The sequence below is a fragment of the Martelella mediterranea genome, assembly GCF_021021415.1.
GTDB classification, from domain to species: domain Bacteria; phylum Pseudomonadota; class Alphaproteobacteria; order Rhizobiales; family Rhizobiaceae; genus Martelella; species Martelella mediterranea_C.
Map to the genome: position 1 here is coordinate 1 of NZ_JAINWJ010000019.1, position 113569 is coordinate 113569.

Consider the following 113569-nt stretch of genomic DNA (forward strand, 5'->3'; position numbering starts at 1 on the left):
TTTTCCGGACCGCTAGAGATGGGCTGCCACGCTTCCCTGCGTGAACCCAACGTTCGGCTTGGTATCCTGGTTCAAAATAACCAGAATGAAGACGGAAACGGTCATGGAGACCTGCCCGCGCTTAGGCGGTTTGGACGGATTGCCGCAGTTTGAAGAAATGGGATTCCCCGGCTGAGCGTTGTCTGATTCATGGGATGTCGACTGATTGGAGGTCGACATGAGCACGAAGATGACAGAGGACGACTGGCGGGTAGCGCTTGAGGCTTTTCAGGCATCGTTACCCCGACGTGGCGATAAAGGCCGGGATGACCGGCTTTTTCTGGAGGCCCTTCATTATTTCGCGATTCACAATATCACATGGCGTGCCCTGCCGGAGCGCTTCGGCAAATGGAATAGCGTCTGGAAACGGTTCGACCGACTGAGCAAAGGCGGCACCTTCGATCTCTTCTTCGAGCATCTGGCCTCTCTGTCCTCCACGGCCAGTCTGGTTCAGATGTTCGATTCCACGATCGTCCGCGCTCATGTTTCGGCTGCTGGCGCAAAGGGGGGCAGAAAGGTCAGGCGCTCGGCCGGTCACGCGGCGGTTTCACGACCAAAATCCATCTGAAGACGGATTTCGACGGCCTGCCAATCGCATTCGATCTGACCGGTGGCGAAAAAGGCGATGCTCCGCATTTCCGGATCCTGTTGGACCTCGGTCCCGACGTGACACCCCGCGCGGTTGTCGCGGATAAGGGGTATGCCAGCAAGGCCAACCGCAACGCAGCCCGTTCTCGCGGTGCCATTCCGGTGATCCCGCATAAAACCAACGAGAAAGATAAACCCGCCCACTTTGCCAAGGCCATCTACCGAGGTCGCGCCCGCATCGACCAAGCTGTCGGGAAAATCAAACGCAACTTTTCAGCCATCGTATCAATCGCGGCAGCGTTCAACCTCATAGAATCCGTCCACATGGCCTAGAGCGTTTCAGTTTTTCACGGAAGCGTATCCAGCATTTGCAAGGTATTTTGCGCACTCTTGCGGTTTGATGGTCGTAACAAGGCGTCCTATGGCCCGCCATGTTTCCTCGACGGTTCGCTTCTGCCCCATACGCATCCAGTGTTTGATCTTGGCGAACGCCTGTTCGATCGGATTGAGATGGGGCGAATAGGGCGGCAGGAACCATAGCCTCGCGCCTGCCGCTTTGATCGCCTTGCGGATGGCGGCCGACTTGTGGCTGCCGAGATTGTCCATGACGACGATATCACCCGGCTTGAGAGTGGGCACGAGAATCTGCTCGACATAGGCTTTGAAGCATTGACCGTTGATCGGCCCGTCGAAGACGCAAGGGGCCGTCAGCCGGTCGCAGCGCAGCGCGCCGAGAAAGGTCAGTGTTCGCCAATGCCCATGCGGCGCAAAGCCGCGAAGGCGTTTGCCGCGTTTGCCCCATCCCCTGAGCGGCGCCATATTGGTCTTGATCCAGGTTTCATCGATGAACACCGGCCTGCCGGGATCGAGGCCGGCCTGCAAAGTTTGCCAGCGTTGACGCCGTCTGGCGATGTCAACGCGCGCCTGCTCAAGGGCGAACAGTGTTTTTTTTGAAGCTGAGGCCCTCGCGCCGCAGGAACTTCCAGACCGTATCGTGCGAGACTTTTACGCCACGCGCAGCCAGTTCATCCTTCACCCCCTGCAGCGTCAGATGCGAGGTCTGGTTGATGCGCTCGATGATGAAGGCCCGGTGCGGTTCCAGTATGCGCTTGCGATGGCCACCCATCTTGCCGGGCGCGAGCGAACCTGTCGCCCGGTAGCGCTGCGATCACTTCACTGCAGCAGACACGGAAACCCCAAAGCGAGAAGCGACCGAGCGGCAGCTCTCGCCAGCCTCAATGGCAAGAACCACACGCTTTCGAAGATCATTGGAAAGAGGTGCCGTCATCAGATGCTGGCCTCCTGCCCAGCCAGAATCTTGAATCACAAAACCAGCAAAAGGGGAATCCCTTTGATTCCGTCAAACACAGAACCGCTCTAGTGGCGGCAATTTCATCAGCCAGGGGCGACGCTCCCGTTCGGCTACTAGCAGTTTATTCAATTGAATATCATTTCGACGGGGCCGCCGGATCATATCCCTTCAAGACCTTTGAGCACCGAAGGCGTCATTGACTTCGTCTTGATGAACTTGACTTGCGCAGCTAAGCCGATGGAAAAGTTGTCGAAACCGGAGCTGTTCTGCTTGAGGAGACTGCCGAACGGATTGCTGCGAGTTTCGTCATTGCGATCGGACGCCTATTTCCCGGTTCCGGAAAACACGTCGGCAATGCCGGCGTCGAGGGGCGTGCGATAGGTCATCAGGATATAGCCGAGCACGGCATAAAAGCCGACGGTGGCGATGAGGTCGAAGACCGCGGGTCGTCCGAGTGCTTCGGCAAGTGCTGCTTCGGTTTCGGGCGCAAGCCGGCGCTGGTCGATCAGCATGTCGACGGCGCGGACGATCAAACCGTCCTCGCCCTCCGGCATAGCGCGAAGCGCGGCGATGCGCTCGGCGGAGAAACCGAGCCGTGTCGCCCGGTCGACATGGTGGTTCCACTCATAGCCTGAACCGAAACGGAAGGCGACGCGCAGGATCACGACTTCCGAGCGCTCCGGGCCGAGCGCGGTGTCCTTGACCACATGCTGGCGCAGCGGCGCCCAGGCGCGCAGCAGGTCCGGGTGATGCGCCATGGTGCGATAGACGTTGAGCGCGCTGGCGAAGCCGTCTTTCAGGTCTGCGATCTCCGGCGGCCAGTCGCTGTCCTGAAGCGGCGGCAGGAGGGGTTTGTCGGTCATTGCAACGGGCTCCACTCGGTGTTGCATACAGCCTTGGGGGGCCGAATGGTCGCCCTTGCGCCGCGGAAAAGACAGGTCTAAATCCGGCCTGTCCATCTAGCGGACCAGCCGAATCCTGGTTTTGCGTCAACAATCGACCAGATCTGGCGTGAAAGGTTCCGGCAAGCTCGACCAAGCCACCGCGTCAGTTCCACAAGATATGGATTCACACAATGGGCGGCCCGGGACGCTTGTGTCCCCGGCGCGTGGTCACCGCTGCCGAGGCCGTCGTTTCAAACACAATCTCACGCTTTCAAGCGATGCGTTGGGCGCGGGGGCTTTCCTCCATCACCGCGATCATCTCCCCCACCAGGCGCTCGGACAAGCGACCGCGCACGGACTCATAGCGGGGATCGGACCATAGATTGTTTGTCTCGTCCGGATCGGCAACCAGATCGTAAAGCTCGCCCCATTCGAAATTCATGAAGATGGTCAGCCGCCATCGCTTGGTGATCAGGGTGCGGATGCGGGCGGGCTCCTCGAGATTGTAGCGCGCGCCGCTGTCGTGGTGTTCGATCAGCAGGGCGTCGCGAATTTCGCCGCCCTCGGCCATGGCCGGGATCAGGCTTTTCCCCTGCATGCCCCAATATGGCTTGACGCCTGCCCGCTCAAGGATCGTTGCCGCGACATCCACCGTTGAAGCAAGCGTTCCGGACTTGGCTATGGCGTCGGTGTTGGACGGGTCGCTCCAGATAAAAGGCACCCGCGTCAGGCCGCGCATCTGCAACATACCCTTCAGGAGAAGGTTGAAGTCGCCCATGTAATCGCCGTGGTCCGAGTTGAAGATCACAACGGTATTGTCGGCATGTCCGGATTCTTCAAGCGCCTGCATCACCTTGCCGATTTGATCGTCGATCATGGTGATCATGCCCGCGGTAAGCGCCATCGCCTCGCGGATTTGCCGGTCGTCGGCGTAGAACGCGGTCTGCAGAAGCGGAGCGGTTTCCCCGTTCTCCCACATTTTCCTGATGTGTTCGAAAATGGGGTTGGGGTTCTTGTGGGCGGAGTAGGGCAGTCTCACCTCAAAGTCGTCCGGATCATACATCGACCAGTATTTGCCCGGCGGATTGAACGGGTGATGCGGATCGGGAAACGAGACAAATGCGAAGAATGGCGTATCGTCGCCCGCGCGATCGCGCAGCCATTCCGCAGCCCTGTCGCCGATCCAGGCCGTGGGGTAACTTTCTTCGGGCACAGGCGTTCGATAGGCTTGAGGACATGTATAGTCGTGCGGCAGCTCATTGGCCGGATCATGCAGCTCTCGCCAGTCGGGGTGCGTTCGGCGAAACCACTGGCCGTAATGCCCGCCGCATTTGTCGCCGTGGCCTGTTACCATCTCCACATGCTGATAGCCATAATAGGGCGTCTTGATTTTGTAGGGTTCCGTCTTTCCGTAGCTGCCAGGTGCCTCCTCATCGTAGCCCGTCTGCTCCGGCTTCCAGGCTTCCGTGATCGGACCGGCTTCAAACGGCTTGCGCCCGAGCGGCTTGGCGTCGGTGAAGGCCTGCAAATGGCTTTTGCCGATCGCGGCGGTGGCATAGCCCGAAGCAGCCAGCACCTCCACGAATGTGTTTGCCCGCTCGGTGAGAGCGCAGCCATTGTAACGCAGCCCGTGGACCGACGGATACCGTCCCGTAATCAGCGAAGCCCGGTTTGGCATGCAGACGGGCAGCGCAACGTGGAAATCCTCAAACGATGTTCCGTTTTCCGCAATGCGGTCGATATTGGGCGTTTTGACCACAGGGTGTCCGGCGCATCCAAGCCAGTCGGCGCGCTGCTGGTCCGTTATGAAATAGAGAAAATTGGGCCGCTTAGCTCTCATCATCGCTGCTTTCGGTGTGACTTTCGCCCAGACCTGGGAATGACTTCTGCGACAGTCTGTGAAGGTTCCTGAAAATGAGCTCCGCCTTACCCAGGGGGGCCAGCGCGTGTTCGCGCATGGCAAACTCCGCCCGCGTCCCTTCTCCGTTCCTGATCGCCTCGACAATTCTCTTGTGATCGAACTGGGATGTCGCGAAACCCTCGACCGCTTCTTCATCGGTGAAGGCATGAAACAGCGGAGAGGCGCGAAACGGGCTTTCTTCAAGCCGTCGCGTCAGAACTGAATTGCCGGCCATGCTCGCGATCGTCGCGTGAAACCGGACATTCACCTCGATAAATTCGTTTCGGGCGGATTCGCCGCCGTCGCCCCTGGCGATAAGCTCGTCCACGATCGCGATGCAGCGCGTCATTTCATCTTCGTATTGTTGAAATCCGCCTCTCTCTGCGGCAAGGCGCGCCGACATGCCCTCAAGCGTGGCCCGGACTTCAATGATTTCCCGCATCTCGTCAATAGTGAACCGCCGCACGCGAAAGCCGCGATGCGGTTCTCCTTGAACAAGGTCTTCCTGCTCAAGCCGCGCGAGTGCGAGGCGTACCGGCGTGCGCGAAACATCGAGCAGCCTGGCGAGGCCAACCTCGGTCAACCGGTCGCCGGGGGATATCTCGCCGGTCATGATCAAATGACGCAGGCGCTTCGTCACCGCCTCTGTATTGCTGCTCGGCGCAGATCTTGATTGCATGCAATTTCTAGCCTCTTTAGTCTTCGTATCCCGAAAATCGCAGGAATATGGGCGTAATTCAACCCGAAAATTCGCATACATCAAGAAATGATTATTGAATTGCATGCAATTATATGAAATGAGTTGCGAGGGAGAGACGTTCAGATCTGGATCGGCAAGGCTGTCACCATGCATCCTATCGGATGCATCGACGCGAAATATCGCCCGGCCGGCCGGTGAAATGAAAACCGGGTGCGACAGGCACCGAGAGGGAGGCGTGCCAATGATATCAAGAACTCTGACCGCTGCGATGGCGGCGGTGCTTTTGACCGGAGCTTCGGCCAAGGCGGAAACCAGCGTGGTCTTCAACAATTATCTGCCCGAGCACAACGAGATCATGCGCAATGTCATTCGGCCCTGGGCCAATGCCGTGGAAGAAGCCTCTGATGGCAATATAGAGATCGATTTCACGGCCTCGTCGCTGGCACCGCCCCCGCGCCAACTGGAGATGATCCGGGCGGGCGTCGCCGATGCGGCGATGAATATTTCATCCTTCACGGCGTCTCAGTGGCTTGCGCCGCTGATTTCGGAACTGCCGGTTCTGTTCGATCGCGACAGCGCCAAGGCGCATTCCATTGCTCTCTGGCGCACATATGAGAAATTCTTCCGCGAAGCGGAGCCCATTGACGGGGTCCATGTCGTCGCTCTGGTGGCGCTCACGGGCAATCACATCTGGAACAACAAGCGTCCTGTCGAAGTGGCCGAGGATGTCAGCGGTCTCAAGCTGCGGGTCAATCCCAATGGCGTGCCCGTGATCGCTGCCATGGGCGGCGTGATTGTCTCTCGCCCGGCGGTCGATACATTCGAGCTCGTCGAGCGCGGGGTGGTCGATGGCACCGTTCTGCCGATCTCCTCGGTTGAAGGGCTCGGTGTGCTCGAGGAGCTCAAATACGCAACGCTTTATCCGGGCAGCCTTTATCGATCGACGGCTTCGATCATCTTCAATCAGAAGGTCTGGGATGCCATGCCGGAGGCCGACAGGGCCGCAATCGAGAAAGTCAGCGGCGAAGCGCTGGCGGCGCTTGCAGGCGGCAATCTCGATGATGCGACCGAACAGGCCCGCGCCGAACTGGAGCCAGCGGGCATGGAGGTCATCGAGGCCGGCGCCGATCAGATAGCCCAACTGCGTCAAAGCGAAGAGGTTGAAGCCGCGATTGCAAAGTGGAAGGAAAAGGTTGCCGGGCTTGGGCTTGATCCTGATGAAGTGATCAGTTTTTATCGGGCCCAGCTTGAGGAGCTGGAAAACTGAATGGCCGCCGCTCCAGATACCGCGACCAGCCGCGCCAGCACGGTTTTCGAAACGCTCCTGAAGGTTGTCCTGACGGTTACCCTGCTGGGCATTCTCGTTCTGACCTTCTTCGATGTTGTGGGTCGTTACGTATTCAACGCGCCGATCCCCGGCGCCTTTGAAATTCAGCAATATGGCATGGGAATCCTGATCTTTGCGGGTCTGCCCCTCATTACGTTTGACCGCGGCCATATCACCGTTTCCCTCGTAGACGGTTTTTTTGGGCGAAACGCGATGTTGAAGCGCGTTCAGGGCGCGGTTCTGAATTTGATCAGTGCCGCGATCGTGGCGCTTTTGACCTATTGCCTCTGGGACCAAGCGGAAAAGGCAATGCAGTGGGGCGTGACCTCGGCGTTTCTTGAGTTGCCGCAATATCCGGTGATGTTCTTCATGGCGTTCATGGGCGCCGTAACCTGTGTGGTTCTTCTGCTGCAGGCGGCGACCGGCATTCGGGGGCTGGAGGACGACGGGCAGGGAAGCAAAGCCGGGGGAGGCTGGGAGCTATGATCGCGGGTCTGGTTGGAATGGGCTTGCTTCTGGCCCTGGCGTTTATCGGAGTGCCCCTCGGCTTTTGCATGATGCTCGTAGGCTTTGGCGGTTTCGCGATGGTGCGCGGAACCGACGCGGCGCTTGCGATGCTGGGCCAGACGGTGACCTCAAACAGCATGTCATACGGGTTTATCGTTGTTCCCCTGTTCGTGTTGATGGGAAACCTCATCTATCGGGCGGATCTGGCCTCGGATCTCTATAGAACCTCCTACGCCTGGTTCGGGCGTTTTCGCGGCGGGTTGGCCATGTCCACCATCGTCGCTTGCGGAGGCTTTTCCGCGGTGAGCGGATCGTCCGTCGCGACGGCAGCCACAATGGGCAAGGTGGCGTTTCCGGAGATGATAAAATACGGCTACAGCCCGTCATTCTCCGCGGGCACGATTGCCGCGGGCGGGACGATCGGTATTCTCATCCCGCCCTCGGTCATCCTGGTCCTCTACGGGATCATAACGGAGTCGGATATTGGCGCGCTTTTCATTGCCGGAATTCTGCCGGGGATTTTGACGGTCCTTGGATATTTGCTGGTCGTTGTCGGATTGACGACGCTGTTCCCGCGCATCGGGCCCAGAGGAGAAAGTTTTTCCTGGAGGTACCGGTTTGCATCGCTCAAAGGGGTGTGGCCGGTCATGCTGCTGTTTTTCTTCGTGATCAGCGGCCTCTATTTCGGAATGTTCACCGCCACGGAGGCGGGCGGCATGGGGGCCGTGGGGGCGCTTGTCTTCTGCATTATCCGGAAAAGGATAACATTGCCGGGTTTTCTGGAATCGATTTTCGAGGCCGGCAAAATGACGGCGATGGTATTCACCGTGGCGCTCGGAGCGCTCGTTTTCTCGAATTTCATAGAAATTGCCCGTATGCCGGCAGAACTCAAAACCTGGATGGAGACGCTGGCCCTGTCGCCGATGCAGGTGATGTGGCTGATTCTGGCCATCTATCTCTTGTTGGGATGCGTGTTCGAAGGCGCGGGCATGGTGTTGTTGACCGTCCCGCTCTTCGCCCCGCTCGTGTCGCTCTTGGGCTTCGACCTCATCTGGTTCGGGATCGTGGTTGTCGTCGTGACCGAGATTTCGCTTGTGACGCCGCCGATCGGGATGAATGCCTTTGTCATGAAGGCGGTTATCCCTGAACTTTCACTCACTGCCATATTCAGGGGAATAGCGCCGTTCTGGGTGGCGGACATATGTCGCCTGGCGCTGATCGTGTTTTATCCGCCGATTGCGCTTTATCTGCCCTCGGTCATGGGATGACGGGCCGCGCCTCTCGGAGGGGGGCTTCAAGCTGAGGGCGCATTTTCGATCGGCAGGGCGGTTTTGTATTTGACCTGCTTCAGGGCGAAGCTCGACTTGATATTCGCGACCCCGGGGATCGTGGTCAGATAATTGATGATGAATTTCTGCAGCAGATCGACATCGGCGACCGCCACGCGAATGAGGTAGTCGCTGTCGCCTGTCATCAGGTAGCATTCCATGACCTCGGGATAGGCTTCCATCTTGCTTTCGAACAGTTCGAGCGCGTTTTCCACCTGGCGTTCGAGCGTGACCTGAATGAAGACGCTGATCGATAGGCCGACGGATTTGGGATCCACCAACGCCACATAGCGGTCGATAACCCCTTCCTCTTCCAGGGCGCGCACGCGCTGCAGGCAGGGTGAGGGCGAGAGCCCCACGCGACCGGACAGCTCCACATTCGTGATCTTGCCATCCACCTGCAGCTCGGACAGGATTTTTCGATCTATTTTATCAAGCGCCATTTGCCGCATTTTATTTCCTTGAGATTTCACTTGGCAGCATGAAAGCCTGATTATTTGGTTTTTGCAACATATGAACGGCAGAACATATTCCGTCTCTTCGCCTATGATCGGGAAAACACAGCGTCTGGGAGGCGAGCACGATGAGTAAAGTCGAACTTCAAATTGGCGGTCATATCGATCCTGATCCTCTGGAGACGCGCGAATGGATCGAAGCGCTCACCGCGGTGATCGAGGCCAATGGAAGTTCGCGCGCCCAATTCCTGCTCAGGCAGTTGGAGGAGGTCGGACGGCGCAACGGCGTTTTTGTCGGCGGTCAACCCTATTCCTCCTACCGGAACACGATCCCCGTGGCCTCTCAGGGGCACTATCCGGGCAACCTCGCCATCGAGGAGAAGCTGACGTCGATCATGCGCTGGAATGCGCTGGCCATGGTGGTTCGCGCCAACAAGGCCTATGGCGGCCTGGGTGGCCACATCGCCAGCTATGCCTCCGTGGCGGAAATTTTCGAGGTCGGGTTCAATCATTTCTTCCGCGCGAAGACCGAGACGTTCGGCGGCGATCTCGTTTACTTCCAGCCGCATTCCGCGCCGGGCGTTTACGCGCGCGCCTTCCTGGAAGGCAGGCTGAAGGAAGAGCAGCTTGACAATTACCGGCAGGAGCTGTCGGGCAACGGGCTGTGTTCCTATCCGCATCCCTGGCTGATGCCGGATTTTTGGCAGTTCCCGACAGGGTCGATGGGGATCGGCCCCTTGAACGCCGTCTATCAGGCGCGCTACATGCGTTACCTCGAAGCCCGCGGATTGGCCGACACCGCCGGGCGGCACGTCTGGGGCGTATTCGGCGACGGCGAGATGGACGAGCCGGAATCGGTCGCCGGCCTGACGCTGGCCGCGCGTGAAAAGCTCGACAACCTGACCTTCATCGTCAACTGCAACCTGCAGCGGCTTGATGGGCCGGTGCGCGGCAACGGCCAGATCATTCAGGAGCTTGAGAGCCTGTTTATCGGCGCTGGCTGGAATGTCATCAAGGTGCTCTGGGGGTCGGAGTGGGACGGCCTTTTCGCCCGGGATAAGGATCTGGTCCTGCTCAGGCGCTTTGCCGAAACCGTGGACGGGGAATACCAGAATCTCGGCTCCAAGGATGGCGACTACAACCGCCATAAATTCTTCGATATCGACCCGGCCACACGCGATCTGGTTGCGCACATGACCGACGACGAGATCCACACGCTCAAGCGCGGGGGTCACGATCTCAGAAAACTTCATGCCGCTTTTGCCGCCGCCAAGGCGCATAAGGGCCGGCCCACGGTCATCCTCGCCAAGACCAAGAAGGGCTACGGCATGGGCAATGCCGGCGAAAGCAGGATGACGGCCCACCAGTCCAAGAAACTCGACATGGAAGCACTGGTGAGCTTCCGCGACCGGTTCAAGCTTCCGTTGAGCGAGAAAGATCTTGAGGATCTGAAATTCTACAAACCGGCGGATGACAGCGAGGAAATGCGCTATCTGCGCGCGCGCCGCGAGGCCCTGGGCGGGTCGATGCCGTCGCGGCGCACCACCGTTCAGGGCGCCGCGCTGCCAAACATTCCCGAACTCGCGGACTATGCGAAATTCGCGCTGGAGGCGGATGGCAAGGAAATGTCGACCACGATGGCTGCGGTGCGCATGCTCAGCGCGCTCTTGAAGGACAAGTCGGTCGGTCCGCGCATCGTGCCCATCGTCGCAGACGAGGCGCGCACTTTCGGGATGGATAACCTGTTCCGCCAGATCGGCATCTACGCGCCCGAAGGTCAGCTTTATGAACCCGAAGATGCCGGCTCGATGCTGTTCTACAAGGAAGCGAAGAACGGCCAACTGCTCGAAGAGGGCATCACGGAAGCCGGCGCGATTTCATCCTGGGCGGCGGCTGCCACCTCCTACTCGGTTCACGACACGGCAACGCTGCCCTTCTACATCTATTATTCGATGTTCGGCTTCCAGCGCGTTGGCGACCTGATCTGGGCAGCGGCCGACCAGCGCGCCCGCGGGTTCCTGCTTGGCGCGACGGCGGGCCGAACGACCCTGTCCGGAGAGGGGCTGCAGCACCAGGATGGCGCAAGCCATGTGATTGCCGCGACCATTCCGAACTGCAAGGCCTACGACCCCGCCTTTGCCTACGAGCTCGCGGTGATCATGCATGCGGGCATTCTGCGCATGATGGCTGAGCAGAGGGACGAGTTCTATTATCTGACCGTGATGAACGAGAACTACGCCCAGCCATCCATGCCGGAAGGATGCGAGGAGGGAATCCTCAAGGGTCTTTACAAGCTCGGCGAACGCGGGGAGGCAGAATCCGAAGTCAAGGTCAGACTGGTCGGCTCCGGCACGATACTCAACGAGGTCATCGCCGCCGCCGATATCCTTGCTGACGAGTTCGGCATTGCATCCGAGATCTTTTCGGCGACGAGTTTCTCGGAGCTTTCACGGGAGGCTCGCAGCGTCGAAAGGCGAAACCGGCTCTCGCCCCAAAAGGACCGGGCGAAGCCCTATGTCGAGACATGTCTGCCCGGCACACTGCCGATTATCGCCGCGACCGATTATGTCCGCGCCGTTCCCGAAATGATCGCTCCCTATGTCGAAGGCCGTCTTGTCGCCCTCGGCACGGATGGCTTCGGCAGGTCCGATCAACGCGAGGCCCTGCGCCGGTTCTTCGAGGTCGATCGCGAAAGCATCGCCATTGCTGCAATCGAGGCGCTTGTTCGGGCCGGGCACAGCGAACCCGAGACTTTGACCAAGGCGCTCAAGTCGTTCGGGATCGACGGCACGTCGCCGGATCCGTGGACAGTTTGAGGGTGTCGGACATGAGCAAGACCATAGAATTCACCGTGCCCGATATCGGCGATTTCTCCAGCGTGCCTGTCGTCGAAATCCATGTCGCGCCGGGCGATACCATAGCGATCGACGACTCGGTCATATCGCTTGAATCCGACAAGGCCACGCTGGATGTGCCCTCCACCATTGCCGGGCGGATCGTCGAAGTGTGCGTCGGTGAAGGCGACAGGGTCAGCCAGGGCTCGCTGATCGCCATCGTCGAGATCAGCGCCGAGAATGCAGCTTCGGATGAGGCTCGGGGCACTGAGAAAGAGACGGCTGTCGAGACCGCCACTGCCGAGCCCCCGGACGCCGCCGCCGCGCCGGCGCCAAAGCCGGCGTTGGCGACAACCACGACGGCGGTCGCCGATGGAAGGTTGGCCCATGCCTCGCCCGGGGTTCGAAAGCTCGCGCGCGAACTCGGCGTCGAGATCGGCGCGGTGAGCGGGAGCGGCCCCAAGGGCCGGATAACGCGTGACGACCTGCATGCCTTTGTGAAATCGAGGCTTGGCGGCAGCGCGCCATCGGCAAATGCTGCCACCGGCGAAGGGTTGGACCTCCTTCCCTGGCCGAAAGTCGATTACGAGAAATTTGGCGAAACGGAACGGGTGCCGCTTTCCCGTATCGCCCGGCTTTCCGGTCCCAACCTGGTGCGCAATGCGACGATCATTCCGCATGTTACCAATTTCGAAGAGGCAGACATCACCGAACTGGAGGCGTTCCGGAAATCTCTCAACGCTGATTCCAGAGACGGCCTCAAGCTTTCGATCCTGCCGTTCGTCGTCAAGGCGGCGGCGGCCACGCTGAGGCTGCACCCCAAGTTCAATTCTTCGCTCGATGGCGATTCACTCGTCCTGAAGAAATATTTCAATATCGGGGTGGCCGCAGATACGCCGGAGGGGCTGGTCGTGCCTGTCGTCAAGGCCGCGGACCAAAAGGGGATCATCGAGATCGCCGCGGAAATGGTCGAGCTCGCCGCTCAGGCGAGAGCCGGCAAGCTCAAGCCTCAGGATATGCAGGGCGCAACCTTCACGATTTCGTCTTTGGGCGGCATCGGCGGCACGAATTTCACGCCGATCATCAACGCGCCCGAAGTCGCCATTCTGGGTATGACGCGGGCCAGGATGCAGCCGGTGTGGAACGGAGAGGACTTCGAGCCGCGCCTGATACAGCCGCTTTCCATGAGCTGGGATCACCGCGCCGTCGACGGCGTGGCCGCCGCGCGCTTCCTGGTGACGCTGAAAGACATGCTGTCGGATTTCCGGCGTATTACCCTTTAGGAGATCTGTTGATGAAAACGGACATCAAGGTCCCCGCCATAGGGGACTTCGCCAATGTGCCCGTCGTCGAGGTGAGCGTCGCCGTGGGCGACATCATTGCAGTCGAAGACACGGTCGTGATGCTGGAAAGCGACAAGGCGACGCTCGATATTCCGTCGCCCGTCGCGGGCAGGGTCACGGCCATACACATCGCTGTCGGCGACCGCGTCAGTGAGGGCAGCGCGATCCTGGAGGTCGAATCCGAAACCGAATTGCCGGCCGAGAGAAGGGAAGCGGCCACGCAGGCCGTTGCTGCGCAACCGGCTAACGCGCCGCTAACAACACCTTCGGTCCATGCCGCGCCCGGCTTGCCGGATGCGGACGCTGAGGCCGAACTCGTCGTTATCGGGGCGGGGCCGGGCGGCTACACGGCCGCCTTCCGCGCGGCTGATCTCGGTCTGAAGGTGACCCTCGTCGAACGCGACCCCAATCTTGGGGGCGTCTGCCTGAATGTCGGGTGCATTCCGTCCAAGGCGCTGTTGCACGCGGCCAAGGTGATTGACGAGGCGGCGGCGATGTCGGGCCACGGCATTACCTACCCGAAGCCCGAAATCGATATCGATCGATTGCGCGCATGGAAGAGTGACGTGGTCGGAAAGTTGACGGGCGGGCTGACCGGGCTTGCCAGGAGACGCAAGGTCAAGATCTTGCGCGGGTCTGCCGTGTTCGAAGGCGGCAATCTTGTGCGCGTGTCGCATGGGGGCGACGAGAAAACCATCGCCTTCAAGCAGGCGATCATCGCCTGCGGCTCCGAGCCGGTGCGGCTCCCTTTCCTGCCGGACGATGACAGGATCATCGACAGCACGGGCGCCCTCGAACTTGCCGATATCCCCAAGCGCATGCTGGTGCTGGGTGGCGGCATTATCGGCCTTGAAATGGCGCAGGTCTATCACGCGCTCGGCGCGCGCATCACCATTGTCGAGCTCATGGATCAGATCATCCCGGGGGCTGACAGGGATATCGTCGCCCCTTTGATGAAACGTATCGAGCAGCGTTACGAGAACGTGCGCCTGAAGACCAAGGTGACCAAAGTGCAATCCGAAAAGACGGGATTGAGGGTCACGTTTGAAGGACCGGAGGGAACCCGCGAAGAACTGTTCGACAAGATCCTCTCGGCGGTGGGCCGCAGGCCGAATGGCCGGCTGATCGGCGCTGAAAAAGCGGGGATCAGTGTCGATGAGGGCGGTTTCATCAGGGTCGACCGGCAGATGCGGACCAGCCGGGAGAACATATTCGCCATTGGCGATGTCGTCGGGCAGCCAATGCTGGCGCACAAGGCCACGCATGAAGGCAAGGTCGCCGCGGAAGTCGCTGCCGGCCACAAGTCCGCCTTTGATGCACCGGCCATTCCCTCGGTCGCCTATACCGAGCCGGAGGTCGGCTGGGTGGGCCTGACGGAAAACGAGGCCAGGTCGAAAGGCATCGCTTATAAAAAGGCGTCCTTCCCCTGGGCGGCTTCCGGGCGGGCCCTTGCCATGGCCGGTTCGGACGGCGTTTCCAAGCTGCTGTTCGACCCCGATAGCGGGCGCGTTCTCGGCGCCGGCATTTGCGGTCCGAACGCGGGTGAGTTGCTTGCCGAAGTGGCGCTCGCCATCGAGATGGGCGCCGATGCCGAGGATCTGTCGCTCACCATTCATCCTCACCCGACCTTGTCCGAGACCATCGGGCTTGCCGCTGAAATCTTTGAAGGAACGATCACCGACCTTTGAAGATGAGGCTGCTGTTCGAGCATGTCTCGCGTCGGCGCATTCCTTTTGCATCCGACCCGGCCGGCAGCGTTGTCCACTAGCTGGACAAATTCGAATTTCGACTGGATTTCAATCGGATGGCATCCTTATTGTGGTGCAAGCGACACGGAAACAGGTTCCGGCTCTTGCTGAAAAACGTAGCCCGAGGGTGCGTTGTCACAGTGAAAACCGGGCGGGAGGAGTGGATAGATGTCGATTATTTCCCTTGGATATATGGGTATCAATTCCAAGAGGCTGGGTGATTGGGAAGGCTTCGCCACGGATCTGCTTGGCATGCAGAAAGTCGATCAGGGCGGACCCATGCGCATGTTCCGGATGGACGACCGCAAGCAGCGCCTGATCGTGACCGGCGAAGGCGAGGAGGACCTTGCCTTCATGGGCTGGGAGGTCGGTTCGCCCGAAGATCTGGAAGCTCTGGCGGCCAGGCTCGAGAATGCGGGCTTCCCCGTCACCTTGCACGGCGCGTCCCTTTCCGATCAACGCCACGTTGCCCGTCTGATTTCCTTCCATGATCCCGACGGCAACCGGCTGGAAGCCTTTTACGGGCCCGAGATCGCAAGCGACCCGTTCCTGTCCGGTCGTCCGATCAGTGGCTTCAAGACCGGGTCTCTCGGCATGGGGCATGCTGTCCTGCATGTCGCCAACGTTGAAGGAATCCTGCATTTCTACAGGGACATACTGGGTTTCAACGTGACCGATTACGGCCTGAAGCCCTATCCGCTCTACTTCTTCCACGTCAATGGACGTCATCACAGCTTCGCGATGGTCGGCTCCGGCCGCAAGGGCATTCACCACTTCATGGTCGAACTGCTCTCGCTCGACGATGTGGGCCAGGGCTATGACATAGCCCAGCAGCGCGACGAGGGGATCGCCTATACGCTTGGCCGGCACTCCAATGACCATATGATGAGTTTCTACACCAACACGCCGTCCAAGTTCTTCGTGGAATACGGCTGGGGCGCACAGGTGGTTGATCCCGAGACCTGGAAGCCGTTCGAGACGCATGAAGGTCCGTCAACCTGGGGACATGAGCGCGTCTATCTGCCCGAAGACGATGAAGTCAGAATTCGGATGCGCGAGATGCGGCACAAGAATGCCCGCGACGGGTTCCGCGCGCCCGATCCGAAGCCGAACTGCGCCTGGCTCGATAGCGTCGTGCACGCAGAATAAAACAGCAAGTTGAACACATAAAAACGGAGAGGAGACGACGTTGCGAGTAGCATCATTCATTTTGCCCGAGGGCACTGCATCTTACGGAGTGGTTGAAGGGGATACGATCAGGGATGCCGGCGCCGGCCTGCGCGCCAAATACCCTGACCTCAAGGCGGTGATTGCGGCAGATGCGATTGGAGAATTGCGGTCCGCCGATGGCGAAAGCCTGGCGACCGACAGCGTCAGCTTCATCCCGACGATCCAGAATCCGGACAAGATCATCTGCATCGGGCTCAACTATCTGGGCCACATCAAGGAGACCGGCCGGGACCGGCCGGAATATCCCTCGATCTTCACCCGATACCCGTCGACGGTCGTTGGTCACGACCAGCCCATGATCCGGCCGAAGGCGTCGGACAAGTTCGACTACGAGGGCGAGTTCGCGGTGGTCATCGGCAAGCGCGGGCGCGCCATCGCAAAGGACAAGGCCTTCGATCACGTTGCCGGATATACCGGCTTCAATGACGGCTCGATCCGCGACTATCAACGGCATACGACCCAGTTCTGGGGCGGCAAGAATTTCGACCGGTCGGGCTCCATGGGGCCGTGGATCGTCACGCCTGACGAACTGGGCGACGTTGACAGCCAGACCCTGGTCACGCGGCTGAATGGCGAGGTGATGCAGGAGACGTCTATTGGCGATCTCGCGTTCAAGGTGCCGGATCTGATCGCCTATGTCTCCACGATCACGGAACTCCTGCCGGGCGACATCATCGCAACGGGCACGCCGAGCGGCGTCGGTTTCTTCCGGGATCCGAAGGTGTTCATGAAAGCCGGCGACCGGATCGAAGTCGAGATTTCGGGCATTGGAACGCTGCGAAACACCATTGCCGACGAATAAGAAAACAAGACAAGAAGGCTGGAGGACAAAGATGATACCGACGCACGCGGATGTTGCCGTCATTGGCGGCGGCCCCGTCGGGCTGACCGCAGCAAGCCTGCTGGGCAGACTCGGCATCAATTGTGTTCTGTTCGAGCGGAACCAGACGACTGCCTTTCATCCGAAGGGTCACGTGGTGAATACCAGGACCATGGAGATTTTCCGGATGATGGGCATAGCCGAGGGCGTGGACGCGGAGGCGCTTCCCCTTGAACGACACGCCGGCATCGGGTTTGTCACCAGCCTTCTCGGCGATGAGATCGGCGCGATCAAGACGCGTAGCGATCCCGAATGGGCGCGCATCGAGCGCACTCAGAGCCCTGTCCTGAAGCGGTCATGCCCGCAGGACAGGCTGGAACCGGTGATCCGCAACCATGCGGAGGGCTTTGAAAGCGTTTCACTGAATTTCGGCTGCAATGTCACCGGCATCGAACAGCATGATGATGGCGTCACGCTCAGCTGGGAAGATTCCGACGGCGCGTCCGGCACCACGCAGGCTAAATACGTGATTGCCGCGGACGGCACGCGCAGCGAAGCGCGCGACGCGGTCGGCCTCGGCATCAGCGGCGAGTCGATGGGGCAGCAGATCGGCATCTATTTCCACGCCGATCTTTGGGAGTATGTGAAGGACCGGCCTTACCTGCTCATGTGGATCTACAACGCCAGGACGTCGGGCGTGCTGATATCGCTGGATGGGCGCAATCGCTGGACCTACAATTTCGGCTATGCGGAAACCGAGACGCGGCACGATTTCACCGAGGAGCGCTGTCTGGAGATACTGCATGCGGTGATCGGGACGGATGATATCGACATCGAAATCAAGAACATCATGCCATGGCGCATGCAGGCGCGCATTGTCGATTCCATGTCGTCGGGGCGCGTCTTCTTTGCCGGCGATGCCGCGCATCCGTTGCCGCCCACGGGTGGGCAGGGGGTAAATACCGGTGTTGCCGATGTGCATAATCTGGCGTGGAAACTGGATTTCGTGCTCAGGGGATTTGCGCCTGAAGGTCTGCTGGAGACCTATGACACGGAGCGCCGGCCGGTTGCCAAGTTCAATGTCGAGCAAAGCGCGCGCAACGCCCGGGCCATGGAGAAGAAGGGCCTGTCGGGAATGCTGTTCAATGACAGCAAGTTCCTGTCCAACATCGAGGGTCCCGCGGGCGCCGCGAACCGGGCCAGGCTCGCCGAGGGCATTCCGGAACAGCGCGCGCATTTCGACTATCCGGGCCAGACCTTCGGCTTTCACTATGACTCCAGCCTCGTGACGGGAGATGGCACGCCCGAGCCGCCGATCGAGGTGGAAACCTACACGCCGACGGCGCGTCCGGGTCACCGCGCGCCGCATATTCCGATCCGTTTCGAAGGCCGGGACATTTCGATCATCGACCTCTTCGATTTTGACGCCTTCACGCTTCTCGCGGGCCCGAAGGGGCAAGCCTGGAAGGTGGCGCTTGATGGCCTGGACGGCAAGTCACTGCCGAAGGTGAATGCCTATCTGGTTGGACATGGTCTCGATGTCGAAACCGATCTTGAAGCCTGGAAAGACCTGTATGGGGTCTCGGATGAAGGGGCGGTTCTCATCCGTCCCGATGGACATGTGGCGTGGCGCAGCTCCCGGGGCGGCGATGCTGATGCCCTGATTGCCGCGCTTTTCAGGTCGATCGGCCGGAATTCCGCATCCGAAGATGAAATCGCTACGAGAAAGACCGTATTGAATGCCGCATCCTGAGTATCAGACAGCAGTCATCATCAAAGAAGCGGGTGGTCCCGAAGTTCTCGTCGCCGAACAGGTGCCTGTCCAGAGCCCCGGCCCCGGCGAGGTGCTGATCCGGGTCTCCGCGGCCGGCGTGAACCGGCATGACGTTCACCAGCGTGCGGCAGGAAAGCACAGCGACGGCCAGGCTGTTCCCGGCCTCGAGGTATGCGGCGAGGTCGTCGCCGCGGGCGAGGGCGTGCGCGGCGTGGCCGAAGGCGAGCGCGTCATGGCGCTGGTTCAGGGCGGCGGCTACGGCCAGTATGTCACGGCAAATGCGGGACTGGTGATGCCAGCGCCCGACACGCTTTCCGATGCCGAGGCGGCCGGCATTCCCGAGGCCGTTTTCACGACGTGGTGGAACTTCTTCAATCTCATGTCGCTTGAGAAGGACCAGTTCGCATTGTTTCACGGCGGTACAAGCGGCGTGGGTCACATCGCGCTGCAGGCCATGTCGGCGCTCGGGTATAATGTTCTGGCGACCTGCGGCAGCGAGAAGAAGGTGTCGGCCGCGCTGAATTTCGGCGCCAAAGCCGCCTTTCTCTACGATGATCCCGAACTTGCGGACAAGGTTCTGGCCGCCACCGGCGGCAAGGGCGTATCAGCGCTTCTGGACGTTTCCGCCGGCGCGCATGTGGCGCAGGATCTGAAGATGATGGCGCCGGACGGGATGATGGCGCATCTGTCCGGCGGCGGCGGCGCCTCCCTCAGCGTTCCGTTGCGCGACATCATGGCCAAGCGGATTCGCATCACCGGTTCGCTGCTGCGTCCGTTGCCGCTGGCGCGCAAGATCGAAGTCGCAAGGATGATCCGCGCGGATGTCTGGCCGCTTCTCGGACGCCAGGTGCGGCCTCAGATCGAGGGCAGATTCGACTTCAGAAGAGCCGCCGATGCGCATCGCATGATGGAGAACAACAGCCATATCGGCAAGATCATCCTCGACGTCGTTCACGACTGACAGGCTGACGCAGATATCTCCCGGGCGGCGGCTCAGTCCGCCGCCGGCATGCCGTGTTTGTGCGCCGCGCCTTTTATGGCTGATGGGTGTCTTCCCGATAGACGGGGTCAAGGCGGGCTTTGATCGATCGCCCGGCTTGGCATTGCCCCCGATTTTCCCATAATAGATGATCGCGGACGCGAAACATGCCACTGGACAAGCCCTGCGCTTGTGCATCCGGAGACGAGTTGAGAATGGCCACCAAGGGCGGATCACGCTACAAAAGGATTCTCGACCAGTTCACCGAAGACCGTCCGGCATGGACCGTGGCCGATCTGGCAGTGCAGCTGGAAACAGCCAGCAGCACCGTTTACAAATGGGTCGGAGAGCTTGTCGCGCTCGGTTTTCTGGAGGCCACGCTCGATGCCCAGTATCGGCTGGGTCCGGCGTTCCTGGAGTTCGAGCGCCGTTTGCGGCGTACGGACCCGTTGTTGCGGGCGGGCGAGGTATTCCTCACGGAGCTTGTCGAAAAGTCCGGGCTCGAGTGCACGGCAATTCTGGCGCGGCTTTACGGCAACAAGGTCATGTGCGTCGCGGATGCGCATAGCGCGAACATGGAGTTGACGAGCAGTTTCGAACGTGGCCTGCCGATGCCTTTGACGAGGAGCGCCACCTCGCGGGCCATCCTCTCCGTCATCGAGTCACGCCGCCTGAAGCGCTTCCTGCAGCGCGAAACCGAACTGAAGGGCCCGTCCCTGAGCCGGTTTCTCGAAGATGTTTTTGCTGCGCGCAAACAGGGATACTGGATCTCCCGCGGCGAGGTCGACCAAGGCGCGATCGGCATCGCGGTTCCGCTTTTCGACCGTCAATTGGGGCTCGAAGCGTCGCTCAGCCTGGTGGTGAAAACCGACAACGTGACCGAGGAAGAGCTTGGCAGAGTGACCGCTCTACTGACGCAGACCGTCGAGCGGATACAGGCGTTTCTGGCGCAGCAGTATAAAGAGCCGGAAACGACATAGCGATTTCAGGGTTGCGGCTCCAAGGGCGGCAACCCTGAGAAAACGGCGTTATGACCGCAGAATGGCCTTGCCCCAGGTGTTCAGCGAGCGTGCTTCGTGGGGCCAGTCTTCGCATGGGCGGTCATGAATGACTTCAAGTTCGGCGGAGATTTCGATCCAGTTGCCATCCGGATCCGCGATGAACGCAAAAAGATTGTGCCCGGGTCCATGCCGGCCCGGCCCCCACATAAGCTGGATTCCCTTGCTGGCGAAATGCTCGCACCAGTCGCGCAGGTAGCTCCATTCGCCGGCTTCGTAGGAATGGTGATCCATGCCCGTGCGGTCGCCGTCAAAGGCGGCGATGGTGTGGTGCTCGTGATTGGACGTCACGAAGATTGTCGCGATTGATCCGTCGTCGCGCACGACACGGTCAACCATGCGGAAGCCGAGCTTCTTGTGATAGAATTCATAAAAGCCCTCGATGTTCTGCGTCCGGTAGGTCATGTGCTGAACTGGCCCCCAGATGGGCGCTGCGGCATTGGCCCGCGGCCAGCCCATCGTCTTCACATAAGGGGCTTTCGACAGTCCGAACACGACGAGATGGCCGTCGTAATCGCGCACCGCAAAGGCGCCATCCTCGAAATAGGGAGACGGGTTGTCGAGGATTTCGACGCCCTGCGAGCGGGCGCGCTCGCGTATCATCTCCAGCCCATCGGCGTCGCGCACCGCAAGGCCGGAAAATCCGAGCTTCTTGTCCTCTCCTTTCAGGACAATCATGCGGCGGGCCGGCCCTTCGCAACGCCACTGGGTGTCGGAGGTCTTCTCGACCTCCATCTGCATGGCGTCGCCGTAGAACGCGGCGAGCCTCTCCGGGTTCGCGCTCTCGAAGGCGACGTGGTGAAGATATGCGCCGGCTTGGGCGACGGTATCGGGCATTTGTGCTCTCCTCAAAGTTTTTACGTTGCAATATTATCTGAAAAAGAGAATACTGCAAATGGATTGAGGGGCGAGACGCAAATCATCGATGCGCAAGACTTGCGAGGGGGCTCCCGGCGCAAGCGCCGCAACCCGGAAAGCAGGGGGGTAAAGCCTTGAAGAATAGCGAAGGAAACTTTCGCGCGGCGACATCCGCCGTTAGCCGGGCAACGGGTGCATCAGGCCCCGGGCCTGCAATCAGTTGCGCCGATATATATGATACATTTCATGCCGAGCTGGGTGTCTGCAGCCTCCAGTTCAGAAGTCTCGGAAAGTGGGAGGCTTTCTTCGGGCCGGCGGAGACGGTCGCGACGTTCGAGGATCATACGCCGGTTCTCAAATGCGTTTCCGCTGCTGGCAACGGGCGGGTTCTCGTGGTGGACGGGAGGGGGTCGCTGACGACCGGCGTGATGGGCGACCGGCTTGCGGAAATGGCGAGGATGAATGGCTGGGCCGGCGTCGTGATCAACGGCGCGGTTCGCGACAGCGCGGCCATTGACGCCATGGCGTTTGGCGTGAAGGCGCTCGGCGCGACCGCAAGGCGGGGGTGGCAGGCGACTTCGGGCAGGTTCGGCGGACAACTGCGCTTCGGCGATATCACCATTGATCGCGGCGACTGGATATATGCTGATCGGGATGCGGTTCTGGTCAGCAAATCGGAGCTGGACATGGCCCTCGTGAAGGGCGCCGCAGTAGCGGAATGAGATGCCGATAAAGCCGGAAAGGCGCAATGTGAGGGAGGCTCCTGACCCTTCAGGAGAAACGGGTCGCCGCGCCGCGCAGACCAATGCGTGGTAATCGCGCGGCGGCAGGGAGGATTCCACGTGACTACGGGTAGCAACATGACTGAAACGATAGAGACCGACGTGCTGATTGTCGGCGCGGGACCGGTGGGCCTGTCGCTGGCCAACGAGTTGGGATACCGTGCCGTCGATTATATCCTCGTGGAGGAGGGGGAAGGGAAGATCTTCTTCCCGGCCGGCGAGAATATCTTCTCCCGTACGATGGAGCATCTGCGCCGCTGGGGCATTGCCGATCGCGTGCGCTTCGGTGACGCGATATCGCCGGATTACCCGCGCAATATGGGGTTCTGCACCACGCTGGAGGGCTGGCCTCTGGCGCTTTTCCCAGGGGTCTCAAACGCCGAAGCCCCGCAAAAGGACGTGCACTCGCCGGAAGGCGGGTTCTTCTACCCCAAGAAAGGGTTTGATCCCGCGCTTCGTGAGGCCGCTGAAGAAAAGGGCGGCGATTTGCGGTATGGCCACAGGCTGATTTCATTTAATCAGGACTCAGACTATGTGACGAGCACCGTCGAAGACCTGCAAACCGGGGAAAGGCGTCAGATACGCAGCCGGTATCTTGCGGCCTGCGACGGCGCGCGCAGCACGGTCCGCAAACAGCTTGGCATCAGCTACATCGGAAGCTTCGGCGAAGGCTTCAACTTTGCGGTCTATTTCCGCTGTCAGGGTCTGGGAGACAAACTCACTCGCTTGTTCGGGCGCAAGATGGCGCAGGTGCATACCGTATGTCACGCCAATCGCGCCTACATCACCGCGGTTGACGGCCGGGATGAATGGCGGTTCTCCATGTATACGGAGGAAAAACGGGATTTCGACCCGACAGACGTGGTGGCCGCGGTCATCGGCCCGGAGCTCGCCTTCGAGGTGATCCAGGCCCAGCCCTGGACGGGACACCGCGTGGTGGCGGAGCGCTATCGCGATAATCGCGCGTTTCTGCTGGGCGATGCAAATCATCTGCGCTGGCCGAAGGGCGGTTTCGGCGCCAACACCGGCATCGGCGATGCCGTGGACCTGGGCTGGAAGCTTGCCGCGCGATTGCAGGGATGGGGCGGAGAAGCCCTGCTGGACAGCTATGAGGCCGAACGGCGGCCGATCGCCATACGCAATACCAACGAGGCGGCCAACAACCGGGTGTTCGACAGCATGATCGCGCCGGAGCCGCATGTGGAAGAGGCCGGCGAAGAAGGCGCGGAAGCACGCCAGCGCTTGAGAGACCGTCTCTTTGCCCTGCGCTACCGGGAGTTCGCGACAGCCGGCATACAATTGGGACACCGCTATCGCCAGTCGCCGGTCTGCGTTCCGGACAACAGTCTTGAGCCGCCGGACGATCACATGCTCTATCGCCCGTCAACATATCCCGGCGGTCGGGCGCCGCATGCCTGGATGAATGATGGCCGCTCCACGCTCGACCTGTTCGGCAAGGCCTATGTCCTGATGGTTTTCGGCACGATAGCGGGAACCGATGCGTTTCTGGCCGAAGCCAAACGAATGGGCATACCTGCCGGCATGCATCTGATCGAGGAGGAGGAAATCGGCGCGCTCTACGAAAAGCCGCTGGTGCTGGTGCGGCCGGACGGGCATGTCTGCTGGCGCGGCGAACAGGTTCCCGAAGCAATGACGGAATTGTGGAACACGGTCACGGGCCGGCGTTGCGCCGAGGAACCGTAAATGCGCCGCAGGCGCGGCTGCTGTTGTCCGGTCCCGTGCTGACGTTCGGGAGCCGGCGGATCGCCGCGTCAAACCTTTACCGTGGCCACCGCCCATGCGATATCTCGTCTGGAAGCGGCCGATCTCCACAACGCGCGGGTCTGTAGCAAAGATGAGCCAACTCAATCACGTGCGATCGTTGCAGCGCGGCATTGCGATCCTACAGATCATAAACCAGAAGAACGGCCTGAAGGCCGCTGAAATCGCCGCGATCGCGGACATCCCGCGGCCGACGGTCTATCGGCTTCTGGAAACGCTGGAGCAGATGCGCCTGATCGTGAAGGATCAGACGAGCGACAGCTGGCGCGTTGCCATTCACGCGAAATCGCTCAGCTCCGGTTTCCGCGACGAGGACTGGGTCATTCAAACCGCGGTGCCCGAGATGGTGCGGCTGGGTCGCCAGGTTCTGTGGCCGCTTGATCTGGTCGCATTTCGCAATTCTGTCATGGAGATCCGGGAATCCACGCATAATTTCAGTCCGTATTCCCTGGATCACGGCATGGTTGGCCTGGGCCTGCCCGTGCTGGGCAGTTCCAGCGGGCGCGCCTATCTGGCCTTCTCCCCGGATGACGAGCGGGAGCATGTTCTGGCCGGCCTGAGCGTTGAGCTGGGCGTTGAGCCGCCCTTCATGACCGTGGACGGCCCCTTGGAAAAGATATTGGGAGAATGCAGAGATCTGGGGGTCGGGTTTCGCCGCGAGGGCTTTCGCAGCGGAACCATGAGCATTTCGGCCCCGGTGGTTTTCAGAAAGCGTGTGATTGCGTGCCTGACGATGGTCTGGATCAAGTCGGCGCTGAGCTTTGAATCAGCCGTGGCCAGCTATCGCGAACCGCTCATCGAAGCCGCCAACAGGATCTCCGCCCAGGTCGAAAAGCTGGAATACGAGATCGAGGAACTCGGCGATTGATTTCTCCTGCATGCGCTCACTGTCGGCGCGCGAGAGGAGGGGTGGCGCTGCCCCTTATCAAAACGGGGACAGCGCCCGAACGCTTCAGAGTTTCGAAGCGTCGATATTCAGCTTGTTGTCCGTGACAGCCGCCCGCTCACGCGTCAGCGCGCGCTGGAACGAAGGACGCGCGCGAACGCGCTCGGCATGGGCTGCCAGCGCGGGATAGTCCTCCAGGTTGAACGCGCCCTTGGCCGCCGTGGAGAACACCCAGTAAAGATAGACATCGACGATCGACCATTGCTCGCCGTACCACCATGTGGACGTCGACAGCGTTTCTTCGACGAAGCGCGCTTCCTTGTTCAGCTTCTCCAGACCGTCCTCGGCAATGCCGCTGACATCGCCCTTGGTCCATTTTTTGGGATTTCGGATCTGGCGTACCATCGGATGCAGCATGCTGGCGCACCAGGCAAGGTCGCTCAGTCCGCGGGCATCATCAAAAAAGTCGCCGCTGCGCGGCAACAGGGCCGCGTCGGGGAAGGTCTGATGCAGGTAGAACAAAATTGCCGGATTCTCGGTCAGGGTCTTGCCGTCAACCGAGAGTGCCGGAACCTTCGCCTTCCGGTTCTGCGCGATGTAGTCGGGGCTATATTGCTGATCCGCGCGGATATCGATCCAGCGATCAAGATAGGGCGCACCTGCCTCCTCGAGCGCTGTCAACGTTACGCGTGAGCACGCGCCAGGATAGGCATATAGTACGGTTTGGCTCATGTGTGTCCTCCTCCGGATACGAATTAATCGATTGGCGTGATTGATATCGGCGGGCGTTGGCCGTGAGTGCGGCGCGTGGGCCGCCGGATGGCTGGAGCGGCCGTGTCATTGGCTGCGTTTAGGCTGGGATGATCATGCCCGGTTCAACGAACCAGGGAGCGCACATTGGCCGCCGGCGGCAGCATCTCGCGCACCTGCAGATCGCACTCGAATATTTCCCGCAATCGCTCCCTGACCGTGTGGCCATGTTCGACCACCAGGCTTTCCGCGCGCGAGGACTGCCCCCTCCGGACCGCCCCGTAAATCGCCTTGTGCTCTCTGTGAGCCTCCTCCATCCGGGCCAATCCGTCCTCGTCCTTCTTAACCGTGAACAGAAAGGTTGACGGCGATACGAGCGGCATGCGGCTGAGGTTCGCATAGACCTTGTTGAGCGTCGAGCGATTGGCGGCCTGGATCATGTTGAGGTGGAACTTCTCGTTCGCCCGCGTCCATCGCGAAAGCTTCTCGGCCGATGTTCCAGCGCCGGACAACAGGTCATCGCACTCGGCGATGCATTCTTCAAAGACCTCAATGCCTCGGCCGGCCAGATGCCCTTCCTCCATCGCGGTGCGGATGGCGAGGCCCTCGAGGGCGCTGCGGACGTCGTAAGCGGACAGGATATCGTCAACGGTAAATTCACAGACGGTGAAACCCCGGTTGGGATGGCCCTCGACGAGGCCATCCGCCTCCAGCATGCCCAGGGCGACCCGCACCGGGGTGCGCGAAACACCGAATGTTTCGGCGATGTCGCGCTCCTGCACGCGTTTGCCGGCGGGCAGTTCGCCGCCCAGTATCATTTCGCGCAGTCTCTGCGCCACGATTTCGGTGTTCGTGAGCGTTCCCGCGCGCACCTGAAGTTTGCTTTGAGACTCTGTGTTTGAATTGGCCACCTGACACTCCAGTGTTTCAGACCTCACCTTGTACATCAATTCCGGCCTCTTGGGAGCGCCTGAACGGTTGCGGGCAGCGCAAGTCGGCCTCGTGTATCCGACGCTTTCGACAAAATAGCATGCCATTTTGCAAAAAATCAATAATTCTCTTTGAATTTTGCCATTGATCAATTAGTTTGGCATGCCAGAATGGAATTGAGGCAAATCCGGGAGGATCGGGCAAGGATTGCCCGGCAGGTGTTTTGACTCAAAAGCGGGAAGGGGAGGCTCGGCGCGGGGCGGCATGTTTCGCAAATGCAATTGCCGCTCTATTTCGGGGTAACCGAAGCAAATTCCGTTCGTAAGGCATTCAAGATTCTGATTCTGCAGGGGTTATATTCGGAGATTGTCCTGAGGCAGAATTTGAAGGCGCAAAATTAAACTTTCTTTGGGAGGAAAGATTGTCAAAACTTACCAGATTTACCAGTGGTATTGCCGCGGTAGGCGTAGCCTGCTCGGTGCTTCTTTTTTCGGTTGCCGGTGCCTCTGCAGCGGAAAAGCTGCGCATGGTGACCAGCCTTCCGGCCCCTTCGTTCCTGTACAAGGACATCATTTCGGTCTGGGCGAAAAATGTGACGGATGCCTCCAACGGCACGCTCGACGTGGAGGTATTCCCGGCAGGCGCCTTGGGTCGGGATCCTGCATCGCACCTTGATATGGTCTCCAGCGGCATAGCCGACATCGGCTATGTCGTGGCCGGCTACACGCCGGGCGCCTTTCCCGAAACGACGGTGATGGAACTGCCTGGCGTCATTCCTTCCGCGACGGTTGGCTCGATTGCCGGCGCCATGATGGTCGAGGAGGGCCTGTTCAAGGGCGTTGGCATGGACAAGGTGAAGATCTTGGGCATGTTCTCGACCGCGCCCACGCTTTTGCACACCACCTCCAAGGTCGAGACCCTGGATGAGGTCAAGGGCATGCGGCTTCGCGGAGCGGGCCCGCAGCTGCTGCATTCGATCGAGGCGCTCGGGGCAACCCCTGTCGGCGGCATCACCAGCTCAAACCTCAGCGAGGCGCTGTCGCGCGGGCTCGTGGCAGGTTCGGTGAATGAATGGGTGGCAGCGACGATTTTCGGCGTTATCGAATCCGCGAAATTTCATCTCGACGTCAATATGGGAACCTCTCCCATCATGGTTGTGATGAACAAGGCGAAATACGACGCCCTTTCGGACGAGCAGAAAGCGGCGATCGACAAGAACGCCGGCGAAGCTTTTTCGCGGCTGTGGGGCGAGCAGTTTGACGGGAACAACGAAAAGTTCCGCGCCAAGGCCCTGGAAGATCCTTCCCAGCAGATGGTGACCCTTTCGCCCGAGGAGAAGGCCAAGTGGGAGGCCCGCCTGCAGACCGTGGTCGACAACTGGATCGAGCAGACGCCGAACGGCCAGCAGATCTTCGACAAATACAGCGAGGCGGTTGCCGCGGCGAGCCAGTAGGTTCGCCCGAACACGGGCGGCGGCGCGCGTGAAAAACGCACCCGTCCGCCGTTCGTGCTCGCTTGTCATTCTCTCCAATGCCTTGCCGCGAAACCAGAACCTCACCGTTTCCGAGGGGAGTAAGTCCTTTGTCGTCCATAGATAGAATCACGCGCTACGCGACGCGCTGGTTGGCGCTGCTGGGGTTTGGCGGCCTTCTCGTGCTTGCGATCATGACCGCGATCGATGTGCTCTCGCGGTCGCTGCTGTCGGCCCCCATCCATGGCGTCAACGATGTCAGCTCGGTCGTCATGGCGGTGGTGATCGCATCATGCATACCCGCCAGTCTCTACGACCGCAGCAATATCTCGGTCGAGATACTCGGCTCCATGGGAGGGCCCTCGCTCGAACGGGTGTTCCGGGTATTCGCGAGCCTGGTGGTTCTCATCTTCATGTCGCTGATGGCCTGGTACTTCGTGCCCTATACGGAAGAAACCTACAGGACCGCGCGCCAGACCTGGGTGCTAGCCTGGCCGGTCTGGCCCTGGTGGGCGGCGGCAACGGCGTTCCTGTTTCTCGCCGCCTTCGTTCAATTGCTGAATTTTATCAATGATATAATCGTGATGGTCACCGGCGGGCGGGTCGATCCGCAAGGAGTCGAAACGAAGCTCGTGCCTTCCCGCAACCCGAATTCGGAAAGTGACGCATAAAAATGGAGCCTTCTGTCATTGCCCTGATCGGCTTTGCCGTCATGTTCGCTCTGGTCGCGGCGCATGTGCCGATCGGCGTTTCGATGGCCGTGGTCGGCGTTGTCGGCTTTGCCTTTCTGGCCGGCTGGGGCCCGGCGCTGTCGCTTCTCGCTTCGGAACCCGCCTCGACAATGGCCAGCCTTGACCTCGCGGTCATCCCTCTGTTCATGCTGATGGGCGGTCTCGCCACCGCCGGGGGCCTTGCCAAGGACATATATGAAACCGCGGAAGCGCTCGTCGGACACCGCCCCGGCGGGCTCGCCGCCACGACCGTCGTCGCAAGCGCCGGTTTCGGCGCCGTCTGCGGCTCGGGCGTTGCCACCACCGCGACCTTCGGGCGCGTCGCGCTGCCGGAAATGCTCAAGCGCGGATATTCCCCCGGCAGCGCCGCCGGCTCTGTCGCCGCCGGCGGTACGCTCGGCATCATCGTGCCGCCGTCGAGCATCATGATCCTGTACGCCGTGCTGACGGAACAGTCCGTGCTTTCGCTCTTCACGGCGGCGGTGGTCCCGGCCCTGCTGTCGGTGACGCTCTACATGATCGCCATCTGGATCGTCGCCAAGCACAATCCGGCCGCAATGCCCGGAACGGACCGCCTGCCTTACAAGGACCGGATCAGGGCGATCGGCAAGTCCTGGGGCGCGATAATGCTGGCGGTCATCGTGCTCGGCGGCATTTATTCGGGCGTCTTCACGGTCAACGAGGCGGCGGCGATCGGCGTGGTTCTGGCATTCCTGTTTGCGATCTTCCGCGGGCGGCTGAACCGCAAGACATTTCTGGTCGTGCTCTCCGACGCCAGCGTGTCGACCGTGATGATCTACATCATGGTCTTCGGCGCCATGATCTTCTCCTACTTCATCAGCATATCGGGCGTGACGACCGACATCGTGGTCGGCATCAACAATCTGGACCTGCCGCCGCTCGGCGTGATCTTCATCCTGGTGGTAGTCTATCTCTTCCTTGGGTCGATCTTCGACGAGGTGGCGGCCATTGTCGTCACGCTGCCCTTCGTGCTGCCGATCATCATTGCGATGGGCTACGATCCGGTCTGGTGGGGCATATTGAACGTCGCTCTCGTGGGCGTCGGCATGCTGACGCCGCCAATCGGGATCAATGTGATGCTGCTGAGTTCGATGAGGCCGGACATACCGCTCTTCACGATCTATCGCGGAATCACGCCATACTTCCTGGCCGATTGCGTCCGGATCCTGATCCTCGTCCTGTTCCCGCAGGTAACGCTGTGGCTGCTGCATGCCGGCTGACGCGGCGCCCGTGCCCGGCCTCGCATATGGCGAGACCGTAAACCCTCCGATCTGGCTGATGCGGCAGGCAGGACGCTATCTGCTAGAGTACCGTACTTTTCGCCTGCGATTATCTGTAACCAAGCCAAACCGTTATCTCGTCGGCATGACAGTCTGGGGTACCTTGGCGTAAATTGTCCCGAACGACTGGCGAAGGACCCCATCGGGAGTTCTCGCGTTTTCCCTATTGGCATATTTGTCGTTGTCCTTATTGCAGCAAGCGCAACGTCATAGGGAGGAAACGTGACGCCACTGCCCCGAGCTCGATAATTACCGGAGTTGTAGACTGCGAAAATTCCGCTTCAGAGCCATCGGCGGGCGTCGGCGAACCGCGGTGTGCCAGCAGCCTTTCTCATATTAACGCAAAATCAGTCAGACCGGACATAGCCTCATTTTTGTCATTCTAGCTATGCCGAAGCTCTTGTTCGGTCATCAGAATTTTTCCGCGGAAAAATTTCATAGCGACTGCGTCGAAGGTTCATATCCCCTCAAGACTTTTGGGTAAGGCACTATTCCGCCACCCGCTCACGAGAGTGTTCCAAGACAGACGCAGCGGCCGCCTTGGAAACGAAGTCGTTCATTCCCTGTGTGTTGCCTTGGGCGGCGACCTCTGCCTCCACGGCCGTGGTTTCCTCGAATCGGAGATAGCCGATCAGGCGGGCAGGGGCGATATGGTTTCGATAGTCAATGATCGGCGGCTGATGAGAATGCAGCTTTTGGCTGTATCGGGGCTGACTGCCTCGCCTTCGGACCCGATAGGTGCAATGTAAGAGAAATGCGACGTCGGGGTTCCGTTGAGGTCTGCGCCGGAAAGGCTTGAGATGGCGCGCGCGGGTCTCCGGTTCTCGCTGCTTGGGCCGGGAGCGGATATCCGGTCAGTGGTGGCGCTGGCGGAGGCGGCGCATGCCGAAAGCCGGTTTTCCTATATTTCCTTCAGTTCGGTAAAGGTTGAGGCGATCGTCGCGCGCATTGTCGCGCGGCCGGAGCAATCGGCCTGTATTCTGGCAATGCGGGGCAGCGATGTCGTGGGCATGCTGTGGTGCTCCGTCGGCGCCAGCACCAAGTTCTGTCAATATGGCGCACGACGAACCGTAAGGGCCACACTCGGATACAAATGGTAGGGCGTTGCGATCGGCTCTCTTCCTATCTGCCTTTTCAATGAGGACGGAAACAACAGGCCTCGTCCACGGGACTGTGGATCATGCCAGCAGAACAGAACGGGCATCCCATCATGATCATTCCTCCTCGGTGCGCACGCCATAGGGACCGCAGAGATCGACGAGGACGCCGTGCAGCGCGCGCGTCAGTTCCCTTCTCGGAGAATTGACGCGGTCAACGAGGCCGATCTGGCGTGTAACCTGGGGGGTGCCAAAAGGGATTTTCTCGATTTCCATGTTTCCGGGCTCCTGCAGCGCGACGTGAGGCACGACCGAGATGCCAAGGCCCTGTCGAACGCAGGTCACGATCGATCCGATCGTATCGATATGGGCGATGTCCTGCGTGACGACGCCGAGGCGTGACAGTTCGGTGTCGATGAGGTTTGCCAGCGGAACCGGGCTGTGAAAACGGACATAGGGCTGGGTATTCAGAAGATGAATGGGGTCACGGCTTGCTGTTCCGGATGGAGTGATCAGCCAAAGAGGTTCCTTGAGGAAAGGAGACCACCGCAGGGCGTGCGGAAATCCGATGTGTTCGGCAACCATGGCAGCGTCGAGACGGCCCGAGGCGACATCGGTGATCATCGGCGCAGAGAGCGAGACGCGCAGGTTGATCTTGAGCTGCGGATATTCATCCCGCATTCGCAACAGGGCCCGCGGCAATAGGTTCAGCGCGCTTGAACGGACCGAGCCGAGCAGAAGGGTTCCTGCGATCTGGCTGCCCCGCAACACCGCCTTGGCATCATCTTCGCGCTGAAGGATATCCTTGGCCATATCAAGGACCTGCATCCCCTGCGAGGTGAATTTCGGCGGCCGGCTGGCGCGGTCGAAAATGACCACGTTCAGCTCCTGCTCGAGCGCGTGGATCTGCTGGCTGACGGCCGAAGGCGTGAGGCCGACTTCGTCCGCAGCGCGGGCGAACGTGCCCTGGCTGTGGATGGACAGAAGGGTCTTTAACTGACGCGTATCCATATAAAATCCAGTTTTTCTAAATCTAATAACAATAATTAATCGCTTTTGTGAAGTCAAACTTTCTACTAGACCTCCCGTGGTGGAGGACAAGAACCGGCAATGGCTGGGAGGCTGATCCGGAGTCCCGAGAAAATCAGAACAGTTGCGCGCTCCAGCCCCTTCGGAGCGTCCCTGGAGACGTGTTTGATGAGCAAGACGATACTGGTAACCGGTCCTGACCTGGCCGCCGAGGCAAAGGCGCTGGCGGAGAGCCACGGCTACGAGCTGGTGCATATGCCGGCCTATTCCGATTCCACCGTGATTGCGGACTACATGGCGAAGACCGGAGCCGTCGGGATCGTGTCGCGCATGGGTCGTATCGATGCTTCCGTCATCGAGGCTGCCCCGCAGCTTCGGGTGATTTCCAAGCACGGCGTGGGCGTCGACAACATCGATATCGTCGCGGCTGCCAAGCGTGGAATTCCGGTTCTGGTTGCCACGGGCGCCAATGCGGTTTCGGTGGCCGAACATACCATCGCTCTTTTGCTGACCGTCTCAAAACGCATCCTGTCCTTGGACCGGAGCCTGCGCGAAGGCCGCTGGGAAAAGCCCGGCTTTCAGGGGCGGGAGCTCAACGGCGGCACGATGGGCCTGATGGGTATCGGCGCGATCGCCCGTGCGACCGGCGTCATGGCCAAGGGGCTGGGCATGACGCTGATCGCCTATGATCCCTATGCACCTGACAGTGCCTTCGAGGCTGTAGGCGCGCGCCGCTGCGCGACACCGCAGGAGCTGTTTTCCGGGTCGCAGGTGCTGTCGCTGCACAGCCCGTTGACCGAAGCGACGCGCAATATCGTCAATGCCGAGGCGCTGGCGCTGATGCCCAAAGGCTCATACGTCATCAATACCGCGCGCGGGGGGCTGATCGACGAGCAGGCGCTGCTGGACGCCGTGGTCTCGGGTCACATCGCCGGCGCCGGCATCGATACCTTCGCATCCGAGCCTCCGGGGCCGGATCATATCTTCTTCTCGCAGCCGAATATCGTCATGACTCCGCACATCGGCGGTGTCACCGCCGAAGCCAATGCGCGCGTCGGGACAGAAGCGCTGCGTGGAATCTTCCAGATTATCGACGGCCAGCCGGTCGCTCCCGAGCGGATCATCAATCGCGAATTTCTGGCCGCCGACGCGGCGCACCTCACAAGCGTGGAGAAGTAATATGCCTGCCGGCTTCCGAATCCTTAATCGTAATCAGGTTGCCTCGAAAGAGCTTGTCGATGCCTTTGCCAGGCTTCCCGTCGCCAATGTTTCCGACAGCATGTCACGGATGACCGCGGCCGGACCCACTCTGCGACCCATGCATGCGTCCGGGAACCTTGCCGGCGTTGCCCTGACCGTGAAGGCGCGGCCGGGCGATAATCTGATGCTGCACAAGGCAATTGATATGGCGGTCCCGGGCGACGTGATCGTCGTTGATGGCGGCGGTGACCTTTCGAATGCGCTGATGGGCGAACTGATGCTCGCCTATGCAGTCCGCAAGGGCGTTGCCGGATTCGTGCTGAACGCGGCGATCCGCGACCTCGACGCTTTCGTCAAGACCAACCTGCCGACCTTCGCCGCCGGCGTCAGCCATCGCGGCCCATACAAGGATGGCCCCGGCGAGATCAACGTTCCGGTGAGCATCGGCGGCATGGTGATCCACCCCGGCGACATCGTCATCGGCGATAGCGATGGTGTGCATTGCGTTCCGCTTGCCGATGCGGAGGAGGTCCTGAAGAAAACCCAGGCCAAGTCGGATGCCGAGATCCACCAGATGAAGGCGATCGCCGAGGGCACCAATGACCGCGCCTGGGTCGATGCGGCCCTGAAGCGGCTCGGCTGTGAGTTCCCCGCGGACTGATCCGCGACGAGACGACCAAAGCATGAAAAGGAGGAGAAAACCATGCTGAAACTGATCCATACCACAGCGCTGACCGGCGCGATAATCCTGACTGCGGGCGCTGCGCTCGCCGAATATCCGGAAAAGCCGATCGAGGTCATCGTCGGCTTTTCCGCAGGAGGTGGCACGGACGTAATGGCGCGCACCGCGGCCCCCTTTATCGAGAAATATCTCGGTGACGGGGCAAGCCTGGTGGTGAAGAACGTGCCGGGCGCTTCCGGCCAGATCGGCGTCACCGAGGTCGCCGAGGCAGAGCCCGACGGTTACACCATCGGCACGTTCAACCTGCCCGGCATGATGGCGCGTACCATCGATCGTGAAGCCGGATATGACAGGGACAGCTTCACCTACCTGGCCAACGTCGTAAATGATCCCAATGTGATCGTCACCGCGAAAGGCAGCGGCTTCGACACGATCGACAAGCTGATCGCGGCGGCGAAGAAGGACCCCGGCGCCGTCACAGTCGGCATGTCCAGTCTGGGCGGCGACGATCACTTCGCGCTGATCAAGCTGGAGGGTTTGACGGATGCCGAGTTCACCATCGTTCCCTTCAAGGGGTCGGCGCCCGCGCGCACCGCGCTGATGGGCGGCCATGTCGCAATGGGGATCCTGAATATCTCCGAAGTGGCGAGCTTTCAGGATGAACTGAACGTGCTGGGCGTCGCGACCGAGGAGCGGTCCGACTTTGCTCCGGACATTCCGACGTTCAAGGAGCAGGGGATCGACCTCGTGAACGGCTCCATGCGCGGCTTCGTGGCGCCGGCCGGCTTGCCGGATGATGTTTCCGCCAAGCTGGATGATGCCTTCGAACAGATGGCTGGGGACCCCGAATTCCTTGCCGCCATGAAGGCCACAGCGAACCCGGTCGAGATCGTCACCGGCGATGAATTCAAGCAGCTGACGTCCGAGCTCTACGATCTGGCGAACGGCGTCTGGCAGGAAACGCCGTGGAACTGATGTTCCATTCCGACGGCGCATCGACCCATGCGCCGTCGGGCCTGCTACCCAAATTCGTCAAGCCTCTATGAGGGAGACTGTCCATGCCAGACGACCGCAAGAGCCGCCTGCTCCGACCCGAGACGTTGACTGCCGTCGGCATCATCATCGCGGCTGCCGCTTTTCTCTTTCCCACGGCTGATCTGCGTCCGATCTCCGCCCTGCTGCCCGCCGCCATGCTGGTGGGCCTGATCGTATTGTCGGTCCTGCTCCTGATCGGCGATCAGCGTCATGCTGCGCAAGGAGAAGCCGCCCAAACCATCGCCAAATCCTGGCGCCGCGTCATCGGGGCCTTCTGCCTGATCTTCGCCTATGCGCTCGGATGCGACTTTCTCGGCTTCTATCCGAGCACGATTGTCGTCATCCCGCTGGTCGCCTGGGTATTCGGGTTCAGGAACCCGCTCGGCCTGTTTGCCGCCACGGTCATTGTCGTCGGCGCAATCTGGCTGATCTTTGATTTCGGGATGTCCCAGGACTTCCCTGTCGGACGCCTCTGGCAGAACTGAGGTCACGATGTATTCCGATCTTCTCAATGCGCTCCCCGAGGTTGTGGGATTTACGAATTTCGCCGCCGTCGTGATCGGCGTTCTGTCGGGCATCATCGTAGGCGCCATGCCGGGCCTGTCGGCAACGATGGCGATTTCGGTTCTGGTGCCCTTCACCTTCGGGCTTGATCCGCTGGTGGCCCTCGGCCTGATGGCCGGCATCTACAACGGCGCGATGTATGGCGGCGCGATCCCGGCGGTGCTGCTGCGCATTCCCGGCACGCCGGCCGCCGTCGCCACCACCTTTGACGGCTATCCCATGGCCCAGAAGGGCGAGGGGGGCTTTGCGCTGCAGGTGGCGGTCGTGTCCTCATCCATCGGCGGCATCGCGTCCGCCTTCGCGCTGATGCTGCTGGCGCCGCCGCTTTCCAAGGTGACGCTGCTATTCGGTCCGGCTGAGGTGTTCTGGGTCGCGATCTTCGGTCTCGCCTCGATCATCTTTCTGCTGGGCGGCAATCCGGTAAAGGGGTTGATCAGCGCCTGCTTCGGGGTGTTCATCTCGGTGGTGGGTTCCGATCCGATCTATGGCAATGACCGTTTCACCTTCGGCCAGCTCGAGCTTCTCGACGGGATCAGCATCGTGATCCTGCTTGTCGGTCTCTACGCGCTGCCGCCGGTGATCGATCTTCTGGAATCGCCGCTGAAGACGGAAGGCGTGGAAGGCAGCAAGCTGGGTACGCAACCGATCTGGAAAGCGCTTCCTCGGATGAAGCATTTCTGGAAGACCTGGCTGCGTGGATCACTGATCGGTATCTGGATCGGGATTCTGCCCGGCGCGGGCGGGTCGATGGCGGCCTTCATGTCCTATAACGAGGCGCGGCGAGCCTCGAAGCACCCCGAACGCTGGGGTGAGGGCGAGCCCGAGGGCGTTGCTGCCGCGGAGACCGCCAACAATGCCGACACCGCCTCGGCGCTGATCCCGGCCCTGACGCTTGGCATTCCGGGAACCGCCGTTGCCGCGGTGATGCTGGGCGGCCTGCTGGTCCATGGCCTGCAGCCTGGGCCGATGCTGTTCCGGGACAATCCGGATGTCGTTTTTGGCTTCATGTGGCAGTTCCTGTTCGGCGCCATCCTTCTGGTTCTTCTGGGCGGTTCGCTGGCGACCAACAGTTTCGCAAGGCTTCTGAACCTGCCGCGTCCGCTGCTCGGCTCGATCATCATCGTGCTGATGCTGATCGGTGTCTATTCGATCAATGGCCGCATGTTCGACGTCTATCTGATGCTCGGCTTCGGCGTGATCGGATGGCTGATGGACAAGATGAAGTTCCCGCTGCCGCCAATGGTGCTGGGCCTGATCCTGGGCGCCTTCGCGGAAGAGAACCTGCGCCTTGCCCTGCGGATCGGGCGTGGCGACTGGTTGGTCCTGTTCCAGAACACCACCAGCCTCGTGATCGTCGCGCTGACGGTCGCCGTGGTCGTCGGGCCAATCATCAAACGTCGGATCGTGGCCCGCCGCGCGGCGGATGGTGACGCTGGGACGGAAGGCTAATGTATGGCCGCTGCATCTGGATATCTCGGGCGTGCCGATGTTCGCCCGCGCCGACTGAGCATGCCGGAGGGCGGCGAGAGCCTCAGTGAATATGTCGAAGAACTTCATTTGTCGTTAGCATGGAGACCGGACGGGGATAGATGCAGTAATTCTGGATAAAACCTTAAATTTAATTCTCTTTTATTAAGGAAAACAAATGTTACATAAGGTGCTCTGGGAGGAGCGGTCTGGCAAAAGTTTATGGCAGATGGTTTCCGCTGACTGAAAATCTGAGGAGGAGAACATGAAATTTTTCCGTAGTATTACCGCCGCCGCACTGGTCAGCACACTCGGGCTGGCCGCCGGCATAGGCTTCGCTCAGGCCGCCGAATGGCCCGAGCGCAGCATCACGCTCGTCGTGCCTTATGGCGCAGGCGGCACCACCGATGTCTCCGCCCGGCAGCTTGCTACCATGGCCGAGAAGACGCTGGGCCAGCCGATCGTGGTTGAAAACCGCCCGGGCGGCAGCGGCGCCAACGCCATGCGCTTCGTGGCGAGCGCCAAGCCGGATGGCTATACGCTGATCGCGACGACCTCCTCGCCGAGCTTCGTGACGCCTGCGCTGCGCCCGACCGGCTATGATCCACTCAAGGATTTCGTGCCGATCATGAACTATTCGGGGCCCTATCACGGCGTTCTCGTCAAAGGAGATTCCGAATACACTTCCCTGAACGATCTGGTTGAGGCCGCCAACACGGGCAAGACCCTCACTTATGGCACGGCCGGTGCCATGGGCGGCGCGCATCTCGCCTTCACCAAGCTTGCCGGCGAAACCGGCGCTCGCCTGCAGCACGTGCCCTTCGACGGCGCGGCTTCGGCCACGGCGGCGGTTCTCGGCGGTCATGTCGATATCGCTCTGGTGCCAGCCTATCGCGATCTGGTCGAGGATGGCCAACTGAAGCTGCTCGGCGTGCTTGATGGTGACAACGATCCGGATTTCCCTGACGCGCCGACCCTGGAAGAGGCCGGCTATGACGTCGAATTCCCCTCGATCGTCGGCGTGCTTGCGCCCGCAGGCACCGATCCCGCAATCGTGGAGCAGCTTGAGACGGTGTTCACCGAGGTGGCGTCGTCCGACGAGTTCAAGGACTTCATGACCCGTCTGAACCAGCCCGTCCGCATCATGAGCGGCGAGGAACTGGGTGAAACGATCGCCACCAATCTTGAAGCTTACAAGGCCGTGGCAAAAGAAATGAGCATGTCTCAGTGAGCCCCGACGGGAACAAACGCTGGATGCCGGTCTTCGGCATCCGCACCCTGACCTGCGCGCTACTGCTGGCGGGCGCGGCTGCAGGGCTCGTGCTACTTGAAGCACAGGTCCCGGTCTGGAATCTCGGCGGTGCGGGGCCGACGGCGCGGACCCTGCCGCGCGTGGCGCTGGCGCTGCTGGTCGCAGCGCTTCTGCTGCGCCTTGTCGTCGGGCTTTTCGGAACGGACAGGCCTGTCGGATCGATTCGTGACTGGAGTCCGGTTTTCCTGGTGGTCGTTGCGACGGTGGCCGCGCTGGCATTGATGCCCCTTGCCGGTTTCATTCCCTGTGCAGCCGGTCTTGGCATCATCATTGCGCTCGCCTATGGGGAACGCAAGCCGGTCTTCAGCATTGGCCTGCCGGTTCTGGCGGCGCTTGCGATCGGCCTTGGCGCCGAGCATGTGCTGAACATTCCCTTGCCCTGACGCCGTCGTTGCACGACGGGTTGGGCCCCCCATTCACGGCCGACCCAACGGAGATCCCCGGCATGATCACGGAAGCCTTCTACATGCTTTTCGACATCTGGATCCTGCTTGCCATGCTGGCCGGGATCGCGGTGGGGATCATCATCGGCGCCATTCCCGGTCTGGGGCCGAGCATGGCCATTGCCCTGCTGATCCCGATCACATTCTCGATGCAACCGATACCGGCGCTGCTTCTGCTTCTGGGCGTCTATCAGGGCGCGATCTTCGGCGGTTCCATCTCCGCCATCCTCCTGAATGTGCCCGGCACGCCGTCCGCTGCCGCGACAGCGCTGGACGGCTACCCGATGGCGCGCCAGGGGAAGGCCGGAAGGGCGCTTCGGATCGCGCTCTACGCCAGTGTCGTCGGCAACTTCTTCAGCTGTCTCGTGCTGATGGCGCTGGCCCAGCCGCTGGCCTCGGTGGCGCTCGATTTCGGCCCGGCGGAGATGGCAGTGCTGATCTTCTTTGCCTTGCTTGTCATCGTCCTTCTGGGCGGAGGATCAAAACTCGACGCGCTGATCATGGTGATGGTCGGCGTCTGTGCCGGGGTTGTCGGGCTTGACCCGATCAGCGGTTCGCCCCGGTTCACGTTCAACTCCTTCTCGCTTGAAAACGGGTTCGCACTGATCCCCGTTCTGATCGGCCTGTTCGCCATGTCGGAGGTGCTGGTCCAGCTTTTCGACCGACCCAAGTCCGATGTGGACGAGGTTCCGATTCCTCCAGTGCCAAGTTCGCATGTCGGTTGGCTCGATATGTGGCGTATGCGCTCCACGCTGGTGCTGTCCTCGGCCATTGGAACCTTCATCGGCATTCTGCCGGGGATCGGCTCCACCATTCCAGCCTTCATGAGCTACGGCCTGGCGCGATCGCGCGCGAAAGACCCGGAGCGGTTCGGCAAAGGCGAGGATGCCGGCGTTGCGGCACCCGAGGCTGCCAATAACGCGGTGACCGGTGGCGCTCTTGTCCCGATGCTGGCACTGGGCATTCCCGGCGATGCGGTGACGGCTGTCATTCTTGGCGCCTTCATGCTGCAAGGGCTGGCACCCGGTCCGTTTCTGTTCCGCGATCACGGCGTCGAGGTTTATGCGATCATCGAAGCGCTGCTGATCGCTTCGCTGCCGACGATCCTGATCGGTCTTGCGCTGTTCCGCGTCGCGATCCACGTCATCCGGGTCCGGCCCCGGCATCTTTTCCCGGTCATCGCGCTGCTCTCCGTTTTCGGGGCCTACTCGGTCAACAACATGCTCTTCGACGTATGGGTCATGCTCGGCGCAGGCGTGCTGGGCTTCCTGTTCCGCCGCTCCGGCCTGCCCGTGCCGCCGCTTCTGATCGGGCTGATCCTCGGCAAGCCGCTGGAGCAGGCGGCGCGGCAGGCGCTGCTGACGAGCGGCGGCAGTCCCGCTATTTTCGTCAGTTCGCCGATTTCAATCGGCTTTGTGGCCCTGATCGTCGTCTTTGTTGCCGGGACGCTGGTCCTGCCGCATCTGCGCAAGAGGCAAAAGCCGCTATGATCATCTGCGATTGCCACATCCACGCCTTCGCCAAGGGTGTCGAACGGGCAGTGGGCGCCTATGTCCCGCCCGAGAAGGATATCGGGGACTTTATCGCCGAGGAGGCGCAGACCAACGGCATCGGTCGGGCGGTAGTCATTCAGGCCTCGGTCGACGGGACCGACAATACCGCTCTCGCCCGGATGGTGGCGTCTCCACCCGAGGCGATCGCGCTGCGCGGCGTGGCGATGATCTCGCCCGCCTCGACGGGCCTTGAGGCGCTTGCCGCAAGCGGCATCAGGGCGGCGCGGCTGCAGGACCGGCGCCGTGTGGGGATCAACCAACTCGACCTCTTGCCGCAGGTGGCGGCGCTGGCGGCAGAGGTGGACTGGCATGTCGAACTCAACACCGAGCCGGAGCGCTTCGACCGCGTGGCGGCGGCGCTCGAAGCCATGCCCGCGGGACAGCCGCTCGTTCTTGATCATTTCGGCCATGTCAACCCGACCTCCGAGGCCCAAGTGACAAGCCTCTGTCGTCTTCTGGACAGCGGGCGCATCTGGGTGAAACTCTCGCCCACCCGGGTCAGCACAAGGCCGGACAACTATGATGACCTCGCCGCCCTCGTTTCACGCCTTGTGCAGGGCTGGCCCGATCGCTGCCTCTGGGGCAGTGACTGGCCTCACGTGATGACGCCGCCGCCCGTGCCCCGTTTGGCGCCGATGCTCGATTTGCTGAAACAGGTTCTGCCGGATGAAGGTCTCAGGGCTGTGCTGCAGGACAATCCCGCAGCGCTCTATCGGTTCTAGAGCATTCTCCGCGAAAACCGGTATCCACTTGTCCTGGGCACCCTCAAGTGGCTTTGTCCCGACATTTCCCGGGTAATAGGCGGAAAGGCGCTGGGCTCTGCGGTCCACGCCTTACAAAACCCGCGTTGGTTGGGGTCGTTGATAGTCTTGAGCTTGCAGTCGAAGCTCGATGCTGCGCTGAATCAGCGCGGCATCGTCGGAACTGAAGTTGGCTCTCATAGGGGTAGCGCTTGGCGGCCGCGTCCTCGATCGATCGTTTCGTCCTCTCTGTGAGCGCATGAAAGCTGCCGTTGAATCGCAGACTTTGAGGCGGGAACGCTTCAAGCACCGCTCGTTGCCGTCATTAAATGGCGTCAATCGTCCGACTTTTCGGACCCTGCTTTGTCAGATCCTTCAAGCAGCAATGCGAGGCGCTGGAACCGTCCGCGGCGAATATGCTGCCGGGCGGCCTCTTCCGCCGCAGCGACATCGCCGTTTTCGATAGCGGCATATATGGCGAGGTGATCCTTGAGCGACCAGGCTTCATAATCATAGCGTCCTTCTGTCTGTCCCCGTATCATTTCGGCGGAGGCCAGCAGAATCTCGGCGGTGTGCTGGACATATCGATTGTTCGAGATTCGGTAGATACATCTGTGAAAGCGATCATTGACTCCGAGAAACTCAGTCTCGTTACTTTGCCCCTTCTCCTGATCGGCGAGGATGGACCGCAGCTCTATCAGATTCGACGTGTTCGCCCGCTTGGCGGCAAGGCGCGCAGCCAGACACTCCACCGCTTCGCGCATGTCATAGATTTCTTCGGCGCGCGCGATATCGATGGTGGCGACAATCATTCGCCCACCACTGGTATGCGCTAGAAAACCTTCGCTGAGCAGACGCTGCAGGGCTTCGCGCGCCGGCGTCCGGCTGACATTGAATAGCTTGCAAAGGCTCTGCTCACTGACCCGGTCGGCCGGAGCAAGAGTCCCATTGCGCAGCAACTCGCGCACTTTACCGTATACAGCCTCTCCCAGAGAGTCATCTGTCTTGCTGTTGGCGCTCAAGATAAAACCTCAAAAAAACAATGTGAAAACCGGTAACTTGTGTCTAGCACACAATTTGCCGCAGCATCAAGGTTGACGAATTTTCGACCAATGGTATACAGAATTAGCAATTAAATCGAATTGTGCATACAGTTGAAAGCCTGCATTCATGCCCCGAACAGTTCTCGTAACCCGCGACCGAATTCACCCGGATGCCGTCGCAATGCTGGGCGAAGCCGGCTTCGAATGTCTGTTTTCGCCTCCGTATGCGACTGGCGAGGAGGTTGTCCGCGCCGCCTCGGAAGCCCGGGTCGACGCGATCATGGTCTCTCAGGGGCGAATTACGCGTGAGGTCATCGCCGCGTCGAGCGCGTTGAAGGTGATCGTCAAGCACGGCAGCGGGGTCAACAACATCAATCTGACAGCCGCCGAGGATTTGGGCATACCGGTCTACCGCGCCGTCGGTGCGAATGCGCGTTCCGTAGCCGAGCATACAATCGCGCTGATCCTGTCATTGCTCAAGTCGTTGCCGCAGCTCGACAAGGCGACGAAGAGCGGGGAGTGGATGAAATCCTCGTTTATCGGACGGGATATCAAGGGTGCCCGGCTGGCACTGGTGGGATTGGGCGTGATCGGGCGTGAGGTCGCCACGCTCGCCAAGGGGCTGGGGATGGAGGTCAGCGCCTTTGACCCCGGCTGCGATGCCGAAGCCCGCGAGGCGCTGGGCCGTGACAACATCACGCTGGTGAGCGCAATCGAGGACATGCTTGGCGAGGCCGATATCGTTTCCCTGCACTGCCCGCTCACGAGCAAGACTCGTCATCTGGTCGACAGGCGTTTTCTGGCGGCGCTGAAGCCCGAGGCTGTCTTGATCAACACCGCGCGCGGCGGGATCGTCGACGAAGAGGCGCTGGCCGAGGCGCTGATAGCCGGAGAGATCGCCGGAGCGGGGATCGACAGTTTCGAGCAGGAGCCACCTCCGGCAAGTTTGTCTTTGTGGGGCGCGCCGAACCTGATCGTCTCCCCGCATGCCGCAGGTCTGACGCCGGGAGCGGAGCGCGCCATGGCGACGACAGCGGCTCAGCTCATTATCGATCATCTGGCGGGCAAAACCATCCCCGCCGTGTTTCATGCCAAGGCCGCCGTTCTCGGCGGGCTTCAGGAATAGGAAATGACATGACCGAAGGTTTCCGCGTCAAGACAAATTGGGACAGGGTGAGCGAGACCGAGGTGCAGCGCGCGAAGAGCCTGCCGGTCTCCAACATAAGTGACGTTATGTCACGCCGTTTCGCGGCCCCGGCCAGCCTGCGTCCGATGCACCGCGCAGGTGCGATGGCCGGGCCCGCCCTGACCGTCAGCGTACGCCCCGGCGACAACCTGATGCTGCACAAGGCACTGCAGATGGTCCGGCCGGGCGAGGTAATTGTGGTCGATGCAGGCGGTGCACTCGACAATGCGATCATGGGTGAACTGATGCTGGCGCGGGGCGCATGCTCCGGCGTAGCGGGGATCGTGATTTACGGCGCCATCCGCGACGTGGAGGCAATCAGCCAGCAGGACATACCGGTTTTTGCCAGCGGCGTTTGCCATCGTGGCCCCTACAAGGACGGCCCCGGCGAGATCGGTCTGCCGATTGCTCTGGGTACGATGATCGTTCACCCCGGAGATCTGATCGTTGGCGATCGGGATGGCGTTCTGGCGGTGCCTCGCTCCTCTGTGGGCGCGGTTCTGACTCGAGCCGAGACGAAGCACGCCTCCGAGGAGGCGCAGCTTCAAGATACGCTTCAGGGTGCATACAAAGGCGACTGGATCGACCAGACGCTGCATCAACTGGGATGTGAATTCATGGATTGAGGCCGGCATCGATGTGATTGCCGAAGCCTGATTTTTCAAAACGGGAGGAAGATATGACAGTGTTCAGAAACAGTTTCAAAGCCGTGATGACGGCAGTTGCGCTGACGGCGGCAACCATCATGCCTGCGGCGGCACAGGAGTTTCCGGGCTCGCGGGGCCTCGAATTCGTAGCTGGCTACGGCCCGGGCGGCGGGCACGATACGATGCTGCGCATGATGGCCAAAATCATCCAGTCCGAGAAGATTGTCGACGCCAGCATCAATGTGGTGAATAAACCCGGCGGCGCCGGCGCCACCTCGCTGGGCTACCTGAACTCTCATAAGGGGGATGGACATTATCTCATGTCTGCAACCTCCTCATTCATCACCACTCCGTTGACCACGGATGTCGGCCTCAACTACACGGATTTTACCCCGATTGCCCGGCTGGGCATCGACCCGGTCATCATGGTCGTGCCAGCCAAATCCCCGATCAAGTCGCTCGATGATGTCAAGAACGCCGAACGCGTTCTCAACATCGCCGGCGGCGGGCGCGGACAGATCGAGAATATCGTGACGCTTCTGCTCGGCGACAGAATGGACAAGACCTTCAACTTCATCCCTTTCCAGGGAGATGGAGAGGTCTCCACGGCGGTCCTCAGTGGCCAGGTCGATGCAGCGATGATCAACCCCGGTGCGATCAAGGAATTCATCGAAGCCGGACGGGTGCGGGCAATCGCTATCTCCACCGATGAGCGGGCGGCAATGTTCCCTGATCTGCCCACCTTCAAGGAAAGTGGCTTCGATGTCGTCGCTTCGGTTTTCCGAGGCGTGGTGGCTGCCAAGGACATTCCCGAAGATGAAAAGAACTACCTGTCGAGCATGGTCGAGAAGCTTCAGGTCACCGATGCTTGGAAAACGCAGTATCTCGAGCCCAACGGGATCATCCCGGGTTACCTCGGGCCCGATGCTTTCGGGGCCTATCTGGAGCAGACCAACGAACTGTATCGTTCGACCCTGGAACGACTCGACCTTCTGAAGGGGTGACTGAGTTGGAAAAAGGGATCCATTTGATCTTCTTGGGTTTGCTGACGGCTTTCGCCGTCGGCATCCTAGGCGGTTCGGCCCATCTGAAATTTGCGGACGAATATTCTTTCGGGCCGGGTTTCGTGCCTGTGGTCATCGCATCACTGATGCTGTTCTGCTGTGCTGTTCAGGCGGTCAAGCTTCTGCGTGCCCGGCCGGCTGTGGTGACGCAAGCAACCGATAGGCAGCCACCTAACCTGGTTGGGCTCGGGCTTGCAATTGCGATTATCGGTTTCGGCGTTGCCGCCATGTCGTTCGGTTCGGTCTTTGGTCCGGTCGCGGCGATCGTGTTTCTGGTTTCCTGGGGGGTGATACGACACCCGTTGCCAATCTCGCTGTTCGTCAGCGCCTCAACGACCGCTGTCCTGTACCTGATCTTCGCTGTCTGGCTCGGCCTACCCATCACTTGAGCTTTTATAGGTTTGCAAATGCTACATTCGCTGTCCGAACTCTTTTCGGCGATGGCTCAGTTTGCTTCGCCGGGCAACTTGGTACTGATTTTTGCGGCCGGAATGATTGGCACCGTCGTCGGCGCCTTGCCGGGGCTTGGTCCGTCGGCAGGGATCGCGCTGATGATGCCGCTTACCTTCGGGATGAACCCTATCTCCGGATTGAGCCTGTTGACCGGCGTCTATATGGGCACGATGTATGGCGGACGCCTGACTTCGATCCTGATCAATACGCCGGGCGACGCACCAGCTATCGTGACGGCGATAGAGGGTTACCCGATGATGCAGAAGGGCAAGGGGGGGCTGGCGCTCGGAATCTCGGCGATAGCCTCTTTCATCGGCGGCTTGTTCGGTCTTGCGGTGCTGGTGCTTTTCGCGCCGGTTATCGCCGAATATGCGATCTTCCTCGGGCCGCCGGAATATTTCATGCTGATGTTGCTTGGTCTCAGTATGATTGTCGTCCTCGCGGGCGCAGATCCGATCAAGGCCTTGATCGCGACATTTTTCGGCGTCCTGATTAGCACCATCGGCAGCGACTACGTATCAGGCAATGCCCGCTTCGTGATCATGCCCGAACTGATCGACGGCGTTGATTTTGTCGCTGTCATTATTGGCCTATATGGTATTGGGGAAGTCCTGGTGGGCATCGAGGAACGGGTTCGCCTTGAGATGGGCAAACCGCGCTTTCGCTTCGGAGAGTTTGTGCCAAACCGGAGCGAGCTGCGCCAAACGGCGCTGCCGATCCTGCGCGGCTCAACGCTGGGCACGCTGATCGGCGTTCTGCCCGGAGCCGGCGCAACGATCGCCACCTTCGTATCCTATACGACCGAAAGGAAACTGACGAAGACGCCCGAGCGGTTTGGCAAGGGGGCTATCGAGGGTCTGGCTTCGCCCGAAGCAGCGAACAATGCAGCCGTGCCCGGCTCGCTGATCCCGCTCCTGGCGCTGGGCATTCCAGGCTCAGGCGGCACGGCAATCATGCTAGGCGCGCTGGTCATGTTCGGGCTCAATCCCGGACCGATGCTCATGGTGCAATCCGCCGATATCGTCTGGGGGACCATCGCCGGGCTCATCATCGCGAATTTCTTCCTGCTACTGTCCAACATTATGTTGATCCCGGTTTTCGTCAACGCATTGCGGATCATCCAGAAGCACCTCAGCGCCATCGTCCTGGCCTTCTGCCTGGTCGGCGCCTTTGCGATCAATTACGGGCTTTTCGATATCTGGGTCACCGCGATTTTTGGACTCATTGGCTACATGATGAAACGCGCAGACTACCCGACGGGCCCGTTCATCCTGGCGCTCGTCCTGTCGCCGCTCGCCGAGAACTACCTGCGACAGTCCATTATGCTGGGGCAGGGGGAGTGGAGCATTTTCTTTGCCAAGCCGCTGACCGCAATTTTCAGCACACTGGTGCTGCTGGTGATGGCATTCGGCCTGCTCAAGGCCCCACTTAGGGCGATCTGGAGCCGCCGCGAATTGTAAACGATGAGTGGCGCTCCAGTCGTTCGAGTTGAGTACGGGAGCGGACGCCTGGTCGGCGAAGAGCTTTGACGAAGCCTTCAGATGCTCGCTCAGCCTTTGATGTGTCGGCGTAGGTGCCAGGCGGTACGGCTGACCCGTTGGGCGTCGAACGGCCGAGATCGGTCCCCGGCGCATGTGGATTTGAGCCTGCCTTTGGAGGGGGTACGTGACCAGTGTATGCGGAGACCAGCACTTGGGAGACGGTCGCCTCAGTTGACATACCGCCTCGCGATTGACGCGATCGGTTTTCGCTTCGGCAAGCATTTGCCTTGATGTTTCATCTTATAGTGGAATTCCAGATTGGCATTTCTCTCGTATAAGGCAAAACGGTCCTAACTGTCAGCGTCGGAGTGAATGATGTGTCGTCTGTTCGTATTCCCTCAAGACCTGAAGCAGCCCATCAACACGGGACATTGGGCAGGGATCAAATTTCAACGTTTTGCGTCTATTCGGTCGGGATTGAAAAATAGGTTGATTGATCCCCTGCTCTGCTCCCATGATTGACGTCGTTTGCATAGAGCATTCTCCCGATATATCTGAGACGTAGCTACCGCTTTCGACCAGAAACAGCCGGCACGTGGAAGCAAGAAGGCCCGATAGCGGGGATGCCTTCTCGGATGGTCCCGGCTAGAATTCATCCTGCTGTAGCGTCAGTATGCGCAAATGCTCGAGCATTTTCTCGGCGGCCGGACTGAGCCAGTCGTCGCGCAGGCGCTGGATGCCTGTGGTCCGTTTGGGCAGCGACCGGGAAAGCGGCAGTTCGGTTAAGCCGGGATGGCCCCGCAGGATCGGCGTGACGGCGAAGGTGAGGGCGTCGGACTGCTCCAGATAGGTGGTGATGAAACCGTTGGAGGTTGATCGAATGCGGGCGACGGGCGGGCTCAGGCCCTCGGTTTGAAACAGCCCGTCGAGCCGCTTCTGGGCGTTGACGGCCTTGTCGGGCATGATCCAGGGAAATTCGAGCAGATCCGGCAGCTCCAGCGTTCCCGCCCGCTCCAGCGGGTGCCCCCGGCGCGCGACCACGGCGTAACGCGCGGACGCGAGCGGTTCCGAATGGAGATCGGAGAATTCCGGGTCGTCCGTCAACTCGGTGAGGATGAAGGCGACCTGTCCGCGCCGGACCAGTTCGGCAAGCTGGCGCTCGAAACCGCCGATCACGCTGATCGAGACGCCGGGCAGGTCCCGCGTGGTCAGGTTGATTGCGCCCGGCAGCAGGCCTGTCAGCCAGACCGGGCCGGAACCCACGGAAAGCTCCGTCTCCTCATGTTCCTGCAGGTGCCGGATTTCGTGCTGGGCATCTTCCAACTGCCGGAAAATGCCCTGCGCCCGGCGCACCATCACCCGTCCGAATACGGTCAGTCGCATGGCCTTTGGAAGTCGCACGAAAAGCTGTGCTCCCACTTCCTCCTCAAGCGCGGCAAGGCCGCGGCTCAGTGCCGGCTGGGTCATGTTCAGCTGCACTGCCGAGCGGGTCATCGACCCCGTTTCGGCTATGGAAAGTAGGTAGCGCAGGTTTTGCAGGTTCATGTTTTCGATTACCAAAATGCATGAAGAATGCGTTGTTAATTATTTGCATTAATGAAGGCCTCTCTTTAGCCTTTGTCAAATCCAAGGGAGGAGAAATGATGAATTCCAAATCACTGGCCCGCTTTGCGGGCGTGGCTCTTTCGTTTGCCGCTTTCGCCGGCGCAGCCGTGGCACAGGACTTTCCGACGCGCCCGATCACGATGATCGAGCCTTGGGAGGCCGGCACGTCCGGCGACATAACGGCGCGCATTGTTGCCGAGTTCGCTTCCCAAAAGCTGGGGCAGCCGATCGCGGTGCAGAACATCGCCGGCGGCGGCGGCGCCAAGGCGATGCTTGCGCTTGCCGAGGCTGATCCAGATGGCTACACCATCGGCAATTCGTGGGTCGCCACCCAGATCATGGTGCCGACGTTCGAGCCGCGGATCGGCTTCGATCCGATGGGTTTCGACCCGATCGGACTGATGTGGGTGAACCCCTTCACATTGACGGTGGCCGCCGATCACCCCGCAAACAACGTTGATGAATTCGTGGAATGGGCAAAGGCCCAGGACGGTGTCCTCAGGGTTGGCGTCTGCCCGGCGGTCAGCCTGCCGCATGTGGTGATGCGGCGGTTCCTCGAGGTGGCGGAGATCACGAAATACCAGCCGATTCCGGCGGATGGCTGCGAAACCTCGAATATTCAGGGCCTGTTCGACGGCTCGCTCGACTTCACCACCGGCGCGCTCGGCGCGGTGAAGATCTACGGCGACAAGATCAAGACGCTCGCGATCTTCACCGAAGAGCGCTCCCCGATCGAACCCGGGATTCCGACGGCAAAGGAACAGGGTTACGATCTTGACTGGGGTGCTGCGACCGCCGGCTGGTCGGGACTGGTGGCGCCCGAGGGCACGGATCCGGAACACTTGAAGAAGCTTCAGAACGTGTTCCGCGAGGTCATCAATTCCGAGCCCTTCAAGAAGAAGATGTTCGAAGGCGGGTTCACCGTCCAGTACATGGAGCCGGATGCCTTCCAGGATCTCTGGCAGGTGTCGCTCGACCGGCTGGCGCCGGCACTGGAAAACCTGAAGAAAAATTGAGCGTTTCGCGCCGCTCCATAACATTGGCCGGCGGCGCGATTTCCTTTCAGACCTGAGGTTTTCCCGATGTCCAACGACGAAACCTTTCAGGCTCCGCAGCGGGAAACGGCAACCCGGTCGCAAGACCTTGCCGCCATCGTCGTGGGAGCAGGATCCTTCATTCTCGGCCTCTGGATGGTTCTGGATATCGCGGCGATGGAGGATAATCCCATCGCATCGCTGTCGGGGGGCATCGATGCCAAGCAGTACCCGACATGGCTGGGCGTGGGCCTGATGGTCCTGGCGTTCGCCGTTATCGTCCGCCCCTTGGTGCGGCTGATTTCCATACACGACCGTCCCAATGAAGCCTTGCCGTGGAGACGCATTATCGGCGTCGTCGCGGCGCTGTTTTTCTATCTTCTGGCGTTTCCGCGCTTTGGCTATATCGCGTCGACCACGCTTTTCGGCGCCGCGCTGATGGTGGCCGGCGGCGCGCGCAGGCCGCTTTCGATCATCGGCTTTCCGGTGGCGTTCTCGCTGGCCCTTTACTGGCTGGTGCGGATCGTCTTCGACATTCACCTGCCCTTCGGGCGGTTTCTCACCGCCCTGATCGGAGGCTGAAGGACATGGATACCCTGCTTTCGGCGCTGGACCTCGCCGGCGTTATGTCGCTTCTTCTGGCCATTATTGTCGGCATCGGCGTGGGCATCATCTTCGGCGTCCTGCCGGGCATGGGGCCATTGCTGGGCATCGCGCTCGCGATTCCATTCACCTTCTACATGGATCCGGTCCCTTCGATCGCCCTGCTGATGGGCATCTATCAGGGGGGCAATTTCGGCGGCGCGGTCACCGCGATCATGATCGGCGTTCCGGGCACGCCGATGGCCGCGGCGACGCTGCTGGACGGCTTTCCCATGGCCCGCGCCGGCCGCGTTTCCGACGCACTGGTGCTGGCCACGCTGTCGTCGTTTGCCGGCGCTCTTATCAGCGCGGTGTTGCTGATCCTGCTGTCGCCCTATCTCGCCGCCGCCGCGGCCAATTTCGGGCCGATGGAGACGATGCTGCTGGCGGCGCTCGGCCTGTCGACCGTTGCCTCGCTGACCGGAAAATCCCTGCCGCGGGGCCTGCTGGCGGCCGCGCTCGGCCTGTCGGCGGCGGCGATCGGGACCGACCCGATCCTCGGCCTGCCGCGCATGACGATGGGCCTCTCTGGTCTCGATGGCGGGTTCAACCTCGTTGCTCTCCTGATGGGGCTGTTCGCAGTCTCCGAGCTTCTGACCCAGGTGGCCGCAGGCGAACACCTGAAGGCAGACCGTGTACGCCTTCAGTTGCGCAACGGCGTCCTCGGAAACTTCCTCGGACGCTGGACGAACTGGCTCCGTTCCAGCGCGTTCGGCATCTTCATCGGCGCCATTCCCGGTATCGGCGGCGATGCCTCCGCCTATATCGCCTACCGCGTTTCCCGCGACTTCTCCGATGAACCCGAGAAATTCGGGCAGGGCGCGGATGATGGCGTCGTGGCCTCGGAATCCGCCAACAGCGCCACGACCGGCGGAGCGCTTCTGCCAATGCTGGCGATCGGCATTCCCGGCGATCCTGTCGTGGCGGCGCTCATGGGCGGGTTCCTCATCCAGGGGCTCACTCCGGGCCCACAACTCTTCCAACAGCATCCGGAAATCGTCTATGGCGTTCTGGCGGCCTTTCTGCTCGGCGCATTGCTGCTGCTCCCGATCGCACTGGTCATGCTGCGCGCCCTGATCCGCACGCTGGCGGTCCCCAAACCCTATCTCGTCGCCGCCGTCGGCATGTTCAGCGTGCTGGGCGTGTTCATGGTGCAGCGCTACATGTTCGACCTCTGGGTGTTCTTCGCCTTTGGCCTGATCGGCTACGCGCTTCGCCTGGCGGCGATCCCGCTCGCGCCGCTGATCATCGGCTATGTGCTGGGCTCGACCTTCGAGGAGGAACTCAGGATGACATCGCTGGTCACCGGCGGCGACTGGGTCGGCTTCTTCCTGAACCGGCCGGCCTCGCAGATCATTCTGGCGCTTCTGGTTCTCGTTCTCTTCACGCCGATCGTGCAGGCGCTGCTGCGCCGCCGCGCACGCCGCAAGCTTTCCATTTCGACACGTGAGACCCATTCATGACCGATACCCGTCCCAATATCGTTTTCGTCATCACCGACCAGCAAAGGCACGACACGATCCGCGCCATGGGTTTTCCTTACATGGATACGCCCAATCTCGACGCGCTGGTGGAAGAGGGGACGGCGTTTTCGAACATGTATGTGACCTCGCCGTGCTGCGCGCCCTCGCGGGCAAGCCTGTTCACCGGGCTCTATCCGCACAATTCCGGCGTGCTGCGCAATGACGAGGTCTGGCCCTCGACCTGGGTCAGCGACCTGGCGGCGGCCGGCTATCACTGCTGCAATGTCGGAAAGATGCATACCCATCCCTTCGAGGCGCCGTTCGGCTTTCATGAGCGCCATGTCGTCGAGAACAAGGACCGGGCCCATCCAAACCTGCCCTTCTTCCTTGACAACTGGGACAAGGCGCTGATGGCGCGCGGCGTCGAGAAACCCGACCGCCGCAGCTACCGCCGCCGGCAGGACTATGCGACCGCGCTCGGCGCGTTTTCATGGGAGCTCGATCGGGACCTGCATCCCGATGTCTTCACCGGCCGGCTCGCCTGCCGCTGGCTGAAGGAATGGAATGGGACGAAGCCGTTCTTCCTCCAGGTCGGCCTGCCCGGACCGCACCCGCCCTACGACCCCGCGCCGGAGGATCTGGAGCCTTATCTCGATCGCGACCTGCCGGCGCCCATTCCCTCGGACATAGAGGCGCAACCGAAGGCGCTGCAGGAACTGCAGGCAAACCATATCCGCGACGACCATGACGCCGTGCGCCACCTTGCACATCCGACAGAGGAGCAGACCAGGCGTCAGCGTGCGCATTACTACGCCAATGTCTCGATGATCGACGGCATCATGGGGGAGATCAGGGCAGCGCTCGAGGAACGCGGCGTGGCCGACAACACGATCATCATCTTCACCTCCGACCACGGCGATTGTCTCAACGACCATGGTCACAGCCAGAAATGGACGATGTACGAGCATTCCGTGCGCGTTCCGACGATCATCCATGATCCCCGCCGTCCCGGCGGAGCCCGCGTCGACGATCTCGTCTCGCTCATGGATCTCGGGCCGACCGTGCTGGAATTTGCGGGCCTTGTTCCCCCTTCATGGATGGAAGGCATATCGCTCGCGCCCTACATCCGGGGTGAAACCGAAGCGCCGCTGAGGACCGAGGTCTTCGCCGAGCTGGCGCGCGACATGATCCAGAGCAACGCGGCGTTCTTCACCATGATCCGGACCGGGCCGTGGAAGCTGGTGCACATTTCCGGAACGGCCGAAGGGCAGCTCTTTAATCTTGAGGATGACCCGGACGAATGCGCCAATCTCTGGGACGATGCGAACCATGCCGACACGCGCCGACAACTGACCGCGCGGCTTCTGGAATGGCGCATCGAGAGTGGCCTGGCCGCCCAGGGTTGGCTCGGAAGGGTGGCATGCTGATGTCGGCGAACTGGGATTTTTCGGTTGAGGGCAAGCGCGTTTTGATCACGGGCGGCCTTGGCGGCATCGGCTCGGCGCTGGCGGAGGGTTTTGTCCACCATCGCGCGGAAGTCATCGTCACCGGTCGAACGCCTGATCGCGCCCCGCCAAAGGGCTGCCGATACGAAGCCGTGGACCTCACGAATGATGCCGATGTGAGCCGTCTTGCCGAACGAACCGGCGCGATCGATACGCTGATCCACTGCGCCGGGCAGATCGAGCGCGAGCGGGAAATGCTGCCCGATGGCTTCAACGCGGTGCTCGACGTTCATCTGACCGGCGCGTTGCGGCTTGCCAATGCCTATCGCACGGGACTTGCCGCGCGCGGCGGTGCGATCATCAATATCGCCTCGATGTTTTCCTATTACGGCGCGCCGCATATACCGGCCTATGCAGCTGCAAAGGCCGGCGTGGTGTCGCTGACGAAATCGCTGGCGCTTTCCTTCGCGGAGGAAGGCATCCGGGTCAACGCGATCGCGCCCGGCTGGATCCGGACGCCGATGACCGAGCGCGGCCGGGCCGACCCGGATATCCGTCAGAAAGTCCTGACCAGATTGCCGAAGGGCGGCGACTGGGCCGATCCGGACGAACTCTGCGGTACGGCGGTGTTTCTGGCATCTTCGGCATCGCGCATGATCACCGGCGTCACGATCCCCGTCGACGGCGGGTATACGGCCGCATAGGCAGGATGAAACAAGGGAGGACGGCTCGATGGCCGGACATATTCTCATTACCGGCGCCGGCGCCGGCGGCGGCAACGGTTCCGCCACGGCGCGCATGGCGGCGGCGCGCGGCTATGCCGTCAGCCTGATGGCGCGTTCCTCCGGCAGCAAGGAAGCCTCGGCGCTTCTGGGGGAGATCGCCGCGAAGGGCGGAGCGGCACAGGTGGTGACCGCCGATGTCACCAGCGAGGGCGATATCGTCGACGCGTTCAAGAAAGCGGCCGACCGGTTCGGCCCCCTCACGGCGCTGATGAACTCGGCCGGCATCGCCTACGACGCGCACAAATGCCCGGCGATCAGCCAGATGGGCTACTGAGCCGAAGAAGGTAAGTTTGCCGGCGTCACGGAGCTGAAGCAGTCGCGTGAGGAACAGGCGGCGGAACAGCTTTCCGAGTACGCGCACCGGCAGGAGGAACGCCGGGCGTGATGATACCCATCGTTTTCCATCGAGGGTGATGCCGCCGCCCGGCACGATCATGTGAACATGGGGATGATGCATGGCCGAACCCCATGTGTGGAGAACGGCGGTGATGCCGATGCGGGCGCCGAGATGCTTCGTATCGTCAGCATCGTTTGCGAGGCGGTCTTGAACAGAAGGTCGTGGATGAGCGCCTTGTTGTGGAAGGCGATTGTGGCGATCTCGGCAGGCAGCGTGAAGACGACATGGAAGTATCCGACCGGCAGGAGATCGGCCTCGCGCGCGGCAAGCCATGTGCGTTCGGCAACGCCGTGGCATTTCGGCAGTGCCGGTTACGGCAGGAATTGTAGGCGATACGCCATTCTCCGCAATCTTCACAGGCCTCGACATCGCCGCCCAGGGACGCGGTGCGGCAATGTTCGATCGCGGACATCGCCTTGAGTTGGGCCAGACTGAGATGTCCATGGTGGGCTGCACGGTAGGCCCGGCAACACGGAAGATATCGGCGACCTCGATCGAGGTGCGCATGGCTTATCCGTCGGGCGCTTTGCCTTCCATCAGCGCCATCAGCCGGTCGAGGGGCCTGCGACGGCATGGATCGTCCGGGTCGAGACCTTGGCATAGAGCGCGGTCGTTTCCAGCTTGCCATGACCGAGCAGAACCTGGATGACACGGACATCGACGCCATCTTCGAGAAGATGGGTGGCAATACCTTGCCGCAGGGTATGCGGGCTGACACGCTTGTGGATGCCTCCGTTCTGGGCGGCTTCCTGAAACGCACGATGCAGTTGCCGCGACGAGATCGGGTCGGTAAGGCTGCGACCCGGAAACAGCCAGCCATGGGGCAGCATCACGCCGCGCCGCTTTCCTTCTCGCCACCACAGTCGCAGCAGTTCCAGGAGTTGCGGAGAAAGCAGGGTTTTGCGCAACCCGCTGTTTTGATGCGGCGATCATCGAACGCGTTGAGCGTCAACATCGTCGTCGGACCCAGTTAAGACAATGCAGACTTTCGTTCCAGTACCCGCTGTTTTGTAAGTATCGAATTTGGGAGATCACAATGACCGAGACGCATTTTCGATGCGGCCTGGAGGCGGTTCTGGCCATCCTCGGTGGTAAGTGGAAGCCGCTTATCGTGTATCATCTCGCTGGCGACCCCAAGCGCACCGGGCAACTGCGCAGGCTGGTCACCAATGTGAGCGAGAAAATGCTGATCCAGCATCTGAAGGAACTGACGGATGACGGCGTCGTTCGCCGCATCGATTTTCAGAAGGTGCCGCCGCATGTCGAGTATGAATTGACCGACTTTGGCCGAAGCCTGGCCCAGGTACTCGCGCCGCTCTGCGAATGGGGAACGCACCACAACGCGGAAATCGCAAGGATCGTAGAAAGCCGCGATCACGGAGCGAAGGTGGCTTAGCTGCCCCGCAGGAAAGGGCAACCCGGAACGCTGTGTCCGCGAACGTGCGTTGACGAGCGGCCGCCCGGTGCCAGAACGACCGAGGCGCTTTTCCGATGACGCCATCAGCCATTTCGAAACGGGGAGCTGATCGACGACCATCGCGGAAATGGCTGGGCGGAAACTATGCCGAAAGCGCTTTATGACGAAGTGAATGGTCCAGACGGATCAGCGAAGATGCGCTCCATTGAAACCCCTTTGTTGTTCGGCCCGTCAGACCCGAGATCGATGATTGATCCGCCGATTTTCCGGAGCCGGGCGAAGTAGGCACCTGCGTCCAGGAGCTGGTAGGGAAAATAAAGGCCCGGCTGTGTCGGCGCCTGACCGGCCAGCCCAGTCAGGCTTTCAAGAACCATCGCCACCCCCAGACCGGTCAGCGGCATCTGTCCACCGGGGTGGACAACGGCAAACCGGATGGCCAGGGGCTGCCCCTCCGGGGCCGTGCCGGAGAGTTCAATCAATATCTCGGCCGAGAGCGGCTCACCCGCACGACGGCTGGAACTGACGCCGATCGCCAGGTCAAACCTGACATTCGGCGCGCCCGTCTCCATGGACAGCCCGAGAAGATCGTTCGGCGAAAGGGCGGATGCCTCCATCTCGGTCCCATCCACGGCTCGGAACCGCGCGGCCGTGGCGTCACCGGTTCGCCAGGAAAAGGCCCCCTCGCGGCGCTCCAGCGCCGCCGCCATCACCTGGGTCTGGCGCTCAAGGTCCGCCTCGGCGGCCGGACCGAACGCGTCCTCCTCGTCAAGCAGGGCGCCGATGCGGATATCCTCGACATGCCCGAAGGATTTCGCGGCTGCCAATGCCGGCACGCTGGTTGCGCCGACCAGCCATTCCGTCCCGAGGACGACCGCTGCGGCATCAGGGCGGTGGATGTAAGCCGCAACCTCAGGGCCCAGCTCGATTATGCCCGGGGAGATATTCACGTAAGGCACGCCCCGATCCTGCGCAAAACGAAGGCCCGCGACCCGCTGGTCGGTGAACAGGACCGCGACGGCGCCAACCGGGCGATCGCCTATGCCAAGATCGCCGGCTGACAGATCGACGGCGATGCCTTCCGCATTTCCGGTTTCGTCCGCCACGCGCTGCACCTTGTCGAGATCGCGTCCTCCGATGAGCAGAGGCACATCCGGGTGCGCGTCTCTCAGATACCGGGCCGCGTGCTGCCCGACGATACCGGAGCCTCCCACCAGAAATATTGGGTTGATCGCCATTGTCATGGCCTCCTTGTTGCATTACCTACCATTCGTAGGATATACGTAACCTACTTTTGGTAGGTTTCAAGGGGAGCGTATGACGGACAGGCAGATCAGGCAGAAAACCGACGGGCGAAGCGTGTCCGCGAGGCTTTCCAAGGCGGAGCGCCGCCACCAGTTATTGACCACGGCCCGAGCGATTGTCCGGGAGGAAGGCACGGACCGGCTTAGTCTCGGCCACCTCGCCGAACGTGCCGGCGTGTCGAAGCCGGTTGCCTACGATCACTTCGGTGATCGATCCGGCCTGCTGATCGCGCTCTACAGGTGGATCGACACGGAGCGGATGGACACGTTCCGCAATGGCCTTGTCAGCCGAAACCCCGCCACTGTGGAAGCGATTGAAGAACTTGCCACCGCCTATATTGGCTGCGCCACCGACACCTCCGGCGATTTCCATGCGGTCGGCGCCGCGCTTGCGGGCAGCGATGAAAAGGCCGACGTCCTGCAGGAGCTTCTGGACCAGGCCGTCGATATGTTCGTCACCGTTCTCGCAGCACACAGCAGTCTGGCCCCCTCGGAACTCGAACGGCGGAGCATCGGGCTCATCGGCGCGGGCGAGGCGCTCTCGACGGCCGTCCTCCGTGGAAGGCTTAGTAAGGCCGATGCTACCGGAACGTTCTCAACAATGATCGCACGTTGCATCTAGGTTTCAAAAAGTCGCAGCGCCGCTCGCTGTGTCGGGCATGAACGGTCGGCGTCGGACGGAAACCCCTCGCCAGAACCTTGCGGTCAGGAGCGGTGCTTCAGGCATCGTCATCTGACCGCTCGATGAAGAAAACCGATAGAAGGAAAGACCATGAAGGCTGCATATTACGATGTTCCGGGCGGACCGGAGGTCCTGCGCTACGCCGACGTCGAGGCGCCGGCCTGCCCCGAGGACGGCGTGCTCCTGAAGGTGGAGGCAATCTCGATCGAGGGCGGCGATCTCATCAATCGGGCGACTGCCGCGCCTGAGGCAGCCGGCCACGTTCCGGGCTATGCGGCCGCGGGCGAGATCGTTGCGGTTGGCGCGAAGGTTCGCGACCGCTTCGTCGGGCAAAAGGTGACGTCGTTCGACATGGGCGGGTCCCATGCCGAAATGCGCGCCGTGAAGGCCTCGCGGACATGGGTCGTGCCGGACGGTCTGGACATGGCGGCTGCGGCGGTGCTCCCCATCTCCTTCGGGACCGCCCATCACAGCCTTTTCGCCCGGGGAATGCTGGCCGAGGGCGAAACCGTCCTCGTGCAGGGCGGAGCGGGCAGCGTCGGGGTTGCAGCGATACAGCTCGCGCATCGCGCCGGCGCGAAGGTGCTGGCGACCGTTTCGGGCGCGGATCGCGCCGCGCGGCTGCGGGCCTATGGGCTGGACGCCGCGATCGATCACCGCGCCGAGGACGTGACCGCGGCCGTCATGCGGATGACCGACGGCCGCGGCGTGGATCTGGTCGTCGATCCCGTCGGCTCCACGCTTGCGGGATCGCTTGCCGCACTGCGGCCCGAGGGCCGTCTTGTGTTCGTCGGCAATGCCGGGCGCGCGGCGCTGGAGCTCGACCTCTGGCCCGCCTTGCAGGCCAACCAGACGCTTCTGGGCGTGTTCATGGGCAGCCAGCTCGAAAAACCCGAAGTCCACCGGACGGTCGACAAGATGTTGCAACGGGCCGCTTCCGGCGAACTGGATGTGCCTATCGACCGACGGTTTGCGCTGAGCGAAGCCGCGGCGGCGCACGCCTATGCCGAGGAGAATTCCATTCTGGGCCGGGTCGTGCTTGTCCCGTAACCCGCCGGATTCGAAGCCGCCGCCCGGGCGTGGGCCCGGGTCGCTGCGTCGTAGAGCATTGCCATCGGTGGACGCGCGCTAGCGCCCGTCATCCTGCCTGGCAAAGGTCCGCCTTGCTTCCGCAACCTGATCGCGATGATCAAGCGACCACTGCAGAATACCCTTCAGATGCGGTTCCAGCGATGCGCCGAGATCTGATACCGCGTAGACGACCGCGACCGGCGACGTGCTGACGACCGTGCGGCTGATCAGGCCACTTGCCTCGAGCCTGCGCAGGCATTGCGTGAGCGCTTTCTGACTCACGCCTTTATTGAGGCGCTTGAGCGCATTGAAGCGCGCGGGCCCATCGCACAGGGCATTCAGAACCAGCAGGCTCCATTTGCCGGTCAGTTCGTCAAGGACGGATCGGATATGTTCCAGGTCTTCGGACGATTGGACAGGCATGTGGGATACTCCGGGTTACCTGGTCGCTTTCAGGTGCGTAATTGATTTCAGGTATATCCTGTATACCTTGATGTGGCCACCATCAAGGAGAGTCCAGATGCCAAGCGACATGTACAAGCACGTTCAGACGCAGACCAGGGGAACCGTGCTCGTCTTCGGCGCGACCGGTAAACAGGGCGGAGCGGTCGCCGCGGCGTTGCGCGCCAAAGGCTGGGCTGTCCGCGCCCTCGTCCGCAACACCGCGCGCGAAGAGGTCAAACGACTTGGCGCGGCCGGCATCGCCATATTCGAGGGCGCGTTCGCGGACATGGCTTCGGTCGAGAACGCCATGGAAGGGGTCGACGCGGTCTTCAGCGTGCAGCCCCATTCGGGAAGCGCGGGATCGGGCATCACCGATGCCGAGGAAGTGCGCATCGGCAAAAGCATTGCCGACATTGCGATGCGCAGCGGGGTCAGGCATCTGGTCTACAGCTCGGCGGGCATCATCAGCAGGGGCAGGACAGGCCTGCCCAACCTCGACACCAAGATCGAGATCGAGGAACATATCCGCAGCCTGGACCTGCCGAGCACGATCATACGGCCCGCCACCTTCACCGACCTCTTCACGCTCCCCGGTTTCGGGCTCGATCAGGGGACGTTCTCATTCTTCGTGCATCCGGATCAGCCCTTTCAGGCCATAGCCGTCGATGACATCGGCAAGATCGGCGCGCAGATCATCGAACATCCGAGCGTGTACGCCGGTCGAACGATCGAGATCGCCGGCGACGAACCGACGGGACTGGAGCTGGCAGACGCATTGAGCCATGCGGCAGGGCGCAAGATTACCTACCACCGCTTCCCCGACAGAGTGCTGAACGGCAATGAATTTCTGCGGCGCAACGCAAAACTGTTCGAGGAAGGCCGGGCGACCGGGAATGCGGATATTGCCGCCCTGAAGAAGGAATTCGGGCCGCTTTGGAGCGTGTCGGATTGGCTGGAAGGTCCCGGCAAGTCCGCGCTTCAAGCCGCACTCGCAAGCGATGACCGGCCTCTCGCGCTCAGATAAAGCGCCGCCGCGCGAACCGGCGCGACGCCGTCTTGGGTTCCCCGGCGCTATGCTCTGCGGCAGCAGGTTAGGGTCACGTACCGGCGGCCTTCGCTGCGGCGCAGAACGGCATAGGTGTCCGCATGGTTGCCGGTGGCATTGAACGCGCCGACAAGCCTCTTGCCCTTCAGTGCGGCGCCGAGGTTTCGAACCAGGTCATGGTTGCGGGGGAAGCCGTGGCAATCACCGCGTAGCCCGAGGCGGTCGCAAGTTGCACCGCATTGCTACCGACGCTCGACGATGCGCCCCAGACAAGCAGCGTCTCGCCGCCGGGTGTCGGGTTGAGGGAAGGGGACACTACGCCTCGAGGCGTTTTCCGGACTGCTTGTCGAAAAAATGCAGTTTGTCCCGGGTGGGCGTGATGTGGACCGTCTCGCCTAGCCGGAGCGGCATGATCCCGCGGGGCGCGCATGTTACGATTGTTCCGCCGATATCAACCTCCACATGCGTTTCGGAGCCGAGCACCTCGATATCGTAAACCCTGCCGGCAATGCCGGTTTCTGAGAGGGCCAGGTCTTCCGGACGTATGGCAAGTGTCACCGGTCCCTCCGGCAGATTTGTCACGGCGGCAGCTCGCCCGTCGGCAAGGACGCAGGTCTTCCTGCCGTCACGCTGCTCGATCCGCGCGTCGATGAAATTCATCTCCGGCGAGCCGATGAACCCTGCGACGAATGTGTTGGCCGGCCGGGTGTAGAGTTCCATCGGCGGTCCGACCTGCTGGACCTCGCCATCCTTCAGCAGCACCACCCGGTCGGCCAGCGTCATCGCTTCCACCTGGTCGTGGGTAACGTAGATCGAGGTCGAGCCGAGCCTGCGGTGGAGCTGGCGGATCTGGTGGCGCATTTCCACGCGCAGCTTGGCGTCGAGGTTGGAAAGCGGCTCATCGAAGAGAAAGACGCGCGGATCGCGGATGATCGCCCGGCCCATCGCCACCCGCTGGCGCTGGCCGCCCGAAAGGTCCCTGGGCCGGCGATGGAGCAGCGCATCCATGCCGATCGTCTTCGAGGTTTCCTCGACGTGGGTGGCGAGCGCTTCGCCGCTTTCGCCCCGAATCTTCATCGGAAAGCCGATATTCTCATCAACGCTGAAATGCGGGTAGAGCGCATAGGACTGGAACACCATCGCGATATCGCGCTCGCGCGCTTCCATGTCGTTGACCACCTCGCCGCCGATCCTCATCGTGCCTGACGATATGGTCTCGAGCCCCGCGATCATGCGCAACAGGGTGGACTTGCCGCAGCCGGAAGGACCGACCAGCACCACGAACTCGCCTTCGGCGATCGACAGGTTGATATCGCTGAGGGCCTGGAACCGGCCGAAATTCTTGCAAATGGACTGAAGCTCGACAGTGGACATTCTTGTCTCCCAGAGCATTTCGCAGTCAGGTGGCACCACCTGACGTCCGCGAAAATGCGTTTAAACTCTACTTCACCGAACCGGCGGTCAGGCCGCGCACGATAAAGCGCTGGCCAAGGAACATCAGCACGATCGCTGGCAGCGCCGACAGCACCGAGGCGGCGGCCATTTCGCCATGCTGGATTTCATATTGTCCCGCATAGGCCGCAATCGCGACGGGCACGGTCATCGTGTCCTTGGCGGTCAGATTGAGGGCGATCGAGAACTCACTCCACGAGAAGATGAAGGCGAGCAGCCCGGCTGCAATGAGCCCCGGCACGACCAGCGGCAGCAGGATCTTGCGAAACGCCGTCGTGCGCCGGCATCCGTCAATCATCGCCGCCTGTTCGAGATCCTTCGGGATATTGTCGAAGGCCGCCATCATCAGCCAGATGGTCATGGGCAGGTTGATGACGATGTGGGTCAGAACCAGCGCCGTCAGCGTATCGAACAGGCCGACCTGGCGGAACATCACATACCACGGGCCGACAAGCGTGATCGGCGGAACGATGTTGAAGATCAGCGTCCAGGCCAGAAAGATCGCGCTGAACATGCCGGAACTGCGCCGCCACGCCAGCGAATAGGCCGCGAGCGTGCCGATCGCGAGCACGATGACCGTGCTGACCACGCCGACGATCAGGCTGTTCAGGAGGTTCTTCGGAAAGTCCGAGCTGCGGCCGAACAGCACCTGCTGATAGTTCGCGAACGTCGCCTCGAACGGGAACTGCCCCATCAGGATCGCGATCTGGTATTTGAGCGAAACGGCGACGATCCAGAGGAAGGGCGCTGCAACGAGCAGCAGCGCAAAGGCCACCAGCGCCCAGATTGCCGCGTTCTTTACAGGTTTCCGGACCATCAGCGCGTCCTCGCCAGTCGACGCTGCGCCAGTGCGAATGCGCCGAGATAGGCACAGACGATGGCAATCGTGATCAGGGCGATCAGCGCGCCGTAGCCAAGCTGGTTCTGCTTGAAGAACACCTTGTAGACGTAAAGGCTGATGACTTCCGTGGCCGTGCCGGGACCGCCCGAGGTCAGCAGATATATCTGGTCGAACACCTTGAAGGCCACGATCGAGCGGAAGATGAAGGCAACCATCAGCGCCGGCCACATCAGCGGAATGACGATATGGCGCAGTTTCTGGGCATAACTTGCGCCATCGATGGAGGAGGCTTCCATGACCTCCTCCGGCAGCGCCTCAAGGCCCGCAAGCAGGATCAGGAATACCAGCGGCGTCCAGTGCCAGATATCGACGATGATGACGGCGATCAGCGCGGTGCCCGTGGAACCGAGCAGGTCCAGCGGCGGAATGCCGACCAGCCCGAAAAGCCAGTTGATGACGCCGAATTCGGGATTATACATCAGCCGCCACATATTGCCGATGGCGACCGGTGGAATGAGGATCGGCAAAAGCATGCCGGTGCGCACCAGCCCGCGGCCGCGCACGATCTCGCTCACGGCCAGCGCCAGCGCAAATCCGAACGCCATCTCGAAGGCGGTTGCCACCAGCACGAAGATCAGCGTATTGCCCATCGCCCGGCGGAAAACCCAGTCGTCGGCGAGCTTGGCGAAATTCTCCAGAAGCGCCGGCGTGCGCACCAGTTCGCCACCTTCGAAGGTGATCGTCGAAGCCGCCATCTGAAACAGTTCGATCAGCGGAAACACGCTCAGCGCCAGAAAGAACGCGGCGGCGGGCAGGATCGCCAGCAGTTTGAAATGGCGGTCGATGAAGGCCCATAACGGCTCGAACGGGCCTGTCCTGCCAATATGCGAGCGTGGCTGTGTCTTGTGCGACATGCAGAACTCCGGCGAAAGGGCGGGGCCGCCATGGCGGCCCCGGATTTCTGTTTGGCTTTACGTATTTAGAGTGGCTTCAGCATGCCGGTCTTGCGGCCGGATTTTTCGAGGATGTCGTGGATTTCCTCAGCTGCAGTGTTCAACGCTTCTTCGGCCGTCAACTCGCCGATCAGCGCCTGGTTCAGCCTGAGGCCGATCACCTCCTCCACCTGCGCGCCTTCCTTGTAGAGCAGCACCTGGGACGCGTTTTCGGCAACGGTCGCGTAAGGCTCCATCCACCGATATTTGGCGTCCTCGGACAACGGCCCGCGCAGAGTGTCGAAGCGCACCGGAATGCCGCCGGCCTCGGCGTAGAGCTGCTGCGCATCCGCGCTCATGAAGTAGTCGACGAATTCAAGCGCCGCCTGTTTGCGTTCATCCGAAATGTTTTTCGGAATGCCCATCTGCCAGCTTCCGAACACGCCCGCGGGCTTGCCGCCGGCAGGGTAGGGCATCGGCGCATAGCCGATCTTGTCGACCACGATCGATTTCTGCGGGTCGTCCATCTGCGCCTGGGCCGCGACAACGATTCCGGCCTGTGCGGCCTTGCCCGTCACCGTCAGCTGGATCATTTCGCTCTGGCCGACGGAGCCCGGATTGTCGACGCTGCAGTCATTGTTGATCCTGAGGAACATGTTCAGCGCCTCAAGCACTTCCGGACTGTTGAAGGTGACCGTGAAGTCGCCGTTTTCGGGGTCCTTCAGGATCGAGCCGCCATAGGCGAGCATATGCGATGTGAAGGCGAAGCGGATCGGGTTGCCGCGCTCGCCGCGCAGCACCGCGCCATACATGTCGGGCGGATCGTTGAGTTCGGCGCAATTGGCCAGCACATCGTCATAGGTTGCCGGCGGCGTGTCGATCAGGTCGGTGCGGTAGTACCACAGATGCGCGTTGGCATTTGGGCTGAATGCCATCAGCTTGCCGCCATCGGGGGTCGGCCACTGCTTGTCCTCGTTCCAGTAGATCGAACCGCCCGCCGTGATCGCCTCCTCGGGCAGCTTGAAGTCAGGATCGATGTCGTTGAACGGCGTCAGAAACCCGCCTGAATAGAACTCGACCACCCAGCCATTGTCGAGATTGACGAGGTCATAGGGGCTTTCCTGGCCGCGCACGGCATTGCGGGCCTTTTCAAGCAGGCCGCCATAGGGCGTCCGGTCGATTTCGACGGTATTGCCGGTGTCCTTCTCGTATTGGTCCACTACCGCCTCGAAGCCCGCATACCATGGCGAGCTGTTGATCAGGATGGTGATCGGCTCGGCGGCATGCGCGGAAAGCGTGGTGCTCGCCATCAGCGAGGCGAGGCCGATGGCGCCGGTCCATCCGGCTCTTGAGATCGAGAACAGTCCCATTTTTTCCTCCCTTTGGTCCTGTAAGTGTTTTCCGGCTATGCCGGCGCGAGCCCGTAACGCGTGTAAATCTCTTCCGGGCAGTCATGATCGGCCAGAACGCGGCAAAGCGCGGCCCTGAGACGGCTTTCAACGGCATCGTCGCGAAACGGATTTTCCTGCTTGGGATCGCCCTCAAGATCGTAGAGCCGCGTGCCGATATCCTGAAACGCCTCGCCATCATGGATCGGAATGCGCGCCGCATTCATCAGCGCGTCGATCTTCAGAACCGGCATCTCCTTGGTGAAGCCGAAGGGCGCGCGCAGCTCGGCGGTTTTCATCTCCTCGGAACTGAAGGGCGCACGGATATGCGAGGGCATCAGCGTATATTCGTAAAGACCCGGCGCATAGAGATCGTCGGGATAGATGTAATAGGCGTAGCGCCCGTCATTGATGCCGATCGGCCCGCCGAACATGCCGTAGATCGCGACCTCGTGTTCGTCATTATCGGCAAGCACCGAACGTCCGCAAACTTCTTCGGGGACATCCAGCCCGAACAGGTCGAGCAGCGTCGGCATCAGATCATGGGTCTGGGTCAGCCGGCCGGAGCGGGTTCCCGCGCGTTCCGGCGCGCGCGGGTCATGAACCATCAGCGGAATATTCGCGAGCTCCTGGTAATAGGGCTGCAGGTTCTTGCCCCACCAGTCATGTTCGGAAAGGAGCAGGCCGTGATCGGTCGAAACGATCAGCGCCGTGTCCTTCCACATGTCGTGCTCGTCCATATAGTCGATCAGCTTGCCGAAATACTCGTCGCACATGGCAACGAGCGCGGCATAATTGGCGCGGATTTCGGCGATCTCCTCGGGACTGTCATTGACCTTGGCATAAAGCGGCCAGTCGAGAACGCCGCCGTTCCAACCGGTCTTGTAGGCCTCCTTGAACCGGTCCGGCGCGCGGAACGGCTCATGCGGATCGAAGCATTCCAGCATCACCAGCCAGTTGTCGGCCTTGTGATTGACGTCGAGGAAATCGAAAGCCGAGGCAAAGCAGCGCGGCCCCGGATAATCCTCTTCCTCGGTAATGAAGGTGTTGTTGATCGCATGCTGGAAGCGCACCGCGGCGCGGCCTTGCGGCTTTTCGCCTTCGCCGAAGGGATAATGCTTGTTGGCATAGATCTCCCGGAAGCGCTCCAGCGGCGGCTCGACCATCGCTTTCCAGGGATCGTATTCCTGTCCGCGAATGAAGTCATAGCTGGTGAAGCGGTTGTGATAGGTCGCGCCGCCATCCTCGAAATAATGCAGGTGATCGGTCACGAGATGGCTGTAGATGCCGCCCTTGCGCAATAGTTCGGGAAACGAGTTGTCGAACGGCTCAAGCGGCCCCCAGCTTCGGTGCATGAAGTTCATGCGGCCGGTGTGCAGGTCGCGGCGGGCCGGCATGCAGGGCAGCGAGCCGACATAGTGATTGTCGTATACGATGGAGCGTTCCGCAAACCGATCGAAATTCGGGGTCTTCACAGATCCCAGACCATAGGCTTCGATGGCCGTCTTGTTCAGCGAATCGAACAGGCAGAAGATCGCTCGCATACATGTCCTCCCAGATTTCCTGAGGGGATCAGTAGCCTTATGTGGTATTCGTGACTAATATCAATTTTGAAATTGGTATTGGGAAAACCGATATGCAGGATACCTATATCCAACTTGCACGCCGCTTCGTCGCCGTCAGCGACGCCGGCAGCATCAAACGAGCCTCGCAGAACCTTAACCTGTCGCAGCCGGCGCTGACGCAGTCGGTGCAAAACATCGAGGATATCTTCGGCTGCAGGCTGTTCGAACGCACCCAGAAGGGCATTGTGCTTACCCCGATGGGGGAGCGGCTTTATGTTCGCTCGCGCCGCATGCTGGATGAACTGGCGCTGGCGCGGGAGGAGATCAGCGATCTGGCGACGGGCAGGATCGGAGCGCTCAGAATTTCGGCGGGCATGGCCTGGGGCTATTGTTACCTGCCGGATATCATCCGCAGGCTGCAGGAGCAGTATCCGGAACTTGAGGTTGATCTCGATATCGCGGTGAGCGCGAAGGCATTGGCGGCGCTGAGGGACGGGCGCGCCGACGTTGTCTTCGGTTCCGACAACGCGACCTTTCAGGAGGAAGGTTTTGTCAGGTCCACCCTGGTGACGGTGGATTTTGCCGTTGCCTGCGGCCTGCCGTCGCCGTTGTCGAAGTGGGAAAGCGTCAAGCTCGACGACGTTTTTGAATCGCCGGTGGTGATCTATCAGGACGACATCGAACTGATCGATCGCGTCCTGAACCGCATCGAGCAGAAGGCCGGGCGATCCCTCAACATCGCGGTGAAGACCAAGTCCCTGCTGGCGACATTGGAACTGGTGCGCAGCGGACGTTATGTCGCCTTCATCGCGCGGCCGTTCCTGGAGCGGTTTTCGGGACCCGATATCAAGGTATTGCCGCTCGATGAGCCGCTCTATCAGTTTCCAACGGCGATCTATTATCGCAAGACGCTGACCCATGCCGCACCGTTCAGGACGCTTCTGGGCTTTCTGGACGAGTTCAGGGCGACGAACGGTCCTCGCTAAAGGCGGGATGTCTGGAGTGATCGTCAATCACCCCATCGGCGACAAAACACTAGAATCGATAAGGCGCTGCGCAATTGTCCTCCATGTCCGCCCGAAGCCCGACTTCCGGCAGCGCCTGTCTCAGCAAATTCAGCATCGGTGCCACATGCGGCCCGGGCGGCGGCCGAAGACGTTTGGGATCGGCTGATGGCGGCATGGCCAACACGGTTTTCAGACATGGCCACATTCCTTGTAGCGATCGTAAATCTTGTAACCGGTGACCCGCGATATGCCGAACTCGCGGCAAAAGGGGCGCCATCTGCTCTCCTGCAAGCAGCCGGGCTATGAATTTGAGACGTTCGTCCATTGGTCTACACTCTTTCCAAGGCATTCGAGTTCCCCCAAATGCATGATGTGTAAACCATGTGACCCGTATTAAATGTCAGCTATCTCTCGATAAGCTCACAACTTGTGGGATCGTTTGATCCCTGGGCGCGGCGAGACTGCGAGGGGCACAGCTTTTCGAGGGATCGCGGCAGAGCATTTCGGCACAAAAGAAGACAGCGGTGCGTGGCTCACAGTCTACGGGTGCTCTTTGGAAGCCGCCCGCGCAACCTCTATCTTGCTTGCGTTCAGTACCTTGATGGTTCCTACGTGCTCGCATATTGGGCGCGGCTAACGATCTGTTCGCCGTTTCTACCCCGTTTACAAAGGCCGCGCGTCAGTTCGTCTATCGTATCCGGGACTCGTTTTCATCGAATACATATACATGCTCGGCCTGGACAAGCAGTGACAGGGTGGAGCCAGCTTCAACGATTTCGGTTCGGTCCACCTCCACTGTGCAAGCTGTTCCGCCGATTGTGCCGTAGAGATAGCTTGAGCCGCCGAGAAATTCAGCGAAATCAACCGTGAACGGAAGTCCGTCTTCGTCACCCCTCGCTGGTTGCCAGTGCTCCGGTCGAATGCCAACTGAAACGCGGGTTCCGTCCTGAGGCTTGGCTTCAAGCTTCGGGCAGGGCAGCGTGGCGCCAGCGATTTCAATATGGTCGCCCTTGATGACGCCATCGAGAAAATTCATCTTTGGCGAGCCTATGAAACCGCCGACAAACATGTTGTCGGGGTCATCATAAAGCGTCGCCGGTGAGCCCACCTGCTCGATATAGCCGCCGCGCAGCACGACGATCTTGTCGGCGAGCGTCATCGCTTCCGTCTGGTCATGGGTGACGTAGATCATCGTATTGCCGAGCTCGCGGTGCAGCCGGGCGATTTCGATGCGCATGCCGACCCTGAGCTCCGCATCGAGATTGGAGAGCGGCTCGTCAAATAGGAAAATCTCCGGATCGCGCACGATTGCGCGGCCGATGGCAACACGCTGGCGCTGGCCGCCGGAAAGCTGGCCGGGCCGGCGGTCGAGATAGTCCGTCAATTTCAGGATATCGGCAGCCCGTCGCACCTTGGCCTCGACCTCCGCCTTCGGTCGCCCGGCGACCTTGAGGCCAAAGCCCATATTCTGGGCCACGCTCATGTGTGGATAGAGCGCATAGGTCTGGAAAACCATTGCGATGCCGCGGTCTGACGGGTCTTCATCGGTCACATCCGTGCCTGCGATCAGCACGTCCCCGCTCGTGACATCCTCAAGGCCAGCGATCAGCCGCAAAAGGGTCGACTTTCCACAGCCTGACGGGCCGACGAAGACGACGAACTCGCCGCCTTCTATGTCCAGGTCGACATCATGGATGACCTGCACGGCCCCGAAGGACTTGGAAACCCGTCTGAGCGCCAGTCCCGATGGATTGCGATCCGGCTTTAGTCGTTCTGCCTGGCTCATGGTCATGCCTCCCTTCGCAGCCAGACCAGCATTGCGCCCGGCGCGCGATTGTCCCACAGATAATAGGGTATGGCTTTCAAGCTGGCGGATTTCCGCTCCGGCGGCGTTGTGACGTATAGCGCATCGGTCGGCTGCCTTTCGAAAATAGCCTCGATCTCGAGCGCGACTGCATCGCCAAGCCCTTCGGCATGATCAAGGCGCACGCGAGCGCCGTCTTTCACAACATAGGCGTTGAGCGGGGCCTTGTTGTCGGTCTCCTCCACGCAATAGACCAGAGGGCCACGCAGAAGTGCGACGCGACCCTGGTCGGGCGCGACCTTCTGATGGGCGTAGAGCATTTCCGGCTCCATCTGCAGGGCCAGTTCAACCCTGTCGCCCGCCGCCCAGCGACGCTGGAGGCGCAGATAGCCCTTTTCGGGCTTTGCATCGGACACTTCACCGTTGACAGCGAGTGAAAAGCCCTTAGCCCATCCCGGGACGCGCAGGGAAAGGATGAACTCAACAGGTGTCTCCGGTGTCAGCGTCACCGTGATCCGGCCGTCCTGCGGATAAACCGTCTCCTGCTCCACGCCAATTCTGGCGCCGGCAATTTCGAACTCGGCGGTATTTTGGCAATAAAGGTGCAGCGCCAGTTCATCCTCGGCCACGCCATAGAAATAGGTACCGATCGAGGCGATCAGGCGGGAGATGTTGGGCGGGCAGCAGGGGCAGCGGTGCCAGCGCCAGCGATGGTGGTCGCCGTAGCTTTCCAGCGGATTATCGTAGAAGAAATGCGTGCCGTCCGCGGACAGGCCCGCTAACGCGCCGTTGTAAAGCGCCCGCTCCATAACATCGGCAAACCGGGCATCGGGCGCGCGGCCCAGCATGCGGCTTGCCCAGAACACCAGGGCAACGGAAGCACAGGTCTCTGCGTAGGCCGTATTGTTCGGAAGGTCATAGTCGAAGGTAAGCCCCTCGTTGTCTTTGGAAGGACCCAAGCCGCCGGTGACATAGAGATTGCGGTCGGTCAGATGCGACCAAAGCGCCTCAAGGGCCGGGGCGAGGCTTTCGTCGGAAAACTCGGTGGCCACGTCGGCCATTCCGGCATAAAGATAGGCCGCCCTGACTGCATGGCCGACGACCTCACGCTGGTCGCGCACCGGCTTGTGCGCCTGGCAATATTCGTAATTCCCAAAGTGGAAATCTCCCGCCGATCCACCTCGGGCGACAGCCTCCGCATCGAAATAATGCGGCTGCTGACCACGCTCATCGACGAAGTACTTGGCAAGGTCAAGATAACGCTGCTCACCGGTGGCGCGGGCAAGCCTTACAAGCGCCAGTTCCAGTTCCGGGTGACCGGGATAGCCGTGCTTCTGATCGGCCTTCGGACCGAAAGTTCGGTCGATCAGATCCGCGTAGCGGCACATGATGTCGAGGAGCTTCCGCTTTCCCGTTGCCTGATAATAAGCGACGGCGCCTTCGATCAGGTGACCAGCATTGTAGAGCTCGTGCTGATCGCGCAGATTTGCCCACCGCGTGCCAGGTTCAATTCGCAGGAAGAACGAATTGAGATAGCCGTCATCGGCCTGCAAGCGTGCATAGGCATTAACCACTTCGTCGATCCGGGCTTCAAGTTCCGCGTCGCGTTTCCGGTTGAGCGCATAGGCTGCCGTTTCAATGCTCTTGCCGAAATCGGAATCCCAGAACATCTGCGTCGTGACCGTATTTCCGTGCTGATAGGGAATCTTGAGACCTGGATTGGGCCGGTCGGGATCGACCTGATCGAGCATGCCGGCTTCGATACAGCGGTCGAACAGAAGCCTGGCCGTTTTGGTGGCGATCATGTCGATCTGCGGGCCAAAGAAGCCTCCGACGTTAATCTGGTTTACTGCGGGCGGACGGAACTTGGACCTCGGCGTCAATACGTCAATCATTTGGGTTGGAGCTCTGTCGTTCATCGGAAAATCCTTTCCTGAAGCGATAGGGTTACTTGACCGCGCCGGCCGTCAGGCCGCGGATGTAAGAGCGTTGAAGAATGAGAAACAGGATCATGCAGGGGATCATCATCACCGTGACGCCGGCCTGAACCGTGCCCCAGTCTATCGAGCCGAACCGGCCGCTGCGGACCGACGTCATCAGCACCGGCAGGGTGAATTTGGTCTGGTCGGTGAGCAGTACCAGCGCGGCGAGGAACTCGTTCCAGGCGTTGAGGAAGGCAAACAGGCCGACAGTGACGACACCCGGCAGAACCAGCGGCCCCATGACCTGGACCAGCATCCGCACGCCCTTGACGCCGTCCATGCGCCCGGCCTCCTCTATTTCCTTCGGCACGGCATCGAATGCATTGCGCATCATGAACACCGAGAAGGGAAGCTGGAGCGTGGTGTAGATCAGCACCAGCCCGACGAGCTTGTTCTGCAGGCCGAGTTTGGCGAGAAGCAGGAACAGCGGCGTCAGGATCGACTGGAACGGGACCATCATCGTTGACAGGATCAGGATGAAGACCACACCGCGCAGCGGAAAGCGGAAGCGCGAAAACCCGTATCCCGCGAGGATCGCGACCAGAATGGTCAGGCTTGCGGTGCCGAGCGCGACGAACAGAGAATTGCCGATATAGTGCAGAACCGACTGGCCATAACCCTCGAGCCGGACATAGCTCGACAGGCTGAAGCCATCGGTCGGCCATGGCGGCAGCGGTGGCTTGCCGGATTCGGCGGGCGAGCGGAAACTTGCGAGGATGCACCAGACCAGGGGTGCCAGAAACAGCGCGGCAACGAGTGCCGCCGTCACATGAAAGATCAGGCGATGAAAGCGGAACCGGCCCCGGCGCGTCGGTGCCGCAGCCATGGTTGGATCGAGCGTGGCTGCGCTCATCGCTTATCTCCCCTGTCACTCAGGAGCACAAGCTGCAGCACGCTCAGCACCAGCAGCACGGCCAGCAGGACCATGGAGAGCGCCGCGCCATACCCAAGGCGGAAGGATACGAAGCTTTCATTGAAGATTTCGTAGACGGCCGTCACGGTCTGCCCGTGCGGGCCGCCGTTCAGGATGATGTAGAACTGGTCGAAGGCGAGCATCGAGCCGGAGACGCAGAGGATCAGCGCCAGCGCGAAGGGTTTGCGGATCAGCGGCATGGTAATGTAGCGAAACCGCTGCATCCATTTCGCGCCGTCGATCCGCGCGGCCTCCTGATAATCGCTCGGGATCGACTGCAGGCCGCTCATCAGGATGACCATGAAGAAGCCGGACATCTTCCAGACGACCATGATGATGACGGACCAAAAGGCGGGTGTGAAATTGGCCAGGATGTTGATCCGTCCCTCGGTCAGGCCTAGCTCTTCGAGCAGCGGTGAAAACAGGCCGGTGTCGACATTGGAGAGCCAGGACCAGAGCAGTGCCGCCGACGCGAAGCCGGTGACCACCGGCAGGAAATAGATGGTCCGGTACGCCGAGATCGCCCGCCCCTGTCCCTGGACGATGAACGCCAGGCCGAGGGCGATGCCGAGCAGGGCCACGGTCACCACAACCGTATATTCGGCGGTGAACCACATTGAGGACCAGAAGTTCTTGTCGGACAACAGCCGCTCGTAATTGGCAAGGCCGATGAAGCGGGGGACGCCCATCAGCGGCCATTTGTGCAGCGACATCCAGACCGTCATGCAGAGCGGCACGATGAAGAACATGGCGACCAGGGCCAGCGCTGGGAGCACATAGAGAAGGCCGGTCCATTGCCGGTTTCGCCGCCGTCGCTTCTTTGGTGTCGGCTGAGCGGCCTCCGCCATTACGATGTCAGACATGGGAAAATCCTCTCAAAGCGAAAGAGCGGGCGGTCTCCGCCGCTGCCGGCGGAGACCGCCTGTGAGGCTGGCGTCAGCGCGATGCGTCGATAATCGACTGCATCTCGCTCTGGCCCTCGTCGATCGCTTTCTGCACCGCCTCGTCGCTCTTGGCGAAGAACGCCTTGTTGAGCATCGTGGTCCAGGGGCTCTGGGTCGAATTGATGATGTCGTTGAACACCGTGGAATACGGGGTCTTGCCCTTGGCCATCGCTTTCGCCGCCGTCAGGTAGCGCGCATCGAGCCCCTCGAGCGCCTGTTCGGCAATATCGTCACGCACGGGCAGAGAACCGTTCTGGGCGAGGATCTTCTGTCCTTCCAGGGAATAGGCGAATTCAAGGAAGGATTCGACGGCCGCGAGCTTCGCGTCGCTGGTCTTGGCGGAGACCACGAAATTGTCGCCGCCCGCGAATGACGACCAGCCTCCGTCCTTCCCCGGCAGGTAGGTCACGCCGTAGTCGAGATCCGGATACTGGCTGTTGAGCGCGCCGATCGCGAACGAACCCGAGGGCGTGATGCCGATATTGCCGCCGGCAAATGCGGCGAAGAAGTTCATGCCGCCGTCGGTCTGCGAACCGGCCGGCACCAGGCCATCCATGACCATGCCGCGATAGAATTCGATCGCTTCTTTCACCTCGGGCGAATTAAGCGTCGCCTTGGTGCCGTCATCCTGCAGGATGTCGCCGCCCGATGCCCAGATCAGCGGGGTGAAGGTGAAGATGTTGCAGCCGCCGCAATTACCCGAGAAGTAATAGCCATAGGTGTCATCGCCAAGCGCGTTGACCGCCTTGGCGTCGGTCAGGATATCTGCCCAGTTTTGCGGTCCCTTTTCAGGATCGAGGCCGGCTTCCTTGAACAGGTTCTTGTTCCAGATCAGCACCGAGGCATCTGCCGAGAATGGCAGGCCATAGATCTTGTCGTCATAGGTGCCGACGCTCAGATGAGCCTTCGACAGGCTGTCGTAGAATGGCAGCGATTTGGCGAACGCGGTCATGTCCTTCAACTGCCCGGCCTCGGCGAAGGCTGGCGTGTAGATCAGGTCGAGCGACAGCGCGTCCGGCTGCGAGCCGCCGGCCGACGCGACCGCATATTTCTGCACCAGTTCGGCCGTAGGCACGATCTGGAGTTCGGCCTGATCGCCCCCCTTGGCATTGAAGGCCTCGACAAGCTTCGGCATGAAAACCGAACTGTCGGCGCGCGTCCAGAGCGAAAATGTCTCCGCCCGGGCAAGGCCCGGCAGGGTGATGGCAGCGATGGCTATGCCGCCGAGTAAAACCTTGAGTCTCATTCCAATTACCTCCCATTTGATCCCACGCAGCAGCCCGAATTGAGCTGAGCTAACGTTTGCGCAATATGCGCGTTCCTCCCCTTCAATCCGGTAGCTCGCACTGATGGGGCGGTTTCCCGGCGCAAGGCTCAGTCGATCTTGGCGCCGCAAGATTGTCTGACGACAAGAGTGCAGGGCGTCTCGCGAATGCCAGGCTCCACCGGCTTGCCGTCGATCATGTCCAGAAGTGCGAGCCCTGCGCTTCTCCCAAGGTCTGGAAGGCCCATGTCGACCGTTGTCAAAGGCGGACGCGTAGCCTTCGCAAAAACCTCCCAGTTATCGAAACCGACAATCGCAATATCGTCCGGCACACCTACACCCATCTGTGCGAAAGCGTCGATGACGCCGCGCGCGATCTGGTCATTGCCGCAGAAGATCGCATCCGGTCGCTCGTCGGCCTCGATAAGCGCATGGGCCATGTCGTAGCCATGGGCCTCCGTCCAAGCGGAGAAAATCGCATCGCCAAAGGGCTCGAGCCCCGCTCCAGCAAGGGCCGAACGCCATCCCATTTCGCGCAGGTTTGCGGCTTTGAAAGCCCTTGGGCCGGTAATATGCGCGATCTTTCGCCGTCCAAGCCCGATCAGATGGTCGACGGCATTCTTCGCCGCGTTGATGTCATCGGGTACGAAACTGACCGCCCCCTCGGGCGCGGAAGCATAGACGTAAACCACTGGCATGCCGAGCGGCGGCAGGTCGATCGGAAGACCGCGATCGATACGTTTTCCGGTAATGACAAGACCATCGACGCGCTTTTCCTCCATGGCGCCGAGATTAAGCTTCAAGCTCTCCGGCTCATATTCCCCCGCACTCAGGAAAACCGAGACGCCGCGGTCGGCCATCGCTGCCGAAAGCCCGGCGGCAACAGGCAGCGTAAAGCGGCCGTAAGTGTCATTGGTCAGAAGACCAAGCGTAAACGAGCGCTGTTGGACAAGCCCACGCGCAATCGAATTTGGCCGGTAGTCAAGCGCGGCAGCGGCAGCGCGCACACGCTCACGTGTCTCGTCAGACATGCGCCCCGTGCCGTTCAGAGCCCGCGAGGCGGTGGTCGCACTGACATCTGCTTTCGCCGCGACATCGCGGATCGTGCTGCGCTGATACGCGCCCGTCGATTGCAGCTTGGAGACACTTTCCGTCAAATTTATCCTCCCGACGCAAACGGGCGAACTCCATTGAGCAATCGTTTGCTCTTCAATGGTTTATCGTTTGCGCAATCAGATTTTCACAGCATGGGGGTGCTGTCAAGCGCGGTTTCCTTCCCAGCTGAACCAGGCTTAGGACTGTAATACAGCATAGGCGTTTGACGCCGATTGGCGCGATGAGTCTTTGAAAGATTTTAGGCAGCCCGCTACGCAGCGCGGTCCTTTCCTGGCCGAGCCTGCTTCTGGTGGTGGCAGTGGCGCGGTTCATCGCCAACTCGCTTGCGTCGCCCTATTTCCTGTCGCCCTGGTCCTTGTCGGATGCCACCTTCAATTTCACGGAAAAGGCGATCATCGCGCTTGCCTCCACCGCAATGGGCTTTGCCCTGCAATTCGGGATCGGCACGCCGGGACTTGTTGCCATCGCTCTTGCAACGGGGGCAGCCGGTCTGGCGTCGCGTGCCAGGTATGCGCCGACCACACAGGACGGCATCGCACCAAAAGGTGCTCTGCCCCCTGTAAGTAGCGTTTCTCAACTCAAGGCGTGAATGCGCAGTGAGGATAGGAGCGTCTGTTTCGACGTCTTCAGGTGGTCGCGGGCCGCTGCCAGGGCAGCCTGTTCCTCGCGCGCTTTCAGCGCGTCGATGATCCGCAGATGCTCGCCGATCGCGGCGAGGTTGCGGTCGCGCTCGTCCTTCTTGTCCCACTGATAGTGGTAGTGGAAGACGAGCGTGATCACCTTCTGGAACTCGGTGACGAAACGGTTCTTCACGACGCTGCCGATGGCGGTGTGGAAGCGTTCATCAAGCAGCGAGAAATCGTGATAGCGCTGATCGATATCCTCGGCGAGCCGGATGTGGTCGTTTCTCAGATCCTCGAGGTGTTTCCATATGCCATGGGACGGCGGCAGGGCGACGAGATGCGAGACGGCGTTGAGTTCGAGTATGGTGCGGAAATCGGAAAGCTCGATCGCGAAATCACGGGTGAAGCCGACCAGTTCCCATCCGCCCCTGGGCCGCCGGCGCACCAGCCCGAAACGGCTCAGCGAGGCGAGAAACTCCTGCAGCCCATAGGCCTGCACGCCGAACTTGCGCGACAGTTCCGTCACGTTCAACGCCGTGCCGGGCGGCACGTCGAAGCGCAGGACCCAGTCGAGAAACTGGCGCTCCAGTTCATCCTCGGAGGGCTGGGTGGAGTGGACCGCGAGCCTGTCTGCCTCCTCGGGAAGCCTGAGCAGGGTTTTCGAGCGGCCTTCCCAACTGATGAGGCCTTCCGCATTGAGTCGCTCGAGGGCGGAGCGCACGACAGTGCGGCTGACATCGAGCTGTTGCGCCAGCGCCAGCTCGGCCGGCAACTGATCGCCCGCCTGCCTGCCGGCGCAATAATCCAGAAGCTGGTTATAGGCTTCCCGGAAACGCTCGTCAGTTCTTGCCATGCCTGTTTCTCCGCGTTTTTCCACTCTAGCACGCGGTTTGTTTTGTCGACAATGATAAAAAACAATTGACAGCCGCGTTTCCATGGATAGTTTTGTACTTAATTATATTGCACCGAATTCGGAGGAGCCTATGTCGGTGGCAGCGGAGGAGCCGCATCCCCTGGGAAGAATCGGCAGGATCAGCGCGGGTACGTTTCACCAGCTATCCGCCCTGATGACGCTGGCGATGCTGATCGCGATTTTCGCTTTCGGCAATGCGGCCTTCCTGTCGGTCAATAACGGCTTGACGGTGCTGTTGCAGACCTCGGTGATCGGGCTGATCGGTATCGGTATGACGATGGTCATCATCACCGGCGGCATCGATCTTTCGGTCGGTTCCGTCCTGGCGCTTTCGGGCACGGCCGCGGGGCTGATGGTGAAGGCCGGCCTGCCGGTGCCGGTGGCCATGTCGGCGGCAGTGTTGGTGGGCGCATTATGCGGGTTTGTGAATGGCATCGTCATCACCAAGATGCGCATCACGCCCTTCGTCGCCACGCTCGGCATGATGATGATCGCCCGCGGCACGGCCCTGCAACTGACGGGTGCCGCACCGATTTCCCAGCTTGGCGAGGCGTTTGGCGTTCTCGGCAATGGCGCATTGTTTCGCCACGTCGAAAAGCTGCCGAACGGCCTCTCCAGGGTGGTGTTTCCGGGCATTCCCTATCCGGCCATCCTGCTGCTGATCGTCGCCATCTGCGGGGCCTATCTCTTGCGCCGGCGCGCGCTTGGCCGCCATATCTACGCCACCGGCTCCAACGAGGAGGCGGCGCGGCTGTCAGGCGTCAATGTCGATGCGACCAAGATCGCCGCCTATGTCCTGTCCGGCGCGCTTGCGGGCGTTGCCGGAAACGTCCTGATGTCGCGCCTCGTGACCGCCCAGCCCAATGAAGGCGTGATGTACGAGCTCGACGCCATCGCCGCCGCGGTGATCGGCGGCGCCTCGCTGATGGGCGGCGTCGGCGGCATTTCGGGCACCATGATCGGCGCCTTCATCATCGGCGTGCTGCGCAACGGGCTCAACATGTCCGGCGTATCGGCCTTCATCCAGCAGATCATCATCGGTTTTGTCGTCATCCTGGCCGTCTTCATCGACCAGTTGCGCAGCAACCGCCGATAAACCAGTCAATCCATGTCTTTAAAGGGAGGAGAAACCATGAAGACGATTTTGAAAGCAGTGCTTGCAGCCAGTGCCATCGCCGCCGTACCGTTTGCCACGGCGAGCGCGGCGGAAATCGCGGTCATCGTCAAGACGACCAATTCCAACTTCTGGCAGAACGTCAACAAGGGCGCTTCGGCGGCCGTTGACGGCCAGTCGGACATCACCATGACCTTCGACGGTCCGGCTTCGGAGTCCGATATCGCGGCGGAAGTGAACATGGTCGACAACGCCGTCAACAAGGGCGTTGCCGGTATCGTGCTGGCCCCGTCCGACCCGGATGCGCTGGTGCCCGCCGTCAAGCGGGCCAATGAATCCGGAATCCCGGTCGCGATCATCGACTCGGCGCTTTCGGACGCCGGCAAGGGCACCTACCAGACCTTCCTGTCGACCGACAATTGCGCGGCCGGCGAGCTTGCTGCTGACCGGATGATCGAACTGACGGGCGGCGAAGGCAAGGTCGCCGTGATGTCCTATGTGGCGGGCGTCGGCTCGGAGATCGGTCGCGTCGGCTGCTTCGTCGACAAGATCAAGGCCGATTCCAAGATCGAGATCGTCGGTCCCTATTACTCGCAGTCGCAGATGGCGACCGCGCTGAACCAGACCACCGACGTTCTGGCCGCCAATCCGGACCTGAAGGGCATTTTCGGCGCCAATGAGCCGACTGCCGTCGGCATGGGCCGGGCCATCAAGCAGGCCGGCAAGGCCGGACAGGTCGCCGCCATCGGCTTTGACGGCAACAAGGACCTGCAGGACTTCGTCAAGGACGGCACGCTCAACGCCATTCTGGTGCAGGGCTCGTTCCAGATGGGCGAAAAGGGCGTCCAGGCGATCATGGAGCTGATCGACGGCAAGTCCGTCGAGCCCCAGATCGATACCGGCGTCGTGCTCGTCACCAAGGACAATATCGACTCCGACGAAGCCCAGAACGTGCTTTACTAAGACTGACTAATTCGCGTGGGGCGCGCAGGCGTCCCGCGCGATCTACCCATGCAAGATGACGCAGGACAAGTCCCATGACCCCGCTTGTTGAGATGATTGACATCGAAAAGCACTTCGGCGGTGTGAACGCCGTCAACGGCGTGTCGCTCGATCTTTTTCCCGGCGAGGTGGTCGGGGTTCTAGGGCATAACGGGGCGGGCAAATCCTGCCTGATGCGCATCCTTTCCGGCGCCATGGTTCCAAGCAGCGGGACGATCCGCGTCAAGGGAAAGGATGTGAGGCTGGAGACGCCGCATGATGCGCGCCGCCATGGCATCGAAACCATCTACCAGACGCTGGCGCTCGCCGACCATCTCGATGCGCCGGCCAATCTGTTTCTCGGGCGAGAACTGAAAACCCGCTGGGGCAATCTCGATGACCGGCGGATGATGGCGGAAGCCAAGAAGGTGCTGGCCCGGCTTAACCCGAATTTCCGCAATCTCGGCGATCCGGTGTCGCGCCTTTCGGGCGGGCAGCGACAGGTGATCGCCATCGGCCGCGCGCTTTATTTCAATGCGAAGATACTGATCATGGATGAGCCCACCGCCGCCCTCGGCCCTTCCGAATCCGCCATGGTTGCCGATCTCATCCGGCAATTGCGCGACGAGGGCATCGGCATCTTCCTCGTCAGTCACGACATGCATGACGTGTTCGACCTCTGCGACCGCGTCATCGTGATGAACCGGGGCGAACAGGTCGGCGCGCACGGCATCGAGGAGGTCACCAAGGACGATATTCTGAGCCTGATCATCAAGGGCGAACTCCCCATGGACTGGGCACCCCGGAACCAAGGACAATTGCAATGAAACGCCCAGAGAAAATGCATGCCGACGCCATGACCTGCGGCGTCTGCGTCGAACCCGGCCTTTTCGAACTGCGCGAGACGCCGCTGCCGACGGAAGCGCCGGAAGGCTGGGCGCTGGTGGATATCTGCGCGGTCGGCATCTGCGGCACGGACTACCATATTTTCGAGGGCAAGCATCCCTATCTGAATTACCCGCGCGTCATCGGTCATGAACTGAGCGGCAGGCTGGTTGCCGATGCCGCCGGGCTCGCGGCCGGCGATCTGGTCGTCGTCAATCCTTATGTCTCCTGCGGGGCCTGCCACGCCTGCAAACGCGGCAAGCCGAACTGCTGCGAGAAGATCGAGGTGCTCGGCGTCCATCGCGATGGCGGCATGAGCGCGCGGATCGCGGTGCCGGAAGGCAATCTCTATCCCGCCGAGGGGCTGAGCGAGATACAGGCGGCAATGGTGGAATTCCTGTCCATCGGCGCCCATGCCGTGGCGCGCTCGGGCATTGCGGAAGGCGACCGGGTGCTCGTTACCGGCGCAGGGCCGATCGGCATTGGTGCTGCGCTGTTTGCCCGGCTCGCGGGCGCAGATGTGCATCTGCTCGACCTGAGCAAGGAGCGCCTGGCCATGGCGGCGGAAAAATTCGGCTTTGAACATCTGCACAATGACAGCGATCCGGCCGGCATCCTGACCGGCGACCTGGCCTCGGGCTTCGACATCGTCTTCGACGCCACCGGCTCGGCCCGCGCGATTGAGGCCGGGTTCCCGTTGCTGGCGCATGGCTCGACCTATGTGCTCGTCTCCGTGGTCAAGGATGACATCACCTTCAATGACGCGGAGTTTCACAAGCGCGAGACCCGCATCATCGGCAGCCGCAACGCGCTGAAATCCGATTTCATGCGGGTGATGGACGCGATCCGCGGCGGCGACATCGACACCGATGCGCTCCTTTCGGTCGAACTGCCGCTGGCAGACCTGCCGGAGCGCTTCGCCGCGCTCGCCTCGGACCGCAGCGGGCTGATCAAGGCCGTGGTGCGGCCATGAGCGGCGCCCAGATTCTCCGGCTTCATCCCGACGACAATGTCGGCATCGCGCTCGTTGATCTGAAGCCGGGCGAGGCGGGCGCGAGCGAAGCAATCCCGCGCGGCCACAAAATGGCGCTCGATGCCATTCCGGAAGGCGCGTTCGTGCGCAAATACGGCCAGATCATCGGCGTTGCGACGGCCGATATCGCCGCCGGCGCCCATGTGCACACGCAAAATCTCGGTGTCGGCACGGAGCGCGGCGGCGATGCGGGCACCTCGGAAATTCAGCCGATTGCGTCGGCGCCGATGCGTGACACCTTCATGGGCTACAAGCGTCCGGATGGCCGGGTCGGCACGCGCAATTTCATCGGCATTCTGACGACGGTGAACTGTTCGGGCTCGGTGGCCCATTTCATTGCCGAGGAGGTTGAGCGCTCGGGCCTTCTGGCCGACCTCGAAAATGTCGACGGCGTGGTGCCGATCGCCCATGGTTCGGGCTGTGGCATGGCCGGACAGGGCGAGGGCTACGAGACGCTGATGCGCACGCTGGCCGGTTACGCCCAGCATCCGAATTTCGGCGCGATCCTGCTGGTCGGGCTCGGCTGCGAGGTCATGCAGCTTCCCGTCCTCGCCGCGAAAAAGGAGCTGCGCGACCCAAGCCGTTTCCAGTTTCTGACGATCCAGAATGCCGGCGGCACGCGCAAGACCGTCGAGGCCGCGCTGCCGGTTCTTCGTGAACTGGCCGAAACGGCAAATGCGACCAGCCGCGAGCCGGTGTCCGCAGACCACCTGGTCATCGGCATGCAATGCGGCGGTTCGGACGGGCTTTCGGGCATTACCGCCAATCCTGCGCTCGGCATCGCCTCGGACATGGTGGTGGCGCAGGGCGGCACCTCGATCCTGTCGGAAACCTCGGAAATCTACGGCGCTGAACACCTTCTGACCCGAAGGGCAAAGCCCGAGGTCGCCGAAGCTTTGATGGAGCGCATCGCCTGGTGGGAGGATTACTGCGCCCGCAATGGTGGCGAGATGGACAACAACCCGTCGCCGGGCAACAAGCGTGGCGGGCTGACCACCATTCTGGAAAAATCCCTCGGGGCGGTCGCCAAGGGCGGCTCTGCGCCGCTCGAAGCGGTCTACAAATATGCCGAGCCCATCGACCGGCATGGCTTCGTGTTCATGGACAGTCCCGGCTACGACCCGTGTTCGGTGACGGGCCAGGTGGCCTCGGGCGCCAATCTGATCGTGTTCACCACCGGGCGCGGCTCGGTTTCGGGCTATCGCCCGGTGCCCTGCATCAAGATCGCCACCAATAACGATCTATGGGCGCGCATGGGCGAGGATATGGATATCAATTGCGGCGATGTGATCGACGGCGTGCCGCTGGCCGACAAGGGCGCGGAAATCTACAGCATGATGCTCGACGTCGCCTCCGGACGCCCGACCAAGAGCGAGGCGCAAGGGTTTGGCCGGGTGGAATTCATTCCGTGGCAGATCGGCGCGGTAATGTAGCATGCCCGTGTTCGAGCTTTATGACGATATGTTCGCTCCCACGAGGAGGCTCCTGGTGCGACATGGCGACATTGTCGTTCATGCCTTTCGCTATCCCGCCGGCGTTGCCGCGCTCGAGATTGAAAACGGCGCGGGCCGGACCGTGCTTTTGCCCTTTCAGGGCCAGCAGATATGGGATGCGGAATTCGGTGGCCGCCGGCTGACCATGCAGACATGGTTTGATCAACCCCTGCCGACGCGGGACTATCTTGCCACCTATGGCGCGTTCTTTCTTCACTGCGGCGGCACGGCCATGGGTAATCCCGGTCCTGAAGACGATCACCCGCTGCATGGCGAGCTGCCCAACATGCCCTATGAGCGCGCGCAACTTGCCTTCGGCTCCGGCACTGAGGGCGACTGGGTGGAACTAAGCGGCCTTGCATCCGAGCGCCGCGCCTTCAGCCATTATTTCGAAATGCGGCCGCGTTTGCGGCTTGCTGCCGGCGAAAGCGCCTTTGATGTCGGTTTCGAGGTCGAAAACAAGGGCGGATCGGTTCTGCCTTTCTTTTATCTCGGCCACATCAACTTCCGGCCCGCTAATGGCGCGGTGATTACCGACGGGCTGATCGATGATTGCGGCGAAATCGCCCTTCGCCGAGCCGTACTCGCCCCGGATGCGCCGGAGGATGTGCGCGCTTTTCACGACGCGATAGCGGCCCATCCGGCCTACCACCGACATATCGGGCAAGATCAGCGGGTAGAGCCGGAAATGGTGATGACGATGCGTCCGCCAGCAGACGCGGACGGCTGGGCCGAGGCCCGGCAAATTCATGAAGATGGATCGGTCGATTTCGTCCGTCATCGGCCCAGTGAGCTGCCGTATTCGGTGCGCTGGATGACGCGCAGCGCTGATCGGCAGGCGCTGGGTTTCTCGCTGCCGGCAAGCGCGCCGCCCGATGGCCGGAAGGCGGGCCTTGCAAACGGTCAGGCGATCATGCTCGCCCCTGGCGCGCGCTTAGGCGCTCAGATGCGCTTCGGTATGGAACAGGCAGAAGCGGCCTCGTGACCGCCTTTCCGCAGGCGGTCAGGCTCTATAATCCATAGAACTGGGTCGCCGTTTCGCCGAATATCTGGGCGCGCTCCGCCTCGCTTCTGTTGGCGGTCAATGCATATGCTGTTTCCAGCCAGCGCAAGTATTCGCCTGCCAGATTGACGACCGGCCAGTCTGATCCCCACATGACTCGCTCCGGGCCGAAAGCGTCGAGCACGGTCGCGGCAAAGGGGGCAATGTCGGCGCGCTGCCACTCGGGGCCGATTTCGGTAATCATGCCGGACAATTTGCACCAAAGATTGGGGCAGTCGGAAAGCCGCCGCATGCCATCCGTCCAGTCATTGTCGGGCCTCCGGCCATCGCCCATCTTGGGCTTGGCGATGTGGTCGATCACGATCTGCAGGCCGGGATGGCGGCGCGCGATCTCGGAAATGACCGGCAGGTGGCGCGGCTGGATCAGCGCGTCGAAGCGCAGATCGGTTTCGGCCATATGGGCAAGGGCGGGTTGGACGTCGGCCCTCACAATCCAGTCGGTGTCTTCGATATTCTGCAACATCGGCCGCAGACCCTTGAGCCGGGGATTGGCCCGCAGCCGGTCGATCTCCGCGATTGCATTGGCGGCGGACAGGTCCACCCAGCCAACGACGCCGGCAATAAAGCCATGTCTTTCCGCCAGATCGAGGAGGAATTCGGTCTCCGCCGCCGTATCGGTGGCCTGCACCAGAACGGTTTGCTCCACGCCCGCCCGTGCCAGAAGTGGCGCGAGATCGTCAGGTGAAAAATCGCGGAAGATCGGCGCGACGGTCTCGTTCGGCCATGGATAGTCACCTCGGCCAAGGGTCCAGAAATGCTGATGCGCGTCGATCATGCGGTCCTCCCTGATCTGCCGCTTGACAGATTGTATGTTATGATTAAGAACAATAATGATCTGGAGGAGTTCATGTCAATCGTCCTGCAATTCGGCACCAGCCGGTTTCTGCAAGCCCATGCCGATCTGTTCATCTCCGAGGCGATGGCCGAGGGGCGGGCGCTGGGACCGGTGACGGTGGTGCAATCAAGCGGCGACCCGGCGCGACGCAAACGGCTTGAGGCGCTCGCCGCGCCCGGGGGCTACCCGGTGCTGGTCAAGGGCATCGAGAATGGCGTGCCGGTCGAGCGGGAGGTGCGCGTCACTGCGATTGCCCGTGCCTTGACCACGGAAACGGACTGGCCGGAGATCGTCCGCATCGCCGTAGAGGAGGCGCAGGTCATTCTTTCCAATACCGGCGATGCGGGCTGGAAGCCGCAAGCCGACGATGCCTTGCCTTGTTTTTCGCAGGCCATGTCCTATCCCGCGAAACTGACGCAGCTTTTGTTCGCGCGCTTTCAGGCCGGTGGACAGAAGCTGACGGTCATGCCCGCTGAACTGATCGCCCGCAATGGCGAGACGCTGCGCGCGCGGGTTCTGGAACTTTCCGCCCCGCTATCGGCCGATTTCGCGGCCTGGGTGAGCGAAAGCGTGGTTTTCGCCAATTCGCTGGTCGATCGCATCGTGTCCGAGCCGCTGGAGCCGGCGGGCGCGGTGGCCGAGCCCTATGCGCTCTGGGCCATCGAGGATGCCCCGAACCTGACCTTGCCCTGCACGCACCCCGCTATCCAACTGGTGCCCGATCTCGGGCGTATCGAGAAGCTCAAGCTCCATATTCTCAATCTCGGCCATACCTATCTGGTCGCCCGCTGGCTGGCGCGCGGCGGCGAGCGGGACCGGCTGGTGCGCGACGAAATCGCCGATGCGGCCATCCGCGCCGATCTGGCAGACCTTTACGAAAAGGAAGTGCTGCCGACCTTCCTTGCCGCCGGCTATGGCGATGAGGCCAAAGATTATGTCGCAACCACGCTTGAACGTTTCGCCAATCCGTTTCTGGTGCACCGGCTCTCGGATATCGCGCAGAACCATGGCGAGAAGACCCAACGCCGCATTGGCGCTTTCATCGACTGGGGCAGGGCGCTCGGCGTCACCGGCGATCAGCCGCGGCTGAGGCGGATTGTCGAAGAGGAGGCACGCGCATGAAAACCAACCGGATCGGCCGCACGGCGGTGGAGGTCACCGACATTTCCTTCGGCTGCGCGGGCCTTGGCAATTTGTTCCGCAAGGTCGAGGATGAGACGGCCGAGGCCGTTCTCGCCCGTGCCTGGGAACGCGGCATCCGCTATTTCGACACCGCGCCGCATTACGGGCGCGGTCTTTCCGAAGAGCGGCTTGGCCGGTTCCTCAAGACGCGCGGGCGGACCGACTACGTATTGTCCACCAAGGTCGGGCGGCTTCTGTCGCCCGGTCCTGCGGTCGCCGAGGCCGATGGATTTGTCGAGCCGCTGCCCAACACCGTGCGCTACGACTATTCCGGCGACGGCATCGAGGCGGCCTTCGAGCAGAGCTGCGAACGGCTTGGCACCACGCGCATCGATATCGTCTATGTCCACGACATTGGCGCCTACACCCATGGCGATGACAATGACCGGCACATGGCGGACCTGATGGGCTCGGGCATCGACCGGCTGCAGACGCTCAAAGCGGCCGGCCGCATCGGCGCTTTCGGCCTCGGCGTCAACGAAAACCGCGTCTGTATCGATATTATGGCCGAAACGGAGATCGATGTGATCCTGCTGGCGGGCCGCCTGACTCTGCTCGACCGGTCGGCGGAAGCGGAACTGGTGCCGCTCTGCCGCAGCAAAGGGGTAAGCCTCGTGCTGGGCGGCATCTTCAACTCCGGTATTCTGGCTACAGGACCCGTACCAGGCGCGCACTACGACTACGGCCCCGCGCCGGACGATATCCTCGCCAAGGTTGGCGAACTGGAGAGCCGCGCCAAGGCCGCGGGCGTATCCCTGCCCCAGGCTGCCCTGCGTTTCGCGCTTACCCATCCGCAGGCAGCGTCCGCGCTGATCGGCACGGCGAAGCTCACATCGCTCGACCGCAATCTCGATGCGGCGGAAGCGCCATGGCCGTCAGCCGCCGATGCCTTGCTGGCATAGCGTCGGACCGGGACTAAACATGAAGCTCTCAAGGCCCTATTCATGCCGCGCCGAAGCTCTTGCGGACCCCTTTGAGTTCGAGACCAGCCATGACTTATCTTTTCACTGCGCCGGCGGTGATGTCGGAGACCATCGCGCGCTGGACGATGGCGAACATGATGATGACGGGGAATATCTTGATGTCTCGGGCAAACGCCTGCTGCTTGATGCCTTCGCCGCCGATCTGTTAAATGTCCATGCGCATGTCACCGATGTCATGCGGATCGGCTGGCTCGCCGCCGAAATCGGCGTGCCCGTTACAATCGGTAACACCTTCCTCGAAATCGGGGTTCATATGGCTGTCGCGCTGCCGGAAGTTGAATGGCTGGAGTATTCGTTCCAGAATTTCGATCATCTTGTCGAGCCGCCGATCGAAATCCGCGATGGCTATATCTATGCGCCTGACCACCCGGGACATGGGCTGGTTCTGTCCGAAGACGCCCGCAGAACATGGGCGCGGCCGTGCCGCCTTCAGCGCTCCGAACTGGGCGCTGCTCCACATAATCCCGGGATGCCCGTTTTCGGATGAGTGTCGTCGGATCAACGTCAAGATAAAGCAACCGGGCCGGATTCGTTCGGCGGCGCGCGGAGGAAAGGAAAATCATGTCTATCGAAAACGGTCGGGCCGGCAGGTTGCAGGGCAAGACTGCGGTCGTCACCGCCGCAGGGCAGGGAATGGGGCGCGCCACGGCGCTTGCCTTCGTGCGCGAGGGCGCCCAGGTCTTTGCGACGGATATCGATGAGGCCAAGCTCGAGAGTCTGGCCGGTTATGCCAATGTCCGGACGGCCAGGCTCGATGTGCTGGACCCGGCGCAGATCAAAGCTTTCGCCGCTGAGACGCCTCCACCGGATATTCTGTTCAACTGCGCGGGCTACGTCCATCACGGCGCGATCCTGGATTGCGACGAGGACGCATTCGACTTCTCCGTCAATCTGAACGTCCGGGCGATGTATCGCATGATCCGGGCCTGCCTGCCGGGGATGATCGCGAAGGGCGGCGGTTCGATCATCAACATGGCGTCGGTGGCCTCGACCGTGCTGGCGGCACCGAACCGCTTCATTTATGGCACCACGAAAGCGGCCGTGATCGGCCTGACGAAATCGGTGGCGCTTGACTATATCGGCGACGGCATTCGCGCCAACGCCATCTGCCCAGGCACCATTGAAAGCCCGTCCCTGCAGGATCGCATGCGCGCCCAGGGCGATTACGAAACCGCCCGCGCCGCCTTTGTCGCGCGTCAGCCGATGGGGCGGCTAGGGACGGCCGAAGAGGTCGCCGAACTGGTCGTCTATCTTGCCAGCGGCGAATCCGCTTTTATGACTGGCAATGCGATCGTCATCGACGGAGGCTGGGCGAATGCCTGATCGCTTATTCTCCGGTCGGTTCACGCCGACTCTCGCCGGAGATCGCAACCGTTTGGCTTGGATGCATTTCACAACCGCAGCCCCGCCCGCTTCAACCTGTCGAAGGGCTTGAGATGAAACTGGTACGATACGGAACGCCCGGCGCCGAAAAGCCCGGCATTATCGACAAAGATGGTCAGGTGCGCGATCTCAGCGCCGAGATAGACGACGTCGCCGGCGCAAATCTGACGAATGCAGGTATTGCAAAATTGCAGGCTATCGCCCCCGAAGAGCCTGCCGCTGGTCGCAAACCCGGAGCGCTACGGACCATGCGTGGCCGGCACAGGCAAGTTTATTTGCGTCGGTTTGAATTACGCCGATCACGCTGCCGAGACGAACGCCGAGATCCCGGAAGAACCGATCCTGTTCATGAAGGCGACGAGCGCGATCACCGGCCCCAACGACAATGTCATCATCCCGCGCAAATCCGTGAAGACGGATTGGGAGGTGGAACTCGGCGTGGTCATCGGCGACGAGGCGCGCTATGTCTCGCGGGAGGACGCAATCAATCACATTGCCGGCTATTGCGTGATCAACGACGTTTCGGAGCGGGAATTCCAGGCCGAGCGCGGCGGTCAATGGACCAAGGGCAAGTCCGCCGACAGTTTTGGCCCGATCGGACCCTGGCTGGTCACGCGGGATGACGTCGCCGATCCGCAGGACCTCAAGATGTGGCTTTCCGTGGATGACGTGGTGCGCCAGAACGGCTCGACCCGGACGATGATCTTCGACGTGGTATTCCTCGTGCATTACATATCGCAGTTCATGAGCCTTCAATCCGGCGACATCATTTCCACGGGCACCCCTCCGGGCGTTGGCCTTGGCATGAAGCCGCCGACCTATCTTAAGGCCGGCCAGACGATCAGACTCGGAATTGAGAGGTTGGGCATGCAGACGCAGCTTACGGTCGGCGCCGCGTGAGCCGTCGGGTGGATCGTTCGGCCGCGTGAAACGATGGAGTTGTCGGGATGAACGTGATTGCTCTCGCTTATGGTCGTGGTCATCTGGACGTGACCCTGCCCGAAACGGCCCGGCCTTCAGTCATTCGCAAGCAGCAGCTTGCCAAACTGTCCGAACCTCAGAGAGCCGTTATTGAAGCCCTGAGCCATCCGGTTTCGTCACAGCCGCTTGCGGAACTCGCAAAGGGCCGCACATCCGCATGCATCCTGATTTGCGATATCACCCGCCCTTGTTGCCCACAGCGAAGCAAGGAACCGAACCCTTTGTGGGGCGCATGTCAGGTGCGGATGACAAACACCAGTCCGGACGCCTTTCATGTCGCATCGCCTTTCATTTATCGCCGCTATCGTTGGCGTCGCCGCCCTCGCATTGTTTTTGATTTTCCGCCACGAGGCGGTTTCGCAGCGGCAAGAACCCTCTGCCGATGCGGGAGGGTCCGCGCAGGTCACCACGCTGACGCTTAAGCCGGAGCGCGTGGTCCTGATCGACGCCTTTCCCGGGCGCGTGGCGGCCTATCGGCGGGTCGAGATACGGCCGCAGGTCACCGGCATCATCAAGAAACGGCTTGTTGAAGGCGGAACCGAGGTCAGATAGGTGAAATCGTTCTGATCTGCGTCTGAGCCGGATGAAGGTCAATCCATGCCGAGCTGGCGATAGACGCGCTTGACATAGGCGCCGAAGGCGTCGCTGGTCTTGATGTCGAGCGTGCGCGGGTTGGGGAGATCGATCCTGAAATAGTCGGCCATGCGGGCAGGCCCCGAGGACAGCACCGCGCAATGCGAGCCGAGGAAGATCGCCTCCTGAATGCCATGAGTGATGAACACGATGGTCTTGCGGCTTTCTTCCCAGATGCGCAGCATTTCGAGGTTCATCTTCTCACGGGTGATGGCGTCCAGCGCGCCGAACGGCTCGTCCATCAGCACCAGTTTCGGATCGTGGATCAGGGCGCGGGCGATGGCCGCGCGCTGCTGCATGCCACCGGAAAGTTCGTAAGGATACTTGTCGCCGGCATGGCCGAGACCGACCATCTGCAGAAGGTCGTCGGCGCGTTCGCGGGCGGCCTTCAGCGGCAGTCCGAGGATCTGCGCCGGCAGGATGACATTGTCGCGGATGGTACGCCACTTCAGTAGCATCGGCTGCTGGAACACCATGCCGACATCACGCCCTTCCTCGAAATTGGCGGTGCTCGTGCCGATCTTGACGACGCCGCCATCCGCGCCGTGAAGGCCGGCGAGGATTTTCAGCACCGTGGTCTTGCCGCAACCCGACGGGCCGACGACGGAGACAAGGTCGCCCTCGTCGATATCCAGCGTCACGTCGGAGACGGCGACATGCTCGGTGCCGCCGGTGCGGTAGACCTTGCGGACATTTTGCAGATGGATGAAGGGTTCGGCGTTCATGCGAGCCACCTCTCAAGGTTTTCGGCAACAAAGGCGTCGTCGGCAAGATCGGGATGGGACGCGTAGACGCGATCGATCTCGCCCGCCTGCCCCTTTGACAGCCCTTCTTCGGGGTCGAGGCACAGGATGGTTTCCAGAAGACCCTGGCGGCGCAGCACCTCGTGGCAACCGGCGATGCAGCCGTGGAAATGGTTGGCGACGTCGAAGAAGGCGGCGTTGCAGTCTGTCACACGGGAATCGAGCGCTGCCAGGTCGAGCGGCAGAGCGCTTCCGGAATCGGCGACGGCGTGGATGCGGTCCAAGAGTTGAACAGCCGAGCGCGTCCACACCGACCAGTGGCCGAGGAGCCCGCCGCGGACCCTCAATCGCACCATGCCGCCATCGCGCGGAATGTCGAACGGCGTCAGCAGATCGGCGACGATATGGTCGTCATTGCCGGTATAGAACGTGATTCTGTCTTCCGCGCCGGCGGCAACGACGCCCTTCATCACGTCGAGCGTCTTGTAGCGGTTGAACGGCGCCATCTTGATGGCGACGGCATTATCGATCGATGCGAAGTCCTGCCAGAACCGCGCATCGAGATCGATGCCGCCGACGGCTGACTGCATGTAGAAGCCGATGATCGGCATTTCGTCGGCGACCGCCCGGCAATGGGCGATGAGCTGAGCGTGATCGAAACCCTTCAGCGCGCCCATCGATACAAGCACGGCATGATAACCGAGATCACGGGCCACCCGCGCTTCGGCCACCGCCTGCTCCGTTCGCCCGGCAACGCCCGCGACCATCACAAGCGGTCGCTTCGTCCATGCGGCTGCATCCTCGGCGGCGGCGCGCAACACCGGTTCGTAAAGGCCGGTCTCGCGGATCGCGAACTGCGTTGTGTGAACGCCGACGGCAAGCCCACCCGAGCCGGCGTCGACATAGTAGCGCGTCAACGCTCGTTGCCGCCTGCGGTCGAATTGCCGGTTCTGATCGAGCGCCAGCGGATGGGCGGGAATGACGGCGCCGCGTTGCAGGATCGCGAGAACCTCGTCGGGCAGGTCGGTGCGGTGAAGTCCCATGGTATCTGTCCTATCCAAATTCCGGGCCGGCGATGACGGCGGTGCCGATATCGGTTTGCGGCTGCGCCCAGCGGCCGTGCTTCATCCGAAGGAGCGGGCGTTGTTTTTCGAAACCCTTTGCCGCGAGCCGGTCGGCAAGGCGCGGGCACTGATCTGAAAGATCCAGAAAGACAGGTCCGTGGATGGCGTCGATGAGCGAGGTCAGCAAGCCCTCGGCATCTGCGCCGTCGATTGCGCCAGCGGGGCCGACGAGGGGGCCGATCTGCGTTGCCAGCCGACCGTCGCGTCCAAAACCTGCGAGGCCCTTTGCCGCGTCGAACCTGCAGAGTGCCGGAGCGCGACGGGCAAAATCGCAGAGCAGATGCTCGCGTTCGGCGCCGAAGGCCCGATTGGCGAGCGCAATCGCCTGCTCGCGCGCATCGTCGACCTGTCTGGCTGCCGATAGCCCGCCGCCAATGCCCTGCCAGCGCGTAAAGCGCGCCACCGGCGAAAAGCCGAGCTTGCGATAGAGCACTTCGCCGGCCGGGGTGGCATCAAGAAGCGCGGTACGGTTTTCGCTTTCCAGAACGGCAATGCAATGCTTCAGCAGTCGCGTGCCATAGCCGTTTCCGCGCCGGTCCTGCCGGGTCAGCACCATGCTGATCCAGGCAAATTCCTTGCCGTAGGGCATAATCGCCGCACTTGCCACAAGGGTCGCACCCTCGAAAATGCCAAACACGGATCCATGGCGCAGGAACAGCCGCCAGTCGTCCTCCGTCTGGTTCCAGCCGGCCTCCGCCGAAAGCGCCATGGCGCCCGCGAGATCGTCTTCCGAAAGGATGGCTTCAGTAGGCGCCATCGCGGGCCTCGAAATGGGTCGGCTTGTTGTGTGACGGCATTTCGCGCGACACCCAGTCGGCCGTCCAGTCGATCATCCGGTCAAGCGGCACGTCCGGATAGCCGAACAGGCCGTTGGCAAGGCGGGTGTTGGAAAGCCAGGCGCTTGGCGCTTCCGTGCCGGTGATGACGGGCTCGCGGCCGAGCTTGCGGCCGAAGACGCCGGCCAGCCAGCGCACCGAGATTATTTCCGGCCCGGTGACGTTGATCGGGCTTGTCGGCAGGGTCGCTGCCTTCAGGCAGCGCAGCGCGATGGCGTTGGCGTCGCCCTGCCAGATCACGTTGACATGGCCCATGGTGACATCGACCGGCAAGCCATCGCGCACCTTGACCGCGACGTCGTGCAGCACGCCATAGCGCAGGTCGATGGCGTAGTTCAGCCGGAACAGACGCCCTGGGGTGTCATTGACGGCCGAAAAATGCTCGAACATCCGTTCGCGGCCGATGCAGGATTGGGCATATTCGCCGGGCGGATCGAGCGGATCGTCCTCGTCGGAACCCATGCCGTTCGTCGGCGAGAAGGCATAGACGCAACCGGTCGAAAACGCGACGATGCGCGAACCGGAAAACGCCTGCGCCACGGCGGCGGGCATATAGGTGTTGACTGCCCAGGTCAGCGGCTGGTTGCCGCCGGCGCCGAACTTGCGGCCGGCCATGAAGATCACGTTCTTCGCCTTGGGCAAGGCTGCAAGGGCCTCGGGATCCATCAGGTCGCAGGCAATCGTCTCGACCCCATGGGCCTCGAGGCTCTCTTTCGCATCCCGATCGGAGAAGCGGGCGACGGCGTAGACTTTTTTGCTGGGGGCGGCGTTGCGGGCAAGGCGGGCGAGCGTCGGCCCCATCTTGCCGCCGGCGCCGAGGATCATGATGTCGCCGTCGATCACGTCGAGGTCGGCGACAAGGGCAGAGCTTGGACGGGCGATGAAATCCTCCAGCGCCGCGACATCGTCAAAGCGCTCGGGCAGGTTGTCGGCATCGAGAAGTGGTGCGGTTATGGTGTTGTTCGCGTTCAAGACATCCTCGCATCTTTGGGAAGCACCATGTGCTCGACGGCCATCACCGCCATGTAGAGCGCGATGCCGATCAGGGTGATCAGGGTGACGGCCATGAACATGGCGGGCGTATCGAGCGCTGCCTGGACCTGGATCATCAGGTAGCCAAGGCCGCGGTCGGAAGCGATGAACTCGCCGACGACGGCGCCGGCGACCGCAAGGATCGCGGCGACCTTCATGCCGGAGAAGATATAGGGCAGGGCGCCGGGGAGCTGGATGTAGATGAACATCTGCAGCCGCGACCCGCGCAGCGATTTGACGAGATCGAGCAGATCCGGCTCGACCTCGCGCAGGCCGCGCACCGTGGTCAAAAGGATCGGGAAATAGCAGAGCGAGAAGGTGATCAGGATATTGGTCGAAATGCCGTAGCTGAACCACACGATCACAAGCGGGCCAAGCGCCACCTTCGGGATCATGTTGAGCGTGACCAGCAATGGGAAAAGCGCCATGGTCAGGCCCCGCGACCAGGAGAAGGCGAGCGCCGAAAGCACCCCGAGCACGGTCGCCAGCAGATAGCCGCCGCCGATCTCCAGCGCCGTAACCCAGCTGTTGCCGATCCAGTCGTAACGGGGGGATGGCAGGGTGGCGAGGATTTCACTCGGCGCCGGCAGGATGAAGCGCGGCACTTCGAAGGCGCGCACCGCAACTTCCCAGAAGATAAGCGCCGCCAGATGCGAGACGATGGCCACCAGACGACGGCGGTTTCGCTGGCGGCGTTCCAGGCGGGCGCTCTCGTCTTCTGCGGTTTGGGTTTCGGCTGCTGCAACCATCTTCGCTCCCCGGTTTCTGGAAACATTAGCCTCGAAGATGGAAATTGTCAACCAACTGGTTGGTTGACTAATTGCGCAATGATGACAACACGAAATCAATGATATGGGCGCGGCGCTGCTGCATATGCCGCGCCGTGGTCATGTCCCGGTTGAAGATTACCGAAAGCGTATGGCGGTTGGCGAAGTAGAAGAAGGTAAGGCCGGCGATCGACAGATAGAGGTCGACCGGATCGAAGCGGTTGTTGAAGATGCCCACCGCCACGCCCCTGTCCAGCGTCTCCTCGATGATCTGGACGAGTGGCGAATGCATGTCGGTGATCTTGTCCGACATCTTCAGGTGATAGGCTTCCATCCGGTTCTCATCGTTCAGAAGCGTCACGAATTCCGGGTGTTCCGAGAGATAGTCGAAGGAAAAGCCGATCAGGGCCCGCATCGCATCTTCCGGTTCCAGTTCGTCCAGGTGAAGCTGCTGTTCGCGCTCGCGGATCTCGCGATAGACCTCCTCAAGCGTGGCCCGGTAAAGATCGGCCTTGCTGCCGAAATGGTGGTAGACGAGTTGCTTGTTGACGCCGGCGTTTTTTGCGATCCGGTCGACGCGGCCGCCCTCGTAGCCGAATTCGGTAAACTCGGCGACGGCGGCGTGGAGCAGCGCAAGGCGGGTGGCGGCAGTGTCGCGCTTTTGCGGACGTCTTCTTGTCTCGGGCCGGGCCGTTGTGTCGGCTTTATTCATTGCTTCCTCTCATAAGTAACCAACTGGTTGATTGGTTATTGATCCAAAATAGCATCCGTGCCTATTATTGGCTATCCGGAATTTCCCGGATGAGCCGGGTTCGCGCCACCGCCGCGCCCTTTTGAAGAGCTATACCACAGGAGTTCACTGATGATGCCCAGCAGATCTCTCATTCTCTCGACGGCGCTCGCGGCGCTCCTCGCGCCGCTTGCCGCCCACGCCGAAGACGTCAATATGGTGCTGAACTGGGTGCCGACCGCCGATCACGCGCCCTATTTCTATGCCAAGGAGCAGGGCTGGTATGAGGATGCCGGCATCGACCTGACAATCGAGGCCGGACGCGGCTCGGGCGCGGCCGTTCAGCGCGTTGCCGCCGGCATGGCCGAGATCGGCGTTGCCGACACCGCGACCATGCTGCTGGGGCGCGGCGAGGGCGCGGAAGTCGTGGCCGTCATGGTGGTCTATGCCAATTCGCCGCAGGGCTTCTACTGGCTGAAGAGCAGCGGCATCAACGGTCCGGAGGATTTTCCCGGCCATTCGATCGGCAACCCGCCGGCGGACGCCTCGCGCATCATGTGGCCGCTGTTTGCCGAGACCGTTGGCATCGAGCCGGACTCCGTCAAGTTCGTCAACGTCTCGCCGCAGGCAAAGCTGACCTCGTTGAAGAGCGGCGCGATCGACATCACCAGCGATTTCTATAACGAACACGACCTCAAGGTCCGCGAGTTCGGCGATGATCTCGGCTTCGTCGCCTGGCGCGATATCGGCGTCAATCCCTATGGCAACGCCGTGATCGTCAACACGACCGTCCTCGACGAGCATGAGGAGACTGTCGCAAAGTTCACCGCAGTGACGCAGAAGGCCTTTGCGGCCTGCGTCGAGAATGTCGATCCCTGCCTCGATGCGCTGCTGTCATCGGTCTCGGGCCTCGATCGTGACAACCAGAATGACCAGTGGAACCGGATCAAGGAACTGATGAGCGACGAGACCACCCGCACCGTCGCACTCGGCGCCTTCAGCCCGGAACGCATGGATGCCGACTATGCGATGGTCTCGACCTATTTCGATCTCAAGCAGCCCTTTGATGTCGAAACCGTCTACACCAACGAGTTCCTAGACGAATCCATCAAGATGACCGACGAATAGCGCCGTTCTGCACTCCCGACGAACGGTTACCGGCGAGCGTTCATTTTCGAGCTCTGGTGCAAGAATTCTCATGGGACGCAGAGCGGGCTTCTGCGCCTCGGTCATGCGGCTTTTGTGCCGAGGTTCTGGGCGTGTAATGCGCGAAAGGGCTTTGAGATGCAGGTTTGATGTAGGTATGCCGGATGTCCTGATCAGAGCACCTTCTGCCCTGCCAGCCTCCTGAACACATCGACGGAACCCATCTGGCCGCCCTTCAGCGCCACTTCCAGCCCGTCGAGTTCATTGTCGGCCGCAAGTCGGAAGAGCGATGTGCCGGGGGTGTTGCCCGGATAAAGCGCGGTAACGGCGAGCCCGCCCAGGGCGGTCATGATCCGCCCGGAGGTATCGCCGCCGGCAATCACGGCGCGGGCGAGCCCGGTTTCCGCAAGGACGACGCGCGCTACCTGCCCAAGCGCCTCGCCCAGATGTTCCTGCGCCTGAGGGAGCGTGAAACCCTGCTGACGCACAAGTTCGCCGAATGCTGCAACCGCGGGGTCATCCGGCCCGGTGGCGCTGAAGATGATCGGCAACCGTCCCCGATCGAGAATGGCTCGCGCGCGCGCAGCCGCCCGTTGCGCTGCGGCCTCGGTCGATCCTGGCAGCAGTTCTTCCGGCTGAATGCGGATGCCTTCGAAACCATGTGCAAGCGCATGCTCGATCTGCGCTGCCGTTGTCGGCGACACCGAGCCTGAAATCACCACCGTCGGGCGCGGTTCTGGTTGCGGCGGCGCAGATGGCGGTGCAAGCATGCCGTTTTTTCGGAAATGGGCAGCGAGAGCGACCTGAACTCCTTGCGAGCCGATCACGAAGCGCCGCTGCTGGCGTCCGGCCCAGATCGCAGCGCCTGTTCTTTCCATATCGGCAGCGTCATAAGCATCGCAACAGATGATGCCGTCGATTGCCGGTCGTGTCGTCGCCGAATGAGCGTTGACGGTCTGCAGCGTGGTCTGGGCGGCCAGATGGCGTGCGACATCGGCTTCGTGCATAGGGGTTACGGGATGGCGGGTCATCACGGGGTGGCGGTCGAGACGATGGACTGCGCCGTCCGGGCCGGTCGCAAACAGATTGCCGAAGACCTGATAGCGTCCCATGGAAGGGCAGGCGATAACGCAGTCGACAGAGGATTGCGAAAACGCCGTCAGCCCCAGTTCGGCGGCGCGGCCGATGGAGCCGACTTCCGGGGCCGAATCGAGCGTCGAACAGGCCTTGTAGGCCACGATTTCAGCATCCGTTGCAGCGAGCCAGCGATAGATCGTCGGCAGATTTACGTCCATCCATTCGGGCGATTGCGCCCGTGCCGTACCGGCAAGCCCGATGACGTCGAGCCCTTCGAAACGAAGCATCTCATCCGGCGTCGGCATCTTGAGGTAGGCTGCGCCGGAAAACCCGGCGAAGGCGAAGATTTCCAGCACGGCGAGCGTGCCGGTGAAGTCATCGCCATACCAGGCGCAGACCGGCCTGTCATTCGCGAACCCTGTCACGCTACCGCCTCCCAGGCCGCCCGCATTTCTGCAACGCCGGCGGCAGGCCCCCGGGGGTGGCCGAGAATACCGCCGCCCGCGGCGTGGATCAGATCGCGCGAGCCGAGCGCGCGATAGGTCTCGGGCACCTGTTTCGGGGTCTGGCCGGAGGAAAATACCGGCATGATGATCGCCGGTTTCGAGGCGCCGAGCAGCTCCAGGCAGGACCGGGCCGAGCGGATCACGCTTTCATTGCTCTCGCAGAACTTGTTGTCGACGCCGTTCACATGGATATGGTCCGCGCCGGCAAGTCGCCAGAGTTTCGACCATGCCGGAAACGACCAGCCGAGCATCGGATGGCGGCTCAGCGCGCCCCAGCCGGCACGGTGGGCGTGAACCGGCAGCTCACTGTCGCGCGAAATCGCCATGAAGCCCGAAAGCCCGACAGCATTGAGCGACATCATGATGCATGTACCGCCGGCTTCGAGCACATGATCGCGCCGCCGCTTCATGTCGTCCACTTCGCCGGTGATATTGAAGGCGAACATCGGCAGTTTGCCGGTGCGCTCGGCATGCTGTTTCAGTCGTCTCATCACGGCATCCACGCGCTCATCGAAGGGACAGGCGGGGCCGTCGGCCTGCAACTCGTCGTCCTTGATGAAATCGAGCCCGGCCTCAGCCATGGTTTCGGCAAGGTCGGCCGTCTGTTCAGGCGTGAAGCCGACAGATGGCTTCACGATCGTGCCGATCAATGGCCGGTCATAAACGCCTGATAATCGTCGCGTACCCTCGATGCCGAAACGCGGCCCCGGTCCGGCTGCGAGAAAGGCTTCCGGCAGGCGGATGTCATCAAGTCTCAGGCCGGAAAAGTCCTTCAGTTCGAACAGATTGCCGCCGATCACGATTGACAGATGCGGCACGGAAAGCCCGATGGTTGCCATCGGCCAGGACAGCGTCACGCGCGCGCGCCGGATCGATGCGCCTTGGCGCGCGCCCGGCAGCGACGGTTCGGCGACGGTTTCGAGGATTTCCAGGCTTTCAACCCGTGCTCCGGCGCGCTCCAGCAATTCCGGGGTCTCCCCGGGTACTTTTGTAAATGTGCCGGAGGATTGTTCGCCAGCCATGGTGGCGGCGACCTTTTCCGGTTCGCCCGCCGTTTCGATGATGTAATCGGCTTCGATACGATCGCTCAAAGCGTATCTCCCTTGTCGATGTGAATGGTGGAACCGGTTGCGGCCGCGTCATAGGCCGAAAGCGCCAGCGTCAGCGTCTTGAGGTTGTCGGCGCCGGAAGGCTGCGCGGCGGCGCGGCCCGCCATCACATCGATCGCGTGGGTCTGAAAACGGATGACGCTGTCCTGGACGAAATGCCACGGGGCCTCACCCCAGACCGGAATTGCGGGGGCTTCGGCAAACACCTGCCGCCCGTCCTTCGTGTGCAGCGTCAGCTGACCGTCTGTTGCCAGCGCCAGCGTTCCCGCCTCGCCCTCGATCCAGGCGAGCGTGCGCGGAAACGGATCGGGATCGATCACCGAGCGGAACGAGCAGTCGCAGATCGTGGTGGTGCCGGTCTCGTGAACCAGCATGGCGGTGAAGGCATCCTCGCCGCGCACCTTCGGATTGAGCCGCTGGCTGTTGCAGGCAATCCGCGTGACATCGCCCATGAAATGGCGCGCGAGATCGAACAGATGCAGCCCCACATCCATGATCGTGAAGCGCTCGATTTCGGCGAGATAGGGCTGGTTGACGTAGTTGTCGAAGCCGTGGCGGAAGGAAAAGCGGGCGAATTGCGGCGGGCCGATCCGGCCCTCATCGACCATTTTCTTCAGCGTTACGAACGGTTTCTGCCAGCGGAAATTTTCGTGAATGATCAGCGTCGCGCCTGCCGCGCGGGCAGCCTCGACCATCGCCTGCCCGTCTTCCAGCGTCTCGGCAAACGGCTTCTGGCAGATTACTGTCTGCGCATGCTGCACGGCCTGCGATACCAGCGGGCGATGAGAGGGCGCGGAGGTGGCGATATCGACGAAATCGAGTTTCTCGCCCGCAAACAGAGCCTCCGCATCGTCATAAACGGCGGCGATGCCGAATTCCCTTGCCGCCTGCTCGGCGCGATCGCGATCACGGTCGCAGACGGCAACAAGTTCGGCCTCTTCAAGTCCGCGCCAGGCGTGCAGGTGGTTTCGGGCAAAGAAGCCGCAGCCGATCAGTGCTCCTTTGAAAGATGCCATCAGTTTTCCTCCGTGAATGTGACGTGTCTTGTGGCAGGGTCGACATGCAGCCTGCCAACGGATCCGCAGAGCGTCATTGCGCCATCGTCATGCTGGACAAGCTCCGTCGCAGCGCCCGCAAAGCGGGAAAGGGCCTCGATCATATCGGCAAGCGGGGTGGGCTCGCCGTTTGCATCATGGAGGCCAAGCGGACCGCGCGGAGCCGCAAGTGCCATCGCCTCGATGCCGCAAGCTGCCGCGAGCAGCACCGCACAGGCGGCAAACGCCGCGCCTTCCCCGGTAAAGTGGCGGCCGTCAAAGCCAGCCATGGTTTTCGGTCCGCCATCCGGATTGTCGGCCAGACCCGCGCCATACGGGTTTGATCGCATCGGGATCGCCACCAGTCCGAGCCGCTGGGGCCGCTTGCCGGCATGTGCCTTTGCCGAGGCGAAGATGTCGGGCAAGGCTTCCAATGTCTGGAAAACACTTGCCGTATCCGCCGCATGAACGATCGCGGAGGTGCCATAGGTAACGTAGTCGCCTAGCGCTTGCGGCGGCGGGCATCTGTTCAGTTCGGTGAAAAGCGTCAGCATACCGGCTCCGATCCGCGCGGCTGGAAAGGCTCGTGCCGCAGCCTTTACAGCGTCTTCCGGCGTAGGAGGATCCGGCCACGGCCCCTCCGGCTGATAGCTCTTGAGATAGGCGTCCGGCAAAGCGATGACATGACGGGGGGCCAGTCCGAGACGCGAGAGCCGTTCAGCAAAGGCGGCGAGCTCCGCTTCCGGATCGTCCCCGGTGATGTATTCAAGATCAAAGGGCGTACCGCCCGAAAGGTCGGAGAAGGCGGAAAGCGCGTCATCGGAAAATGGGTTGTCCGGTCCCTCACGCAGCAGCCAACCCGAAGGCTTGACCGGCGGCGCAGCAACAGTGCCTGGCTCGGCGATCAGCAGTAGTTCCGGGAGTCTGACGGTTTGCTGTTTCTGTGACGCGGATTGCGCCGGATCGCTCGACCCATTGCGCGAAAGGGTAATGAATACTTCCTGCTCGATCCGCTCCCCGGCCTCAAGCCTCACCGGAACCGGCAGGGACAGGGGGCGGCAATAGGTCTTGTAGCTGGCATCGCTCCAGTTGCGCTGATCCTCCATCTCGAAGACCTCACCGGAAAACCGGTAGCTGCAGGCAATCGCGCCGATCCTGTGTTCCATGGCGGCTATGTCGCGCGCGGGTTGGGCAGGCGCGATCAGGGCCGGAAAATGGGTAGCGGTTTCGCGGCCATCGGAATGTTTCAGGTGCAGCGGCGCCCCCCTCAGGCCTGCGAGCGGATGCAGGAGGCAGAAGCCGGCCCGGTTGGTGGCAAAGCCGTGCTCGGCTTGCAGCCGGAAGCGGGCGGTGACCGAGAAGCCATTGCCCTCGCTCTCGAGCCGGATCGTCATTTCCTGTCGGGCTTGGCCGTCCGCAAGCCTGGCGGTGCGAGTGTAAAGCCACCCGCCTTCCGTCTTCACGAGGCTGGTGGCGATGCCATCCTCCTTCATGGTGCCCCAGGAAGGATCGCGGACTGGCGCGCTCAGCCCGCGCAGGACCTCAACGCCGTCGAACACCAGCGATGTCAGTCCGGTTTCGCCGAAAACGGCGCCGAGAATGCCGTTTTCGGTATTAATTTCAATGTCCTTCATGATGCGGACCGTTTCCTCGAATTTCGTTTCGGCGCAGCCTGACCGACTTTTTTGTTGCATTACTGGCATACTGGTATAATAACAATATAACTGCAAGCCCGATTTCGGGCTGTGCAGTTCATCATTGCGAAAGGGGAGGAAAGCATGAGGAAGTTTATCTTGGCCGCAAGCGTTGCCGCTGCAGGCCTTCTGGCGAGCGGTGGAGCTTTTGCAGCAGATGGCAAAAGCATCTGTTTCGCCTATCAAACCCTCGAGACCGAATTCTGGGTGGCCGGTCACAAGGCGATAACGAAATCGCTGGCCGACAAGGGCATTGAGGTCATCGAGGTCAACGCCAACGAGGATGCGAACCGGCAGCTGGAACAGGTGCGCGATTGCATCACACAGGGCGTCGACGGCATCATCATCATTCCGCAAGATGGCGAAAGCGTCATCAAGATGATCGCCGAGGCCAACGAGGCCGGCGTTCCCGTTGCCGTCTTCAATCGTCCGCCAAACCCGTCCAACCCGAATGACGCGATCGTCGTGGTTGCCGACAATGTCGCAATCGCCGAGGCCGCCGTCGAGCACCTGACCAAGGAAGCGCGCGCGCTCAATCTTGACCGCAAGGTGCAGCCTTTGATCATGGTCGGTGCCCTTGCCGATACCAATGCGATCGGCCGACGCGAGGGCTTCTTCAATGTCATCAACGCCAATCCCGACCTTTACGCCGAGCCGATCGAAGTGCCGACCGAGTGGGATGCAACGGTGGCGCTCGCCAATCTCGAAAGCGCGATGCAGGCCAATCCGGATGTCGACGTGATCTTCACATCCTCCGACTTCCTGTTCCCGCAGATCCGCGCTGTCTTGCTGCAGCAGGGACGCTGGGCGCCTTCGGGCGAGGAGAGCCACATGATCCTCGGCGGTCTGGATGGCGATGTCACGGCCTGCAATCTGATCCGCGAAGGCTATGTCGATTCCACCGGCGTCCAGGATCTCTTCTTCGAAGCAGATTCAACCGTAGAGGCGCTGCTTGCGGCGATCGAGTCCGGCGACAAGACGCCGAACCAGATGATCAACGACAAAGGCTTTGCCTTGACGCAGGACAACGAGCCCGAGCGCCACGCTGATATGTGGGGCTGTGTCCTGGCGGACCAGTAATATGTAATAGACGGAGCGCCGCTGCTTTGAGGAAAGCGGCGCTCCGAACTGGCAATATACATCTGGACGCCTGAGCGAAAACGATCCGGCCTGGCGATGTGTAGGGCAAGCGGCTCTCGCCATCCGCCGCTTTGAACGGGAGGAGACCCCATGACCAACCAGACCGCCTCTTCCGGCGGCAAAAGCAGCAACGACGGCCTCGTCCATGCGGTGCTGACGTCACAGCATTTCGTGCTCTACGTGACGCTGGCATTCTTCGTGTTTCTGATTCCCTTCATCCCCAGTGTTGCCACGACCGGCAATCTCTCCAACCTTCTTTCCAATGTTTGGCCGCTGCTGGTGATCGCGGTCGGACAGACCTATGTCATGATCGTCGGCGGCATCGATCTCAGCCAGATCGCCGTGATTGCGGTGACAAGCGTGATCGGGGCCGCGGTTATGACGCTCGGCGTCGATCCGCGGATCTTCGAGGGCACGGTGCTTTGGGGAACGATCATCGGGCCTGAAGGCGGAATTCTTTCCGGCCATGCATGGTCGATGCCCGCCGCCGTGATCGTGATGCTCGCCGTTGGCGGTGCGATCGGCGCGCTGACCGGCTTTCTGATCGCGCGCTTTGCCATCCCGGCCTTCATGATGTCATTGATCGCCCTGCTTTTCTTCTCCGCCTTTGCGGTGTGGTTGACCCATTCGGAAAACGTCACAAACCTGCCGGCCTCCTTCAGCGTGATTGCCGAGCGCGGCTATGGCGGTTTCCTGTCTTGGTCGGCGCTGATCGCGATTTCGGTGGCCATCATCGCCCATATCGGCCTGTCGCGCACCATTTTCGGCCGCTGGGTCTATGCCACCGGCATGAACCCCGGCGCATCGGCGATTTCCGGTGTGCCGGTGCGCCGTGTCATCATCCTGAGCTTCGTGGTTTCCGGTGTCTGCGCGGCGATTGGTTCGGTGCTCTATTCGGCGAGGCTCGAAATGGGGCGCCCCGCCTTCGGGGACAATATGAACCTTCTGCTCGACGTTGTCGGCGCCACGGTCATCGGCGGAACAAGCCTTTTCGGCGGGTCGGGCAAGATCCTGTGGACCGTATACGGCGTTCTGTTGTTCACGCTGCTTTCGAACGCGCTCAACCTGATGAATCTTTCCTTTTTCGCGGTCTTCATCGTCAAGGGCGGCGTTATTCTGCTGGCGGCCTATCTCGACGTCTGGCGGCGGGAGGCGGCGCTCAAATGAACACGACAGCACGCGAACCGCTTCTCGAATTCAAGGGCCTGGGCAAGAGCTTCTTCGGCGTTCAGGTGGTCAAGGGCGTCGACCTTGCGCTGGGGCGCGGCGAAATCCTGTGTCTTGTCGGCGAAAACGGCGCCGGCAAATCGACCATGATGAACATGCTGGGCGGGGTGCATATTCCCGATGAGGGGATAATGCTGCTCGCCGGCGAACCCTATGCGCCGGAAAAGCCCGCGGATGCGAGCGCGGCCGGCATCGCCTTCATTCATCAGGAACTGAACCTTTTCGGCAACCTTTCCATTGCCGAGAACATATTGCTGAACCGGTTGCCGCATATCGGCAGGCTGCCGATCGTCAACCGCCGACGGATGCGGCGCGAGGCCGAAGAGGCGATGCGCCAGGTCGGGCTCGACCTTTCTCCCGACACCAAGGTTGATACGCTTGCGCCTGGCGAAAAGCAGCTTGTCGAGATTGCCAAGGCGCTGGCGCTTGACGCCCGGATCATCATTCTCGATGAGCCCACCACATCGCTGACGACCCGCGAAACCGAAGTGCTTTTCGCGCTGTTGAAACGGCTGCGCGCCGAAGGCCGGTCGATGATCTACATCAGCCATGTGCTGGCCGATGTCATGGCGCTTGCCGACCAGATCCTCGTGCTGCGCGACGGAAGCCGTGTCGATGGCGGGCCGACAGGCGAATTCGATATCGACCGCATGATTCTCAGCATGGTCGGCCGCTCGCTTGAGCAGTTGTTTCCCGAGCGCCACGCCGCAATCGGCGCGCCGGTGCTCGAAGTTGAAAATCTCAGCCAGCCCGGCGTTATCCGCGATATTTCCTTCTCGTTGAAGCGGGGCGAGGTATTGGGCTTCTTCGGCCTGATGGGCGCCGGGCGGTCGGAAATGGCCCGCGTCCTCTTCGGTCTGGATCCGCACAGCAGCGGGCGCATCGCACTGAACGGCGAGGCGCTGCCGGACGATGGAGCCCGCGATCGTGTGGCCCGCGGCATGGCCTTCGTCACCGAGGACCGCCGCCATGAAGGCTTGCTGATGGACAGTTCCATCCGTGACAACATGGCGCTTGTCAGCCTCGGCCGGTTTGCCGGCGCCGGCGGTATGGTGAAGGCCGACGCGCTGTCCGAGGAAATCGGCGACATGTCGTCCAGACTGCGGTTGCGCACCGGCGACCCCACGCTTTCCATTCCTGTTCACAGTCTCTCCGGCGGCAACCAGCAGAAGGTCGTGATCGGCAAATGGGTGATGAACAGGCCTGAAGTGCTGATCATGGATGAGCCGACGCGCGGGATCGATGTCGGAGCGAAATATGAGGTGTTCACGATCATGAACCAGCTCGCGGAAGAGGGTGTCGGCATCCTCTATATCTCCTCCGAACTCGATGAATTGATCGGCGTTGCCGACCGCATTCTCGTGATGCATCAAGGCATGCTGAGTGCGAGCTTCGAGCGCGGTCAATTCGACCGCCAGGCCATCCTTTCGGCAGCCTTCGGCGGGAGGAAAGCAGCATGAACCTGCATCGGATCACCAATTTCGCGCTGGCCCATGCGCCGGCGCTGCTGTTCATCGTCATCTTTATGGTGTTCGGGGCGCTGTCCGACCGGTTCCTGCAATTCCAGAGTTTCGAGAACATCGTCAAGCAGGCAAGCTTCATCGGCATTGTCGCGATCGGCATGACCTTCGTGATGCTGACTGGCGGCATTGATCTTTCGGTCGGCACCAACATGTATCTGTCCTCGGTGATCGCCGGCCTGCTGATGCGTGATTTCGGCGTTTCGCCCGCCATCGCCGCCATCGGGGCGATGGCCACAGGGTTCGTTTTCGGCGGCATCAATGCCTTTTTCATCGTCAGGCTCCGAATGGTGCCCTTCATCGTCACGCTCGGCATGCTGGTCGCCGGGCGCGGCGTCGGCCTTCTGCTCACCCAGTCCCGCGGCGTGATCTTGCCCAATGATCTGCTGACATTTGGCGCGGGCCGGACCTTCGGTCTGCCGAACCCGATCATCGTGTTTCTGCTGGTTGCCGTGCTCGGCCATATCGTGCTGACCAGAACCCGTGTCGGGCGTCATATCTATGCCGTGGGCAACGATATCAAGGCGGCAACGCGCGCCGGCATTGCGGTGGGGCGCACGCTGGTCTCGGCCTATCTTGTCTGCGGCGTCTGCGCGGCCCTTGGGGGCTTCATTTCGGTATCGCAGCTTGGCATCGTCAATGCCGGCTTCGGCGAGTTTTCCGAACTCTATGCCATCGCGGCCGCGGTGCTGGGCGGCGCGAGCCTGTTCGGCGGGGTCGGAACCGTACTGCCGGGAACGGTGCTCGGCGCGGTACTGATCCAGATGGTGCAATCCGGCCTGGTTTTCCTGCGGGTCGACATCTATCTTCAACCGCTGGTCCAGTCAGCGATCATCCTGCTCGCGGTTGTTATCGATTCCGTGCGCAACCGGATGATTACGCTGAGAAGCCGGCGCAAGATCCGCGTCGACGAGGAATAGCGCCGTCAGGCCGGATCATCAAACGGACGGTAAAGCGTGTTGGCGCGGGACAGATGGTGGCGCATCGCCTGGTCCGCCGCTTGGCCGTCGCCTGCTTCTATGGCGGCGATGATCGCGCGATGCTCCTCAAGCGTTACCTTTTCAAGGCCGGTGGTCCGAACGGCTGCAGGGTGAAACCTTTCAAGCCAGGCAAAAATTGCCCGCACCACCGAGGCCATCAGCAGATTGCCGGAAATCTCGGCAAGCCGTCCATGAAAGTTGCCATCCATTTCCATAAAGCGCGGCGTTTCTTCTGTAAGTTCAGCCTGCTGCGCGACAATCGCCTTCAGGTCCGCGACGTCTGTCCCCGTCGCCTTTTCGGCGGCGATGCGGGCAAGCTGGGCTTCCATCAGTAGCCGCGCTTCCTTCAGTTGCGCCAGAACATTCGAATCATAGGTCAGCACATGGTGCATGGTCAGCGCAAGCTGCTCGGCAAGCAGATCAAGCTGAGGTTCGGCGACACGGGGGCGTTCGCCATGTCGGACTTGAATGAGACCGAGGTTCTGGAGCGATTGCATCGCCTCGCGGATCGCCGGCCGGCCAACACCCAGCGCTTCCATAAGTTCGCGCTCGGACGGCAGCGGCGCGCCGGGGGGCAGGTGCCCCTCCTCGATTTCCGCCAGCAACCGCTCGCGCACTTCATCGGACAGTTTTTTCTTCCGAATGATTTCTTTTTTCAACTCGCAGACTCCGGTCCAGTGAAGCGATTTGGCCATCTTAGCAGAAGTTCTACAGATTATACCAGATTGACTTAACGCATGATTCCGCCTACTGGTATACTCAGTATATGGTAAAATCACCTAATAGGAGGAAATTTCATGCATTCAGTCGCCGTTTTCGGTGCGGGCGGAAAGATGGGCTTCCGCGTCACCAGCAAGATCAGGGACGCCGGTTACGATCTCAGGGCGGTCGAAGTGAGCGAGGCCGGCCGCACCCGTCTCGCCGGAGCGGGAATCGAGACGGTCGAGCAGGATGCCGCTCTTGCGGGTGCGAAAGTGGTCGTCCTGGCGCTCCCCGACTCGCTGATTGGTCCGGTCGCCGGCAACATCGTGCCGCGACTCGATGCCGGTACCATTGTCGTCATTCTGGACGCCGCAGCCCCCTATGCCGGGGTGCTTCCGCAACGTGAAGACATCACCTATTTCCTTGGTCACCCCTGCCATCCGCCGCTTTACGCCGACCTTGATGATTCCGAACAGCGCCGCGATGTCCATGGCGGCGTCGCGCCGCAGGCGATCATTTGCGCGCTGATGCAGGGACCGGAGGCGCATTACGCGATCGGCCGGGAGATCTGCGAGATCATGTGGTCGCCGATCCTGCGGGTACACCGTGTGACGACCGAGCAACTAGCGATCCTGGAGCCGGGGCTTTCGGAAATGATCGCCATGCCCTTTGTCGACGTGATGATCGAGGCTGTGGAGCTATGCGCGAGCCGCTATGGCATCCCACGCGAAGCGGCATTCGATTTCATGATCGGCCATCTCAATGTCGAAATCTCGATGTGGTTCGGCTTTACCCCGAAAGTGCCGTCCGATGCCGCGCTGCGCCTGATGCGCTTTGCGCGCGGCATTGTCGTGCGCGAAGACTGGGACCGCGCGCTTGATCCCAAGGTCGTGCGCGAAGCCTCCGAACTGATTGTCAACGGCTGATCAGCTTCAACTTCGGAGGAAACGGATCAAAGGGCGGGGCCGCACTGCGCGCCGCCCTTCGGCGTACAAAGGTGCAGCAAAGATCACCGAACTGAATTCAGTCCGGGCAGGCATCGCGATGAATGATCCCGATGGCACCATATCCACCTTCGACGCGGACAATCCCCGGCATCGGGTAACTTTACGTCGCTACCGGCGGCGCCCGAGACCATGTCTTGGCTGGCACCGGCTTCTCCGGATGAAGCGTGGACTCGAATCGATGGCTGAGGACGACGAGGCTTCACCCTTGGCCTTGGCTGGTGAGCAATATGCCACCAGGAGCCAGACCGTTATGCGGGGTCGCGACATGAGTTCACGGTCCGTTCGGTCTTAGCGTGTCTGGGGGAACAGATCTTGTTCCGCTCCCTAGTTTTGCCGGACCTATTCAACGGGCGCCGGGCCGACCGACTCACGCTCTATCAGCGACATTGGCAGGACGATCCGGCGCGCAGGACCTTTTTCGCCTTCTTTCAATCGCTCCACCAGCAGCTTGGTCGCCGATTCGCCCAGTTGATAGACAGGCTGCCGAACAACGGTGATGGGGGGTGATGCAACGGAGGTCCAGTCAGCATCGTGAAACGACACGAGTGACAGATCACGGGGAACGCTCAGGCCGAGTGCACGGCTGGCTTTGAAAGCGGCAAGCCCGATCACGCTGTCGGATGCAATGACGGCGCTGGGGCGAACGAGCGCCTGAAGCAGTTCGGTCACAATGGCTTTTGTGGCTTCGGGCGAAGTTGCGCCGACGCGGACCCAGTGCTCCGCTTCCGGAACTTCGGCCGTGCGGCAGACATCGAGATAGCCTTCGATGCGCCTGCGAACGGAGCCTGTCTGGATGTCCGCCGGATCGTGAAACACATGATCTGCGGTGTCGCAGGCCGTCAGATAGGCAATGCGACGGTGCCCCAGCGCGATCAGCCGTTTGGTCACGTCTTTTGCAGTATCCCGATCATTGGCAATCACCGTATCGACATCAAGAAGCGAACTGCCACGGTCAAGCAGCGCGAGTGGACGACCGGAGCGCAAAATCTCCTGCAGATGATCGGTTTCGCTTTCCCGCGCCACAGAAACGATCAAGCCATCCACCCGTTTGGCAAGCAACGTGCGAATGGCGTCCTTTTCAGCGTCGACGTTTTCGCCTGAATTCATCAGAATGACAGTAAAACCGGCAAGTCTCGCTACATCTGTTATGCCGCGCATTGCCTGGCTGAAGAACGGGTTTTCGATATCACCGACCACCACGCCGATAGTGCCCGAACGACCGGTTGTCATGCTGCGGGCAAGTTCGTTCGGCCTGTAGTCGAGCTTTTTCGCCGCCGCGATGACGGCATCGCGCACCCGGTCGCTCACCGTGCCATAGCCTCCCAGCACCCGCGCCGCGGTTGCCTTGGAAACGCCGGCGCTGCGCGCAACATCGGCGACGGTGACGGATGAATATCTGTTTGGTTCTGGGGCCATGATTATTAGCCTTATAAGAGATATTGACGACTGGCAAACCAGAAGATAACAATTGACAAAAAGCAAAGAGACCGGTCTCATTTTAAAAGAGACCGGTCTCTTAAAGATAGTGAGTTCATTATTCAAGACGCTGCAATCTGGTCGGCAGAGTTGATCTTCTCCGACAAGTGAGCTTTTGCGCCCTGAAGAAAGTCATGAAAATACCACCAGAGAAGGAGAACAGCCCCATGAAACTTTTCCATTCAATTGCTCGTCCCGCAGTGCGGCTAGGGGCAGCAGCGGCGTTTATCGCCCTCGGTTTTGCCGGTTCGGCAATGGCCGAAGGCAATCCCTATGATCTCATAGACCCTTCCACGATCAGCGTGGGCACGATGGGCGATGCCAAGCCCTACGCATTCTCAACCGCCAGCGGCGAATTTTCGGGCTTCGATATCGAACTTTTCACGAATGTTGCCGAGCGGATGGGCTTTGCGAAGGATCAGGTGATTTTTACCGGTCAGGACTTTTCGGCGCTCATGCCGTCCGTCGCCAACGGTCGCTTCGATGTGGCCGTCGCCGCCATCGGCACCACGGACAAACGCAAGGAAACTGTCGATTTCTCCGATGGCTATCTTGCAGGCTACCTTTCCATCCTGACTCCCGAGGCTGATATTACCGATGCGGAGGGACTGAAAGGCAAGCGTCTTGGCGTCGTGCAGGGCACGCTTCAGGAAATCTACGCCCAGAAGAATTTCACCGATACCGATCTTGTGAAATTTCCCGACAACAATTCCGCAGTCGCTGGTCTGAACAACGGCACGGTCGATGCCCATTTCCTCGATTACGAAGCCGCCAAGGATTACACGACCCGCTATCCAGCCCTGAAGGTTACTGTCAATATCCCGAGCTTTGATGCGCCCGCGGGCTTCGTGGTTCGCAAGGGCAACACCGCGTTGCTTGAAGCCCTCAACGAGGGCCTGCACGCCGCCATGCAGGATGGCACATGGAAAACGCTTTATGAGAAGTGGTTTCCCGGCTCTCCGATGCCGGAAGAATACTTGCCCAAGCCGTGACAGCAATAACGGTCCGGCGGCGCTATCCGCCGGACCTGACCAATTTTCCTTCGAAAAAGGAACTGCCTGATGGATTGGCTTGAAAACATGCGTCGCAGTTTTCTCGACTGGCATGCCATGGCCGAAGTGCTGCCGATAATGATAACAGTCGGGTTGAAGAACACGCTCATTCTGGCCGCGGCCTCCACGATGCTGGGCGTCATCCTGGGCATGGTGCTTGCGGTGATGGGCATTTCACGCTCACGCTGGCTGCGCATTCCCGCCCGCATTTACACCGACATCTTCCGCGGTCTGCCGGCTATTGTCACAATCTTGCTGATCGGCCAGGGCTTTGCCCGCATCGGACGCGAGATTTTCGGCCCTTCGCCCTATCCACTGGGCATTCTGGCTCTCAGCCTGATCGCCGGCGCCTATATCGGCGAAATTTTCCGCTCCGGCATCCAAAGCGTCGAGCAGGGGCAGATGGAAGCCTGCCGGGCGCTCAGCATGAGCTATCGCCAAGGCATGCGTCTTATCGTGATACCGCAGGGTGTCCGCAGGGTTCTGCCGGCTCTGGTCAATCAGTTCATCGGCAATGTGAAAGACTCTAGCCTTGTCTATTTTCTCGGCCTTCTGGCCTCCGAACGCGAGATTTTCCGTGTCGGTCAGGATCAGGCCGTGGTCACCGGCAACCTGTCGCCGCTGCTTCTGGCCGGCGCGTTTTATCTGATAATCACCGTACCGCTCACCCATACGGTCAACTACATCGACGTGCGCCTGCGTACCGGCAAAAAACGACCTTCAGCTGCGACAAGCGGTTTGCAGGAGGTCAGCGAATTGGACGGCGCCAGTGAGACCGCAAGCAGCACGCGCTTTGATGGCGGCAGCCTCGAGGTGCGCGATCTCTACATGGCCTATGGCGATTTTGTCGTGTTGAAAGGCGTCAACCTCACCGTTCCCCCCGGCAGCGTGACCTGCGTTATCGGTCCTTCGGGTTCCGGAAAATCGACCTTGCTTCGCTGCCTGAACCGTCTGGTCGAAATCAAGAGTGGCGACGTCCTGCTGGATGGCGACAGCACGCTTGCAATGAAGCCCGACCAGCTTCGCAGGCGTATCGGCATGGTGTTCCAACATTTCAACCTGTTTCCCGACCACTCCGCACTTGAAAACGTCATGCTGTCGCTCACCAAGATCAAGGGGCTGAAAAAGGCGGACGCCGAGCAGATTGCCAAGACGCGCCTGGCCGATGTCGGCCTTGCCGCACGCCAGCATCACCGTCCGAACGGGCTATCCGGTGGACAGCAACAGCGCGTCGCCATCGCCCGCGCGCTGGCAATGGAACCGGAAGTCATTCTGTTCGACGAGGTGACGAGCGCGCTCGACCCGGAACTCGTGAAAGGTATCCTGAACCTCATGGCCGGACTCGGCGAACAAGGCATGACCATGGTCGTGGTGACCCATGAAATGGGCTTTGCCCGTCGCGTCGCCGACCAGGTCGTATTCATGGATGAAGGACAGGTGGTGGAGGCCGGTTCTCCGGAAGCCATCTTCGACAATCCGCAAAACCCGCGCCTGCAGCGCTTCCTCGCCGAAGTCCTTTGAAACAGGAGAAGCCCAGAATGACGGACGGAACCCTTCGCTAGGCTATTCTCGGCTGCGCCAATATCCCAATCAGGCGTCGTTCCCGCCATTGAGGCCGGCAACACCAGTCACCGGCAAACGCGGTGACGGACCACAATCCTTCGAAAACTGAAAGACGAACGATCATGAAAAAGACTGCCGTTTCTTCCACTGTCATCATTGGCGCAGGTATTTTGGGGGTTTCCACCGGCTTGGAGCTGGCCCGTCGCGGTATTCGCGTCACCATCGTCAATGACGGCCCTGCGGCCAATGGCGCGTCGGGACGCTCGCTCTCCTGGCTGAACTCGTCGCGCATGCGCTCCGAACCCTATCACCGGCTGCGTATGGCCGGCGTGGACCGCTACAGAACGCTTGCCGCCCGCTTGCCTGATGTCGACTGGCTTCGTTTCGATGGCGGTCTGACCTGGGATGAAGACGGGCCGGACAATGCGATCGAGGATGTCTATGAATATGAAGTCTCGATCGGCTACGATGCCAGACTGCTGGCGCCCGGCGCGGTGGCTGCCGTAACGCCCGGTATCGCCACGAGCGCAATTGCAAGACAGGGCGCTATTTTCAACCCCGGCGAAGGCTGGGTCGACCTGCCAACCCTGATCGGTGTTTTGCTGGAAGAGTTCGCAGCGCTTGGCGGTAGGCTCGTTACGGACGAGGGCGCGGCCAAAGTCCTCATCGAAAATGGACGCGCCATCGGCGCCGTCGCCGTTTCGGGCAAGCGCTTCGAGGCCGAAGCCGTTGTTCTGGCGACGGGTCCTGCCGTGCCGGCAATGGCGGCTGAGGCCGGACAGACCATTGACGATGGAACGCCGGTCGCTCTGCTCATTCAGACGAAGCCGCTGCAACACTCGTTGCGTGCCGTGCTCAACACGCCCCGCGTCGCCCTTCGCCCGGCGCCCGGCGGCACGATTTCGCTGGATGCCGACTGGGCAGCAGATGAAGGGATTACCGTTCGCGAAGACGGAACATACGAAATTGAGCCCGCCGTAGTGAATGCGCTTCTGGCGGAAGCCTCAAGCGTGCTGGCCGGCAATCCGAAGCTCGAAGTCGCCGCCATCGGCGCCGGCGGCAAGCCGATTCCAGGCGATGGCGAGCCAGTGATCGGCGCGATGAAGGCGGTTCCCGGCTGCTATGCGGCGTTCAGCCACAGCGGCGCAAC

The 113569-nt window shown here is 61.2% G+C and carries 103 protein-coding genes and 8 pseudogenes (1 of these 111 cut by a window edge); 69 read left to right on the top strand and 42 right to left on the bottom strand.

Going from position 1 to position 113569, the window contains the following annotated elements:
• Positions 1 to 229: 229 nt before the first annotated feature.
• Positions 230 to 433, top strand: a pseudogene (locus K7H91_RS13125) (transposase); the annotation flags it as partial.
• Complete coding sequence (locus K7H91_RS13130) at positions 400 to 960, top strand: transposase (protein WP_230720829.1); 561 nt, start codon at positions 400 to 402, stop codon at positions 958 to 960. The pseudogene K7H91_RS13125 and the gene K7H91_RS13130, both read left to right, overlap by 34 nt.
• 6 nt (positions 961 to 966) lie before the next feature.
• On the opposite strand, the pseudogene K7H91_RS13135 reads toward K7H91_RS13130, so the two are convergent.
• From K7H91_RS13135 to K7H91_RS13150, 4 genes and pseudogenes are all read right to left on the bottom strand, one after another.
• Positions 967 to 1915: pseudogene (locus K7H91_RS13135) on the bottom strand (IS630 family transposase).
• A 347-nt stretch (positions 1916 to 2262) separates the two neighbouring features.
• On the bottom strand, positions 2263 to 2802 hold the full coding sequence (locus K7H91_RS13140) for a carboxymuconolactone decarboxylase family protein (RefSeq protein ID WP_230720727.1): 540 nt from the start codon (positions 2800 to 2802) through the stop codon (positions 2263 to 2265).
• Positions 2803 to 3094: 292 nt separating this feature from the next.
• Positions 3095 to 4666: a sulfatase gene (locus K7H91_RS13145; protein ID WP_230720728.1), complete on the bottom strand. Its 1572-nt coding sequence runs from the start codon at positions 4664 to 4666 to the stop codon at positions 3095 to 3097.
• Complete coding sequence (locus K7H91_RS13150) at positions 4653 to 5753, bottom strand: GntR family transcriptional regulator (RefSeq protein WP_230720729.1); 1101 nt, start codon at positions 5751 to 5753, stop codon at positions 4653 to 4655. The genes K7H91_RS13145 and K7H91_RS13150 overlap by 14 nt, the downstream gene beginning before the upstream one ends.
• Here K7H91_RS13150 and dctP point away from each other — a divergent pair.
• From dctP to K7H91_RS13165, 3 genes are read left to right on the top strand one after another with little or no spacing between them, the layout of a single operon-like run.
• Positions 5740 to 6690 (top strand): TRAP transporter substrate-binding protein DctP, encoded by a 951-nt coding sequence (dctP, locus tag K7H91_RS13155; protein ID WP_230720730.1) that lies wholly within the window; start codon positions 5740 to 5742, stop codon positions 6688 to 6690. The two genes, K7H91_RS13150 and dctP, sit on opposite strands and share 14 nt — an antisense overlap.
• Positions 6691 to 7236, top strand: a complete 546-nt coding sequence (locus K7H91_RS13160; protein ID WP_230720731.1) for a TRAP transporter small permease — start codon at positions 6691 to 6693, stop codon at positions 7234 to 7236.
• Positions 7233 to 8525 carry a TRAP transporter large permease gene (locus tag K7H91_RS13165; protein WP_230720732.1) on the top strand — a complete coding sequence of 431 codons (1293 nt, stop codon included), beginning with the start codon at positions 7233 to 7235 and terminating at the stop codon, positions 8523 to 8525. Before K7H91_RS13160 ends, K7H91_RS13165 begins: the two co-directional genes overlap by 4 nt.
• Before the next feature lie 26 nt (positions 8526 to 8551).
• On the opposite strand, the gene K7H91_RS13170 is transcribed toward K7H91_RS13165, so the two are convergent.
• Positions 8552 to 9037: an Lrp/AsnC family transcriptional regulator gene (locus tag K7H91_RS13170; RefSeq protein WP_230720733.1), complete on the bottom strand. Its 486-nt coding sequence runs from the start codon at positions 9035 to 9037 to the stop codon at positions 8552 to 8554.
• Between the two features lie 131 nt (positions 9038 to 9168).
• Here K7H91_RS13170 and mdeB point away from each other — a divergent pair, with 131 nt between their 5' ends.
• From mdeB to K7H91_RS13210, 8 genes are all read left to right on the top strand, one after another.
• The gene (mdeB, locus tag K7H91_RS13175; RefSeq protein WP_230720734.1) at positions 9169 to 11856 is read left to right on the top strand and encodes an alpha-ketoglutarate dehydrogenase; all 2688 of its coding nucleotides are present in this window, start codon (positions 9169 to 9171) and stop codon (positions 11854 to 11856) included.
• An 11-nt stretch (positions 11857 to 11867) separates the two neighbouring features.
• Positions 11868 to 13157, top strand: a complete 1290-nt coding sequence (locus K7H91_RS13180; RefSeq protein ID WP_230720735.1) for a dihydrolipoyllysine-residue acetyltransferase — start codon at positions 11868 to 11870, stop codon at positions 13155 to 13157.
• 11 nt (positions 13158 to 13168) lie between these two features.
• Positions 13169 to 14905, top strand: coding sequence for a dihydrolipoyl dehydrogenase (gene lpdA / locus K7H91_RS13185; RefSeq protein ID WP_230720736.1), 1737 nt, complete (start codon positions 13169 to 13171; stop codon positions 14903 to 14905).
• A 228-nt stretch (positions 14906 to 15133) separates the two neighbouring features.
• The gene (locus K7H91_RS13190) at positions 15134 to 16114 is read left to right on the top strand and encodes a VOC family protein (protein ID WP_018063960.1); all 981 of its coding nucleotides are present in this window, start codon (positions 15134 to 15136) and stop codon (positions 16112 to 16114) included.
• Between the two features lie 40 nt (positions 16115 to 16154).
• Entirely contained in the window at positions 16155 to 16997 is an 843-nt protein-coding gene (locus K7H91_RS13195; RefSeq protein WP_230720737.1) for a fumarylacetoacetate hydrolase family protein, read from the top strand.
• A gap of 31 nt (positions 16998 to 17028) precedes the next feature.
• Positions 17029 to 18768 (top strand): FAD-dependent monooxygenase, encoded by a 1740-nt coding sequence (locus tag K7H91_RS13200; RefSeq protein WP_230720738.1) that lies wholly within the window; start codon positions 17029 to 17031, stop codon positions 18766 to 18768.
• Complete coding sequence (locus K7H91_RS13205; RefSeq protein WP_230720739.1) at positions 18755 to 19750, top strand: NAD(P)H-quinone oxidoreductase; 996 nt, start codon at positions 18755 to 18757, stop codon at positions 19748 to 19750. Before K7H91_RS13200 ends, K7H91_RS13205 begins: the two co-directional genes overlap by 14 nt.
• A 233-nt stretch (positions 19751 to 19983) precedes the next feature.
• Positions 19984 to 20748: an IclR family transcriptional regulator gene (locus K7H91_RS13210; protein WP_230720740.1), complete on the top strand. Its 765-nt coding sequence runs from the start codon at positions 19984 to 19986 to the stop codon at positions 20746 to 20748.
• A gap of 48 nt (positions 20749 to 20796) precedes the next feature.
• On the opposite strand, the gene K7H91_RS13215 is transcribed toward K7H91_RS13210, so the two are convergent.
• A complete protein-coding gene (locus K7H91_RS13215) occupies positions 20797 to 21663 on the bottom strand; it encodes a VOC family protein (RefSeq protein ID WP_230720741.1) in 867 nt (288 codons plus the stop codon).
• A 155-nt stretch (positions 21664 to 21818) separates the two neighbouring features.
• Here K7H91_RS13215 and rraA point away from each other — a divergent pair, with 155 nt between their 5' ends.
• From rraA to K7H91_RS13230, 3 genes are all read left to right on the top strand, one after another.
• Positions 21819 to 22406: a ribonuclease E activity regulator RraA gene (gene rraA / locus K7H91_RS13220; protein ID WP_230720742.1), complete on the top strand. Its 588-nt coding sequence runs from the start codon at positions 21819 to 21821 to the stop codon at positions 22404 to 22406.
• A gap of 138 nt (positions 22407 to 22544) precedes the next feature.
• Entirely contained in the window at positions 22545 to 24170 is a 1626-nt protein-coding gene (locus K7H91_RS13225) for an FAD-dependent monooxygenase (RefSeq protein WP_230720743.1), read from the top strand.
• Between the two features lie 151 nt (positions 24171 to 24321).
• The gene (locus tag K7H91_RS13230) at positions 24322 to 25116 is read left to right on the top strand and encodes a helix-turn-helix domain-containing protein (protein WP_230720744.1); all 795 of its coding nucleotides are present in this window, start codon (positions 24322 to 24324) and stop codon (positions 25114 to 25116) included.
• An 84-nt stretch (positions 25117 to 25200) separates the two neighbouring features.
• Here K7H91_RS13230 and K7H91_RS13235 read toward each other — a convergent pair whose 3' ends face one another.
• Both K7H91_RS13235 and K7H91_RS13240 read right to left on the bottom strand, forming a co-directional pair.
• Positions 25201 to 25866, bottom strand: a complete 666-nt coding sequence (locus tag K7H91_RS13235; RefSeq protein WP_230720745.1) for a glutathione S-transferase family protein — start codon at positions 25864 to 25866, stop codon at positions 25201 to 25203.
• A gap of 143 nt (positions 25867 to 26009) precedes the next feature.
• Positions 26010 to 26831 (bottom strand): GntR family transcriptional regulator, encoded by an 822-nt coding sequence (locus tag K7H91_RS13240; RefSeq protein ID WP_230720830.1) that lies wholly within the window; start codon positions 26829 to 26831, stop codon positions 26010 to 26012.
• A 509-nt stretch (positions 26832 to 27340) separates the two neighbouring features.
• Here K7H91_RS13240 and K7H91_RS13245 point away from each other — a divergent pair.
• The 5 genes and pseudogenes from K7H91_RS13245 to K7H91_RS13260 all read left to right on the top strand — a co-directional run bounded on the left by K7H91_RS13245 (position 27341) and on the right by K7H91_RS13260 (position 31417).
• Positions 27341 to 28267: a TRAP transporter substrate-binding protein gene (locus K7H91_RS13245; RefSeq protein WP_230720746.1), complete on the top strand. Its 927-nt coding sequence runs from the start codon at positions 27341 to 27343 to the stop codon at positions 28265 to 28267.
• A gap of 128 nt (positions 28268 to 28395) precedes the next feature.
• Complete coding sequence (locus tag K7H91_RS13250) at positions 28396 to 28956, top strand: TRAP transporter small permease (RefSeq protein WP_230720747.1); 561 nt, start codon at positions 28396 to 28398, stop codon at positions 28954 to 28956.
• A 2-nt stretch (positions 28957 to 28958) separates the two neighbouring features.
• Entirely contained in the window at positions 28959 to 30257 is a 1299-nt protein-coding gene (locus K7H91_RS13255) for a TRAP transporter large permease (protein WP_230720748.1), read from the top strand.
• A pseudogene (locus K7H91_RS25680) lies at positions 30247 to 30366 on the top strand (uroporphyrinogen decarboxylase family protein); the annotation flags it as partial. The gene K7H91_RS13255 and the pseudogene K7H91_RS25680, both read left to right, overlap by 11 nt.
• Before the next feature lie 751 nt (positions 30367 to 31117).
• Positions 31118 to 31417 carry a hypothetical protein gene (locus K7H91_RS13260; protein ID WP_230720749.1) on the top strand — a complete coding sequence of 100 codons (300 nt, stop codon included), beginning with the start codon at positions 31118 to 31120 and terminating at the stop codon, positions 31415 to 31417.
• Between the two features lie 114 nt (positions 31418 to 31531).
• Here the strand turns inward: K7H91_RS13260 and K7H91_RS13265 are convergent, their stop codons facing one another.
• The gene (locus K7H91_RS13265) at positions 31532 to 32482 is read right to left on the bottom strand and encodes a LysR family transcriptional regulator (RefSeq protein WP_230720750.1); all 951 of its coding nucleotides are present in this window, start codon (positions 32480 to 32482) and stop codon (positions 31532 to 31534) included.
• A gap of 129 nt (positions 32483 to 32611) precedes the next feature.
• Here K7H91_RS13265 and K7H91_RS13270 point away from each other — a divergent pair, with 129 nt between their 5' ends.
• The 9 genes from K7H91_RS13270 (at position 32612) to K7H91_RS13310 (ending at position 41421) form a co-directional block, all read left to right on the top strand.
• Positions 32612 to 33622, top strand: coding sequence for a hydroxyacid dehydrogenase (locus K7H91_RS13270; RefSeq protein WP_230720751.1), 1011 nt, complete (start codon positions 32612 to 32614; stop codon positions 33620 to 33622).
• Position 33623: 1 nt separating this feature from the next.
• The gene (locus K7H91_RS13275; protein ID WP_230720752.1) at positions 33624 to 34304 is read left to right on the top strand and encodes an RraA family protein; all 681 of its coding nucleotides are present in this window, start codon (positions 33624 to 33626) and stop codon (positions 34302 to 34304) included.
• A 42-nt stretch (positions 34305 to 34346) separates the two neighbouring features.
• Positions 34347 to 35300, top strand: a complete 954-nt coding sequence (locus K7H91_RS13280) for a Bug family tripartite tricarboxylate transporter substrate binding protein (RefSeq protein WP_230720753.1) — start codon at positions 34347 to 34349, stop codon at positions 35298 to 35300.
• Between the two features lie 83 nt (positions 35301 to 35383).
• Positions 35384 to 35845, top strand: a complete 462-nt coding sequence (locus K7H91_RS13285) for a tripartite tricarboxylate transporter TctB family protein (protein WP_230720754.1) — start codon at positions 35384 to 35386, stop codon at positions 35843 to 35845.
• Positions 35846 to 35852: 7 nt separating this feature from the next.
• Complete coding sequence (locus K7H91_RS13290) at positions 35853 to 37373, top strand: tripartite tricarboxylate transporter permease (protein WP_230720755.1); 1521 nt, start codon at positions 35853 to 35855, stop codon at positions 37371 to 37373.
• A 283-nt stretch (positions 37374 to 37656) separates the two neighbouring features.
• Entirely contained in the window at positions 37657 to 38622 is a 966-nt protein-coding gene (locus K7H91_RS13295) for a Bug family tripartite tricarboxylate transporter substrate binding protein (protein ID WP_230720756.1), read from the top strand.
• Entirely contained in the window at positions 38619 to 39086 is a 468-nt protein-coding gene (locus K7H91_RS13300; protein WP_230720757.1) for a tripartite tricarboxylate transporter TctB family protein, read from the top strand. The genes K7H91_RS13295 and K7H91_RS13300 overlap by 4 nt, the downstream gene beginning before the upstream one ends.
• Positions 39087 to 39148: 62 nt before the next feature.
• Positions 39149 to 40636, top strand: a complete 1488-nt coding sequence (locus tag K7H91_RS13305; RefSeq protein ID WP_230720758.1) for a tripartite tricarboxylate transporter permease — start codon at positions 39149 to 39151, stop codon at positions 40634 to 40636.
• The gene (locus tag K7H91_RS13310) at positions 40633 to 41421 is read left to right on the top strand and encodes an amidohydrolase family protein (RefSeq protein ID WP_230720759.1); all 789 of its coding nucleotides are present in this window, start codon (positions 40633 to 40635) and stop codon (positions 41419 to 41421) included. The genes K7H91_RS13305 and K7H91_RS13310 overlap by 4 nt, the downstream gene beginning before the upstream one ends.
• A gap of 353 nt (positions 41422 to 41774) precedes the next feature.
• Here the strand turns inward: K7H91_RS13310 and K7H91_RS13315 are convergent, their stop codons facing one another.
• Positions 41775 to 42461, bottom strand: a complete 687-nt coding sequence (locus K7H91_RS13315) for a GntR family transcriptional regulator (RefSeq protein WP_230720760.1) — start codon at positions 42459 to 42461, stop codon at positions 41775 to 41777.
• 148 nt (positions 42462 to 42609) lie between these two features.
• Here K7H91_RS13315 and K7H91_RS13320 point away from each other — a divergent pair, with 148 nt between their 5' ends.
• Genes K7H91_RS13320 through K7H91_RS13340 form a run of 5 tightly spaced genes read left to right on the top strand, consistent with a single transcriptional unit; the run spans position 42610 to position 47292 of the window.
• Positions 42610 to 43608: a hydroxyacid dehydrogenase gene (locus tag K7H91_RS13320; protein WP_230720761.1), complete on the top strand. Its 999-nt coding sequence runs from the start codon at positions 42610 to 42612 to the stop codon at positions 43606 to 43608.
• Between the two features lie 8 nt (positions 43609 to 43616).
• Positions 43617 to 44294, top strand: a complete 678-nt coding sequence (locus K7H91_RS13325; protein ID WP_230720762.1) for an RraA family protein — start codon at positions 43617 to 43619, stop codon at positions 44292 to 44294.
• A 53-nt stretch (positions 44295 to 44347) separates the two neighbouring features.
• Positions 44348 to 45319, top strand: a complete 972-nt coding sequence (locus K7H91_RS13330) for a Bug family tripartite tricarboxylate transporter substrate binding protein (RefSeq protein ID WP_230720763.1) — start codon at positions 44348 to 44350, stop codon at positions 45317 to 45319.
• A 5-nt stretch (positions 45320 to 45324) separates the two neighbouring features.
• Positions 45325 to 45768, top strand: a complete 444-nt coding sequence (locus K7H91_RS13335) for a tripartite tricarboxylate transporter TctB family protein (protein ID WP_230720764.1) — start codon at positions 45325 to 45327, stop codon at positions 45766 to 45768.
• Positions 45769 to 45786: 18 nt separating this feature from the next.
• Complete coding sequence (locus tag K7H91_RS13340) at positions 45787 to 47292, top strand: tripartite tricarboxylate transporter permease (protein ID WP_230720765.1); 1506 nt, start codon at positions 45787 to 45789, stop codon at positions 47290 to 47292.
• Positions 47293 to 47958: 666 nt separating this feature from the next.
• On the opposite strand, the gene K7H91_RS13345 is transcribed toward K7H91_RS13340, so the two are convergent.
• On the bottom strand, positions 47959 to 48858 hold the full coding sequence (locus K7H91_RS13345; protein WP_230720766.1) for a LysR family transcriptional regulator: 900 nt from the start codon (positions 48856 to 48858) through the stop codon (positions 47959 to 47961).
• Between the two features lie 98 nt (positions 48859 to 48956).
• On the opposite strand from K7H91_RS13345, the gene K7H91_RS13350 reads away from it, so the two are divergent.
• The 6 genes from K7H91_RS13350 (at position 48957) to K7H91_RS13375 (ending at position 54561) form a co-directional block, all read left to right on the top strand.
• Positions 48957 to 49934, top strand: a complete 978-nt coding sequence (locus K7H91_RS13350) for a Bug family tripartite tricarboxylate transporter substrate binding protein (protein WP_230720767.1) — start codon at positions 48957 to 48959, stop codon at positions 49932 to 49934.
• 66 nt (positions 49935 to 50000) lie between these two features.
• Complete coding sequence (locus K7H91_RS13355) at positions 50001 to 50534, top strand: tripartite tricarboxylate transporter TctB family protein (RefSeq protein ID WP_230720768.1); 534 nt, start codon at positions 50001 to 50003, stop codon at positions 50532 to 50534.
• A gap of 5 nt (positions 50535 to 50539) precedes the next feature.
• Positions 50540 to 52057, top strand: coding sequence for a tripartite tricarboxylate transporter permease (locus K7H91_RS13360; protein ID WP_230720769.1), 1518 nt, complete (start codon positions 50540 to 50542; stop codon positions 52055 to 52057).
• On the top strand, positions 52054 to 53484 hold the full coding sequence (locus K7H91_RS13365) for a sulfatase (protein WP_230720770.1): 1431 nt from the start codon (positions 52054 to 52056) through the stop codon (positions 53482 to 53484). Before K7H91_RS13360 ends, K7H91_RS13365 begins: the two co-directional genes overlap by 4 nt.
• A complete protein-coding gene (locus K7H91_RS13370; RefSeq protein ID WP_230720771.1) occupies positions 53478 to 54206 on the top strand; it encodes an SDR family NAD(P)-dependent oxidoreductase in 729 nt (242 codons plus the stop codon). The genes K7H91_RS13365 and K7H91_RS13370 overlap by 7 nt, the downstream gene beginning before the upstream one ends.
• Before the next feature lie 94 nt (positions 54207 to 54300).
• On the top strand, positions 54301 to 54561 hold the full coding sequence (locus K7H91_RS13375) for an SDR family NAD(P)-dependent oxidoreductase (protein WP_230720831.1): 261 nt from the start codon (positions 54301 to 54303) through the stop codon (positions 54559 to 54561).
• Here K7H91_RS13375 and K7H91_RS13380 read toward each other — a convergent pair.
• A pseudogene (locus K7H91_RS13380) lies at positions 54523 to 55191 on the bottom strand (IS91 family transposase); the annotation flags it as partial. The gene K7H91_RS13375 and the pseudogene K7H91_RS13380 sit on opposite strands and share 39 nt — an antisense overlap.
• Before the next feature lie 38 nt (positions 55192 to 55229).
• The gene (locus K7H91_RS13385; protein ID WP_330166004.1) at positions 55230 to 55592 is read right to left on the bottom strand and encodes a tyrosine-type recombinase/integrase; all 363 of its coding nucleotides are present in this window, start codon (positions 55590 to 55592) and stop codon (positions 55230 to 55232) included.
• A gap of 128 nt (positions 55593 to 55720) precedes the next feature.
• Between K7H91_RS13385 and K7H91_RS13390 the strand changes: the two genes are divergently transcribed.
• Positions 55721 to 56080, top strand: a complete 360-nt coding sequence (locus K7H91_RS13390; protein WP_230720772.1) for a winged helix-turn-helix transcriptional regulator — start codon at positions 55721 to 55723, stop codon at positions 56078 to 56080.
• A 179-nt stretch (positions 56081 to 56259) separates the two neighbouring features.
• On the opposite strand, the gene K7H91_RS13395 is transcribed toward K7H91_RS13390, so the two are convergent.
• Entirely contained in the window at positions 56260 to 57336 is a 1077-nt protein-coding gene (locus K7H91_RS13395) for an NAD(P)-dependent oxidoreductase (protein ID WP_230720773.1), read from the bottom strand.
• 79 nt (positions 57337 to 57415) lie between these two features.
• On the opposite strand from K7H91_RS13395, the gene K7H91_RS13400 reads away from it, so the two are divergent.
• Both K7H91_RS13400 and K7H91_RS13405 read left to right on the top strand, forming a co-directional pair.
• Positions 57416 to 58024, top strand: coding sequence for a TetR/AcrR family transcriptional regulator (locus K7H91_RS13400; RefSeq protein WP_230720774.1), 609 nt, complete (start codon positions 57416 to 57418; stop codon positions 58022 to 58024).
• Positions 58025 to 58174: 150 nt separating this feature from the next.
• The gene (locus K7H91_RS13405; protein WP_230720775.1) at positions 58175 to 59134 is read left to right on the top strand and encodes a quinone oxidoreductase family protein; all 960 of its coding nucleotides are present in this window, start codon (positions 58175 to 58177) and stop codon (positions 59132 to 59134) included.
• A 78-nt stretch (positions 59135 to 59212) separates the two neighbouring features.
• Here the strand turns inward: K7H91_RS13405 and K7H91_RS13410 are convergent, their stop codons facing one another.
• Positions 59213 to 59578, bottom strand: coding sequence for a winged helix-turn-helix transcriptional regulator (locus K7H91_RS13410; protein WP_230720776.1), 366 nt, complete (start codon positions 59576 to 59578; stop codon positions 59213 to 59215).
• A 97-nt stretch (positions 59579 to 59675) separates the two neighbouring features.
• Between K7H91_RS13410 and K7H91_RS13415 the strand changes: the two genes are divergently transcribed.
• A complete protein-coding gene (locus K7H91_RS13415; protein WP_230720777.1) occupies positions 59676 to 60623 on the top strand; it encodes an NmrA/HSCARG family protein in 948 nt (315 codons plus the stop codon).
• 166 nt (positions 60624 to 60789) lie between these two features.
• On the opposite strand, the gene K7H91_RS13420 is transcribed toward K7H91_RS13415, so the two are convergent.
• The 6 genes from K7H91_RS13420 to K7H91_RS13445 all read right to left on the bottom strand — a co-directional run bounded on the left by K7H91_RS13420 (position 60790) and on the right by K7H91_RS13445 (position 66801).
• Positions 60790 to 60960 (bottom strand): hypothetical protein, encoded by a 171-nt coding sequence (locus K7H91_RS13420; RefSeq protein ID WP_230720836.1) that lies wholly within the window; start codon positions 60958 to 60960, stop codon positions 60790 to 60792.
• A complete protein-coding gene (locus tag K7H91_RS13425; RefSeq protein ID WP_230720778.1) occupies positions 60960 to 62018 on the bottom strand; it encodes an ABC transporter ATP-binding protein in 1059 nt (352 codons plus the stop codon). The genes K7H91_RS13420 and K7H91_RS13425 overlap by 1 nt, the downstream gene beginning before the upstream one ends.
• Positions 62019 to 62085: 67 nt before the next feature.
• Positions 62086 to 62913, bottom strand: coding sequence for a carbohydrate ABC transporter permease (locus K7H91_RS13430; protein WP_230720779.1), 828 nt, complete (start codon positions 62911 to 62913; stop codon positions 62086 to 62088).
• On the bottom strand, positions 62913 to 63851 hold the full coding sequence (locus tag K7H91_RS13435; protein ID WP_230720780.1) for a carbohydrate ABC transporter permease: 939 nt from the start codon (positions 63849 to 63851) through the stop codon (positions 62913 to 62915). The genes K7H91_RS13430 and K7H91_RS13435 overlap by 1 nt, the downstream gene beginning before the upstream one ends.
• A 65-nt stretch (positions 63852 to 63916) precedes the next feature.
• Positions 63917 to 65239 (bottom strand): extracellular solute-binding protein, encoded by a 1323-nt coding sequence (locus K7H91_RS13440; protein WP_230720781.1) that lies wholly within the window; start codon positions 65237 to 65239, stop codon positions 63917 to 63919.
• Between the two features lie 35 nt (positions 65240 to 65274).
• The gene (locus K7H91_RS13445) at positions 65275 to 66801 is read right to left on the bottom strand and encodes a sulfatase (protein WP_230720782.1); all 1527 of its coding nucleotides are present in this window, start codon (positions 66799 to 66801) and stop codon (positions 65275 to 65277) included.
• 92 nt (positions 66802 to 66893) lie between these two features.
• On the opposite strand from K7H91_RS13445, the gene K7H91_RS13450 reads away from it, so the two are divergent.
• Entirely contained in the window at positions 66894 to 67808 is a 915-nt protein-coding gene (locus tag K7H91_RS13450; RefSeq protein ID WP_230720783.1) for a LysR family transcriptional regulator, read from the top strand.
• A 219-nt stretch (positions 67809 to 68027) separates the two neighbouring features.
• Here K7H91_RS13450 and K7H91_RS25835 read toward each other — a convergent pair.
• The 7 genes and pseudogenes from K7H91_RS25835 to K7H91_RS13480 all read right to left on the bottom strand — a co-directional run.
• Positions 68028 to 68178, bottom strand: a pseudogene (locus K7H91_RS25835) (helix-turn-helix domain-containing protein); the annotation flags it as partial.
• A gap of 339 nt (positions 68179 to 68517) precedes the next feature.
• A complete protein-coding gene (locus K7H91_RS13455) occupies positions 68518 to 69615 on the bottom strand; it encodes an ABC transporter ATP-binding protein (protein ID WP_230720784.1) in 1098 nt (365 codons plus the stop codon).
• A 2-nt stretch (positions 69616 to 69617) separates the two neighbouring features.
• On the bottom strand, positions 69618 to 71552 hold the full coding sequence (locus tag K7H91_RS13460; protein WP_230720785.1) for a glycoside hydrolase family 127 protein: 1935 nt from the start codon (positions 71550 to 71552) through the stop codon (positions 69618 to 69620).
• 28 nt (positions 71553 to 71580) lie between these two features.
• Positions 71581 to 72441 (bottom strand): carbohydrate ABC transporter permease, encoded by an 861-nt coding sequence (locus K7H91_RS13465; RefSeq protein WP_230720832.1) that lies wholly within the window; start codon positions 72439 to 72441, stop codon positions 71581 to 71583.
• 23 nt (positions 72442 to 72464) lie between these two features.
• Positions 72465 to 73391, bottom strand: coding sequence for a carbohydrate ABC transporter permease (locus K7H91_RS13470; RefSeq protein WP_230720786.1), 927 nt, complete (start codon positions 73389 to 73391; stop codon positions 72465 to 72467).
• A gap of 73 nt (positions 73392 to 73464) precedes the next feature.
• Positions 73465 to 74718 carry an ABC transporter substrate-binding protein gene (locus K7H91_RS13475; protein ID WP_230720787.1) on the bottom strand — a complete coding sequence of 418 codons (1254 nt, stop codon included), beginning with the start codon at positions 74716 to 74718 and terminating at the stop codon, positions 73465 to 73467.
• 128 nt (positions 74719 to 74846) lie between these two features.
• On the bottom strand, positions 74847 to 75893 hold the full coding sequence (locus tag K7H91_RS13480; protein WP_230720788.1) for a LacI family DNA-binding transcriptional regulator: 1047 nt from the start codon (positions 75891 to 75893) through the stop codon (positions 74847 to 74849).
• A gap of 194 nt (positions 75894 to 76087) precedes the next feature.
• Here K7H91_RS13480 and K7H91_RS13485 point away from each other — a divergent pair.
• Positions 76088 to 76339: pseudogene (locus K7H91_RS13485) on the top strand (ABC transporter permease); the annotation flags it as partial.
• An 86-nt stretch (positions 76340 to 76425) separates the two neighbouring features.
• Here the strand turns inward: K7H91_RS13485 and K7H91_RS13490 are convergent.
• Positions 76426 to 77328: a GntR family transcriptional regulator gene (locus K7H91_RS13490; RefSeq protein ID WP_230720789.1), complete on the bottom strand. Its 903-nt coding sequence runs from the start codon at positions 77326 to 77328 to the stop codon at positions 76426 to 76428.
• Positions 77329 to 77458: 130 nt separating this feature from the next.
• Between K7H91_RS13490 and K7H91_RS13495 the strand changes: the two genes are divergently transcribed.
• The 6 genes from K7H91_RS13495 to K7H91_RS13520 all read left to right on the top strand — a co-directional run bounded on the left by K7H91_RS13495 (position 77459) and on the right by K7H91_RS13520 (position 83879).
• Entirely contained in the window at positions 77459 to 78484 is a 1026-nt protein-coding gene (locus K7H91_RS13495; RefSeq protein ID WP_230720790.1) for an ABC transporter permease, read from the top strand.
• Positions 78485 to 78520: 36 nt separating this feature from the next.
• Positions 78521 to 79465, top strand: coding sequence for an ABC transporter substrate-binding protein (locus K7H91_RS13500; RefSeq protein WP_230720791.1), 945 nt, complete (start codon positions 78521 to 78523; stop codon positions 79463 to 79465).
• 74 nt (positions 79466 to 79539) lie between these two features.
• Positions 79540 to 80310, top strand: coding sequence for an ATP-binding cassette domain-containing protein (locus tag K7H91_RS13505; RefSeq protein WP_230720792.1), 771 nt, complete (start codon positions 79540 to 79542; stop codon positions 80308 to 80310).
• Positions 80307 to 81341, top strand: coding sequence for a zinc-binding alcohol dehydrogenase family protein (locus K7H91_RS13510; protein WP_230720793.1), 1035 nt, complete (start codon positions 80307 to 80309; stop codon positions 81339 to 81341). The genes K7H91_RS13505 and K7H91_RS13510 overlap by 4 nt, the downstream gene beginning before the upstream one ends.
• A complete protein-coding gene (locus tag K7H91_RS13515; protein ID WP_230720794.1) occupies positions 81338 to 82834 on the top strand; it encodes a UxaA family hydrolase in 1497 nt (498 codons plus the stop codon). Before K7H91_RS13510 ends, K7H91_RS13515 begins: the two co-directional genes overlap by 4 nt.
• Before the next feature lie 55 nt (positions 82835 to 82889).
• Positions 82890 to 83879, top strand: coding sequence for a DUF4432 family protein (locus tag K7H91_RS13520; protein ID WP_230720795.1), 990 nt, complete (start codon positions 82890 to 82892; stop codon positions 83877 to 83879).
• Between the two features lie 25 nt (positions 83880 to 83904).
• Here the strand turns inward: K7H91_RS13520 and K7H91_RS13525 are convergent, their stop codons facing one another.
• Complete coding sequence (locus K7H91_RS13525; protein ID WP_230720796.1) at positions 83905 to 84732, bottom strand: amidohydrolase family protein; 828 nt, start codon at positions 84730 to 84732, stop codon at positions 83905 to 83907.
• A 72-nt stretch (positions 84733 to 84804) separates the two neighbouring features.
• Between K7H91_RS13525 and K7H91_RS13530 the strand changes: the two genes are divergently transcribed.
• The 7 genes and pseudogenes from K7H91_RS13530 to K7H91_RS25690 all read left to right on the top strand — a co-directional run bounded on the left by K7H91_RS13530 (position 84805) and on the right by K7H91_RS25690 (position 89873).
• Positions 84805 to 85914 (top strand): mannitol dehydrogenase family protein, encoded by a 1110-nt coding sequence (locus K7H91_RS13530; RefSeq protein WP_230720797.1) that lies wholly within the window; start codon positions 84805 to 84807, stop codon positions 85912 to 85914.
• On the top strand, positions 85911 to 86876 hold the full coding sequence (locus K7H91_RS13535) for an aldo/keto reductase (protein WP_230720798.1): 966 nt from the start codon (positions 85911 to 85913) through the stop codon (positions 86874 to 86876). Before K7H91_RS13530 ends, K7H91_RS13535 begins: the two co-directional genes overlap by 4 nt.
• A 19-nt stretch (positions 86877 to 86895) precedes the next feature.
• A complete protein-coding gene (locus K7H91_RS13540) occupies positions 86896 to 87444 on the top strand; it encodes an enolase C-terminal domain-like protein (protein ID WP_330166005.1) in 549 nt (182 codons plus the stop codon).
• A 74-nt stretch (positions 87445 to 87518) separates the two neighbouring features.
• Complete coding sequence (locus K7H91_RS13545; RefSeq protein ID WP_230720799.1) at positions 87519 to 88280, top strand: SDR family oxidoreductase; 762 nt, start codon at positions 87519 to 87521, stop codon at positions 88278 to 88280.
• Between the two features lie 113 nt (positions 88281 to 88393).
• Positions 88394 to 89240 (top strand): annotated as a pseudogene (locus K7H91_RS13550) (fumarylacetoacetate hydrolase family protein).
• A gap of 47 nt (positions 89241 to 89287) precedes the next feature.
• Positions 89288 to 89506: pseudogene (locus K7H91_RS25685) on the top strand (lactate racemase domain-containing protein); the annotation flags it as partial.
• An 88-nt stretch (positions 89507 to 89594) separates the two neighbouring features.
• Entirely contained in the window at positions 89595 to 89873 is a 279-nt protein-coding gene (locus K7H91_RS25690) for a hypothetical protein (RefSeq protein ID WP_330166008.1), read from the top strand.
• A gap of 38 nt (positions 89874 to 89911) precedes the next feature.
• On the opposite strand, the gene K7H91_RS13560 is transcribed toward K7H91_RS25690, so the two are convergent.
• The 6 genes from K7H91_RS13560 to K7H91_RS13585 all read right to left on the bottom strand — a co-directional run bounded on the left by K7H91_RS13560 (position 89912) and on the right by K7H91_RS13585 (position 95168).
• Positions 89912 to 90679, bottom strand: a complete 768-nt coding sequence (locus tag K7H91_RS13560; RefSeq protein ID WP_230720801.1) for an ABC transporter ATP-binding protein — start codon at positions 90677 to 90679, stop codon at positions 89912 to 89914.
• Complete coding sequence (locus K7H91_RS13565; RefSeq protein WP_230720802.1) at positions 90676 to 91740, bottom strand: dihydrodipicolinate synthase family protein; 1065 nt, start codon at positions 91738 to 91740, stop codon at positions 90676 to 90678. The genes K7H91_RS13560 and K7H91_RS13565 overlap by 4 nt, the downstream gene beginning before the upstream one ends.
• A gap of 10 nt (positions 91741 to 91750) precedes the next feature.
• Positions 91751 to 92578 carry a GNAT family N-acetyltransferase gene (locus K7H91_RS13570; protein ID WP_230720803.1) on the bottom strand — a complete coding sequence of 276 codons (828 nt, stop codon included), beginning with the start codon at positions 92576 to 92578 and terminating at the stop codon, positions 91751 to 91753.
• Entirely contained in the window at positions 92565 to 93629 is a 1065-nt protein-coding gene (locus tag K7H91_RS13575) for an NAD-dependent epimerase/dehydratase family protein (protein WP_230720804.1), read from the bottom strand. Before K7H91_RS13575 ends, K7H91_RS13570 begins: the two co-directional genes overlap by 14 nt.
• The gene (locus K7H91_RS13580; RefSeq protein WP_230720805.1) at positions 93626 to 94438 is read right to left on the bottom strand and encodes an ABC transporter permease; all 813 of its coding nucleotides are present in this window, start codon (positions 94436 to 94438) and stop codon (positions 93626 to 93628) included. The genes K7H91_RS13575 and K7H91_RS13580 overlap by 4 nt, the downstream gene beginning before the upstream one ends.
• Positions 94439 to 94505: 67 nt before the next feature.
• Entirely contained in the window at positions 94506 to 95168 is a 663-nt protein-coding gene (locus K7H91_RS13585) for a TetR/AcrR family transcriptional regulator (RefSeq protein ID WP_230720806.1), read from the bottom strand.
• A gap of 150 nt (positions 95169 to 95318) precedes the next feature.
• On the opposite strand from K7H91_RS13585, the gene K7H91_RS13590 reads away from it, so the two are divergent.
• Positions 95319 to 96314 (top strand): ABC transporter substrate-binding protein, encoded by a 996-nt coding sequence (locus K7H91_RS13590; RefSeq protein WP_230720807.1) that lies wholly within the window; start codon positions 95319 to 95321, stop codon positions 96312 to 96314.
• 191 nt (positions 96315 to 96505) lie between these two features.
• Here the strand turns inward: K7H91_RS13590 and K7H91_RS13595 are convergent, their stop codons facing one another.
• The 4 genes from K7H91_RS13595 to K7H91_RS13610 are packed head-to-tail and all read right to left on the bottom strand — an operon-like array spanning position 96506 to position 101692.
• Complete coding sequence (locus tag K7H91_RS13595) at positions 96506 to 97834, bottom strand: four-carbon acid sugar kinase family protein (protein WP_230720808.1); 1329 nt, start codon at positions 97832 to 97834, stop codon at positions 96506 to 96508.
• Positions 97831 to 99006, bottom strand: coding sequence for a ribulose-bisphosphate carboxylase large subunit family protein (locus tag K7H91_RS13600; protein ID WP_230720809.1), 1176 nt, complete (start codon positions 99004 to 99006; stop codon positions 97831 to 97833). Before K7H91_RS13600 ends, K7H91_RS13595 begins: the two co-directional genes overlap by 4 nt.
• On the bottom strand, positions 99003 to 100040 hold the full coding sequence (locus K7H91_RS13605) for a Gfo/Idh/MocA family protein (protein WP_230720810.1): 1038 nt from the start codon (positions 100038 to 100040) through the stop codon (positions 99003 to 99005). The genes K7H91_RS13600 and K7H91_RS13605 overlap by 4 nt, the downstream gene beginning before the upstream one ends.
• Positions 100040 to 101692, bottom strand: a complete 1653-nt coding sequence (locus tag K7H91_RS13610; RefSeq protein WP_230720811.1) for a hypothetical protein — start codon at positions 101690 to 101692, stop codon at positions 100040 to 100042. The genes K7H91_RS13605 and K7H91_RS13610 overlap by 1 nt, the downstream gene beginning before the upstream one ends.
• A gap of 144 nt (positions 101693 to 101836) precedes the next feature.
• On the opposite strand from K7H91_RS13610, the gene K7H91_RS13615 reads away from it, so the two are divergent.
• The 4 genes from K7H91_RS13615 to K7H91_RS13630 all read left to right on the top strand — a co-directional run bounded on the left by K7H91_RS13615 (position 101837) and on the right by K7H91_RS13630 (position 106559).
• Positions 101837 to 102832 (top strand): sugar ABC transporter substrate-binding protein, encoded by a 996-nt coding sequence (locus tag K7H91_RS13615; RefSeq protein ID WP_230720812.1) that lies wholly within the window; start codon positions 101837 to 101839, stop codon positions 102830 to 102832.
• Between the two features lie 150 nt (positions 102833 to 102982).
• Positions 102983 to 104059 carry an ABC transporter permease gene (locus tag K7H91_RS13620; protein WP_230720813.1) on the top strand — a complete coding sequence of 359 codons (1077 nt, stop codon included), beginning with the start codon at positions 102983 to 102985 and terminating at the stop codon, positions 104057 to 104059.
• Entirely contained in the window at positions 104056 to 105579 is a 1524-nt protein-coding gene (locus K7H91_RS13625; RefSeq protein ID WP_230720814.1) for a sugar ABC transporter ATP-binding protein, read from the top strand. The genes K7H91_RS13620 and K7H91_RS13625 overlap by 4 nt, the downstream gene beginning before the upstream one ends.
• Entirely contained in the window at positions 105576 to 106559 is a 984-nt protein-coding gene (locus tag K7H91_RS13630; protein WP_230720815.1) for an ABC transporter permease, read from the top strand. The genes K7H91_RS13625 and K7H91_RS13630 overlap by 4 nt, the downstream gene beginning before the upstream one ends.
• A gap of 5 nt (positions 106560 to 106564) precedes the next feature.
• Here K7H91_RS13630 and nanR read toward each other — a convergent pair whose 3' ends face one another.
• Positions 106565 to 107398 carry a transcriptional regulator NanR gene (nanR, locus tag K7H91_RS13635; RefSeq protein WP_230720816.1) on the bottom strand — a complete coding sequence of 278 codons (834 nt, stop codon included), beginning with the start codon at positions 107396 to 107398 and terminating at the stop codon, positions 106565 to 106567.
• Between the two features lie 18 nt (positions 107399 to 107416).
• Between nanR and K7H91_RS13640 the strand changes: the two genes are divergently transcribed.
• On the top strand, positions 107417 to 108247 hold the full coding sequence (locus K7H91_RS13640) for a phosphogluconate dehydrogenase C-terminal domain-containing protein (RefSeq protein ID WP_230720817.1): 831 nt from the start codon (positions 107417 to 107419) through the stop codon (positions 108245 to 108247).
• Positions 108248 to 108667: 420 nt separating this feature from the next.
• Here K7H91_RS13640 and K7H91_RS13645 read toward each other — a convergent pair whose 3' ends face one another.
• Positions 108668 to 109744 (bottom strand): LacI family DNA-binding transcriptional regulator, encoded by a 1077-nt coding sequence (locus K7H91_RS13645; RefSeq protein ID WP_230720833.1) that lies wholly within the window; start codon positions 109742 to 109744, stop codon positions 108668 to 108670.
• A 227-nt stretch (positions 109745 to 109971) separates the two neighbouring features.
• Here K7H91_RS13645 and K7H91_RS13650 point away from each other — a divergent pair, with 227 nt between their 5' ends.
• The 3 genes from K7H91_RS13650 to K7H91_RS13665 all read left to right on the top strand — a co-directional run.
• A complete protein-coding gene (locus tag K7H91_RS13650) occupies positions 109972 to 110796 on the top strand; it encodes an ABC transporter substrate-binding protein (RefSeq protein ID WP_230720834.1) in 825 nt (274 codons plus the stop codon).
• Between the two features lie 69 nt (positions 110797 to 110865).
• Entirely contained in the window at positions 110866 to 112377 is a 1512-nt protein-coding gene (locus tag K7H91_RS25695) for an amino acid ABC transporter permease/ATP-binding protein (RefSeq protein ID WP_330166006.1), read from the top strand.
• 164 nt (positions 112378 to 112541) lie between these two features.
• Positions 112542 to 113569, top strand: the 5' portion of a protein-coding gene (locus K7H91_RS13665; RefSeq protein ID WP_230720818.1) for an NAD(P)/FAD-dependent oxidoreductase. Its footprint extends 103 nt past the window's final position; 1028 of the gene's 1131 nt are visible here — the first part of the coding sequence; it begins with the start codon at positions 112542 to 112544; its stop codon lies beyond the right edge, outside the window.

Excerpts from the sequence above, each read along its gene's own strand:
- K7H91_RS13140 (WP_230720727.1), bottom strand. The coding sequence starts at position 2,802 with ATGACCGACAAACCCCTCCTGCCGCCGCTTCAGGACAGCGACTGGCCG.
- K7H91_RS13145 (WP_230720728.1), bottom strand. The coding sequence starts at position 4,666 with ATGATGAGAGCTAAGCGGCCCAATTTTCTCTATTTCATAACGGACCAG.
- K7H91_RS13160 (WP_230720731.1), top strand. The coding sequence starts at position 6,691 with ATGGCCGCCGCTCCAGATACCGCGACCAGCCGCGCCAGCACGGTTTTC.
- K7H91_RS13165 (WP_230720732.1), top strand. The coding sequence starts at position 7,233 with ATGATCGCGGGTCTGGTTGGAATGGGCTTGCTTCTGGCCCTGGCGTTT.
- K7H91_RS13170 (WP_230720733.1), bottom strand. The coding sequence starts at position 9,037 with ATGCGGCAAATGGCGCTTGATAAAATAGATCGAAAAATCCTGTCCGAG.
- mdeB (WP_230720734.1), top strand. The coding sequence starts at position 9,169 with ATGAGTAAAGTCGAACTTCAAATTGGCGGTCATATCGATCCTGATCCT.
- K7H91_RS13180 (WP_230720735.1), top strand. The coding sequence starts at position 11,868 with ATGAGCAAGACCATAGAATTCACCGTGCCCGATATCGGCGATTTCTCC.
- lpdA (WP_230720736.1), top strand. The coding sequence starts at position 13,169 with ATGAAAACGGACATCAAGGTCCCCGCCATAGGGGACTTCGCCAATGTG.
- K7H91_RS13190 (WP_018063960.1), top strand. The coding sequence starts at position 15,134 with ATGTCGATTATTTCCCTTGGATATATGGGTATCAATTCCAAGAGGCTG.
- K7H91_RS13200 (WP_230720738.1), top strand. The coding sequence starts at position 17,029 with ATGATACCGACGCACGCGGATGTTGCCGTCATTGGCGGCGGCCCCGTC.
- K7H91_RS13205 (WP_230720739.1), top strand. The coding sequence starts at position 18,755 with ATGCCGCATCCTGAGTATCAGACAGCAGTCATCATCAAAGAAGCGGGT.
- K7H91_RS13210 (WP_230720740.1), top strand. The coding sequence starts at position 19,984 with ATGGCCACCAAGGGCGGATCACGCTACAAAAGGATTCTCGACCAGTTC.
- K7H91_RS13215 (WP_230720741.1), bottom strand. The coding sequence starts at position 21,663 with ATGCCCGATACCGTCGCCCAAGCCGGCGCATATCTTCACCACGTCGCC.
- K7H91_RS13225 (WP_230720743.1), top strand. The coding sequence starts at position 22,545 with ATGACTGAAACGATAGAGACCGACGTGCTGATTGTCGGCGCGGGACCG.
- K7H91_RS13230 (WP_230720744.1), top strand. The coding sequence starts at position 24,322 with ATGAGCCAACTCAATCACGTGCGATCGTTGCAGCGCGGCATTGCGATC.
- K7H91_RS13235 (WP_230720745.1), bottom strand. The coding sequence starts at position 25,866 with ATGAGCCAAACCGTACTATATGCCTATCCTGGCGCGTGCTCACGCGTA.
- K7H91_RS13240 (WP_230720830.1), bottom strand. The coding sequence starts at position 26,831 with ATGTACAAGGTGAGGTCTGAAACACTGGAGTGTCAGGTGGCCAATTCA.
- K7H91_RS13245 (WP_230720746.1), top strand. The coding sequence starts at position 27,341 with ATGGTGACCAGCCTTCCGGCCCCTTCGTTCCTGTACAAGGACATCATT.
- K7H91_RS13255 (WP_230720748.1), top strand. The coding sequence starts at position 28,959 with ATGGAGCCTTCTGTCATTGCCCTGATCGGCTTTGCCGTCATGTTCGCT.
- K7H91_RS13260 (WP_230720749.1), top strand. The coding sequence starts at position 31,118 with ATGGCGCGCGCGGGTCTCCGGTTCTCGCTGCTTGGGCCGGGAGCGGAT.
- K7H91_RS13270 (WP_230720751.1), top strand. The coding sequence starts at position 32,612 with ATGAGCAAGACGATACTGGTAACCGGTCCTGACCTGGCCGCCGAGGCA.
- K7H91_RS13275 (WP_230720752.1), top strand. The coding sequence starts at position 33,624 with ATGCCTGCCGGCTTCCGAATCCTTAATCGTAATCAGGTTGCCTCGAAA.
- K7H91_RS13280 (WP_230720753.1), top strand. The coding sequence starts at position 34,347 with ATGCTGAAACTGATCCATACCACAGCGCTGACCGGCGCGATAATCCTG.
- K7H91_RS13285 (WP_230720754.1), top strand. The coding sequence starts at position 35,384 with ATGCCAGACGACCGCAAGAGCCGCCTGCTCCGACCCGAGACGTTGACT.
- K7H91_RS13290 (WP_230720755.1), top strand. The coding sequence starts at position 35,853 with ATGTATTCCGATCTTCTCAATGCGCTCCCCGAGGTTGTGGGATTTACG.
- K7H91_RS13295 (WP_230720756.1), top strand. The coding sequence starts at position 37,657 with ATGAAATTTTTCCGTAGTATTACCGCCGCCGCACTGGTCAGCACACTC.
- K7H91_RS13305 (WP_230720758.1), top strand. The coding sequence starts at position 39,149 with ATGATCACGGAAGCCTTCTACATGCTTTTCGACATCTGGATCCTGCTT.
- K7H91_RS13310 (WP_230720759.1), top strand. The coding sequence starts at position 40,633 with ATGATCATCTGCGATTGCCACATCCACGCCTTCGCCAAGGGTGTCGAA.
- K7H91_RS13320 (WP_230720761.1), top strand. The coding sequence starts at position 42,610 with ATGCCCCGAACAGTTCTCGTAACCCGCGACCGAATTCACCCGGATGCC.
- K7H91_RS13325 (WP_230720762.1), top strand. The coding sequence starts at position 43,617 with ATGACCGAAGGTTTCCGCGTCAAGACAAATTGGGACAGGGTGAGCGAG.
- K7H91_RS13330 (WP_230720763.1), top strand. The coding sequence starts at position 44,348 with ATGACAGTGTTCAGAAACAGTTTCAAAGCCGTGATGACGGCAGTTGCG.
- K7H91_RS13340 (WP_230720765.1), top strand. The coding sequence starts at position 45,787 with ATGCTACATTCGCTGTCCGAACTCTTTTCGGCGATGGCTCAGTTTGCT.
- K7H91_RS13345 (WP_230720766.1), bottom strand. The coding sequence starts at position 48,858 with ATGAACCTGCAAAACCTGCGCTACCTACTTTCCATAGCCGAAACGGGG.
- K7H91_RS13350 (WP_230720767.1), top strand. The coding sequence starts at position 48,957 with ATGAATTCCAAATCACTGGCCCGCTTTGCGGGCGTGGCTCTTTCGTTT.
- K7H91_RS13355 (WP_230720768.1), top strand. The coding sequence starts at position 50,001 with ATGTCCAACGACGAAACCTTTCAGGCTCCGCAGCGGGAAACGGCAACC.
- K7H91_RS13360 (WP_230720769.1), top strand. The coding sequence starts at position 50,540 with ATGGATACCCTGCTTTCGGCGCTGGACCTCGCCGGCGTTATGTCGCTT.
- K7H91_RS13365 (WP_230720770.1), top strand. The coding sequence starts at position 52,054 with ATGACCGATACCCGTCCCAATATCGTTTTCGTCATCACCGACCAGCAA.
- K7H91_RS13370 (WP_230720771.1), top strand. The coding sequence starts at position 53,478 with ATGCTGATGTCGGCGAACTGGGATTTTTCGGTTGAGGGCAAGCGCGTT.
- K7H91_RS13375 (WP_230720831.1), top strand. The coding sequence starts at position 54,301 with ATGGCGGCGGCGCGCGGCTATGCCGTCAGCCTGATGGCGCGTTCCTCC.
- K7H91_RS13390 (WP_230720772.1), top strand. The coding sequence starts at position 55,721 with ATGACCGAGACGCATTTTCGATGCGGCCTGGAGGCGGTTCTGGCCATC.
- K7H91_RS13395 (WP_230720773.1), bottom strand. The coding sequence starts at position 57,336 with ATGGCGATCAACCCAATATTTCTGGTGGGAGGCTCCGGTATCGTCGGG.
- K7H91_RS13400 (WP_230720774.1), top strand. The coding sequence starts at position 57,416 with ATGACGGACAGGCAGATCAGGCAGAAAACCGACGGGCGAAGCGTGTCC.
- K7H91_RS13405 (WP_230720775.1), top strand. The coding sequence starts at position 58,175 with ATGAAGGCTGCATATTACGATGTTCCGGGCGGACCGGAGGTCCTGCGC.
- K7H91_RS13410 (WP_230720776.1), bottom strand. The coding sequence starts at position 59,578 with ATGCCTGTCCAATCGTCCGAAGACCTGGAACATATCCGATCCGTCCTT.
- K7H91_RS13415 (WP_230720777.1), top strand. The coding sequence starts at position 59,676 with ATGCCAAGCGACATGTACAAGCACGTTCAGACGCAGACCAGGGGAACC.
- K7H91_RS13425 (WP_230720778.1), bottom strand. The coding sequence starts at position 62,018 with ATGTCCACTGTCGAGCTTCAGTCCATTTGCAAGAATTTCGGCCGGTTC.
- K7H91_RS13430 (WP_230720779.1), bottom strand. The coding sequence starts at position 62,913 with ATGGTCCGGAAACCTGTAAAGAACGCGGCAATCTGGGCGCTGGTGGCC.
- K7H91_RS13435 (WP_230720780.1), bottom strand. The coding sequence starts at position 63,851 with ATGTCGCACAAGACACAGCCACGCTCGCATATTGGCAGGACAGGCCCG.
- K7H91_RS13440 (WP_230720781.1), bottom strand. The coding sequence starts at position 65,239 with ATGGGACTGTTCTCGATCTCAAGAGCCGGATGGACCGGCGCCATCGGC.
- K7H91_RS13445 (WP_230720782.1), bottom strand. The coding sequence starts at position 66,801 with ATGCGAGCGATCTTCTGCCTGTTCGATTCGCTGAACAAGACGGCCATC.
- K7H91_RS13450 (WP_230720783.1), top strand. The coding sequence starts at position 66,894 with ATGCAGGATACCTATATCCAACTTGCACGCCGCTTCGTCGCCGTCAGC.
- K7H91_RS13455 (WP_230720784.1), bottom strand. The coding sequence starts at position 69,615 with ATGAGCCAGGCAGAACGACTAAAGCCGGATCGCAATCCATCGGGACTG.
- K7H91_RS13460 (WP_230720785.1), bottom strand. The coding sequence starts at position 71,552 with ATGAACGACAGAGCTCCAACCCAAATGATTGACGTATTGACGCCGAGG.
- K7H91_RS13465 (WP_230720832.1), bottom strand. The coding sequence starts at position 72,441 with ATGGCTGCGGCACCGACGCGCCGGGGCCGGTTCCGCTTTCATCGCCTG.
- K7H91_RS13470 (WP_230720786.1), bottom strand. The coding sequence starts at position 73,391 with ATGTCTGACATCGTAATGGCGGAGGCCGCTCAGCCGACACCAAAGAAG.
- K7H91_RS13475 (WP_230720787.1), bottom strand. The coding sequence starts at position 74,718 with ATGAGACTCAAGGTTTTACTCGGCGGCATAGCCATCGCTGCCATCACC.
- K7H91_RS13490 (WP_230720789.1), bottom strand. The coding sequence starts at position 77,328 with ATGGCAAGAACTGACGAGCGTTTCCGGGAAGCCTATAACCAGCTTCTG.
- K7H91_RS13495 (WP_230720790.1), top strand. The coding sequence starts at position 77,459 with ATGTCGGTGGCAGCGGAGGAGCCGCATCCCCTGGGAAGAATCGGCAGG.
- K7H91_RS13500 (WP_230720791.1), top strand. The coding sequence starts at position 78,521 with ATGAAGACGATTTTGAAAGCAGTGCTTGCAGCCAGTGCCATCGCCGCC.
- K7H91_RS13505 (WP_230720792.1), top strand. The coding sequence starts at position 79,540 with ATGACCCCGCTTGTTGAGATGATTGACATCGAAAAGCACTTCGGCGGT.
- K7H91_RS13510 (WP_230720793.1), top strand. The coding sequence starts at position 80,307 with ATGAAACGCCCAGAGAAAATGCATGCCGACGCCATGACCTGCGGCGTC.
- K7H91_RS13515 (WP_230720794.1), top strand. The coding sequence starts at position 81,338 with ATGAGCGGCGCCCAGATTCTCCGGCTTCATCCCGACGACAATGTCGGC.
- K7H91_RS13525 (WP_230720796.1), bottom strand. The coding sequence starts at position 84,732 with ATGATCGACGCGCATCAGCATTTCTGGACCCTTGGCCGAGGTGACTAT.
- K7H91_RS13530 (WP_230720797.1), top strand. The coding sequence starts at position 84,805 with ATGTCAATCGTCCTGCAATTCGGCACCAGCCGGTTTCTGCAAGCCCAT.
- K7H91_RS13535 (WP_230720798.1), top strand. The coding sequence starts at position 85,911 with ATGAAAACCAACCGGATCGGCCGCACGGCGGTGGAGGTCACCGACATT.
- K7H91_RS13540 (WP_330166005.1), top strand. The coding sequence starts at position 86,896 with ATGAAGCTCTCAAGGCCCTATTCATGCCGCGCCGAAGCTCTTGCGGAC.
- K7H91_RS13545 (WP_230720799.1), top strand. The coding sequence starts at position 87,519 with ATGTCTATCGAAAACGGTCGGGCCGGCAGGTTGCAGGGCAAGACTGCG.
- K7H91_RS25690 (WP_330166008.1), top strand. The coding sequence starts at position 89,595 with ATGTCGCATCGCCTTTCATTTATCGCCGCTATCGTTGGCGTCGCCGCC.
- K7H91_RS13560 (WP_230720801.1), bottom strand. The coding sequence starts at position 90,679 with ATGAACGCCGAACCCTTCATCCATCTGCAAAATGTCCGCAAGGTCTAC.
- K7H91_RS13565 (WP_230720802.1), bottom strand. The coding sequence starts at position 91,740 with ATGGGACTTCACCGCACCGACCTGCCCGACGAGGTTCTCGCGATCCTG.
- K7H91_RS13570 (WP_230720803.1), bottom strand. The coding sequence starts at position 92,578 with ATGGCGCCTACTGAAGCCATCCTTTCGGAAGACGATCTCGCGGGCGCC.
- K7H91_RS13580 (WP_230720805.1), bottom strand. The coding sequence starts at position 94,438 with ATGGTTGCAGCAGCCGAAACCCAAACCGCAGAAGACGAGAGCGCCCGC.
- K7H91_RS13585 (WP_230720806.1), bottom strand. The coding sequence starts at position 95,168 with ATGAATAAAGCCGACACAACGGCCCGGCCCGAGACAAGAAGACGTCCG.
- K7H91_RS13590 (WP_230720807.1), top strand. The coding sequence starts at position 95,319 with ATGATGCCCAGCAGATCTCTCATTCTCTCGACGGCGCTCGCGGCGCTC.
- K7H91_RS13605 (WP_230720810.1), bottom strand. The coding sequence starts at position 100,040 with ATGGCATCTTTCAAAGGAGCACTGATCGGCTGCGGCTTCTTTGCCCGA.
- K7H91_RS13610 (WP_230720811.1), bottom strand. The coding sequence starts at position 101,692 with ATGAAGGACATTGAAATTAATACCGAAAACGGCATTCTCGGCGCCGTT.
- K7H91_RS13615 (WP_230720812.1), top strand. The coding sequence starts at position 101,837 with ATGAGGAAGTTTATCTTGGCCGCAAGCGTTGCCGCTGCAGGCCTTCTG.
- K7H91_RS13620 (WP_230720813.1), top strand. The coding sequence starts at position 102,983 with ATGACCAACCAGACCGCCTCTTCCGGCGGCAAAAGCAGCAACGACGGC.
- K7H91_RS13625 (WP_230720814.1), top strand. The coding sequence starts at position 104,056 with ATGAACACGACAGCACGCGAACCGCTTCTCGAATTCAAGGGCCTGGGC.
- K7H91_RS13630 (WP_230720815.1), top strand. The coding sequence starts at position 105,576 with ATGAACCTGCATCGGATCACCAATTTCGCGCTGGCCCATGCGCCGGCG.
- K7H91_RS13640 (WP_230720817.1), top strand. The coding sequence starts at position 107,417 with ATGCATTCAGTCGCCGTTTTCGGTGCGGGCGGAAAGATGGGCTTCCGC.
- K7H91_RS13645 (WP_230720833.1), bottom strand. The coding sequence starts at position 109,744 with ATGGCCCCAGAACCAAACAGATATTCATCCGTCACCGTCGCCGATGTT.
- K7H91_RS13650 (WP_230720834.1), top strand. The coding sequence starts at position 109,972 with ATGAAACTTTTCCATTCAATTGCTCGTCCCGCAGTGCGGCTAGGGGCA.
- K7H91_RS25695 (WP_330166006.1), top strand. The coding sequence starts at position 110,866 with ATGGATTGGCTTGAAAACATGCGTCGCAGTTTTCTCGACTGGCATGCC.